The organism is Comamonas humi (assembly GCF_054782535.1).
On sequence record NZ_BAAGSH010000018.1, the window covers coordinates 1 to 112,095 of the forward strand.

The 112,095-nt window shown below is 68.2% G+C and carries 99 protein-coding genes, 2 tRNA genes, 1 pseudogene and 2 riboswitches (1 of these 104 only partly in view); of the genes and pseudogenes, 47 read left to right on the plus strand and 55 right to left on the minus strand.

Annotated elements, in window-relative coordinates:
- Positions 1–629, minus strand: a pseudogene (locus ACYVKR_RS18095) (hypothetical protein); the annotation flags it as partial.
- A gap of 566 nt (positions 630–1,195) precedes the next feature.
- On the opposite strand from ACYVKR_RS18095, the gene ACYVKR_RS18100 reads away from it, so the two are divergent.
- Together ACYVKR_RS18100 and ACYVKR_RS18105 are read left to right on the plus strand one after the other, a co-directional pair.
- Positions 1,196–2,446, plus strand: a complete 1,251-nt coding sequence (locus tag ACYVKR_RS18100) for a L,D-transpeptidase Cds6 family protein (protein ID WP_460482351.1) — start codon at positions 1,196–1,198, stop codon at positions 2,444–2,446.
- Between the two features lie 73 nt (positions 2,447–2,519).
- The gene (locus ACYVKR_RS18105) at positions 2,520–3,944 is read left to right on the plus strand and encodes a L,D-transpeptidase family protein (RefSeq protein ID WP_460482352.1); all 1,425 of its coding nucleotides are present in this window, start codon (positions 2,520–2,522) and stop codon (positions 3,942–3,944) included.
- A gap of 120 nt (positions 3,945–4,064) precedes the next feature.
- Here ACYVKR_RS18105 and ACYVKR_RS18110 read toward each other — a convergent pair whose 3' ends face one another.
- A complete protein-coding gene (locus tag ACYVKR_RS18110) occupies positions 4,065–5,489 on the minus strand; it encodes a coniferyl aldehyde dehydrogenase (protein WP_460482353.1) in 1,425 nt (474 codons plus the stop codon).
- Positions 5,490–5,606: 117 nt separating this feature from the next.
- Between ACYVKR_RS18110 and ACYVKR_RS18115 the strand changes: the two genes are divergently transcribed.
- Positions 5,607–6,236 (plus strand): LysE family translocator, encoded by a 630-nt coding sequence (locus tag ACYVKR_RS18115; protein ID WP_460482354.1) that lies wholly within the window; start codon positions 5,607–5,609, stop codon positions 6,234–6,236.
- Here ACYVKR_RS18115 and ACYVKR_RS18120 read toward each other — a convergent pair whose 3' ends face one another.
- The 5 genes from ACYVKR_RS18120 to ACYVKR_RS18140 are packed head-to-tail and all read right to left on the minus strand — an operon-like array spanning position 6,237 to position 9,150.
- The gene (locus ACYVKR_RS18120; RefSeq protein ID WP_460482355.1) at positions 6,237–7,049 is read right to left on the minus strand and encodes a LytR/AlgR family response regulator transcription factor; all 813 of its coding nucleotides are present in this window, start codon (positions 7,047–7,049) and stop codon (positions 6,237–6,239) included.
- Positions 7,018–8,073, minus strand: a complete 1,056-nt coding sequence (locus ACYVKR_RS18125; RefSeq protein WP_460482356.1) for a sensor histidine kinase — start codon at positions 8,071–8,073, stop codon at positions 7,018–7,020. Before ACYVKR_RS18125 ends, ACYVKR_RS18120 begins: the two co-directional genes overlap by 32 nt.
- Before the next feature lie 4 nt (positions 8,074–8,077).
- A complete protein-coding gene (locus tag ACYVKR_RS18130; protein ID WP_460482357.1) occupies positions 8,078–8,377 on the minus strand; it encodes a 2TM domain-containing protein in 300 nt (99 codons plus the stop codon).
- A gap of 29 nt (positions 8,378–8,406) precedes the next feature.
- Positions 8,407–8,697, minus strand: a complete 291-nt coding sequence (locus tag ACYVKR_RS18135) for a 2TM domain-containing protein (RefSeq protein ID WP_460482358.1) — start codon at positions 8,695–8,697, stop codon at positions 8,407–8,409.
- 33 nt (positions 8,698–8,730) lie between these two features.
- Positions 8,731–9,150, minus strand: a complete 420-nt coding sequence (locus ACYVKR_RS18140) for a DUF2306 domain-containing protein (protein ID WP_460482359.1) — start codon at positions 9,148–9,150, stop codon at positions 8,731–8,733.
- A 187-nt stretch (positions 9,151–9,337) separates the two neighbouring features.
- Between ACYVKR_RS18140 and ACYVKR_RS18145 the strand changes: the two genes are divergently transcribed.
- On the plus strand, positions 9,338–10,345 hold the full coding sequence (locus ACYVKR_RS18145) for a patatin-like phospholipase family protein (protein WP_460482752.1): 1,008 nt from the start codon (positions 9,338–9,340) through the stop codon (positions 10,343–10,345).
- 15 nt (positions 10,346–10,360) lie between these two features.
- On the opposite strand, the gene ACYVKR_RS18150 is transcribed toward ACYVKR_RS18145, so the two are convergent.
- The 4 genes from ACYVKR_RS18150 to ACYVKR_RS18165 form a co-directional block, all read right to left on the minus strand.
- Positions 10,361–11,518 (minus strand): pyridoxal phosphate-dependent aminotransferase, encoded by a 1,158-nt coding sequence (locus ACYVKR_RS18150; protein WP_460482360.1) that lies wholly within the window; start codon positions 11,516–11,518, stop codon positions 10,361–10,363.
- Between the two features lie 74 nt (positions 11,519–11,592).
- A complete protein-coding gene (locus tag ACYVKR_RS18155; RefSeq protein WP_460482361.1) occupies positions 11,593–12,534 on the minus strand; it encodes a CysB family HTH-type transcriptional regulator in 942 nt (313 codons plus the stop codon).
- A gap of 54 nt (positions 12,535–12,588) precedes the next feature.
- Positions 12,589–12,981: a sirohydrochlorin chelatase gene (locus ACYVKR_RS18160; RefSeq protein ID WP_460482362.1), complete on the minus strand. Its 393-nt coding sequence runs from the start codon at positions 12,979–12,981 to the stop codon at positions 12,589–12,591.
- 97 nt (positions 12,982–13,078) lie between these two features.
- Positions 13,079–14,278, minus strand: a complete 1,200-nt coding sequence (locus tag ACYVKR_RS18165; RefSeq protein WP_460482363.1) for an amino acid aminotransferase — start codon at positions 14,276–14,278, stop codon at positions 13,079–13,081.
- A 128-nt stretch (positions 14,279–14,406) separates the two neighbouring features.
- On the opposite strand from ACYVKR_RS18165, the gene uvrB reads away from it, so the two are divergent.
- The 15 genes from uvrB to ACYVKR_RS18240 all read left to right on the plus strand — a co-directional run bounded on the left by uvrB (position 14,407) and on the right by ACYVKR_RS18240 (position 27,446).
- Positions 14,407–16,500: an excinuclease ABC subunit UvrB gene (uvrB, locus tag ACYVKR_RS18170; protein ID WP_460482364.1), complete on the plus strand. Its 2,094-nt coding sequence runs from the start codon at positions 14,407–14,409 to the stop codon at positions 16,498–16,500.
- A 219-nt stretch (positions 16,501–16,719) separates the two neighbouring features.
- Positions 16,720–17,256: a Fe-S cluster assembly transcription factor gene (gene iscR / locus ACYVKR_RS18175; protein ID WP_460482365.1), complete on the plus strand. Its 537-nt coding sequence runs from the start codon at positions 16,720–16,722 to the stop codon at positions 17,254–17,256.
- A 175-nt stretch (positions 17,257–17,431) separates the two neighbouring features.
- A complete protein-coding gene (locus ACYVKR_RS18180; RefSeq protein WP_460482366.1) occupies positions 17,432–18,652 on the plus strand; it encodes an IscS subfamily cysteine desulfurase in 1,221 nt (406 codons plus the stop codon).
- 34 nt (positions 18,653–18,686) lie between these two features.
- Positions 18,687–19,085, plus strand: coding sequence for an iron-sulfur cluster assembly scaffold protein (gene iscU / locus ACYVKR_RS18185; protein WP_460482367.1), 399 nt, complete (start codon positions 18,687–18,689; stop codon positions 19,083–19,085).
- Positions 19,086–19,091: 6 nt separating this feature from the next.
- A complete protein-coding gene (gene iscA / locus ACYVKR_RS18190) occupies positions 19,092–19,415 on the plus strand; it encodes a HesB/IscA family protein (protein ID WP_460482368.1) in 324 nt (107 codons plus the stop codon).
- Between the two features lie 152 nt (positions 19,416–19,567).
- Positions 19,568–20,086: a Fe-S protein assembly co-chaperone HscB gene (gene hscB, locus ACYVKR_RS18195; RefSeq protein WP_460482369.1), complete on the plus strand. Its 519-nt coding sequence runs from the start codon at positions 19,568–19,570 to the stop codon at positions 20,084–20,086.
- A 109-nt stretch (positions 20,087–20,195) separates the two neighbouring features.
- Positions 20,196–22,058: a molecular chaperone HscA gene (gene hscA / locus ACYVKR_RS18200; protein WP_460482370.1), complete on the plus strand. Its 1,863-nt coding sequence runs from the start codon at positions 20,196–20,198 to the stop codon at positions 22,056–22,058.
- Between the two features lie 20 nt (positions 22,059–22,078).
- On the plus strand, positions 22,079–22,417 hold the full coding sequence (gene fdx, locus ACYVKR_RS18205) for a 2Fe-2S iron-sulfur cluster-binding family protein (protein ID WP_460482371.1): 339 nt from the start codon (positions 22,079–22,081) through the stop codon (positions 22,415–22,417).
- A 2-nt stretch (positions 22,418–22,419) separates the two neighbouring features.
- The gene (dnaQ, locus tag ACYVKR_RS18210) at positions 22,420–23,136 is read left to right on the plus strand and encodes a DNA polymerase III subunit epsilon (protein ID WP_460482372.1); all 717 of its coding nucleotides are present in this window, start codon (positions 22,420–22,422) and stop codon (positions 23,134–23,136) included.
- A gap of 56 nt (positions 23,137–23,192) precedes the next feature.
- Positions 23,193–23,267, plus strand: a tRNA-Val gene (locus ACYVKR_RS18215).
- A 113-nt stretch (positions 23,268–23,380) separates the two neighbouring features.
- Positions 23,381–23,455, plus strand: a tRNA-Val gene (locus ACYVKR_RS18220).
- 725 nt (positions 23,456–24,180) lie between these two features.
- The gene (locus ACYVKR_RS18225) at positions 24,181–24,930 is read left to right on the plus strand and encodes a GntR family transcriptional regulator (protein WP_460482373.1); all 750 of its coding nucleotides are present in this window, start codon (positions 24,181–24,183) and stop codon (positions 24,928–24,930) included.
- Positions 24,931–24,965: 35 nt separating this feature from the next.
- Complete coding sequence (locus ACYVKR_RS18230) at positions 24,966–25,649, plus strand: dienelactone hydrolase family protein (protein ID WP_460482374.1); 684 nt, start codon at positions 24,966–24,968, stop codon at positions 25,647–25,649.
- A gap of 19 nt (positions 25,650–25,668) precedes the next feature.
- Positions 25,669–26,418, plus strand: coding sequence for an SDR family NAD(P)-dependent oxidoreductase (locus ACYVKR_RS18235; RefSeq protein WP_460482375.1), 750 nt, complete (start codon positions 25,669–25,671; stop codon positions 26,416–26,418).
- 41 nt (positions 26,419–26,459) lie between these two features.
- A complete protein-coding gene (locus ACYVKR_RS18240) occupies positions 26,460–27,446 on the plus strand; it encodes a Bug family tripartite tricarboxylate transporter substrate binding protein (protein WP_460482376.1) in 987 nt (328 codons plus the stop codon).
- A gap of 27 nt (positions 27,447–27,473) precedes the next feature.
- On the opposite strand, the gene ACYVKR_RS18245 is transcribed toward ACYVKR_RS18240, so the two are convergent.
- The 10 genes from ACYVKR_RS18245 to gabT all read right to left on the minus strand — a co-directional run bounded on the left by ACYVKR_RS18245 (position 27,474) and on the right by gabT (position 40,956).
- Positions 27,474–27,803: a DUF883 domain-containing protein gene (locus ACYVKR_RS18245; protein WP_460482377.1), complete on the minus strand. Its 330-nt coding sequence runs from the start codon at positions 27,801–27,803 to the stop codon at positions 27,474–27,476.
- A 41-nt stretch (positions 27,804–27,844) separates the two neighbouring features.
- Positions 27,845–29,266, minus strand: a complete 1,422-nt coding sequence (aspA, locus tag ACYVKR_RS18250) for an aspartate ammonia-lyase (RefSeq protein WP_460482378.1) — start codon at positions 29,264–29,266, stop codon at positions 27,845–27,847.
- A 119-nt stretch (positions 29,267–29,385) separates the two neighbouring features.
- A complete protein-coding gene (locus tag ACYVKR_RS18255) occupies positions 29,386–30,339 on the minus strand; it encodes an amino acid ABC transporter substrate-binding protein (protein ID WP_460482379.1) in 954 nt (317 codons plus the stop codon).
- A gap of 22 nt (positions 30,340–30,361) precedes the next feature.
- The gene (locus ACYVKR_RS18260) at positions 30,362–31,717 is read right to left on the minus strand and encodes a dicarboxylate/amino acid:cation symporter (protein ID WP_460482380.1); all 1,356 of its coding nucleotides are present in this window, start codon (positions 31,715–31,717) and stop codon (positions 30,362–30,364) included.
- Between the two features lie 37 nt (positions 31,718–31,754).
- A complete protein-coding gene (locus ACYVKR_RS18265; protein ID WP_460482381.1) occupies positions 31,755–32,780 on the minus strand; it encodes a C45 family autoproteolytic acyltransferase/hydolase in 1,026 nt (341 codons plus the stop codon).
- Positions 32,777–34,234 (minus strand): biotin carboxylase, encoded by a 1,458-nt coding sequence (locus ACYVKR_RS18270; RefSeq protein WP_460482382.1) that lies wholly within the window; start codon positions 34,232–34,234, stop codon positions 32,777–32,779. The genes ACYVKR_RS18265 and ACYVKR_RS18270 overlap by 4 nt, the downstream gene beginning before the upstream one ends.
- Positions 34,231–37,119, minus strand: coding sequence for an aminotransferase class I/II-fold pyridoxal phosphate-dependent enzyme (locus ACYVKR_RS18275; protein WP_460482383.1), 2,889 nt, complete (start codon positions 37,117–37,119; stop codon positions 34,231–34,233). The genes ACYVKR_RS18270 and ACYVKR_RS18275 overlap by 4 nt, the downstream gene beginning before the upstream one ends.
- Positions 37,120–37,202: 83 nt before the next feature.
- Positions 37,203–38,078 carry a carbon-nitrogen hydrolase family protein gene (locus ACYVKR_RS18280; protein WP_460482384.1) on the minus strand — a complete coding sequence of 292 codons (876 nt, stop codon included), beginning with the start codon at positions 38,076–38,078 and terminating at the stop codon, positions 37,203–37,205.
- Positions 38,075–39,538 (minus strand): NAD-dependent succinate-semialdehyde dehydrogenase, encoded by a 1,464-nt coding sequence (locus ACYVKR_RS18285; RefSeq protein ID WP_460482385.1) that lies wholly within the window; start codon positions 39,536–39,538, stop codon positions 38,075–38,077. Before ACYVKR_RS18285 ends, ACYVKR_RS18280 begins: the two co-directional genes overlap by 4 nt.
- 125 nt (positions 39,539–39,663) lie before the next feature.
- Positions 39,664–40,956, minus strand: coding sequence for a 4-aminobutyrate--2-oxoglutarate transaminase (gene gabT, locus ACYVKR_RS18290; RefSeq protein ID WP_460482386.1), 1,293 nt, complete (start codon positions 40,954–40,956; stop codon positions 39,664–39,666).
- Positions 40,957–41,044: 88 nt separating this feature from the next.
- On the opposite strand from gabT, the gene pdxR reads away from it, so the two are divergent.
- Complete coding sequence (gene pdxR / locus ACYVKR_RS18295) at positions 41,045–42,538, plus strand: aminotransferase-like domain-containing protein (protein WP_460482387.1); 1,494 nt, start codon at positions 41,045–41,047, stop codon at positions 42,536–42,538.
- 170 nt (positions 42,539–42,708) lie between these two features.
- Entirely contained in the window at positions 42,709–42,852 is a 144-nt protein-coding gene (locus ACYVKR_RS18300) for a hypothetical protein (protein ID WP_460482388.1), read from the plus strand.
- A gap of 24 nt (positions 42,853–42,876) precedes the next feature.
- Here ACYVKR_RS18300 and ACYVKR_RS18305 read toward each other — a convergent pair whose 3' ends face one another.
- The 5 genes from ACYVKR_RS18305 to ACYVKR_RS18325 all read right to left on the minus strand — a co-directional run bounded on the left by ACYVKR_RS18305 (position 42,877) and on the right by ACYVKR_RS18325 (position 47,137).
- Positions 42,877–43,281: a VOC family protein gene (locus ACYVKR_RS18305; RefSeq protein WP_460482389.1), complete on the minus strand. Its 405-nt coding sequence runs from the start codon at positions 43,279–43,281 to the stop codon at positions 42,877–42,879.
- Positions 43,282–43,327: 46 nt separating this feature from the next.
- Positions 43,328–43,657: an ArsR/SmtB family transcription factor gene (locus tag ACYVKR_RS18310; RefSeq protein ID WP_460482390.1), complete on the minus strand. Its 330-nt coding sequence runs from the start codon at positions 43,655–43,657 to the stop codon at positions 43,328–43,330.
- Entirely contained in the window at positions 43,641–44,159 is a 519-nt protein-coding gene (locus ACYVKR_RS18315; protein WP_460482391.1) for an SRPBCC family protein, read from the minus strand. Before ACYVKR_RS18315 ends, ACYVKR_RS18310 begins: the two co-directional genes overlap by 17 nt.
- Positions 44,160–44,245: 86 nt before the next feature.
- On the minus strand, positions 44,246–45,886 hold the full coding sequence (locus ACYVKR_RS18320; protein WP_460482392.1) for a 3-(methylthio)propionyl-CoA ligase: 1,641 nt from the start codon (positions 45,884–45,886) through the stop codon (positions 44,246–44,248).
- A gap of 9 nt (positions 45,887–45,895) precedes the next feature.
- Entirely contained in the window at positions 45,896–47,137 is a 1,242-nt protein-coding gene (locus ACYVKR_RS18325) for a porin (protein ID WP_460482393.1), read from the minus strand.
- A gap of 98 nt (positions 47,138–47,235) precedes the next feature.
- Between ACYVKR_RS18325 and ACYVKR_RS18330 the strand changes: the two genes are divergently transcribed.
- Positions 47,236–48,249: an AraC family transcriptional regulator gene (locus ACYVKR_RS18330; protein ID WP_460482394.1), complete on the plus strand. Its 1,014-nt coding sequence runs from the start codon at positions 47,236–47,238 to the stop codon at positions 48,247–48,249.
- On the opposite strand, the gene ACYVKR_RS18335 is transcribed toward ACYVKR_RS18330, so the two are convergent.
- Positions 48,246–49,235 (minus strand): AraC family transcriptional regulator, encoded by a 990-nt coding sequence (locus ACYVKR_RS18335; protein ID WP_460482395.1) that lies wholly within the window; start codon positions 49,233–49,235, stop codon positions 48,246–48,248. The genes ACYVKR_RS18330 and ACYVKR_RS18335 overlap by 4 nt on opposite strands.
- Before the next feature lie 144 nt (positions 49,236–49,379).
- Between ACYVKR_RS18335 and ACYVKR_RS18340 the strand changes: the two genes are divergently transcribed.
- The 7 genes from ACYVKR_RS18340 (at position 49,380) to ACYVKR_RS18370 (ending at position 56,849) form a co-directional block, all read left to right on the plus strand.
- Positions 49,380–50,360, plus strand: a complete 981-nt coding sequence (locus ACYVKR_RS18340) for a quinone oxidoreductase family protein (protein WP_460482396.1) — start codon at positions 49,380–49,382, stop codon at positions 50,358–50,360.
- Between the two features lie 32 nt (positions 50,361–50,392).
- Positions 50,393–51,241, plus strand: a complete 849-nt coding sequence (locus ACYVKR_RS18345) for a TauD/TfdA dioxygenase family protein (RefSeq protein ID WP_460482397.1) — start codon at positions 50,393–50,395, stop codon at positions 51,239–51,241.
- 81 nt (positions 51,242–51,322) lie between these two features.
- On the plus strand, positions 51,323–52,381 hold the full coding sequence (locus ACYVKR_RS18350) for a beta-keto acid cleavage family enzyme (protein ID WP_460482398.1): 1,059 nt from the start codon (positions 51,323–51,325) through the stop codon (positions 52,379–52,381).
- On the plus strand, positions 52,378–53,004 hold the full coding sequence (locus ACYVKR_RS18355; RefSeq protein ID WP_460482399.1) for a DsbA family oxidoreductase: 627 nt from the start codon (positions 52,378–52,380) through the stop codon (positions 53,002–53,004). The genes ACYVKR_RS18350 and ACYVKR_RS18355 overlap by 4 nt, the downstream gene beginning before the upstream one ends.
- 74 nt (positions 53,005–53,078) lie before the next feature.
- Positions 53,079–54,392 carry an MFS transporter gene (locus ACYVKR_RS18360; RefSeq protein ID WP_460482400.1) on the plus strand — a complete coding sequence of 438 codons (1,314 nt, stop codon included), beginning with the start codon at positions 53,079–53,081 and terminating at the stop codon, positions 54,390–54,392.
- Positions 54,393–54,431: 39 nt separating this feature from the next.
- Entirely contained in the window at positions 54,432–55,442 is a 1,011-nt protein-coding gene (locus ACYVKR_RS18365) for a YeiH family protein (RefSeq protein WP_460482401.1), read from the plus strand.
- 54 nt (positions 55,443–55,496) lie between these two features.
- Positions 55,497–56,849 carry a zinc-binding metallopeptidase family protein gene (locus ACYVKR_RS18370; RefSeq protein WP_460482402.1) on the plus strand — a complete coding sequence of 451 codons (1,353 nt, stop codon included), beginning with the start codon at positions 55,497–55,499 and terminating at the stop codon, positions 56,847–56,849.
- A gap of 41 nt (positions 56,850–56,890) precedes the next feature.
- Here ACYVKR_RS18370 and ACYVKR_RS18375 read toward each other — a convergent pair whose 3' ends face one another.
- Both ACYVKR_RS18375 and ACYVKR_RS18380 read right to left on the minus strand, forming a co-directional pair.
- Positions 56,891–57,232, minus strand: coding sequence for a rhodanese-like domain-containing protein (locus ACYVKR_RS18375; RefSeq protein WP_460482403.1), 342 nt, complete (start codon positions 57,230–57,232; stop codon positions 56,891–56,893).
- A 4-nt stretch (positions 57,233–57,236) separates the two neighbouring features.
- Positions 57,237–57,950 (minus strand): protein-L-isoaspartate O-methyltransferase family protein, encoded by a 714-nt coding sequence (locus ACYVKR_RS18380; RefSeq protein ID WP_460482404.1) that lies wholly within the window; start codon positions 57,948–57,950, stop codon positions 57,237–57,239.
- 120 nt (positions 57,951–58,070) lie between these two features.
- Here ACYVKR_RS18380 and msrA point away from each other — a divergent pair, with 120 nt between their 5' ends.
- Positions 58,071–58,610, plus strand: coding sequence for a peptide-methionine (S)-S-oxide reductase (gene msrA / locus ACYVKR_RS18385; RefSeq protein WP_460482405.1), 540 nt, complete (start codon positions 58,071–58,073; stop codon positions 58,608–58,610).
- Here the strand turns inward: msrA and ACYVKR_RS18390 are convergent, their stop codons facing one another.
- Positions 58,611–59,552 carry a DMT family transporter gene (locus ACYVKR_RS18390; protein ID WP_460482406.1) on the minus strand — a complete coding sequence of 314 codons (942 nt, stop codon included), beginning with the start codon at positions 59,550–59,552 and terminating at the stop codon, positions 58,611–58,613.
- A gap of 269 nt (positions 59,553–59,821) precedes the next feature.
- Here ACYVKR_RS18390 and ACYVKR_RS18395 point away from each other — a divergent pair, with 269 nt between their 5' ends.
- Both ACYVKR_RS18395 and ACYVKR_RS18400 read left to right on the plus strand, forming a co-directional pair.
- Entirely contained in the window at positions 59,822–61,210 is a 1,389-nt protein-coding gene (locus ACYVKR_RS18395; RefSeq protein ID WP_460482407.1) for a phosphomannomutase/phosphoglucomutase, read from the plus strand.
- A gap of 7 nt (positions 61,211–61,217) precedes the next feature.
- Positions 61,218–62,597, plus strand: a complete 1,380-nt coding sequence (locus ACYVKR_RS18400) for a 3-deoxy-D-manno-octulosonic acid transferase (RefSeq protein WP_460482408.1) — start codon at positions 61,218–61,220, stop codon at positions 62,595–62,597.
- Between the two features lies 1 nt (position 62,598).
- Here ACYVKR_RS18400 and ACYVKR_RS18405 read toward each other — a convergent pair whose 3' ends face one another.
- On the minus strand, positions 62,599–63,864 hold the full coding sequence (locus ACYVKR_RS18405; protein WP_460482409.1) for a purine-cytosine permease family protein: 1,266 nt from the start codon (positions 63,862–63,864) through the stop codon (positions 62,599–62,601).
- A gap of 404 nt (positions 63,865–64,268) precedes the next feature.
- Here ACYVKR_RS18405 and ACYVKR_RS18410 point away from each other — a divergent pair, with 404 nt between their 5' ends.
- From ACYVKR_RS18410 to ACYVKR_RS18450, 9 genes are all read left to right on the plus strand, one after another.
- A complete protein-coding gene (locus ACYVKR_RS18410; RefSeq protein ID WP_460482410.1) occupies positions 64,269–64,445 on the plus strand; it encodes a hypothetical protein in 177 nt (58 codons plus the stop codon).
- A gap of 311 nt (positions 64,446–64,756) precedes the next feature.
- On the plus strand, positions 64,757–66,103 hold the full coding sequence (locus tag ACYVKR_RS18415) for a TolC family protein (protein WP_460482753.1): 1,347 nt from the start codon (positions 64,757–64,759) through the stop codon (positions 66,101–66,103).
- Entirely contained in the window at positions 66,100–67,134 is a 1,035-nt protein-coding gene (locus ACYVKR_RS18420) for an HlyD family secretion protein (RefSeq protein ID WP_460482411.1), read from the plus strand. The genes ACYVKR_RS18415 and ACYVKR_RS18420 overlap by 4 nt, the downstream gene beginning before the upstream one ends.
- Positions 67,135–67,139: 5 nt before the next feature.
- Positions 67,140–68,333, plus strand: coding sequence for an ABC transporter permease (locus tag ACYVKR_RS18425; RefSeq protein WP_460482412.1), 1,194 nt, complete (start codon positions 67,140–67,142; stop codon positions 68,331–68,333).
- 1 nt (position 68,334) lies between these two features.
- Complete coding sequence (locus ACYVKR_RS18430; RefSeq protein WP_460482413.1) at positions 68,335–69,465, plus strand: ABC transporter permease; 1,131 nt, start codon at positions 68,335–68,337, stop codon at positions 69,463–69,465.
- A gap of 27 nt (positions 69,466–69,492) precedes the next feature.
- On the plus strand, positions 69,493–73,611 hold the full coding sequence (gene hrpA / locus ACYVKR_RS18435; RefSeq protein ID WP_460482414.1) for an ATP-dependent RNA helicase HrpA family protein: 4,119 nt from the start codon (positions 69,493–69,495) through the stop codon (positions 73,609–73,611).
- 478 nt (positions 73,612–74,089) lie between these two features.
- Positions 74,090–74,935, plus strand: coding sequence for a hypothetical protein (locus ACYVKR_RS18440; RefSeq protein ID WP_460482415.1), 846 nt, complete (start codon positions 74,090–74,092; stop codon positions 74,933–74,935).
- Positions 74,932–75,810, plus strand: a complete 879-nt coding sequence (locus ACYVKR_RS18445; RefSeq protein ID WP_460482416.1) for a hypothetical protein — start codon at positions 74,932–74,934, stop codon at positions 75,808–75,810. Before ACYVKR_RS18440 ends, ACYVKR_RS18445 begins: the two co-directional genes overlap by 4 nt.
- A gap of 26 nt (positions 75,811–75,836) precedes the next feature.
- A complete protein-coding gene (locus tag ACYVKR_RS18450; protein WP_460482417.1) occupies positions 75,837–76,370 on the plus strand; it encodes a DUF2939 domain-containing protein in 534 nt (177 codons plus the stop codon).
- Between the two features lie 110 nt (positions 76,371–76,480).
- Here the strand turns inward: ACYVKR_RS18450 and ACYVKR_RS18455 are convergent, their stop codons facing one another.
- The 4 genes from ACYVKR_RS18455 to ACYVKR_RS18470 form a co-directional block, all read right to left on the minus strand.
- The gene (locus tag ACYVKR_RS18455) at positions 76,481–77,440 is read right to left on the minus strand and encodes a flavin-nucleotide-binding protein (RefSeq protein WP_460482418.1); all 960 of its coding nucleotides are present in this window, start codon (positions 77,438–77,440) and stop codon (positions 76,481–76,483) included.
- Positions 77,437–78,066 carry a glutathione S-transferase family protein gene (locus tag ACYVKR_RS18460; protein WP_460482419.1) on the minus strand — a complete coding sequence of 210 codons (630 nt, stop codon included), beginning with the start codon at positions 78,064–78,066 and terminating at the stop codon, positions 77,437–77,439. Before ACYVKR_RS18460 ends, ACYVKR_RS18455 begins: the two co-directional genes overlap by 4 nt.
- 129 nt (positions 78,067–78,195) lie before the next feature.
- On the minus strand, positions 78,196–80,421 hold the full coding sequence (locus tag ACYVKR_RS18465; protein WP_460482420.1) for a copper-transporting P-type ATPase: 2,226 nt from the start codon (positions 80,419–80,421) through the stop codon (positions 78,196–78,198).
- A 58-nt stretch (positions 80,422–80,479) separates the two neighbouring features.
- Positions 80,480–80,731, minus strand: coding sequence for a heavy-metal-associated domain-containing protein (locus ACYVKR_RS18470; protein ID WP_460482421.1), 252 nt, complete (start codon positions 80,729–80,731; stop codon positions 80,480–80,482).
- Between the two features lie 166 nt (positions 80,732–80,897).
- On the opposite strand from ACYVKR_RS18470, the gene ACYVKR_RS18475 reads away from it, so the two are divergent.
- The gene (locus tag ACYVKR_RS18475) at positions 80,898–81,812 is read left to right on the plus strand and encodes a LysR family transcriptional regulator (protein WP_460482422.1); all 915 of its coding nucleotides are present in this window, start codon (positions 80,898–80,900) and stop codon (positions 81,810–81,812) included.
- Between the two features lie 65 nt (positions 81,813–81,877).
- On the opposite strand, the gene ACYVKR_RS18480 is transcribed toward ACYVKR_RS18475, so the two are convergent.
- From ACYVKR_RS18480 to ACYVKR_RS18490, 3 genes are all read right to left on the minus strand, one after another.
- Positions 81,878–82,849, minus strand: coding sequence for a Bug family tripartite tricarboxylate transporter substrate binding protein (locus ACYVKR_RS18480; protein ID WP_460482423.1), 972 nt, complete (start codon positions 82,847–82,849; stop codon positions 81,878–81,880).
- An 81-nt stretch (positions 82,850–82,930) separates the two neighbouring features.
- Entirely contained in the window at positions 82,931–84,013 is a 1,083-nt protein-coding gene (locus ACYVKR_RS18485; protein WP_460482424.1) for a hypothetical protein, read from the minus strand.
- 38 nt (positions 84,014–84,051) lie between these two features.
- Positions 84,052–85,584, minus strand: coding sequence for a TetR/AcrR family transcriptional regulator (locus ACYVKR_RS18490; RefSeq protein WP_460482425.1), 1,533 nt, complete (start codon positions 85,582–85,584; stop codon positions 84,052–84,054).
- A gap of 217 nt (positions 85,585–85,801) precedes the next feature.
- Here ACYVKR_RS18490 and ACYVKR_RS18495 point away from each other — a divergent pair, with 217 nt between their 5' ends.
- Both ACYVKR_RS18495 and ACYVKR_RS18500 read left to right on the plus strand, forming a co-directional pair.
- Positions 85,802–86,980 (plus strand): acyl-CoA dehydrogenase family protein, encoded by a 1,179-nt coding sequence (locus ACYVKR_RS18495; protein WP_460482754.1) that lies wholly within the window; start codon positions 85,802–85,804, stop codon positions 86,978–86,980.
- A gap of 73 nt (positions 86,981–87,053) precedes the next feature.
- Complete coding sequence (locus ACYVKR_RS18500; protein ID WP_460482426.1) at positions 87,054–88,796, plus strand: long-chain fatty acid--CoA ligase; 1,743 nt, start codon at positions 87,054–87,056, stop codon at positions 88,794–88,796.
- A gap of 96 nt (positions 88,797–88,892) precedes the next feature.
- Here the strand turns inward: ACYVKR_RS18500 and ACYVKR_RS18505 are convergent, their stop codons facing one another.
- From ACYVKR_RS18505 to ACYVKR_RS18515, 3 genes are read right to left on the minus strand one after another with little or no spacing between them, the layout of a single operon-like run.
- The gene (locus tag ACYVKR_RS18505) at positions 88,893–89,405 is read right to left on the minus strand and encodes a hypothetical protein (protein ID WP_460482427.1); all 513 of its coding nucleotides are present in this window, start codon (positions 89,403–89,405) and stop codon (positions 88,893–88,895) included.
- Between the two features lie 3 nt (positions 89,406–89,408).
- Positions 89,409–89,990, minus strand: a complete 582-nt coding sequence (locus ACYVKR_RS18510) for an NUDIX hydrolase (protein WP_460482428.1) — start codon at positions 89,988–89,990, stop codon at positions 89,409–89,411.
- 9 nt (positions 89,991–89,999) lie between these two features.
- Positions 90,000–90,695: a fumarylacetoacetate hydrolase family protein gene (locus tag ACYVKR_RS18515; RefSeq protein WP_460482429.1), complete on the minus strand. Its 696-nt coding sequence runs from the start codon at positions 90,693–90,695 to the stop codon at positions 90,000–90,002.
- An 89-nt stretch (positions 90,696–90,784) separates the two neighbouring features.
- Here ACYVKR_RS18515 and maiA point away from each other — a divergent pair, with 89 nt between their 5' ends.
- The 3 genes from maiA to ACYVKR_RS18530 all read left to right on the plus strand — a co-directional run bounded on the left by maiA (position 90,785) and on the right by ACYVKR_RS18530 (position 93,590).
- On the plus strand, positions 90,785–91,453 hold the full coding sequence (maiA, locus tag ACYVKR_RS18520; RefSeq protein ID WP_460482755.1) for a maleylacetoacetate isomerase: 669 nt from the start codon (positions 90,785–90,787) through the stop codon (positions 91,451–91,453).
- A complete protein-coding gene (pgeF, locus tag ACYVKR_RS18525; protein ID WP_460482430.1) occupies positions 91,450–92,319 on the plus strand; it encodes a purine nucleoside phosphorylase YfiH/LACC1 family protein in 870 nt (289 codons plus the stop codon). Before maiA ends, pgeF begins: the two co-directional genes overlap by 4 nt.
- 104 nt (positions 92,320–92,423) lie before the next feature.
- On the plus strand, positions 92,424–93,590 hold the full coding sequence (locus tag ACYVKR_RS18530; protein ID WP_460482431.1) for a saccharopine dehydrogenase family protein: 1,167 nt from the start codon (positions 92,424–92,426) through the stop codon (positions 93,588–93,590).
- Here the strand turns inward: ACYVKR_RS18530 and ACYVKR_RS18535 are convergent.
- The 14 genes from ACYVKR_RS18535 to ACYVKR_RS18600 all read right to left on the minus strand — a co-directional run.
- Positions 93,559–94,149, minus strand: coding sequence for a cysteine dioxygenase family protein (locus tag ACYVKR_RS18535; RefSeq protein ID WP_460482432.1), 591 nt, complete (start codon positions 94,147–94,149; stop codon positions 93,559–93,561). The genes ACYVKR_RS18530 and ACYVKR_RS18535 overlap by 32 nt on opposite strands.
- A 122-nt stretch (positions 94,150–94,271) precedes the next feature.
- Positions 94,272–95,588, minus strand: coding sequence for a cytochrome-c peroxidase (locus ACYVKR_RS18540; RefSeq protein ID WP_460482433.1), 1,317 nt, complete (start codon positions 95,586–95,588; stop codon positions 94,272–94,274).
- Positions 95,588–97,051 (minus strand): metallophosphoesterase family protein, encoded by a 1,464-nt coding sequence (locus ACYVKR_RS18545; protein WP_460482434.1) that lies wholly within the window; start codon positions 97,049–97,051, stop codon positions 95,588–95,590. Before ACYVKR_RS18545 ends, ACYVKR_RS18540 begins: the two co-directional genes overlap by 1 nt.
- Before the next feature lie 69 nt (positions 97,052–97,120).
- Positions 97,121–99,049, minus strand: a complete 1,929-nt coding sequence (locus ACYVKR_RS18550) for a diguanylate cyclase domain-containing protein (protein ID WP_460482435.1) — start codon at positions 99,047–99,049, stop codon at positions 97,121–97,123.
- Positions 99,050–99,293: 244 nt separating this feature from the next.
- On the minus strand, positions 99,294–102,200 hold the full coding sequence (gene gcvP / locus ACYVKR_RS18555; protein ID WP_460482436.1) for an aminomethyl-transferring glycine dehydrogenase: 2,907 nt from the start codon (positions 102,198–102,200) through the stop codon (positions 99,294–99,296).
- 75 nt (positions 102,201–102,275) lie between these two features.
- A complete protein-coding gene (gene gcvH / locus ACYVKR_RS18560; RefSeq protein WP_460482437.1) occupies positions 102,276–102,650 on the minus strand; it encodes a glycine cleavage system protein H in 375 nt (124 codons plus the stop codon).
- 234 nt (positions 102,651–102,884) lie between these two features.
- Positions 102,885–104,024 (minus strand): aminomethyltransferase family protein, encoded by a 1,140-nt coding sequence (gene gcvT, locus ACYVKR_RS18565; RefSeq protein WP_460482438.1) that lies wholly within the window; start codon positions 104,022–104,024, stop codon positions 102,885–102,887.
- Between the two features lie 60 nt (positions 104,025–104,084).
- Positions 104,085–104,205: riboswitch (glycine riboswitch) on the minus strand.
- Positions 104,206–104,217: 12 nt separating this feature from the next.
- A riboswitch (glycine riboswitch) is annotated at positions 104,218–104,309 on the minus strand.
- 51 nt (positions 104,310–104,360) lie between these two features.
- Complete coding sequence (locus ACYVKR_RS18570; RefSeq protein ID WP_460482439.1) at positions 104,361–105,992, minus strand: enterochelin esterase domain-containing protein; 1,632 nt, start codon at positions 105,990–105,992, stop codon at positions 104,361–104,363.
- Positions 105,992–108,109 (minus strand): TonB-dependent receptor, encoded by a 2,118-nt coding sequence (locus tag ACYVKR_RS18575; protein ID WP_460482440.1) that lies wholly within the window; start codon positions 108,107–108,109, stop codon positions 105,992–105,994. Before ACYVKR_RS18575 ends, ACYVKR_RS18570 begins: the two co-directional genes overlap by 1 nt.
- Positions 108,102–109,718, minus strand: coding sequence for a PepSY-associated TM helix domain-containing protein (locus ACYVKR_RS18580; RefSeq protein ID WP_460482441.1), 1,617 nt, complete (start codon positions 109,716–109,718; stop codon positions 108,102–108,104). The genes ACYVKR_RS18575 and ACYVKR_RS18580 overlap by 8 nt, the downstream gene beginning before the upstream one ends.
- Entirely contained in the window at positions 109,715–110,026 is a 312-nt protein-coding gene (locus tag ACYVKR_RS18585) for a hypothetical protein (protein WP_460482442.1), read from the minus strand. Before ACYVKR_RS18585 ends, ACYVKR_RS18580 begins: the two co-directional genes overlap by 4 nt.
- A complete protein-coding gene (locus tag ACYVKR_RS18590; protein ID WP_460482443.1) occupies positions 110,013–110,285 on the minus strand; it encodes a hypothetical protein in 273 nt (90 codons plus the stop codon). The genes ACYVKR_RS18585 and ACYVKR_RS18590 overlap by 14 nt, the downstream gene beginning before the upstream one ends.
- A gap of 179 nt (positions 110,286–110,464) precedes the next feature.
- Entirely contained in the window at positions 110,465–111,214 is a 750-nt protein-coding gene (locus tag ACYVKR_RS18595) for a nucleotidyltransferase family protein (protein WP_460482444.1), read from the minus strand.
- 68 nt (positions 111,215–111,282) lie between these two features.
- On the minus strand, positions 111,283–112,095 hold the 3' portion of the coding sequence (locus ACYVKR_RS18600; RefSeq protein ID WP_460482445.1) for a sterol desaturase family protein. 312 nt of this gene lie beyond the right edge of the window; the window shows 813 of its 1,125 coding nt (coding positions 313–1,125); its start codon lies beyond the right edge, outside the window; the stop codon is at positions 111,283–111,285.

Consider the following 112,095-nt stretch of genomic DNA (forward strand, 5'->3'; position numbering starts at 1 on the left):
GTGGGATTGGTCGGATTCGTAGGGTTGGTCGGGCTCGTCGGATCCGTGGGATTGGTCGGATTCGTAGGGTCAGTCGGACCCGTCGGGTGGGGCGGATTGTTGTCGTCGTCGTCGTTGTTGTTCAAACCTGCGATCAACGCGCCAGCGCCGAGGCCTGCCAGGCCGGCCAGCAGGAAGTCGCCCAGCACCGAGCCGCCGGCATCGGTGGCTTCCTTGGTAACGATCAGGCCCACGGCGTCGTCATCGCTGGCCGGCACCACGTCCACATTGCCGGACGCCAGGTCCAGCACCAGGGCTCCGCCGTTCGGGCCGCCGGCGTTCAGGGTCGCCTCCGTGCCACCGGCAAAGGTGCCCACCAGCTTCTGGCCGCCGGCGCCGCTGAACAGGGCCTGGGCGCTGCCGTCCGCCGGCACGACAATCTTGTCGCCGACCTGCAGCTTGGCGCCGGCTTCCGCGGCGACGGTCTGGCCGTCGCGCACGATCTGCACGCCCGGCGACACCTTGGAAAGGGTGGCGGTGGCGGAAGAGGCCTTGGCCGAGGCGGTCGCTGCGCCGGCGCCAACGCTGGTGCTGGCGACATTCGCCTGAGCGACAGTGACGCTGGTGAGTGGTGTTGCGGAGGTTGTCATTTGCTCTTCCCTGCTTGGTTGAAGGTTCAATCGGAAAGCACCGGCATACGCCGTCGGGCTTGTGTGATGGAACCCATCCGCAACATGCGTGCCACATCGGCCATGTAGCCACTGGCATTTGGTTTCTGCTTGGTAATTGATTGTTTTTATGAGGAAAAAATTTTCCTAAATGATTGATTCCGCAATGTTTGCACCGTTTTTTTGTGTGGCGTTACGGTCGACGTAACGTAACGTTTGGGGTGTGTACCCGTATCTTTTCGCGTTTCCCGGGTGGTTAAAGGGCCCTGGATTCCTGCATATTGGGAAGCTTGGAGATAAGGCCCAATGCTCATCGAATGAGGCTATTAGCGATGGTGCGATCTGTATAATCAAAGGCTTTGGGTCATGGCGCCGCGAGGTGCCCAGACCCAGCCCCAGCGCGAATTCCTCGCCGCCTTTGTTTCCCCCTTTTTCTGCATAGAAAAGAACGCCATATGCTGATTGCGTCCCAGGTTCCGTCGCGTATTCCTGAGCGTGCAGGCTCGCCATTGTCCCGATCGGTGGCTGCTGTGTTGGTGGGGTGGTGCATGTCCATGTACATGCTGCCGGCCCATGCCTCGCGCGAATCGGAGGAAGTGGCCCAGCTGCTGGAGCAAGGCAAGGCAGACCAGGCGGCCAAGCAGGCGGACGGCTATCTCAAGCAGAACCCGGGCGACGTGGAGATGCGGTTTATCCGTGGCGTGGTGGCCACCGAGCAGAAACAGAATGCACAGGCCATCAAGATATTCTCGGCACTGACCCGCGAATATCCCAATATGCCCGAGCCCTATAACAACCTGGCGGTGCTGTATGCCGCCGACGGGCAGGAGCGCAAGGCCGCGGAAGCGCTGGAGCAGGCCATCCGCACCAACCCCAGCTATACGACGGCCCACGAGAACCTGGGCGACCTGTATGCCCGCATGGCCAGCGAAGCCTATTCCAAGGCGCTGCAGCTGGACGGCTCGCGCCAGGCCCTCAAGCCCAAGCTGGCGCTGATCACCCAGATCGTTCCCGGCCAGACGGGCCAGGCCAAGGCCATGGTGGCCAGCGCAGGGCAGGCGGCCGCAGTGGCGCCGCTGCCCGCACCGGCGGCTGCGCCCGCGGCCCCGCGTGCCAAGGCCCCCGAACCCAAGCCGGAAAGCAAGCCCGAGGTCAAGCCGGAGCCCAAGGCCGAGCCCAAGGTGGAGGCCAAGCCCGAACCCAAGGCCGAGCCCAAGCCGGCCGCCAAGCCTGTCGAGGTGGCGGTTGCCGCCGCGCCTGCGGCGCCCACCCCCGTGGTCGTTGCCAAGGCAGAGGCCAAGCCCGAACCCAAGCCTAAGGCAGAACCCAAGCCGGAAGCCAAGGCCGAGCCGAAGCCGGAACCCAAGGCTGACCCCAAACCCAAGCCCGCCGCCAAGAGCGAGGACGCGCCGGCAAAGGCCGTGGCTGCCGCCGCGCCCGCTGCCGACGCCAAGGCTGCATCGCCGGCCACCACCGAGGTGGAAGCCGCCGTCAACGCCTGGGCGTCTGCCTGGGAAAAGCAGGACATGACCCGCTACCTGGACGCCTACAGCGACAAGTTCACGCCCGCCGACGGCAGCAGCCTGGCCAAGTGGCGCGATACGCGCCGCCAGCGCATCGTGGGCAAGAGCGAGATTTCGGTGTCGCTGCGCAACCTGAAGGTGGCCATCGACGGCGACAAGGCGACGGCGAATTTCCGCCAGCACTATACGGCCGGGGCGCTGAAGAGCACGGCGCGCAAGACCCTGACGCTGCACCGCGAGAAGGGGCAGTGGCGCATCATCAGCGAAACCACCTGATGCCGGGCCTGCGGTGCCTGGCCACTCGGGCATGATCCGACGGATAGCGCCCCCTGGAAGGAAAGTACGGGCAATGCCCATTTGCAAGCAGTTTTGGCGACCCTGGGTCGTGATGGTGGCGGTGGCCCTGGGGGCGGGTGCGCTCGTTCCGGTCCAGGCCCAGGCCGACAAGCCCCGGTCCAAGGCCGCCAGGCAGGAGAGCCGTGCCGAGGAAAAGGCCGCCAGGCGCGCCCGCTCGGCGAAGGCCCGCGGCGCGGCTGCCGCCGTCGCTGCCGGAACCCTGCCCGCCGTGACGGTCACCGCCGCGGCCGTACACAACAACAGCGAGGCGCGCCTGCTGGGCGTGATCGACCTGGTCAAGCGCCAGGAGCTGGACGCGGCGCTGAAGGCCGCAGCCAGCCTGACCGCCGACGTACCCCACTTCCAGGCCGCGCAGCTGGTGTATGCCGACCTGCTGCGCTTTCGCACCGGCCGCGCCCCGGCGCTGGGCTACACGCCGGCCCCGGCGCCGGCCCGCGCCGGCATCCTGGTCAAGAACACCGTGCCCGCGGCCGCACCCGTGCCGGCCGAGGCCCAGGAATGGCAGGCCCAACTGCAGGGCCTGCAGCAGGAGCTGCGCCAGCGCGTGCAGGGCGCGGCCTCGCTGCCGCCCACCGGCAGCATCCCCAGCGAGTTCCTGGTGCTGGGCCCTTCCGTGCGCCATGCCATCGCCATCGATGCCAGCAAGTCGCGCCTGTACCTGTTTGCGAACGAGGATGGCAAGCTGCGCCTGACCGGGGACTTCTACGTCTCGGTCGGCAAGCTGGGCATGGACAAGGCGGAAGAGGGCGACCAGCGCACGCCGCAGGGCATGTATTTCATCGGCCGCGAGATCCCCGGCCGCCGGCTGCCCGATCTGTACGGCAAGGGCGCGCTCACCGTCAACTACCCCAACGACTGGGACCGGGCCATGGGCCGCTCGGGCGCGGGCATCTGGCTGCACGGCTCGCCGCCGCAGCAGTTCGCCCGGCTGCCGCAGGCCAGCGATGGCTGCGTGGTGCTGGCCAACCCCGACCTGACGCTGCTGATGAAGACCGTGGCCCCGCAGACCCCGGTGCTGATCCGCGACCGGCTGCAGTGGGGCATGCCGGCGGACCTGCCGCACAAGAAGGCGGTGGACGGCTTCATGCCGGTGCTGGCCGCGTGGCAGCAGGTCTGGGCCAGCGCCGATCCGGGCAAGCTCGACACGGTCTACGCCGCCGACTTCCGCGCCTCCGAGCCGGCGCGCGCCTCGCAGCAGCGGCTGGCCGCCATGTTCAAGAACCCGGACGTGAGCGTGCAGGAAGTCTCGGTCTACAGCTGGCGCGACGCCAAGGGCGAGATCCGCATCGCCAACCTGCGCGTGAAGAGCAAGGCCTTTGCCGAGACCCTGCCGCTGCGCCAGTACTGGCGCAAATCCGGCGACCGCTGGATCCTGTTCTCGGAAGAAGTGCAGGGCTACGCCCGGCAGGCCGGCTGAGCGCTTTGTAAAAATAATAGCTGCTAGCGCTTGGTGTGCATGAATTTCAAATGGTTTTGCATTTGAAATCCGCTAAAAAAAAGCGCAAGCAGCTATTGAAAAAGAAGCGAAATCTCGTCCTCAACCCATGCGCTTGAGCAGCCGCAGCAAACGCTCGAAGGTCTTGCCGTAGGGTGGATGCAGCAGGCCGGCACCGTTCAGGCGCGACTGCTCGAACACCGGCTTGGCGTGGCTGAAGGTGCGGAACCCCCATTCGCCGTGGTAGGCGCCCATGCCGCTCGTGCCCACGCCGCCAAAGGGCTGCGACTCCTGCGCGAAATGCCAGAGGCAGTCGTTGACCGTGACCCCGCCCGAGACGGTCTCGGCAAGCACGCGGTCGCGGCTGCGGCCGTCGCGGCCCCACCAGTACAGCGCCAGCGGTCGCTCGCGCCCGTTCACGAAATCGATGGCCTCGCCGATGTCGCCGTAGCCGACGATGGGCAGCACCGGGCCGAAGATTTCCTCCTGCATGGCGCGCATGCCGGGCTGCGCGTCGAGCAGCAGCGTGGGCGCAAACCTGCGGCCGCTGCCCGGCGGGCCGAAGCAGGGCTGCACGGCCCGCGCGCCGGCGCGGACCGCCTCGTCCACCAGCGCGGCCAGGCGCTCGGCATGGCGCTGGTGGATGAGGGCCGTGTAGTCCGGGTTGTCGGCGCGCTCGCCATACATCTGCCGCGCCGCGCCCGCGATGGCCGCCACCAGCGCATCGCGCAGGCCGTGCGGCACCAGCACGTAGTCGGGCGCGATGCAGGTCTGCCCCGCGTTCAGCAGCTTGCCGAAGGCCAGGCTGCGCCCGGCGGCGGCGAGATCGGCGCTGGCGTCGATGATCGCGGGCGACTTGCCGCCCAGCTCCAGCGTCACCGGCGTCAGGTGGCGGGCCGCCGCCACCGCCACCTCGCGGCCGACGGCCGTGGAGCCGGTGAACAGCAAGTGGTCGAACGGCAGGCCTGCAAAGGCCGCGCCCACGTCGGCGCCGCCGTTGACCACCAGCAGCTCCTCGGCATCGAAATGCTCGCCCACCATGCGCGCCAGCAAGGCCGAGCAGGCCGGCGTGTGCTCCGACGGCTTGACCATCGCACGGTTGCCCGCGGCAAGGGCGGCGATCACCGGGCCGATCGCCAGCTGGTACGGGTAGTTCCAGGGCGCCATCACGCCCACCACGCCGAGCGGCTGGCGCAGCAGGCGGTTGCGGCCGGGCAGGAAGTGCAGCGCCGTGGGCATGCGCCGCGGCAGCATCCACGCGCCCAGGTGGCGGCGGGCGTGGCGGATGGCCGAGGCCACCGGCAGCAGGTCGCAGAGCTCGGTCTCGTGCGCGCTGCGGTGGCCGAAGTCGGCGGCGATGGCCTCGATCAGCGGCTGGCGGTGGCGCTCGGTCATCTCGGCCAGGCGGCGCAGCCGGTCCAGCCGCAGCGCCTGGCTGGGGTTGGGCTGTGCGCGGTGGGCCCGGCGCTGCAGGGCCAGCAGCTCCGCCAGGGAAGGCTGCGTGGCCGTGGGTTCGTGCTGCTGCATGGGAAGGCTCCGGTTGCCGGCGATTATGGGGCCGGGCAGGGCGCATGCCGGCCCTTCCGCGAAAGCGGCAACCCCGGGTAAACTGCCCATCCCTTTCCTGCCCTTCCGGTCGCTTCCATGGACGCCCTGGCCTTTGCCCCTCTCGCGGTGCTGATCTCGCTCACGCCCGGCCCCAACAACTTCTGTGCGCTGAACAACGGCATGCGCGCGGGCGTGGTCAAGGCGCTGTGGGCCACCTTCGGGCGCGTGGCGGCGTTCGCCATCTTCCTGACCGTCTCGGCCGTGGGCCTGGGCGCCATGCTGCTGGCCTCGGAGGCAGCGTTCACCGCCGTCAAGTGGGTGGGCGCGGTCTACCTGTTCTGGCTGGGCTGCAAGGCCTGGCGCAGCCGCGACTTCAGCGGCTTCGACCAGATCGAGGATGCGGCGGCCACGGCGCGCCCGGCCTGGCCGGTGCGCCGGCTGATCGCGCAGGAGTTCGGCCTGGCCATCACCAACCCCAAGGCCATCGTGCTGTTCGCGGCCATCTTCCCGCAGTTCATCGACCCCGCGCAGCCACCGGCGCACCAGTTCCTGGTGCTGGGCTCGATCTACCTGTGCAGCGAGTTCGTCTCCACCGCCGTCTACGCCACCGGCGGGCGCCAGATCCGCCGCTGGATCCGCACGCCGCGCGGCGCATTGCGGCTGAACCGCGCCACCGGCGGCATCTTCATGGGCGCGGGCGGGCTGCTGCTCACCGCGCAGCGTTGATCACATCGCCTTGAAGCGCTGGGCGTAGACGCGGCTCACCGCCAGGCGCTCGGGCCGGCCGCGCAGCTGCAGGCTCAGCCGCCCGGCCTCGTCGCGCGTGGCGGTGGCGATGGCACTGGCGCGCACCACCGTGCCGCGGTGCACCTGCCAGAACACGTGGGGGTCGAGCTGGGCGAGAAGCTCCTTCAGCGGCATGCGGATCAGGAATTCCTGCGTGGCGGTGAGCACGCGCAGGTATTTGTCGGCCGCCTCCACATAGACCACGTCGGCCACCGGCACGAGGTGGATCTGCGCGCCCTGGCTGGCCTGGATCACCTCGAGCCGCGGCGGGGCCGCCGCCGGCGCGCCCAGGCCCGGCGCGCCGAGCAGCGCGCGCAGCTGCTCCAGCGTGGCGCGCAGGCCCGCGCCCGGCGCGGCCGTGGGCGCGCGGGCCGCCAGCGCCGCGCGCAGCTTGTGCACGGTCTTTTCCAGCCGCTCGGGCTGCACGGGCTTGAGCAGGTAGTCCACCGCCTGGGCCTCGAAGGCCTGCACCGCGTACTGGTCGTAGGCGGTGACGAAGACCAGGGCCGGAAAGGGCTCGCCCGCCGGCCAGGCGTCGGCCAGCTCGGCCGCGGCCTCGAGGCCGCTCTGGCCCGGCATGCGGATGTCGAAGAACAGCACGTCGGGCCGCAGCGCCAGCGCCTGCTGCACGGCGCCGAGGCCGTCGCCCACGGTGGCGGCGATGGCCAGCTCGGGCCAGGCGCGCGCCAGCTCGTGCTGCAGCGCGGCGGCGAGCAGCGGTTCATCCTCGGCGATCAGGGCGGTGGTGGGCATTTTTTAAAGGAAAAGTGACGGTAACGCTGGTGCCACCTGCGGGAGCAGCTATCAATTCAAGAGTGCCATCGGCACCATGCAGCGTGGCCAGCCGCTCGCGCACCTGGCGCAGGCCAAAGCCGGTGCCGGCCGTGGCCGCGCCGGGCCCGGCGCCGTTGTCGTGCACGCCGAGCTGCACGCGCGCGCCGCCGTCCAGCAGCCGCGCCCGCACCTCGATGCGCCCGCCGGCCACCTGCGGCTCCAGGCCGTGGCGGATGGCATTCTCGACCAGCGGCTGCAGCAGCAGCGGCGGCACGGGCACGGCCTGCAGCGCCTCGGGCAGGTCGAGCGCATAGGCCAGGCGCGGGCCCATGCGCACGGCCATCAGCTCCAGGTAGTCGGCCAGGCGCGCGAACTCGTCGGCCAGCGGATGCTCGATGCTGCGCGAGGCGGCGAGCGTGGCGCGCAGGTAGGCGATCAGCCGGTCGAGCATGTGCTGGGCGCGGGCCGGGTCGGTGGCGATCAGCGCGCGCAGGTTGGCCAGGGTGTTGAACAGCATGTGCGGCTCGAGCTGGGTCTCCAGCAGCTTGAGGCGCGCCTCGGTGGCCTGGCCGTGGGCCTCGGCCATGCGTGCCGCCAGCCAGGCGCTCTTGCCGCGGGTGTGGAACCAGTAGGTGCCCGCCGTGCCGGCGAGCAGCGTGATGGCGATGGAGATGCGCAATTGCCCGTCACCGCTGCCCCAGGTCGACAGGCCCGTCCACCAATCGCCCAGCAGCGTGCCCAGCGCAAAGCCCGCCACGATGCCCCCGGCGGGCAGGGCCACGGCGCGCCAACCCGTGGGCCAGCCGGTCTCGGCGCTGGACGTGAGCAGGTGGCGGCCCAGGTCGATGAAGGCCCAGCACAGCACGCCTATGCACAGCGAGTAGGTGAGCGCGATCCCGTAGGGCCGCTCGGGCTGGAAGGCATACTGGATCGCCGGGATCACCAGGCAGAAGGCCACGGTCTGCAGCAGGTGCCGCAGCTGCTCGAGCCAGTCGATGCGCATGGCCTCAGGGCCTCTCGTTCCCGCGGCTGTGTTCGCGCCGCAGCTTCTCGCGCTCGCGCTGCACCATGCGCTCGCGCAGGCCGCTGCCTGTGCCCAGCACGAAGACCGATACGCCATGCAGCGCCAGCCCCAGGCCCCAGCCCAGCAGCGGCCACACCGACCAGGGCCGTTCGCCCCAGCCATGGCGCGACAGCGCGAACAGCGCCAGGTTGACGAGCACATAGACCAGTGCATGCACATACCAGCCCAGCTTGGCGCCGGCGCGCTTGCGCGCCAGGCGGTCGATGTCGTCGTCGGAGATCATGGCGGCCATTGTAGGGAGGGCGCCGCGGCTCAGGGGCGCTGCTGCTGCGCGATGCGGGCGCGTTCGTTGCGCACCAGGCGCTCGAACCAGCCGCCGCTGCCGGTCACCACGAAGACGACGATGCCGTGCACCGCCAGCCCCAGGCCCCAGCCCAGCGCCGGGTAGATGGCCCAGTGGCGCCCGTTGGCGAACGACAGCGCCGCCAGCAGCAGGTTGACGCAGAGGTAGACGCTGGCGTGGATATACCAGCCGAGCTTGGCGCCGGCGCGCCGGCGGGCGAGAAGGTCTATGTTGCTGTCGCAGTAGCTGGTCGGGTACATGGTGGATCTCCTGGGGTGGATGAAGGGAAGGGGTCAGAGCCAGCCGAGCTGCGTGCCCAGCCAGTGGCCGAGCAGCCGGCTCGGCAGCAGCGTGAAGAAGCCCGCCACCACGCAGGCACCCAGGTACAGGCGTTGCATGGCCTGGCGGTGGCCGGTGATGTTGCCGCGCAGCAGCTGGCGGAACGAGAGGAACAGCATGCCCAGCGTCAGTGGGATCAGCAGGTGGATGGGGCCGAAGCCGCCCCAGCGCGGGCCCTGCGTGCCGTGGATGAACAGCGCCGAGATGGCGGTCGCCACCATCAGCGTCACCCAGGCATAGCCGGCGGCGCGGTGCAGGCGCGGATGCTGGGCGCGGCCCATGCGCGCCCACAGCGCCACCGGGCCCAGGGCCGTGGCGGCGATCGCAGCGCTGGCGTGGATGGCGATCAGCGGGGTCAGGTTCTGGATGGACATGGCGGGCTCCGTGGCAGGCATGGGTGTACTGTGCCCGCGCGCCCCGCTGCCCGCGAGCGCCTTGCGACGGGTGGCAGCCCGGCGGCGCGAACGGCGGTTCAGGCGGGATGGACGGTGCGTGGCGGGCCGGGCCGGGCCGGGCCGGGCCGCTATACTGCCTGCCCCTATGCAAGCACGATCTCCCGGCATGCGCCTGAACGTCTTTTTGCGGCCCCTGGCCTGCGTGGCCTGGGCGGGCCTGGCCGCCTGCAGCAGCAACCCGCCGGCACCGTCGCCGGTGGCCGCTGCCACGCCCACACAGGCGCCGGCGCCCGTGAAGGTCGGCGTGGCGCTGGGCGGCGGCGCTGCCAAGGGCTTTGCCCATATCGGGGTCATCAAGATGCTCGAGGCCAATGGCTTCGCGCCGGCCGTGGTGGCCGGCACCAGCGCCGGCAGCGTGGTGGGCGCCCTCTATGCCAGCGGCATGAACGCCTTCGAGCTGCAGGAAAAGGCCGTGGCGCTGGACGAGGCCAGGATCCGCGACCTGCAGCTGTCCTCGGGCGGCCTGGTGCTGGGCCAGAAGCTGGAAGACTACGTGAACGAGCAGGTGCGCCGCAAGCCGCTGGAGCAGATGGCCAAGCCCTTCGTGGCGGTGGCGACGCGGCTCGAGGACGGCGAGCGCACCGTGTTCTCGCGCGGCAACACGGGACAGGCGGTGCGCGCATCCAGCAGCGTGCCGGGCGTGTTCCAGCCGGTGGTCATCGGCAAGTACCACTTCGTCGATGGCGGCATCGTCAGCCCGGTGCCGGTGGATGCCGCGCGCCAGCTGGGCGCCGACGTGGTGATCGCCGTCGACATCTCCAACAAGGCCCAGGGCCAGATGCCGGGCAACGCGTTGGGCGCGCTGAGCCAGTCCATCGCCATCATGGGCCAGAAGCTGGGGCAGGCCGAGCTGGCCCGCGCCGACATCGTGCTGCGCCCCAGGGTGCTCGACATTGGCCCGGCCGATTTCAGCCAGCGCGCGAATGCCATCCTGGAAGGCGAGCGAGCCGCCACGGCCGCCATGCCGCAGATCCGCGAGAAGATCGCCAAACTGCAGATCGAGCGTGCCGAAGCGGCGCGCCTGGCCCAACGCCAAGCCTGCCTGGAGCAGCGCTCGCGCCTGCAGAAGCTGGCCGGCATGGCGGGGATGGACGACTCCTGTATCGTCCCTTGAGCGCCCCTTGAGTCCTTACAGCTTGCGCAGCTGTTCCAGCGCCGCGCGCAGCGTCTCGTCCTTCTTGGCGAAGCAGAAGCGGATCACCTTCTGGTCGAAGCCGTCGCCATAGAAGGCCGACAGCGGGATCGCGGCCACGCCGTGTTCCCTGACCAGCTGCTGGCAGTAGTCGGCCTCCGATAGATCCGTGATGCCCGAGATGTCCACGCACTGGAAGTAGGTGCCGGTGCAGGGCAGCAGCTTGAAGCGCGAGCCCGCCAGCCCCGCGCGGAACAGGTCGCGCTTGGCGCTGTAGAAGGCGGGCAGGTCGCGGTAGGGCGCAGGGTTCTTCAGGTAGTCGGCCAGGCCCACCTGCATGGGCGTGTTGACGGTGAAGACGTTGAACTGGTGCACCTTGCGGAACTCGGCCGTCAGTGCCGCGGGCGCGGCCACGGTGCCGACCTTCCAGCCGGTGACGTGGAAGGTCTTGCCGAAGCTCGACACCACGAAGGCCCGCGCCGCCAGGCCCTCGAAGCGCGAGGCGCTCTGGTGCTGGGCGCCGTCGAACACCATGTGCTCGTAGACCTCGTCGCTGAGCAGCAGCACGTTGGTGGGTGCGAGCAGGTCCTGCAGCTGCTGCATCTCCTGCGCCGTCCAGGTGCTGCCGCTGGGGTTGTGCGGCGTGTTGATGATGAGCAGGCGCGTCCTGGCGGTGATGGCGGCGGCGATCTTGCCGAAGTCGGGCCGGAAGGTGATGGGCGTGAGCGGCACGCGCACCACGGTGCCGCCGGCCAGCTCGATGTTGGGCGCGTAGCTGTCATAGCAGGGGTCGAGCACGATGACCTCGTCGCCCGGGCTCACGCAGCAGAGGATGGCCGTCAGGATGGCCTGCGTGGCGCCGGCGGTGACGGTGATCTCGCTGGCCGGATCGTAGCGGCGGCCATACAGCGCCTCGATCTTCTGCGACACGGCCTCGCGCAGTACCGGCATGCCGGGCATGGGCGGGTACTGGTTGTGGCCGGCCTGCATGGCGCGGGTGACGGCATCGACCAGGGCCGGGTCGCAGCCGAAATCGGGAAAGCCCTGGCCCAGGTTGACGGCCTGGTGCTCGGCGGCCAGCGCCGACATCACGGTGAAGATGGTGGTGCCCACGGCGGGCAGGCGGCTTTCGAAGGCGGGGGTGGTCGCTGGCATGGTGAGGGAAGTATTAGTCAAAATGGCATGCGGCGCTTGTGTATCAAGCGCCAGTAGCTATCAATAACGTAGTATCACAGTTCGTAGTCGGCCACATGGCCGACCATGGCGCGGTCGATCAGGTCGCGGCTCAGGCGGTCGCTCAGCAGTTCGGCGAACTTGTAGACGAAGTTGCGCATGTAGGCGCCGCGCTTGAAGGCCACGCGCGCCACGTTCTGGCCGAAGAGGTGGCCCATGGGCCGCACGGCCAGGTCCTTGAGCGGGTCGTCGCGCATCGCCATCTCGGCGACGATGCCCAGGCCCAGGCCCAGGCGCACATAGGTCTTGATCACGTCGGAGTCGATGGCCTCGAGCACGATCTTCGGGGCGAGGTGGCGCTGCGCCATCGCGTGGTCGATCTTGCCGCGGCCGGTGAACGAGGGGTGGTAGGTGATCAGCGGCTCCTGCGCGATGTCCTCGAGCGTGATGCGCTCCTTCTGCGCCAGCGGGTGCTGGTGCGGCATCACCAGCACGTGCTGCCATTCGTAGCAGGGCAGGGTGACGAGGTCAGGGTACTCGGACAGCGACTCGGTGGCCATGCCGATCTCGGCCTGCTCGTCGATCACCATGCGCGCCACCTCGTGCGGCGTGGCCTGGTGCAGGCTGACGGTGACCTTGGGGTAGTGCTCGCGCAGCTTGGCCACCGGCATGGGCAGCACGTAGCGGGCCTGGGTGTGGGTGGTGGCGATCGCCAGCGTGCCGCTGTCCTGGGCGCTGTACTGGTCGCCGATGCGCTTGAGGTTGCCCACCTCGCGCATGATGATCTCTATGCTCTTGAGCACCTGCAGCCCCGGCTCGGTGATGCGCTTGAGGCGCTTGCCGTGGCGGGCGAAGATGTCGATGCCCAGCTCTTCCTCCAGCTCGATGATGGCCTTGGAGACGCCGGGCTGCGAGGTGTGCAGGGCCTTGGCGGCCTCGGTCAGGTTGAGGCCGCGTCGCGCGGCCTCTTGCACGAAACGGAACTGATGCAGGTTCATACGGCAGGGCGTGTATAAAATTTTGCATCATTATGCTTTAAAAGCATATGAGATTCAGGCTCGCAGGTGATCTCCGGCAATGGCCGTCAGCAGCTGCATCACCCGGGCATCCTCGCCCATCGCGGGCGCGATCTGCAGGCGCAGCTGCGGGTGCTGCCTGGCCAGTTCGGCCACCAGCGCGGGAATGTCCTCGCTGGCGTGGCGCCCCACGCCGAACAGCAGTGGCCAGATGGTGATGGTGGTGAGGCCGGGGTGGCGCTCCAGCAGGCGCGCCAGCTCCTCGGGCAGCGGCGGCTCGCACCAGTCGAGGTAGGCATTGCCGACGGCGGCGCCGGGGTGGGCGGCGATCACCGACTCAAGCAGCAGCTCGGCGCTGCGGCGCCAGGCGGGGTCACGCGAGCCGTGCGACAGCAGGATCAGGCCATGGGTGGGATCGTTGGGGGGCATGGTGGCTCTGCGGGGCGGCAGTCAGGAGGGGGCCTGATGGTTGCACAAGAAAAAACGCCGCGCAATGGCGGCGTTTTTCATACCCGTGAGGGGCTGCTTATGCAAGCACCTTGGCCACGCAGGCGCAGACGTAGTCGATGTTCTTGCTGTTGAGCGCAGCGACGCACATGCGGCCGGTGTCGGTGCCGTACACGCCGAACTCGGTGCGCAGGCGCACCATCTGGTCCTTGGACAGGCCGGAGTAGCTGAACATGCCGATCTGCGTGGTGATGAAGCTCATGTCCTGCTGGATGCCGGCGGCCTTCAGGCCGTCGACCAGCTTCTGGCGCATTTCCTTGATGCGCACGCGCATCTCGCCCAGTTCCTTCTCCCACAGCGCGCGCAGCTCGGGGTTGTTCAGCACGGCAGCCACCACCGCGCCGCCATGCGTGGGCGGGTTGGAGTAGTTGGTGCGGATCACGATCTTGAGCTGGCTCAGCACGCGGGCAGCCTCGTCCTTGTCAGCGCAGACCACCGACAGCGCGCCCACGCGCTCGCCGTACAGGCTGAAGCTCTTGGAGAACGAGGTGGACACGAAGATGGTCAGGCCGGCGGCGATGAACTTGTCGATGGCGGCGCCGTCTTCCTTGATGCCGTGGCCGAAGCCCTGGTAGGCCATGTCCAGGAAGGGGGTGAGGTTCTTGGCCTTGACGGCGGCGATCACCTGGTCCCACTGGGCGGCGGTGATATCGTAGCCGGTGGGGTTGTGGCAGCAGGCGTGCAGCACCACGATGGTGCCGGGCGCGGCGGCGTTCAGGTCGGCCAGCATGCCGTCGAAGTCGATGGCGCGGGTGGTGGCGTTGTAGTAGCGGTAGTTGCCCACCTCGAAGCCGGCGTTGGTGAAGATGGCTCGGTGGTTTTCCCAGCTCGGGTCGGAGATCAGCACCTTGGCGCCCGGGCTGAGCTTCTTCAGGAAGTCGGCGCCGATCTTCAGGCCGCCGGTGCCGCCCACGGCCTGCACGGTGGCCACGCGGTTGGAGGTGACGGGCTCGGAGTCGGCGCCGAAGACCAGGGTCTTCACGGCGCTGTCATAGGCGGCGATGCCGTCGATGGGCAGGTAGCCGCGCGGCGTGGGCTTGTCCATCATGGCCTTTTCCGCGGCCTGCACGCACTGCAGCAGGGGCAGCTTGCCGTTGTCGTCGAAATACACACCCACGCCCAGGTTCACCTTGTAGGGGTTGGTGTCGGCGGCGAATTGCTCGTTCAGACCCAGAATCGGGTCGCGGGGTGCCATTTCGACGGCGGAAAACAGAGACATGTCTAGTCCTTGAAGGGTGGTAATTTGCGATGTCGTCCCCAGATGTCATCCATTCCTATGCCACTTCTATGGGGTAGGCTCCGGGGTTAACCCACGTATTTTAGCGGCGCTACCGCCTGCAGCACACCATGCAAGAAGTCACCACAGATGCACCCGGGTCAGGGCAGTTCGTCCAGTACCCCGATTCGCCGTTCCAGCTGTTCCAGCCGTACCCGCCCGCGGGCGACCAGCCGACGGCGATCGCGCAGCTGGTGGAGGGCGTGCAGGACGGCGAGGCCTTCCAGACCCTGCTGGGCGTGACCGGCTCGGGCAAGACCTTCACCATGGCGAACGTGATCGCGCAGCTGGGCCGGCCGGCCATCGTCTTCGCGCCCAACAAGACGCTGGCGGCGCAGCTATATAGCGAGTTCCGCGAGTTCTTCCCCAAGAACGCGGTGGAGTATTTCGTCAGCTACTACGACTACTACCAGCCCGAGGCCTATGTGCCGCAGCGCGATTTGTTCATCGAGAAGGACAGCGCGATCAACGAGCACATCGAGCAGATGCGCCTGTCGTGCACCAAGAGCATCATGGAGCGGCGCGACGTGGTCATCGTGGGCACGGTGTCGGCCATCTACGGCATCGGCGAGCCCGAGAGCTACCACCGCATGATCATGACCATGCGCGTGGGCGACCAGCTCAAGCAGCGCGACGTGATCGCGCAGCTCATCCGCATGCAGTATCAGCGCAACGACCAGGACTTCTCGCGCGGCAAGTTCCGTGTGCGCGGCGACACCATCGACGTCTTCCCGGCCGAGCATTCTGAGCTGGCGATCCGCATCGAGCTGTTCGACGACGAGATCGAGACGCTGTCGCTGTTCGACCCGCTCACCGGGCGCATCCAGCAGAAGATCCCGCGCTTCACCGTCTACCCCAGCAGCCACTACGTGACGCCGCGCGACAAGGTGCTGGCCGCTGTCGAGACCATCAAGGAGGAGCTGGCCGAGCGCCTCAGGCAGCTGGTGGCCGACGGCAAGCTGGTGGAGGCCCAGCGGCTGGAGCAGCGCACGCGCTTCGACCTGGAGATGCTCAGCGAGGTGGGGCACTGCAAGGGCATCGAGAACTACACGCGCCACCTGTCGGGCGCGGCGCCGGGTGATCCGCCGAGCACGCTGACCGACTACCTGCCGCGCGACGCGATCATGTTCCTGGACGAAAGCCACCAGATGATCGGCCAGCTCAACGCCATGTACAACGGCGACCGGGCGCGCAAGACCACGCTGGTGGAATACGGCTTCCGCCTGCCGTCGGCGCTGGACAACCGGCCGCTCAAGTTCGAGGAGTTCGAGCAGCGCATGCGCCAGGTGGTCTTCGTTTCGGCCACGCCGGCCGACTACGAGAAGACCCACGCCGGCCAGGTGGTGGAGCAGGTGGTGCGGCCCACCGGCCTGGTCGATCCCGAGGTCGAGGTGCGCCCCGCCACGCACCAGGTGGACGATGTGCTGCAGGAGATCCGCCTGCGGGTGGAGCGCCACGAGCGCGTGCTCATCACCACGCTGACCAAGCGCATGGCCGAGCAGCTCACCGAATACCTCACCGACAACGGCGTCAAGGTGCGCTACCTGCACAGCGACGTGGACACGGTCGAGCGCGTGGAGATCATCCGCGACCTGCGCCTGGGCGCCTTCGACGTGCTGGTGGGCATCAACCTGTTGCGCGAAGGGCTGGACATTCCCGAGGTGTCGCTGGTGGCCATTCTGGACGCTGACAAGGAAGGTTTCCTGCGCGCCGAGCGCAGCCTGATCCAGACCATTGGCCGGGCCGCGCGCAACCTGCACGGCAAGGCCATCCTGTATGCAGACCGTGTCACCGCATCGATGCAGAAGGCGATGGACGAGACCGGCAGGCGTCGCGCCAGGCAGATCGAATTCAACGAGAAAAACGGAATAGTGCCCAAGAGTATTGTCAAGAGGGTGCGCGACCTGATTGACGGTGTCTATAGCGCGAAAGCGATGGAGGAAATCGAGCGCGTGGAGCAGGTGGCGCTGCAGAAGGCCCAGATCGAGGATTTGTCGGAAAAGGATATTTCCAAGGAAATCAAGCGTTTGGAGAAACAGATGCTCGAGTATGCGCGCAACCTGGAGTTCGAGGCCGCGGCCCGAACCCGCGACCAGTTGAACCTGCTGAAGGAGCGCGCCTTCGGTGCCAGCGGCCATTTCCTAGGGAATCCACCAAAGGGTTAATCCCAATAAAAATGACCGTTCGCGGCTTACCTGAGCAGACTGAGGGGGCTTGTGGTATACTTGCGTAAAACACTCAACAACAACAAGAAAGCCCTATCGATGAATGGGAGTCGCCCTGCGAAAGCGGGGCCGAGCGACGGGCTGGGACGATGCCGATGCGGGTGGCTTGCCTGCATCGGAATGTCTTTGATGATCAAGCCTGACCTCTAAGGAATGATTATGCGACTCACGACCAAAGGCCGTTTTGCCGTAACCGCAATGATTGATCTGGCATTGCGCCAGAACAATGGCCCCGTGACTCTTGCCGCCATCAGCCAGCGCCAGCAGATTTCGCTGTCGTATCTGGAACAACTGTTTGGCAAGCTGCGCCGCCACGAACTGGTGGAATCCACCCGTGGCCCGGGCGGCGGCTATACGCTGGCGCGCAAGGCGGCCGAAATCACCGTGGCCGACATTATTGTCTCGGTGGATGAGCCTATCGATGCCACCCAGTGCGGTGGCAAGGAAAACTGCCTGGGCGAGGCCGGCCGCTGCATGACGCACGAGCTGTGGGCATCGCTGAACCAGCGCATGGTGGAGTTCCTCGACTCCGTGACCCTGCAGAAGCTGGTGGACGACCAACTCGCCAAGGGCATCCAGATCGAGGACAAGCCCGTGGTGCGCCGCGCCATCTCGACCACCCCGGTGGTCAAGCCGATTCGCGTCACGGCGCCGAATTCGGTGTTTGCCCTTGGCAACGCGTTTGCCAAGTCGTGATGCCGTACAACGCCTTCGCCAAATCGTAAGTTTGCGGGTGCGGCGGGCCGGCCCCGCTGCACGCCCGCGGGCCCCATGCTCGGCGGATTTCCGAGGCGTGGTTAACGGTCCGCGGCCGCAATGTTGCAGTGATTCGCTGTTGAATTTGATACAGAGCTAGCCGAGAGAGCCTGCCATGGACATGACCCCACATTTCCCGATTTACCTGGATTACGGCGCTACCACGCCGGTCGACCCGCGCGTGGTGCAAGCCATGATCCCGTGGCTCGGCGAGCATTACGGCAACCCGGCATCGCGCAGCCATGCCTGGGGCTGGGAGGCCGAGGCGGCCGTCGAGAAGGCGCGCGGCGACGTGGCGGCGCTGATCAATGCCGATCCGCGGGAAATCGTCTGGACCAGCGGCGCGACCGAGTCCGACAACCTGGCGATCAAGGGCGCGGCCCAGTTCTATAAGGGCAAGGGCAAGCACCTGATCACGGTGAAGACCGAGCACAAGGCGGTGCTGGACACCATGCGCGCCCTGGAGCGCGAAGGTTTCGAGGTGACCTACCTCGACGTGCAGGAGAACGGCCTGCTCGACCTAGATGTGCTCAAGGCGGCGATCCGCCCCGACACCATCCTGATCAGCGTGATGTTCGTGAACAACGAGATCGGCGTGATCCAGGACATCGCCACCATCGGCGAGATGTGCCGCGAGAAGGGCATCATCTTCCATGTGGATGCGGCCCAGGCCACCGGCAAGGTGGAGATCGACCTGCAGAAGCTCAAGGTCGACCTGATGAGCCTGGCCTCGCACAAGACCTACGGCCCCAAGGGCATCGGTGCGCTGTACGTGCGCCGCAAGCCGCGCATCCGCATCGAGGCGCAGATGCACGGCGGTGGCCACGAGCGTGGCATGCGCTCGGGCACGCTGCCCACGCACCAGATCGTGGGCATGGGCGAGGCCTTCCGCCTGGCCCGCGAGGAGATGGCCAAGGACTACGAGCATGCCCGCACGCTGCAGCAGCACATGCTGAAGGGCCTGTCGGACGTGGAGCAGGTCTTCATCAACGGCGACCTGGTGCAGCGCGTGCCGCACAACCTGAACATGAGCTTCAACTACGTCGAGGGCGAGTCGCTGATCATGGGCATCAAGGGCCTGGCGGTGTCGTCCGGCTCGGCCTGCACCTCGGCCAGCCTGGAGCCCAGCTATGTGCTGCGCGCCCTCGGCCGCAGCGACGAACTGGCGCACAGCAGCCTGCGCATGACCTTCGGCCGCTTCACGAAGCTGGAGGACATCGACTACGCGGTGGATACCATCCGCACCAACGTGGCCAAGCTGCGCGAGCTGAGCCCGCTGTGGGAAATGTTCCAGGACGGGGTGGACCTCTCCACCATCCAATGGGCGGCGCACTGAGCGGCCGCCAGACAAAGTTGACGAGGTAAGCAAAATGGCATATTCGGACAAGGTCGTTGACCACTACGAAAATCCCCGCAATGTGGGTTCGTTCGACAAGGGCGACGAATCGGTGGGTACCGGCATGGTGGGTGCGCCCGCCTGCGGCGACGTGATGAAGCTGCAGATCAAGGTGAACCCCGAGACCGGCGTCATCGAGGACGCACGCTTCAAGACCTACGGCTGCGGCTCGGCGATCGCATCGTCGTCGCTGGTGACCGAATGGGTCAAGGGCAAGACGCTGGACGAGGCCGCTGCGCTCAAGAACAGCGAGATCGCCCAGGAACTGGCGCTGCCGCCGGTGAAGATCCACTGCTCCATCCTGGCGGAAGACGCCATCAAGGCTGCAGTGTCGGACTACAAGGCCAAGCACGCCGCCAAGGTGGAGGCCTGATCGTCCATGGCCGTCACGCTTTCCGAATCGGCGGCACGCCACATCACCCGCTACCTGTCGCGCCGCGGCAAGGGCATGGGCGTGCGCCTGGGCGTCAAGACCACGGGCTGCTCCGGTCTGGCCTACAAGCTGGAATATGTGGACGAGCAGGCGCCTGAGGACGTGGTGTTCGAAGACCACGGCGTGAAGGTGATGATCGATCCCAAGAGCCTGGCCTACATCGACGGCACGGAGTTGGACTTCGTGCGCGAGGGGCTGAACGAGGGCTTCAAGTTCCACAACCCGAACGAGCGCGATCGCTGCGGCTGCGGCGAGAGCTTCCGGATCTAGGCGGGTAGTCTTTAAAAAGAATAGCTGCTGGCGCTTGCTGGATAAGGATTTCAATATCAAATGTATTGAAAACCATTGACTGACAAGCGCAAGCAGCTCACTTTTTGGATGACTGCTCACAGCAAACCGCCTTCGCCGGCGGTTTTTTTACGATGAATCTGCAATCCAACGATTTCGAGCTGTTCGGCGTGGAGCCGCGCTTCGCGCAGGACGCCGCGGTGCTGGCCGAGCGCTGGAAGGAGCTGCAGCGCCAGGCGCACCCCGACAAGTTTGCCGCCCAGGGCGCCGCCGCGCAGCGCGTGGCCATGCAGTGGTCGGTGCGCATCAACGAGGCCTGGCAGCGCCTGAAGGACCCGCTCAAGCGCGCGGCCTACCTGTGCGAGCTGCATGGCGCGCCGATCCGCGCCGAGGACAACACCGCCATGCCCGCGGCCTTCCTGATGGAGCAGATGGAATGGCGCGAGGCGTTGGAGGACGCGGCCACCGCGGCCGACATCGACGCGCTCGACCAGCAGGTGCAGATCGCGCGCCGGGCCATGCTGGGCCGCTGCCAGCTGCTGCTGGACGATGAGTACGACTGGGCCCAGGCCGCGCAGCAGGTCAGAGCCCTTATGTTCGTTGCGCGCTTTCTGGCCGACATCGACCGCCGGCGCGAACAGCTGGAACAATAAAACACGGCTGGCGCAAATCAGGCTGAGGCAAAAGCGTTCGCCCGAAGAAGATCTTCCTGTGCACCCTTGTTTGCGCCGGCCATAAAAACCTTTCACCGATATCGACACCATGGCATTGCTGCAAATCTCCGAACCCGGCCAGTCCCCCGATCCGCACCAGCGGCGCATCGCCGTGGGCATAGACCTGGGTACCACGCACTCGCTGGTAGCGGCCGTGCGCAATGGCGTGGCCGAATGCTTGCCCGATGAGCAAGGCCGCGTGCTGCTGCCGTCGGTGGTGCACTACCACGCCGGTGGCAAGCGCGACATCGGCTACGCCGCGCTGGCCAACCCCGGGCTGGATGCGGCCAACACCATCGCTTCCGCCAAGCGGCTGATGGGCCGCACGCTGGCCGACGTGCAGGGCGCAGCCGCCTTGCCATACCAACTGGTGCAGCCCGAGGACTCGGGCATGGTCGCCATCGAGACCGTCGCCGGCCGCAAGTCGCCGGTGGAGATCAGCGCCGAGATCCTGGCCACGCTGCGCTACCGCGCCGAGGACACCTTCAACGACGACCTGTACGGCGCCGTCATCACCGTGCCTGCGTATTTCGACGACGCGCAGCGCCAGGCCACCAAGGATGCGGCGCAGCTCGCCGGCATCAAGCTGCTGCGCCTGATCAACGAGCCCACCGCCGCCGCCATCGCCTACGGCCTCGACAACGCGGCCGAGGGCATCTACGCGGTCTACGACCTGGGCGGCGGCACCTTCGACATCTCCATCCTGCGGCTGACGCGCGGCGTATTCGAGGTCATCGCCACCGGCGGCGACTCGGCGCTGGGCGGTGACGACTATGACGCCGCCATCGTGCAGTGGGTGCAGCAGCAGGCTGGCATCGAGGCCACGTCCGCGCAGGACAAGGCCCTGCTGCGCCACGCCGCCAAGCAGGCCAAGGAAGGCCTGACTGCTACTGAAACCGTAGCTGTCTGCGCTCAACTGGCGGGCACCAGCATCGATACTCCCTTGAACCGTGCCGATTTCAACGCCATCACCCAGCCGCTTACCGACCGCACGCTGGCGGCCGTGCGCCGCGCGCTGCGCGACGCGCAGCTGGCGGTCGACGAAGTGCAGGGCGTGGTCATGGTGGGCGGCTCCACCCGCATGCCGCAGGTGCGCGCTGCCGTCGGCCAGTACTTTGGAACCGAGCCGCTGGTCAACCTGAACCCCGACGAGGTGGTGGCGCTGGGCGCTTCCATCCAGGCCAACCAGCTCGCCGGCAACGACACCCATGGCAACCTGCTGCTGCTGGACGTGATCCCGCTGTCGCTGGGCATCGAGACCATGGGCGGGCTGGTCGAGCGCATCGTTAGCCGCAACGAAACCATCCCCACCGCGCGCGCGCAGGACTTCACCACCTACAAGGATGGCCAGACTGCGCTTGCCATCCACGTGGTGCAGGGCGAACGCGACCTGGTGGCCGACTGCCGCAGCCTGGCGCGCTTCGAGCTGCGCGGCATTCCGCCGATGGCCGCCGGCGCGGCGCGCATCCGCGTGAGCTTCACCGTCGACGCCGACGGCCTGCTGTCGGTCAGCGCCGAGGAGCAGGCCAGCGGCGTGCAGGCGCAGATCGACGTCAAGCCGTCCTACGGTCTGTCGGACGAGCAGATCGCCCGCATGCTGCAGGAGAGCTTCACCACCGCCGCTGAGGACATCCAGGCGCGCGCGCTGGTCGAGGCGCGCGTCGATGGCGACCGCCTGCTGCTGGCCACGCAAAGCGCGCTGGATGCCGACGGCGACCTGCTGTCCGAAGCCGAACGCGCGAAGGTGGACGGCCTGATGGATGCGCTGCGCGCAGAGATCGCTGGCAGCGACGCCGCGAAGATCGAGGCTGCCAGCGAAGCGCTGGCCAAGGGCACCGAGGAGTTCGCCGCCGAGCGCATGAACCGCGGCATCCACCAGGCGCTGACCGGCAAGAACGTGCAGTCCATCTGAATCCGATAGAAAAACCACCCATGCCCGTCATCAAAATACTGCCCCACCACGAATATTGCCCGAACGGCGCCGAGATCAACGCGCCCGCCGGTACCTCCATCTGCGAAGCGCTGCTGGAGAACGGCATCAACATCGAGCATGCCTGCGACATGAGCCGCGCCTGCACCACCTGCCACGTCATCGTGCGCCAGGGCTTCGATTCGATGGAGCCGGCCGAGGAAGAGGAAGACGACCTGCTCGACAAGGCCTGGGGCCTGGAGCCGCAGTCGCGTCTGTCGTGCCAGGCCATCGTGGCGCGCGAGGACCTGACCGTGGAAATCCCCAAGTACTCGATCAACCACGCCAAGGAAAATCACTGACCATGTCCCGCCAGATCATCCTCGACACGGAAACCACCGGCCTGTCGGCAGAGCAGGGCGACCGCGTGATCGAACTGGGTTGCGTGGAGCTGCTGGACCGCCGGCTCAGCGGCAACAACCTGCACCTGTACTTCAACCCGGACCGCAACAGCCACGAGGATGCGCTGCGGGTGCACGGCATCACCAACGAGTTCCTGAAGGACAAGCCGCGCTTCCATGAGATGGCGGCCCAGGTCCGCGAGTACCTCGAAGGCGCGGAGCTGATCATCCACAACGCCGCGTTCGACATGGGCTTCCTGAACAAGGAGTTCGAGCTGGCCGGCCTGCCGCCGCTCAAGAGCCTGGTCAGCGGCGTGATCGACACCTGGGCCATGGCCAAGGAGCTGTTCCCCGGCAAGCGCAACTCGCTCGACGCGCTGTGCGACCGCCTGGACGTGGACAACTCCGGCCGCACGCTGCACGGCGCCTTGCTCGATGCCGAGCTGCTGGCCGACGTCTACATCAACATGACGCGCGGCCAGGAGCAATTGCTGGACGTGGCCGACAGCAGCGCCGACAGCGCGCAGTCGCAAGGCATCACGCTGGCCCGCGTGGACCTGAGCCAGTTCGAGCTGCCGGTGCTGGCGCCGAACGAACAGGAACTGGCCGCGCACGACGCGGTGCTGGCGCAGATCGACAAATCCAGCGGCGACAAGACCGTCTGGAAAAAATTTGCCTGATTTCTTTTGTAGCGTGAATTTGGTGACATAATAGCGGTCTTGCCACACAGCGGCACGGGTGATTAGCTCAGCGGTAGAGCACTGCCTTCACACGGCAGGGGTCACATGTTCGATCCATGTATCACCCACCAGTTTTTCTTAATAAAGTCAACAAGTTGAGCTTATTGAGAAGGCTCCGCAGATGGCACGGTACGGAAAGTACGAAAATTTTGATTTCAGCTTATCCGTCGATATGTTGTCTACCGGGTCGTTAACTCAGCGGTAGAGTGCCACCTTCACACGGTGGAAGCCAGTGGTTCGATCCCACTACGACCCACCAAATACCAAACCCGGCCTACGTGCCGGGTTTGTCGTTTCAGAGCGTGTAGCCAGGGTGCGTCCTATTGGCAATAGATGCCTTGGCTAGTGACTGCATGCTACGACCTAGAGGTGCAAGTGCTAGATTGTTCCCGGGTGTTGGGCGGCGTAGGTCTGGTGATAAAGGCCTGCCTCGCCAATCTCGCGCATGGCGAACAGTTTGAGTAGCTTGGGCAGCGTGGGTTCTTTGGTGCCGCAATCTTTCACCGGCGGGCATGGCAACCAACCTAGCCTGAATGTCAGGATACGGCATAGAGGCCGCATCGGCGAATTGACCTCGTATTTGACGCCGTGCGGGGGTGCATCTGCATCATGCAAGACAAGCGCCTAGCCCGCATCGCCCTCCTTGGTAGGGCGTTGATCGTTTGCCATTGGCCGATGGCCTCGTGCTGAACCAGTCCCAGGGAAACGCCAGGGTGGCTCACGTTTCAGCTCGTGCGCAAAACCGCGCAGGGTCCATTGTCGCCACGTCCGCTCTTTCCATCGTGCCCCCACGCGGCTGACCGCTACCTTATGCAGCCGCCTTCCCTGACTTCATCGCGCTATCTGCTGCCGGAGGGGGCTGCATTCTCGACTGTATCCAAGCCCTTTGGCGGGGGTGAAGTTGCTGAGGGTTTTCCTGGTATTCACCCTAGATTTTTTGCCTTGCAAAATTAAAGTCATAACTTTATTATTAGGTTGGAACTTATGAAAAACTCTTCCTCCGTCACTCCTTCTGAGCCGCTCTACCGGCAGGTGAGCAGTGCCTTGCTCGAGCGCATCAAGTCTGGCGAGTTGGCCATTGGCACCATTCTTCCGAAGGAGCTGGATTTTGCCAAGGAACTCGGCGTGAGCCGGGTGACGCTGCGCCAGGCGCTGGACATCCTGGAAAAGGGCGGGGTGGTCCAGCGTGTCAGAAAGGTAGGAACCAAAATCATCGCTTCTGGCATGGCCACCGCCTATGTCCAGCAGATGGATGGCCTCGACAACATCTTGCGGCTCGCCGGCCAGACCGCGATGCGCATCGATGAGGTGAGCACGGTCAAGGGCGAGCCCGACGAAGGGTTGGCAGGCATTGCCAGCGCGACTGGCTATTGGCTGGCCGTGGCCGGGGTGCGCCACCTCCAGGGGGCCAGCGCGCTCTCGACCTGGACGACCGTTTACGTGGACAACAAGTACGCGGGCATTGCCCCCTTCCTGGAGCGCGAGGTGGACTCCATCTACGCGCTGGTGGAGCAGGTCTATGGCTTGGCCGTTCACAGCATCAGCCACCGCATCGGCGCCTGCGCTCTGAATGAGGAAATTGCCCGGGCTCTGGACCTACCCGTCGGCTCTGCAGGCCTGCAGGTCCAGGCCTGGCTGTATGCCGCAGATGGCTCGCTCATCGAGTACGTGCGATCTGTCCACAACCCGCTCTTGATTTCCATCGAACTCAAGAGCCAAAGAGGCGCTGCGTAGGCGTTCGATTTACTTTCATCCTCAGGAAACCTTCCATGAACTTCATCAAGCTCCATGCCGACGACGGCTTTGAAATCCCCGCGCTCCATGTCCCCAGCGCCACCGGCAGCGGCCGTCCCCTGGTTCTGATTCAGGAGATCTTCGGCATCAATGCCTCCATGAAGGAGGCTGCCCAGGCCTGGGCGCGCGAGGGCTTCGAGGTGCTGTGCCCGGACCTGTTTGCGCGGCAAGAGGCCGGACTCGAACTGGATCCGCGCCAGCCCGAGCAATTCCAGCGCGGCGTTGCATTGATGCAAGGCATGGACCAGGACCGCGCGGTGCGTGATCTCGACGCAGCACGCCAATGGTTCGTGGCGCAGGGGCGTGGCGAGAAGGTCGCCGCCCTGGGCTACTGCCTGGGCGGCCGCTTGGCGGTCATGATGGCCATGTCCACGCCGATCAGCGCCGCGGTGAGCTACTACGGCGTGGGCCTGGAGGCATTGCTGCCTGCTGAGCGGGTGGCAATGGCCCCCTGCATGCTCCATGTCGCTGAGCGCGACGCATTCGTGCCGGCGCAGGCTCGTCAAACGATCCTGGACCGCGCTGCGCGCCAGGATCGGATGCCGGTTCATGTGTATGCCGGATGCGACCATGCTTTCGCGCGGCCAGACGGCGAGCACTTCGACGCACCGGCAGCGGCGCAGGCCCGCGAGCGCACGCTGGCCTTTCTGCAAGCTTGATGATCGATCAGAGCGTGCAATGACATTCCAAGGCAAGACGGTCGTGGTCACTGGCGCTGCCCAGGGCATCGGCTTGGCGATCTCGCGCCGCTTCGCGCTGGACGGTGCCCGTGTAGCCATGGTCGATCTCGATGGCGGGCGTGTGCGGCAGGCGGCCGAAGAGCTGCGCGGGCAGGGCGCTGCAGTCTTTGATTGCGCCGCCGATGTGGCTGACGCACAGGCCATGCAGGACGTCGCCGCCGCCACCGAGCGGCAACTGGGCCCCTGTGACGTGCTGGTCAGCAATGCCGGTGTGCTGCTGCGCACTGTGCTGGATGATGCGCAGGTGCTCAGCCAGTGGCGCCGCACCTTGAGCGTCAATCTTGACGGCTGCTTCCATGTGGCGCATGCCTATCAGGCGCAACTGCGCCGCACGCGGGGCTGCATTGTCAACGTCGCGTCGATTCACGCTTTTGTGGCGGTGAGAAATTCAGCGGCCTATACGGCGTCCAAGGGCGGCGTCAAGCAGCTGACGCAGGCGCTGGCCCTGGAGCTGGGTGCCGATGGTGTGCGCGTGAACGCGGTCGCGCCTGGCATCACCGATACCGAGATGACGCAAGGCACGCGCAATGATCCTGCTGCCCTGGCGGCCTTCCTGTCCCGGGTGCCGTTGAATCGCACGGTACACCCCGATGACGTGGCCAACGCGGTCCGTTTCCTGGCCAGCAGCGAGGCCGCCTGCATCACCGGCGTGACGCTGCCGGTCGACGGCGGCTATTGCGCCACCTAGCGTCCCTCCATCCTTTCCCCACCTCAGAAACCGGAGTTCCCATGCTGACTCGTCGCCATTTGCTGGCTGCCGGCGCTGCTGCCGCTGCCGTACCTTCGCTCGCACCCCGCCCAGCCTGGGCGGAGAAGCTCAAGTCCACGAAGATCATCGTCGGCTTTGCGCCGGGCGGCACCACCGACCTGGTCGGGCGCCGGGTGGCCGAGAAGCTCGGGGGCAATTTCGCGGAAACCGCGATCGTGGACAACCGCTCCGGCGCGAGCGGCCAGATCGCCTGCATGGCGGTGAAGAACGCGTTGCCGGATGGACAGACCCTCTTGTGCACGCCATATTCGTGCATGGTGATCTTTCCGTTCGTCTACAAGAAGCTGGGCTATGACCCCGTGGCCGATTTCGTGCCCGTGGGCATCGCCGCCACCACCACGCAGGCCATGGCCGTGGGGCCGATGGTGCCATCCTCGGTCAAGACCGTTCAGGACTACGTGGCCTGGGTGAAGGCCAATCCGCAGTACAACGGCTACGGCTCGCCGGCGGCCGGCTCGACCTCGCATTTCCTGGGCGCGCTGCTGGGCATGGAGGCCGGGCTGCCACTGGTGCAGATTCCCTACCGTGGCGCCGTGCCCGGCATCGCGGACGTGATCGCCGGCCAGATCCCCGTCATGTTCACCACGACCGGCGACCTGCTGCCGCAATACAAGGCCGGCAAGCTGCGCCTGCTTGCCACCTCGGGGCCCAAGCGCACGATCTTCACGCCCGATGTGCCCACTTTTGCGGAGCAGGGTTTTCCGATGCTCAGCAGCGAGGAGTGGTTCGGCTTCTATGCGCCAGCCAGGACGCCGGCGGCGATCGTGCAGTCCGCCAATGCGGCGCTGCGAACCGCATTGCAGGACCGCTCGGTGATTGATTCGCTGGCAGGTCTGGGGCTGGTGGCTGCGGCCTCGTCGCCCGAGGAGATGGCCGAGTCGCAGCGCAAGCAGACCGAGCGCTGGGGGCCGCTGGTCAAGAAGATCGGGTTTACTGCCGAGTCCTGAAGCAGCGGAAATCAACGCGGTGGCATTTCAGTCATCCGCCCGCCGGCCCAGCAGCAGGCCGATGCTCAGCCCGATCGCGAGTCCGGCCGCCAGCGCGCCGGCAGTGGCATTCCAGGGCTCCTCGCGGACATAGGTGTTGACCTGGGTGGCGGCCTCCCGGGCCTTGCGCGCGGCATGCTGGCGCTTGTCCCCGATGGCCTGCCGCGCCGTGGCGAGGCGGGCCTTGAGGCGCTGGCGCAGCGCCTGGATCTGCGGATCGGCTTCGAGTTCGGGGGACGACAGCACGGCGTTGACGTCGGCCGCCAAGTCTTCGACGGCTTCGCTGGCCGCGGTGTCGAGTGCGCTGGAATGGGACATGGGAGAAAACCTTTCGATGGTGGGAGATGGGATTGGGGGCGTCAGGCGCCCAGCTTCAGCGCCGTGGGCTGCGTGAGGACCTCGGGCCGCAGGATTTCGTCGAGTTGCGCCTTGGACAGCAGGCCCTTGGCCAGCACGATGTCGTAGACGCTGCCGCCGCTGGCATGGGCTTCCTGCGCGACGGCGGTGGCGTTGGCATAGCCGATGTAGGGATTGAGCGCCGTCACGATGCCGATGGAGTTCTCCACCGAGGCGCGCAGGTGCGCCTCGTTGGCCGTGATGCCCTTCACGCAGCGCTCGGCCAGCGTCAGGCAGCCGTTGCGCAGGTGGCTCACGCTCTTGAAGATGCTGTGGGCGATGATGGGCTCGAACGCATTGAGCTGCAGTTGCCCGGCCTCGGCCGCGAAGCTGACGGTCACGTCGTTGCCGATGACCTCGTAGGCGATCTGGTTCACCACCTCGGGGATGACCGGGTTCACCTTGCCTGGCATGATGCTCGAGCCCGCCTGCATGGGCGGCAGGTTGATCTCGCCCAGGCCCGCGCGCGGGCCGCTGGACAGCAGCCGCAGGTCGTTGCAGGTCTTCGAGAGCTTGACCGCCACCCGCTTGAGCACGCCGGACAGCTGCACGAAGGCGCCGCAGTCCTGCGTGGCCTCGATCAGGTTGGGCGCGGTCTGCAGCGCAATGCCGGTGATCTCCTGCAGGTGCTTGAGCACCCGTGGCGCATAGTCCGGGTGCGCGGTGATGCCGGTGCCGATGGCGGTGGCGCCCATGTTGATCTCGCAGATCAGCAGCACGGCTTCGCGCAGCCGCGCCTGGTCCTCGCCGATCATGACCGCGTAGGTGCTGAACTCCTGGCCCAGGGTCATGGGTACGGCGTCCTGGAGCTGGGTGCGGCCCATCTTCAGCACATGCTTGAACTCATCGGCCTTGTGCTCGAAGGCCACGCGCAGCACCTCCATGGCGTCGATCAGCTGGTGGATGCCGAACCAGGTCGCGATCTTGAGCGCGGACGGGTAGACGTCGTTGGTGCTCTGCCCGATGTTCACCTGCTCGTTGGGGTGCAGGTACTGGTACTCACCCTTGCGGTGGCCCAGCAGTTCCAGCGCGCGGTTCGCGATCACCTCGTTGGCGTTCATGTTGGTCGAGGTGCCGGCGCCGCCCTGGATCACGTCGACCACGAACTGCTCGTGCAGCCGCCCGGCCTGCAGCTCCAGGCATGCGTTGACGATCGCATCGCAGCGTGGCTCGTCCAGCAAGCCCAGGTCGCGGTTGGCCAGTGCCGCCGCCTGCTTGATGCTGGCCAGCGCCCGGATCAGCTCGGGGTAGATCGAGATCGGCGTGCCGGTGATCGGGAAGTTCTCCTGCGCGCGCAAGGTGTGCACGCCATAGTAGGCGTCCGCGGGAACCTCGCGGTCTCCCAGCAGGTCGTGCTCGCTGCGAAAAGATGGATCGGTGCTCATGGTAAGACCTCCTTGCAAAAATAGGAGCTGCTGGCGCTTGCCGTACAAGCATTTCAAATGCAAATGTATTTGAATATGTCTGTTATCAAGCGCCAGCTGCTATGATTTTTATATTCCACTTACTCCGGCTTGATGACCATGGTTTCGATGATGGTCTGCAGCTGCGCGCTCATGGGCAGGTCCAGGCTGGTGCCCGAGGGCAGCTTGCGCAGGAACCAGCGCTTGTACTGGCGCTCGATCTCGCCGTCCTCGGCCAGCTCCTGGAAGCTCCTGGCGACCACCTGCGCGAGCTGCGGATCGTCCTTGCGGAACATGATGGCGTAGGGGTCGTACGAGAGGTAGTCGCCCACCACCTCGAACTTGCCACCCTTGCCCGCGTTCTCCGCGATCAGCCCGTACAGCAGCACATCGTCGGTGGCAAAGGCATCGGCGCCGCCCGCGGCCACCTGGGCAAAGCCCTGGGCGTGGTCGGGCACCACCTGCAGCTGGATGCCGAGCTTGAACTTGGCGTCCAGGTCGCGCAGCGTCTTCTCGTTCGTGGTGCCGGCCGTCACCGCCACCTTCTTGCCGGCCAGGTCGCGGAAGCTGCGGATGGCCGTGCCCTGTTTCACCATCACCTTGGTGCCGGCCACAAACATGATGGGCGAGAAGGCCACTTGCTTTTGGCGCTCCAGGTTGCTGGTGGTGGAGCCGCACTCCAGGTCCACCTTGCCGCTGGTCACCGCGGCGATGCGGTTGTCCGAGGTGACCGGCACCCACTGGATGGTGAGCGTCTTGTTGATCGCGTCCTCGATCGACGTGACCAGCGCCTTGCACAGCTCGATGGAGTAGCCGATGGGCTGCTGGCGGGCGTTGAGGTACGAGAACGGCACCGAGGCCTCGCGGTAGCCCAGCGCGATGGTGCCGCTGCCGCGCAGCTTGGCCAGCGTGCCGCTGAGTGCGGACGGTGACAGGTTGCCGGAGGCGCGGGTGGCTGCGTCGCGATCTTGCGCCTGGGCTGTCCCGGCCAGCAGCATGAGGCCCATCACGCATGCCTGCATGGGCCGCAGTTTCCATGTCCATTTGAGGTTCATGGCAGGTTCCTTGTCACTCGGCTTAGGAGTGGGCGGCAGATACAGGATGGGCCAGTGTGGCTTGCAGCTCCTGGTCCAGGCGCGCGGCATTGGTCTCGGCCTCGGCTTCGGGCAGCAGCTCGCCCTCCCACTTGGCGACCACGGCGCTGGCAATCGAGTTGCCCACCGCGTTCGTCGCCGAGCGGCCCATGTCGAGGAAGCTGTCCACGCCCAGGATCAGCAGCAGTCCGGCCTCGGGAATGTTGAACTGGTTCAGCGTCGCGGCGATCACCACCAGCGAGGCGCGCGGCACGCCAGCGATGCCCTTGGACGTAACCATCAGCACCAGCAGCATGGTGATCTGCGTGCCCAGCGACAGCTCAATGCCATAGGCCTGTGCAATGAACAGCGATGCAAAGGTGCAGTAGATCATCGAGCCGTCGAGGTTGAACGAGTAGCCCAGCGGCATGACGAAGCTCGAGATCTTGCGCTTGACGCCGAAGCGGTCCAGCGCGTCGAGGATCTTGGGGTAGGCGGCCTCGGAGCTGGCGGTGGCGAAGGAGATCATGAAGGGCTCCTTGATGAGCTTGAGCAGCTTGAAAACGCGTCCTCCCAGGAACAGGAAGCCGGCCAAGATCAGCACCAGCCACAGCACGATCAGCGCGATGTAGAAGTCCCCCATGAAGACGGCGAACTTGAGCAGCACACCCAGCCCGTTCACCGCTATGGTGGCGGCCATGGCCGCCATCACGGCGACCGGGGCGAGCTTCATCACGTAGCCGGTGATCTTGAGCATCACATGCGAGAGCTGGTCGACCGCATCGAGCAGGGTCTTGCCCTTCTCGCCCAGCGCGGCCAGCGCCACGCCGAAGAACATCGAGAACACCACGATCTGCAGGATCTCGTTGTTGGCCATGGCCTCGGCGAAGGACTTGGGCACCATGTGGCTGATGAAATCCTTGAGCGTGAACTTGCCGGTGGCCAGGTTGGCCGAGGTACCGATCTCGGGCAGCGGTAACCCAAAGTTGGCGCCCGGCTGCATGAGGTTGACCAGCACCATGCCCAGCAGCAGGGATACCAGCGAGGCACTCAGGAACCATGCCATGGCCTTGAAAAACACCCGGCCGATGGAAGATGCGTCGCCCATGTGCGCGATGCCCACCACCAGCGTGGAAAAGACCAGCGGGCCGATCAGCATCTTGATGAGACGCAGGAAGATGTCGGACAGGATGGAGATGTAGCCTGCCATTTCGGCGGCACTCTTCTTGTCCGGGAAGTTGATGAAGATCATGTGGCCGATCACGATGCCGATCACCATGGCGATCAGGATCCAGACGGCGGCGGGCAGTTTTTTCTTGGTAGAGGCGCTTGGTGCGCTGGGAGCTGTGGTTGCACTCATGGCAGTGTCTCCTTCAAAAATCTGTTGTTATCCATTGCTAGCCATGGGGATGGCTGGGAGGCGTGTTGGCGTAAACGATCTCCCGACAGCCTTCCTCGAAGGCTTTGACGGCCTGCGGCCAGCTCTGGCCGGGCCAGTGCAGTTCCATCCGGCCGGACTGTGGGGCGTAGGCCGCCGTGTACAACGTGCCGTAGCCGCGCAGCCAGGCGGGCTGGAACAAGGGCTCGCGCAGCATGGCTCCCACGGCCGCAGAGGCGGGGGCGCCGGTGCCGAGCTGGGCCTGCAACGCGGCAAGCCGCTCGCAAGCCGAGGTGGCCTGCGCGTGCGCGGGCCATTCCACGGAGTGCTGGAAGTTGGTGATGGCCCGATGGCGGGTGACTTCGACGGGCCGGTCCGGGTTCAGGAACACGGTGGCCCAGTCGCCTTGGGCATCGAGCAACGTGACGCTGTAGCACATGTGCACCGGCACGCGTTGCAGGATGGAAACGGCCGAGGCCGTGTCTTGCGCCACCTCGAGCACATAGCGCAGCACCAGCGGAATACCGAAGCCGTCACCGCAGACGGTGCGGCCGCCGAATGACAGCGATGCGGCCAGGCCCGACTCGTTCATGCCATCCAGCGCGCCCCACAGGCAGTCGCCCATGGCGACCACGCGCTGACCGCTCCAGCGGGTAGACAGCCAGCTGCCCTCCAGCAGTGCTGGCGCAAAGTCGTAGTTGCGCAGCAGCATGGGCTCGTGTTGGCCGCCGGGGTCAAGCCAGACCGCCTGTGAGCAGCCGGTGATATAGGGCGGCGGGTTCCACAGCGACAGAAAGCGCGCCTCGATATCGCCGCCGCCGGCCAGCTCCACCAGCCGCTCCCAGGTAGGCACCAATTCGGGCATGTGCTGGCGCAGGGCCCGGCGGCACTCCAGGAAGCTGGCGCGCGCCACCGCACCCTGGCGCAGGAACCAGGCCCGGTAGTAAGGCCAGGCCTGATCGCACAGCGCCTTCCATTTCTCGCCGGGCTGGTCTTCGGCGATGGCTCGGAAGTGGATGTGGATCGGCATGGCGGATGGCGTCACAGGATCTTGAACGAACCCGGCGTGGGGGCGGCCTCTTGCTGGGTGGCCAGGATGGGCTTGCCGGCGTAGTAGTTCTGGATGCCGCGGATCCAGTCGCGCGCCCGGACGTTGAGCTTGAAGTTGTCGTCCATCGAGCGGCCGCGCGTGATCAGGATGCCCAGGTCGGCGCCCTCGTAGCGGTAGTCGCCAGGCCCGGTGATGCGCAGGAAGAACGCCTCGCGCTCCGAGTCGATGGCCTTGCGGTTGTAGTCGAAGCGCTGGTAGGCTACGCTGCCGTCCTCGGCCATGCGGTAAATGCCGGTGGCCGGCGCGTGCGTGACCTGGTCGATCTTGTCGGAGGTGTACTTGATGACCACCTGGGACCAGGAGTCTATGAAGTGCGGCTGGGCCCAGCGCTCGTTGATCTCCTTGACGTTCAGGTCGAACGGCACGCCGGAGAATTCGAGCAGGTGGAACAGGAACAGCGGCGCATCGGCGTAGGCGAAGGCGGCGTGGTTGGTCATGGGGCTGGCGCCGCAGATGCGCGGGTTCAGCTCGCCCAGGTACACCTCGCCGTTGTCGGTGTCGATCAAGAAGTCGAGGTCGAAATAGCCGCGGTAGCCCTCGGCCAGCAGCTGGTTGCCGAAGCGCTCGGCCATGTCGCGCGCCTTGGCGCGCACCTCTTCGGAGAAGGCGCCGGGAAAGACCTCGTTGCCGCACCAGCCGCCCTTGTAGGGCGTGAGCTCACGCGCGCCCACCACCTCGGTCAGCAGCGGGCCCACCAGCGTGCCCGACTGCGTGGCGCAGGCCTCCAGCGTGGCGCCGCGGCAGTTGATGCGCTTCATGATCTTGACCTCGGGGTCGTTGACGATCTCATCCTTGTGCTTGTTGAAGTCGTCTTCCGAGGCGATGAAGAAGGTGGTGTGGCCCGAGTCGCCGAAGGCCGACTGCACCACCAGGTCCTTGCCCAGGCCGTTGCGCTCGGCGATCTGCATCAGGTGCTGGTAGCTGTCGACCTTCTCCAGTGCGTTGGGCACCGAATGCACGCCGGCCTTGTTGCCGATGCGCACGGTCTCCATCTTGTTGTCGCAGCGCTGGCGCAGCTTGGCTGGCGGGAACCAGACTTCCATGCCCAGTTCCTTGGCCAGCTCCTCGGTCTTCTCGTCGAACATCAGGAAGGTGGCGACCGGCTTGCCGCCGCGGCGCTCGATCAGGTCAACCACGTCCTTGTGCTGCAGCAGGTAGTTGTTGATGTCCTCGATGGACTGGAATTCCTCATGCGGAAGCTCCTGCGGCACGAAGACGTTGGGGTGGCGTCCGTCGAAGCAGTCTATGTAGTTGATGTAGCGGAAGCGGTTGACCCATCGGTCCATGCCCAGCAGGTTGAAGTTGGTCGCGCTGATGAAGTAGATCGGCCGCTCGTTGCGGTGGAACATCAGCAGCAGATCGGAGATGCTCTTGACTTTGTTGCTCACTTCTTGCTCCTCGGGTTGGACTTCTTTGGGGTAGGGGACTCGGTAGCCAGAACCAGTTCGGCGGGCGCGATCGCGTCGCTGGCCTGGGCTTGCGCGGCGCGGCCGGACAGCGCGAGCGCCGCTCGGGCGGCGGTGGCCTGCGCGGCCCGATCCAGCGCGGGCTGGCTGAAGATGCGGAAGCCCAGCTCGGGGCGGAAACCGTGGATTTCACGCACGTCCAGCGCCGCCATGAATTCCAGGATCTCGGCGCTGATCACCTGCCCTGGAACCAGGATGGGAAAGCCCGGTGGATAGGGAATCACGAAGAGCGCAGACACCAATTCGCGCCCCTGGGCGATGGCGTGGGCAGCCTCGGGCATGTCGATGTATTCGCAGTTCGTGTCGTCGTACGAGAGGAAGAAGGCGCTGCGGATGTCGCCGTCGCGGGTGCCGGCACGCCCCTCGACGCTGCGGCCGCGGAACGCGAAGTGGAAGCTCGAGAAATTGGGCAGCGGCGGCTGCTCCAGCGTCAGCGAACGCACGCGCTTTTCATGGATGCGCCGCTCGATGGCGCTCATGTCGGCCACGCGCGCGTCGACGTCGCGGGCGATCTTGATCAGCACCTCGATCAGGTAGGCGATCGCGGAGCGCGTGCTGCCGATGTTCGTCATGAACAGCACGGTGTTGCGCGAGGTCTTGTTGATCTGGATGCCGTACTTGTCCATCAACTCCTTGTTCTTGAAGGTGTCGCCGTCCATGCCGGTCGTGCCGATCACCAGGGTCGCACGCGTCGGGTCGAGCACGAATTCATCGCTGCGCCACGCAGCCTCGAGGTTGTCCCAGCCCGTCTCGTCGTTGTAGTAGTTGTCCACGCCGGATTCGCGGTAGGCCAGCGGCACCAGGTCGCCGATGCGCAGGAAGCGGAAATAGCGCTTGAGCAGCGGGTGGTGCAGCACCTGCTCGCGCAGGCTCATCGCCAGCTCCAGCTGGCGCTGGATCAGCTCGTAGCCTTCCAGCTCCACCTGGCGGCGGCCCACATCGAGCGATGCAAGGATCTGGTAGTTCGGCGAGGTCGACGTATGCGTCATGTAGGCCTCGTGGAACGATTCCTCCGCCTTGTCCTTGAAGTCCTGGTCCCAGATGTGGATCATCGAGCCCTGGCGCAGCGCGGTCAGCGTCTTGTGCGTGGAGTGCGTGGCGTAGACGCGCACGCGCGCCCGGGCCGGGTCGGGGATCAGGCGGGTGTCGAGCAGCTGTTCGTCGTCATTCCAGTCGATGCTGGCGGCGAAATCGGCGTAGCGCTTGGCGTAGGCCGGATCCTTGAAGGTCTCGCACAGCTTGGCGGCGCTGGCCATGGCGGTGCGCTGGCGATAGATGGGGTGGCAGCGCGCGAAGGCGAACCAGGCCTCGTCCCACAGGAAGACCAGGTCGGGCTTGATGGCCAGGCATTCCAGCATCACCCGCTCGACGTCATAGACGATGCCGTCGAAGGTGCAGTTGGTGAGCAGGACCATGCGCACGCGGTCGAGCGTGCCGGCGCGCCGGAAGCCCAGCAGGGTCTCCTTGATGTGGCGCAGGGGCACCGCGCCGTACATCGAGTACTGGTCCAGCGGATACGAGTCGAGGTAGGCCACCTGCGCGCCCGCCAGCACCAGGCCGTAGTGGTGCGACTTGTGGCAGTTGCGGTCCACCAGCACGATGTCGTCGGGCCGCACCAGCGCCTGCACCACGATCTTGTTGCAGGTGGAGGTGCCATTGGTCGCGAAGTAGGTACGGCGTGAGCCGAAGGCGCGGGCGGCATATTCCTGGGCGAGCTTGAGCGGGCCGACCGGGTCGAGCAGCGAATCGAGCCCGCCCGAGGTGGCCGAGGTCTCGGCCATGAACAGGTTCATGCCGTAGAACTGCGCCAGGTCACCGATCCAGTTGCTGTTCATGATCGCCTTGCCGCGGGCCAGCGGCAGTGCGTGGAATACGCCGGTGGGCTGCTTGGCATAGTCGCGCAGCGCATGGAAGAACGGCGTTTTGTGGCGCTCGCCCACGCCTTTCATGATGGCGCTGTACAGCTCGATGTGGTCTTCTTCGCCAAAGAAGATCCGCTTGAACACCTCACCCACGCGCGCGGCGACGTCCTCGACGCTGACGTCGGTGACGAGGTACAGGTCCAGCTCGGGGCGCAGCTGCGCGATCTGGCGGCCCAGCAGCGGTCCGCGCTCGAACTCGGGCATGGACTCGCTGTTGTCGTCCACCCCCTCAAGGAAGCGGCGCAGCATGCCGTTCCGGTTGACCGAACGGAACGGGAAACCGTGGCGGATGACCACCGCCTGCAGGTTGAAGTTGACCAGGGTGGCGATCAGCGCGTCTTCGAAGCTGGGAACGACGACGATGTCGAAGACGAAGTCGTCGTCCGGGCTGCGTTTGCGTTGCACGCGGCGGCGCAGCGCGTCTTCCTCGCTGGCGGACATCTCGTCGACGATCAGCACCTCGAAGTAGGGGCGGGCCAGCTGGGCCTGGCGTTCGCTGTCGGTCTCGATCTGCGAGGGCAGCTCGTTGTCGCTGTCCAGCGTGTTGGGGTCGTGGCGGTAGGTGCGCGCGGCCAGCACACGGTGGATGCGCCGGGCTGCCTGGTGCGCGCGCGCCAGTTCCTCGCGCTCGATCCACAGGCACAGCTCGCCGAACACCCGGCCGCCGGGAAAGGCCCAGTAGCTCTCGACCGGCGCCAGCGCGTCGAGGATGCGGCGCACATGCGCGAGCCGGCTTTCGCGCTCGGGATGCTCCGCGGGCAGGATGGCCAGCCGGCTGAGATCGTCCACCAGGCTGATCCAGCCATCGGCCCGCATCTCCCAGACGCTGCGGTGTCGGCTGAGCGAGGCACGGGCGCGCGGTTCGGTCAAGGATCGGGATGTCATGTTGGTCTCCTGGGGCGCCGGATCGGGTATCTCCGTCCGGCTTATTGGTGGTTCGAGGTGGCGATCGCTGCGGAAAGGTCAGGTCAGTTCGGCTTGGTCAGTGCTCCCAGGCTGTGCAGGTACGGAAAATCACCGCCGTCCTTGCGGTAGACAGTGAAGTCGCAGTCGCGGTCGCGGAAGCTTTTCAGCGGCTGCCCCAGGTTGCTGCGCAACCCGCGCTCGCGCTCGCGCCGCACCTTGGCGAAATCGACATCAATGGCAATGATCTCGGGGCTGCCCTCGGCCTGGTGCAGCACGTAGCCGGAAGGGTCCACGATGATCGAGCGCCCGACTCCGCCATGCTCCACGCCATTGACGTCGAAGAAGTAGACCTGGTTGGTGGCGGCCGAGGCACGGGCGATGGCCAGTTCCACGTCGCGGTCGATGGTGTCGGTCATGGTCGGGTGCAGGATCACTTCGGCACCCATGGCTGCCAGCGTGCGCGTGGTCTCGGGAAACCACATGTCGTAGCAGATCGACACGCCGAAGCGGCCCGCGCCAGGCACGTCGAACACGCAGAACTCGGTGCCGCCGGCCACGTCGCGCTCATACGGGCGGAACGGGAACAGCTTGCGAGCGCGCGTGACGACCTCGCCCTCGGGATTGATGACCGGTGCGGTGTTGTAGACCACGGGGCCCTCGGGTCCGGCCACGCTTTCGAACAGCGAGCCGGGGACGAGCCACAGGCCGGTCTCCCGTGCCAGCTTGCACAGCCGGTCCTCGGTAGGGCCGGGCAGCGGCTCGGCCTTGTCGTGCTTGGGGCCGAGTGCGGCCAGCTCCGAGAACAGCACCATGCGTATCCACGGAAAGCGCATGCGGATATGGCGCATGTAGTCGCCCATGCGATCCACATTGCTCTCGAAGGCCGAGACCTGCATCTGCACGCCGGCGATGCCGAAGGTGTTTTCGGCGCCGCTCATGCGTCCAGCCCCGCGAGGCACACGTACTTGATCTCCAGGAACTCTTCGAGCCCGTACCTGGAGCCCTCGCGGCCCAGGCCGGACTGCTTGACGCCGCCGAACGGCGCCTCGGCGGTGGAGATCAGGCCGGTGTTGACGCCGACCATGCCCGATTCAAGCTGCTCGGCCACGCGCATGATGCGGCCGATGTCGCGGCTGTAGAAGTAGGCGGCCAGGCCGAACTCGGTGTCGTTGGCCCGGGCGATGGCTTCGGCCTCGGTGTCGAAGGCGAAGATCGGTGCCAGCGGGCCGAAGGTTTCCTCGTGCGCGACCAGCATGTCGGCGGTGGCGCCGGCCACGACCGTGGGCTCGTAGAACTGGCCCCCCAGTGCATGGCGCTTGCCGCCGGTGAGTACCTTGCCGCCCTTGGCCACGGCATCGGCCACGTGCTCCTCGATCTTGGCCACGGCCTTGGCGTCGATCAGCGGACCTTGGGTGACGCCGGGCTCGACGCCGTTGCCCACCTTGAGCGCGTTGACCTTGGCAACCAGCTTGTCGGTGAAGGCCTGCAGCACGCCCTTTTGCACGTAGATGCGGTTGGCGCAGACGCAGGTCTGGCCGGTGTTGCGGTATTTGGAGACCATCGCCCCCTCGACGGCGGCGTCGAGGTCGGCATCGTCGAAGACGATGAAGGGCGCATTGCCGCCCAGCTCCAGCGAGAGCTTCTTGATCGTGTCGGCCGATTGGCGCATCAGTGTGCGGCCCACTTCGGTGGAGCCGGTGAAGGTGAGCTTGCGCACCAGCGGGTTGGCCGTCATCTCGCCGCCGATCTGCGAGGCCGATCCGGTGAGCACCGACAGCAGCCCCGCCGGCAGGCCGGCGCGCTCGGCCAGCAGCGCGAAGGCCAGCGCGGAAAACGGCGTCTGCGTGGCGGGCTTGACCACCATCGAGCAGCCTGCCGCCAGTGCCGGGCCGGCCTTGCGCGTGAGCATGGCGGTGGGAAAGTTCCACGGCGTGATCGCTGCGGTGACTCCGATGGGCTGCTTCAGCGCCAGGATGCGGCGGTCGGCCAGCGGCGCGGGAATGGTGTCGCCGTAGACGCGGCGCGCCTCGTCGGCAAACCATTCGATGAAGGACGCGGCATAGGCGATTTCGCCCTTGGCCTCGGCCAGCGGCTTGCCCTGCTCGCTGGTCATGATGAGGGCCAGGTCGTCCTGGTTGGCCAGCAGCAGGTCGTTCAGGCGCCGCAGGACGGCGCTGCGCTCCTTGGCCGGGCGCTTGGCCCAGGCATGGCGGGCAGCTTCGGCGGCCTCGATGGCGCGGCGGGTCTCGGCGGCGCCGCAGACCGGCACGGTGCCGACCTGCTCGCCGGTGGCGGGGTTGCGCACGGCCACGGTGGCGCCATCGTCGGCGTCCACCCAGGCGCCGGCGATGAAGGCTTGCTGGCACAGCAGCGAGGAATCGTTCAGTTTCAAGGACATAAGGTAGCGGGGTTGGTATGAAAAAGTGAGCAGTCAGCGCTGGTTGTTGATGTTTTTTAGCTGTTTTTCATTGAAAACAACAGCTATGGAAAGCGCTAAAAGCTCTCTTTTTTGTAGCGAGAAACTTATCCGTGCAGGGCGGCGGCCAGAATATCCAGGCCTTCATCGAGCAGGGCGTCCTCGATGGTCAGCGGGAACAGGAAACGGACCACATTGGCATGGATGCCGCAGGTCAGCAGCAGCAGGCCGGCGTCGCGGGCACGGGCCTGCACCTGGCGGGTGAATTCGGCATCGGGCTTGCCATTGGCGTCGTTGAACTCCACGGCCACCATGGCGCCCAGGCCGCGCACATCGGCAATCTGCGGAACCGTGGCGCGCAGGGCGTCGAGCCGGGCCTTCAGGCGCAGGCCCAGCTGCTCTGCGCGCTCGGACAGCCGTTCTTCCTCCATGACATCGAGCACCGCATGGGCCGCGGCCACGGCCAGCGCATTGGCCGCATAGGTGCCGCCCAGGCCGCCCGGCAGCGGTGCGTCCATCAGCTCGGCGCGGCCCACCACGCCCGATAGCGGCAGGCCGCCGGCCAGGCTCTTGGCGACGGTCATCAGGTCGGGCACCACGTCGTAGTGCTCCATGGCAAAGAGCTTGCCGGTGCGCCCGAAGCCGGTCTGAATCTCGTCGGCGATCATGACGATGCCATGGCGGTCGCAGATCTCGCGCACCGCGCGCATGAACTCGGGCGGCTGCACGTAGAAGCCGCCTTCGCCCTGGATCGGCTCCAGGATGATGGCCGCGACCTGTTCGGGATCGATGTCGGCCTTGAACAGCTTGTCCAGTGCGGCCAGCGACTGCTCGACGCTCACGCCGTGCAGCGCCACCGGCGCGGGCACGTGGTAGATGCTGCCCGGGAAGGGGCCGAAACCGGTCTTATAGGGCACGACCTTGCCGGTCAGCGCCATGCCCAGGTAGGTGCGGCCATGGAAGGCGCCGGTCAGCGCGATCACGCCGGGGCGGCGCGTGGCGGCGCGGGCGATCTTGATGGCGTTCTCCACGGCCTCCGCGCCCGTCGTGAAGAAGGCGGTCTTCTTGGCGTGCTTGCCGGGTGTGAGCGCGTTCAGCCGCTCGGCCAGCGATACCACGCTTTCATAGGGGACCACCTGGTAGGCGGTGTGGGTGAAGCGTTCGAGCTGCTCACGCACGGCCTGCATCACGCGTGGATGCCGGTGGCCGGTATTGAGCACGGCGATGCCCGAGCCGAAATCGATGAAGCGCCGGCCTTCGACGTCCCAAAGCAGGGCGTTTTCGGCGCGCTCGGCGTAGAAGGGGAAACCTATGGCTACGCCGCGTGGTGTGGCTGCGAGCCGGCGGGCATCGATGGACTGGTTGCTGGAGCAGAGGTCTGCGGCAAGAGGTGCATTCATGGCGTTATCGGTCGGGCGCTGCACGCCCTGGATCACTGGACATGGAAAGCAGTCTAGGAGTACATTGATCCCAACAAAAGAACCAAATATGGCAAATGGAATAGAACCAATATCCCGAGCGGCTCATGCCACGCTGCCCGACTTCGTCATCCGGCATTTCCAGCGCAGCGATGCCGAATACAACCATCGCCAGCTTTACCGCATCCTCAAGGACGGCATCCTGCGTGCGGCGCTGCCCGCCGGATCGAAGCTGCCGCCCAGCCGCGAGATGGCCCAGACGCTGGGCATTGCCCGCAATACCGTCGTGCAGGTCTATGAGCAGTTGGCGCTGGAGGGGCTGGTGCAGGCAGGCGTGGGGCGGGGCACCTATGTGGCCGAGGTGGCGCCGGCATTTGAGGACCAGCCGCCGCCCACGCCGGTGCAGCGCCGCGGCACGCCGCTGTCCAGGCGGGGGCGCGCCATCGTGGGCGGTGCGCGGGCCAGCCCGCTGCAATGGGGGGCGTTTGCGCCGGGTGTGCCCGAACTGCGGATGTTCCCCGGTGCCGTCTGGAGCCGGTTGCATGCCCAGGCCTGGCGCGAGCTTGCCGCGCCGCGGCTGAGCTATGCCACCGGCGCCGGGCATCCCGCCCTGCGCGAGGCGATCGCCGAGCACCTGCAGGGCACCCGGGGAGTGGCGTGCAGCGCCGAGCAGATCCTCATTACCAGCGGTGCCCAACAGGCGCTGCACCTGATTGCGCAATTGCTCGCTGACCCGGGTGACACCGTCTGGCTCGAAGATCCGGGCTACTGGGGCGCGCGCAGCGTATTCCGCATGGCCGGGCTGCAGTTGCAGCCGATTGCGCTGGATGGCGAGGGGCTGGCACCTACGCCGCAGCAACTGCAGGTGCCACCGCGGCTGATGTTCGTGTCGCCCTCGCACCAATACCCCACTGGCGTGCTGATGGGACACGGCCGCCGTCGCCAGTTGCTGGACTATGCGGCCTCCCACCGCGTCTGGATCGTGGAGGACGACTACGACAGTGAATTCCGCTTCGCGTCGCGCCCGCTGCCGGCCCTCCAGGGCCTGGACGAGCGCGGCCGCGTGATCTACCTGGGCACCTTTTCCAAGACCATGTTTCCCTCGCTGCGCCTGGCCTACCTTGTGCTGCCGCGCGATCTCACCGAGAGCTTTGCCCGTGCGCTGAACGAACTGTTCCGTGAGGGCCAGACCATGCAGCAGATGGTGTTGGCGCAATTCATGCGGCAGGGCCACTATGTCAATCACATCCGCCGCATGCGTCTGGTCTATGGCGAGCGCCGCCGCGTGCTTATCGACGAAATAACGCAACGGCTGGGCGGTGCCGTGTCCGTGCTGGGCGGGGACGCCGGCCTGCACCTGGTGCTGGGCCTGCCGCCGGGAACGGATGACGAGACCATCGCCCGGCAGGCAATCAAACAGGGTGTGTTGACACGGCCACTATCGCTGTACTCGCTCAGGCCCGATTCGGCGCCCGGTCTGGTGCTGGGCTATGGTGCGGTGACGGAGGAGGAGATTCGCCACAGCTTTGGTTTGCTTTCGGGAGTGATTGAAGCGAGTTTGTAATGGGCTGCCTACAGTGGAAGGCGTTGCCACGGGCCATGGGCGCCCGGGCTGGATGAATCGAGGAGGAGGCTATGCAGAATGTGATCGAGGCGGTGACGCCGAAGGGCGATATGGTTTTTCGCGTTTCCGATGGAAGCTATGTCGTCGCGTAGCAGATCGACGCCAAGCCTTTGAAACCAGCGCAGGTGCTCGAAGGTGTCCTGGACAACATAGGCATCGAAAGTGCCAGGGACCCGGCCACGGTGACGACCTACGAGTTCTTCATTGCCGCCTATGGCCTGTCGCGCGAGGGGGCGCTGGGGGCCCCTGAGTAAGGAGGGCGAGGTCCTGGCCTTTCTTTAGGCCAGATTGATCTGCCAGGAGATGCCGAACCGATCCTGGATCCAGGCGAACTGGCGGCTGAATCCATAGTTGCCCAGCGGCATCAACGCCTGGCCGCCTTCCGACAGCGCCTCATGGATGCGGGCGATTTCCGCTTCCGTGTCGCATTCGACGAACAACGACATCGACGGCGTGAAGTTGAACGCGTGCGGATACGCGCTGTCGATGGCCATGAACCGCCGCCCCTGGAGCTGGAACACCGCCGTCTTGACCGTGCCCTCGGGCTGGTCTTCGCCCGGGCCGTAGAGGTCGACGCGCTCGATGCGGGACTGCGGAAACAGCGCGACATAGAAGTCGATCGCCGTCTTGGCCTGAGCGTGTTTGTCGCCTGAGAACATGAAGAAAGTGAGGATGTCTTTCAAGATCTATCTCCAGAAGGAATAGTGGTCACGCCGCATCGGCTCAGCGTCAATGGGCTTCAACCAGCGATTGCAGGCGTCCCAGCGCCCGATCCCAGCCTGCGGAGATCGCGTTCAGGAACGCTTGCGCTTCTGCGATGTGCCGCGGATCGAGTGCATACAGAACCTCCTTGCCATGGCGCTCGCGCACCACCAGTTCTGCCGATTCGAGCACCTGCAGATGCTTGGTGATCGCCTGCCGGCTGATGGCCTGCCCCTGTGCCAGGGTCGAGGCAGACAAGGCGCCGGCGACCAGCAGGCGCGAGACGAGCGCCAGGCGTGTGGCGTCGCCCAAGGCGGCGAAGACGCTCGCCAGCGTCTGTTCACGCGCGTTCGACATGGCGCTGCACATTCTGGATCTGGGCGCTCCAGCCGCCGTCGTTCATCATGAAGGCACGCTCGCGCCGGTGCGCCGGTATGCTCTCGAAGCCCGACTCGGTGATGGTCAGCCGGGTGCCTTCGGCCACGGATTCGAGCCGGAACTCGACCAGCGTGGTCGACTCGTCGCCCGGATCGCAGTCGGCGTCGATGCCGTAGGGAATCCAGCGGAAGCTGAAGCGGTGCGGCGCATCCATGCGCTCCACCGTGCAGAACACCGCGTTGGGCTGCGGCAGCCGGATGCCCGATGGCTCCAGCCCCGCCGAGATCTGGCATTGCCTGATGTACTGCTCGTCGAACGTCCCCTCATAGGTGCCGGTCACCGTCTGCCCCGGCGCAAAGGGCTGGTGCAGCTGGACGCCAAACCACTGCGAGAACTCCGCGGCGTCCGTGATCGCGTGCCAGACGCGCTCGATGGGGGCGCGCAGCACCAGGCTTTTCTCAATCTGGTCATGGGTGTTCATGGCGGTCTTTCATGCAATGGATTGGTTGCACTATAGTCCATCCACACCTCATGTACAACTGAAAGGTTGCAAGTTGGTGGCGTTGCCTACGGGGCCAGCAGATGGTCCTGGTACTGGCTGCGCAACTGGTGCTTGAGCACCTTGCCGGTGGCGCCCAGCGGCAGCTGCTCGACGAAGAGCACGTCGTCCGGCGTCCACCATTTGGCGATCTTGCCGTCGTAGAAGGCCAGCAGCTCGTCGCGCGAGACCTCGGCGCCGGGTCTGCGGGTGACGATCAGCAGCGGGCGCTCATCCCACTTGGGGTGCCGGGCGGCGATGCAGGCCGCCGAAGCGATCGCCGGGTGCGCCATGGCGATGTTCTCCAGGTCGATGGAGCCTATCCATTCGCCGCCGGATTTGATCACGTCCTTGGCGCGGTCGGTGATGTTCATGAAGCCCTGCGCATCGATGGTGGCCACGTCGCCGGTGGGGAACCAGCCCTGGCCGCCGGCGTCCGCCACCAGCGGGCTGGCGCTGTCGCCGCCCAGGTACGCGGCAGCCACCCAGTGGCCGCGCACCAGCAGCTCGCCGCTGCTGTGGCCGTCCCAGGGCTTCTCGGTGCCGTCGGCGTCGATGATCTTCAAGTCTATGCCGAACAGCGCGCGGCCCTGCTTGGCCTGCACGGCGCGGCGCTGCTCCGTGGGCCAGGCGAGCTGCTCGTTCTTGAGCGTGCAGATCGCGCCGGCCGGGCTCAGCTCGGTCATGCCCCAGGCGTGCAGCACCTGCACGCCGTAGTCGTCCTCGAAGGCCTGCATCATCGCCGGTGGGCAGGCCGAGCCGCCGATGATGGAGCGCCGCATGGTGGAAAAGCGCAGCCGGTTCGACTGCACATGGCCGAGCAGGCCCTGCCACACGGTGGGCACGCCGGCCGACAGCGTGACGCCTTCGGACTCCATCAGCTCGTGCAGCGAGCGCCCGTCCAGCGCCGGGCCGGGCAGCACCAGCTTGGCGCCCACCATGCAGGCCGAGTAGGGCAGGCCCCAGGCGTTGACGTGGAACATGGGCACCACCGGCAGCACGGCGTCGCGCGCGGACAGGTTGAACGAGTCCGGCAGTGCCGACGCGTAGCTGTGCAGCACGGTGGAGCGGTGGCTGTACAGCACGCCCTTGGGGTTGCCCGTGGTGCCGCTGGTGTAGCACAGGCTGGAGGCGGTGTTCTCGTCGAACTCCGGCCAGTCGTAGTGGTCGCCGTGCGCGGCCAACAGGGTCTCGTAGCACAGCAGGTTGGGGATGCCGCTCTGCGCGGGCATGTGCTCCGGCCCGGCCATCAGCACGAAGTGGCGGATGCCGGCCAGGCGCGGCGCGACGCGCTCGACCAGCGGCAGGAAGCTCAGGTCGAAGCACAGCACCTGGTCCTGCGCGTGCTCGGCGATCCAGGCCAGCTGGTCGTCGTGCAGGCGCGGATTCAGCGTGTGCAGCACGGCGCCCGAGCCGCTGACGGCATAGTACAGCTCCAGGTGGCGGTAGCCGTTCCAGGCCAGCGTGCCCACGCGCTGGCCGCGGGTCACGCCCAGGCCGGCCAGCGCATTGGCGAGCTGGCGTGCGCGCGAGGCCAGGTCGCGGTAGTTATAGCGGTGGATGTCGCCCTCGACCCGGCGCGAGACGACGAGCTGGTCGCCGTGGTGGCGTTCTGCGTGGCGCAGCAGCGCCGAGATCAGCAGCGGCTGCTGCATCATTTGTCCAAGCATGGGAATCTCCTAGAAGGTATGGCGCAGGCCGAGCATCACGGCCGTCACGTTGCGATCGGCAGCCACCGCGGTGGCGTAGACCGGGCTCAGGTTCATGTTGCTGCCGCGGTTGCTGGTGTAGGCGCCCTCGACATACAGGGTGCTGCGGCGCGACAGCAGGTAGTCCAGCCCCAGCACCAACTGCGACGAGCGGTGGCCGGCGTTGGTGTTGTCCTTGATGTGGTAGTAGCCAGCGGACATCGCCACCGTGGGCGAGATCTTCCAGCCTGCGCCCAGCGTCCACATGTCCAGGCTGTACGAGCCGCCCGGCAGGATGGCCTTGGCCGGGTTGCGCGCCGCGAAATAGCTGGCGCTGACGGTGTAGCCGTCCCATTGGTACAACGCGCCCGCCGAGTACAGCCGGTTGGTGTTGGCTGTGGGGCTGAAGCCGGCCTTGCCCGCGGCCGCTACGCCTGCTGCGGCGCTGCCGGTCGCCACCGTATAGGCCGCTGTGGCGGCAGGCAGGTTGTTGCCGTAGCCGTTGTAGACCAGGCCCGAGAGCTTGAGGCCGTTCGCGTCGTACACCACGGTGGCCACCTGCTGTGAGTTGGCCTTGGCACCGTGGCCGGTTTCGCCGAAGGCATACAGCGCGTTGAAGGTGAGGTGGTTCCACACCGGCGAGGTATAGGCCACCGCGTTGTCGTTGTAGATGGTGCCGAACGCGGGATTGGAGTTGTTGCCGATGAAGGCGCCGCTGGCGCTGTTCAGCCCCACCAGCCCGGTCAGCGAGCTGCCGAAGTAGCGGCCGCCGCGGGCGTCGGTGGCGGCCATGGTGTAGTACAGCGGCGAGACCTGCCGCCCCAGCTTGACCGCGCCCCAGGCGCTGGCCAGGCCCACGGTGGCGAACTGGTTGAAGAACGAGGTGGTGCTGCTGCTGTTGGGCCCGCCCACCGCGCCGCTCTCGGTGGACACGTTGCCCTGCAGGTGGATCTGGGCCTTGAGGCCGCCGCCCAGGTCTTCGGTGCCGCGGAAGCCGAAGTTGCTGCCGCCGATGCCGCCGTCCTTCTGCTTGAGCGTATGGCCATTGGGGTTGGCCGCCTTGGGCAGGTAGCCGGTGCCGCTGCTGGTGTTGGAGATGCTGAGCACGCCGGAGTCGATGGCGCCGTAGATGCTGAGGTTGGACTGGGCCGCTGCTGGCATGGGGGGCAGGGCAGCCAGTGCGGCCGCGAAGGCCACGGCCGGTGCCAGGGCGCTGCTGTGCAAGGGGTTCATGGGTTTGTCTCCTGGTGTTGTTGGGCCGAATGCTAGGGACGACCGGCCTTTGCCGCTGTAGAATTTGGGACGTTCGATGTCGAAGTTGGGACACATCCATGACAACCCTGACGCGGATGGTGCGCAGCGCCAGCCTGAGCGGCTATGTCGACCTGGCCTCGTCGCTGGGGCTGGACGCCCATGCGATCCTGCGCAGTGCGGGCCTGTCGCCGCGCAGCCTCGAAGACGTGGAGACCCTGCTGCCGGTGGCGGCGGTGGGGCGCCTGCTGGCGCTCAGCGCCGAGCGCTCGGGGGCCGAGGATTTCGCGCTGCGGCTGGCGGCGCAGCGCACGCTGTCCAACCTGGGGCCGATCAGCCTGGTGCTGCTGGGCGAGGCTACGCCGCGGCAGGCGCTCGATACGCTGTGTCGCTACCTGCGGCTGCTCAATGCCTCGCTGATCACCCACATCCAGGAAGAGGGCGCGACGGTCGTCATCCGCGAGGAGATGCTGCTGGAGCCCAGCACCTCGCTGCGCCAGCCCATCGAGCTGGCCATCGGCGTGATGTTCCGCATCCTGCGCGAGCTGATCGGCCCGCAGTGGCGCCCCATGCAGGTGTGCTTCGCCCACCGGCCGCCGCGCGACGCTGGCGGACACCTGGCCTTCTTCGGCGCCGGGCTGGTGCGCTTCAACCAGGAATTCAACGGCCTGGTCTGCCACGTGGCGGACCTGCAGCGGCCGCGCGCTGCGTCAGACCCGGGCATGGCCCGCTTTGCACGCGACTACCTCGACCGCGCGCTGCGCAGCCACGGGCCGGCCACGCAGGAGACCGTGCGCCAGCTGATCGCGGCGCTGCTGCCGGGCGGACGCTGCACTGCGCAGCAGCTCGCGCAGCACCTGCAGGTCGACCGGCGCACCATCCACCGCCATCTGGCGGCCGAGGGCACGAGCTTTTCCGACCTGCTGGGCGAGGTGCGCCGCGAGCTGGTGCAGCGCCAACTGCGCGACAGCGACCTGCCCTTGAGTGAGGTGGCAGGGCTGCTGGGCTTTGGCTCGCTCAGCGCTTTCGGCTACTGGTTCCGCGGCAGCTTCGGCTGCAGCGTGACGCAGTGGCGCCAGCGTGAAGCGCCTTAGCCCCGGGCGCGCCAGCGCGCCGGCGCGGCGCCAAACTGGGCCGAGAACCAGCGCGTGAACGAGCTGGGCGTGCTGTAGCCCAGCAGCTCGGCGACGCGGGCCAGGCTGTACTCGGGGTTGTCCATGTAGCGCTGGGCCAGCTCGCTGCGCACGTCGTTCAGCAGGTCGCTGAAGTTCGTGCCCGCCTCGTCGAGCTGGCGCTGCATGGTGCGCACGCTCAGGCCCAGGCCCTGGGCGATGTAGGTGCTGCTGGCCCGGCCCGAGGGCAGCATCAGGTAGATGGCGTGGCGCACGTCGGCGACGACCGACGGCGCCTGGGCCGTGGGCAGCGATTCGATGAACCGCTGCGCATGCCGTGCCATGGCGGGCTCGGCCGACGGGTTGGGCTTGTCCAGGTCGGCCGCGGCCAGCACGATGCCGTTGAACTCCTGGTCGAAATCGACTGGGCACTGGAACAGCCGGCGGTGCGTGGCCGGATCGGGCGGCGCGGCGTGGCTGAACTGCACGGCCAGCGGCTTCCAGCGTGAGCCCATCAGCGCCGCGCACATGCGGTACAGCACGCCGATGGCCAGCTCGTTGGCCTGGCGCGAAGGCACGTCGGTGAGCAGCTCCTCGCGCACGATCACCATCGAGCCCACGTCCTCCATCTGCATGGCCAGCGATTCGTTCAGCAGGTGGCCGTACTTGATGGTGGTGGCGAGCGCATCGCGCAGCGTGGCCTGGAAGGAGATCAGCAGGCTCACCGCGCCGAAGTGCGAGAGCTGGCGCGACTCGGCCATGCGCAGGCCGAAGGTGGGGCAAGCGGCTTCGCGGGCGGCCTCCTCCAGCAGGCCCACCGCGGCCTTCGCGGGGATGCGCTGCTCCGGATCGGCCAGCATCGCAGGCGTCAGCCCCGCCTGGCGCAAGGCGGCCTGCGGGTTGTAGCCAAGTGCTTGTGCCACCTCGAAAAAATTGGTCAGGGCGGCCGCACGTACCAGGATGCTCATCGGGTTTTCGATAGGGTGTTTGCGGGCATTCTGGCATGAAAAGCGAAGTGCGTGGCGTCAACTGCCAAGTGGATTTCGGGGCGCCGTCCCTACAGTCTGGTCATCGCAAGCCATGGCTATGGCAAGAACCAGGAGACAAGCACGATGGAAAAGGCAGTTCGTTTCTATGAGGCCGGCGGCCCCGAGGTACTGCGCTACGAAGACGCGGAAGTGGGCGAGCCCGGGCCGGGCCAGGTGCTGCTGCGCCAGGTGGCCGTGGGCCTGAACTACGCCGACACCTATTTCCGCAACGGCACCTACCCGATCCCGCTGCCGGCGGGCATGGGCGTGGAGGCCGCCGGCGTGGTGCAGGCTGTGGGCCAGGGCGTGAACAACGTCAAGGTGGGCGACCGGGTGAGCTACACCGGCTTCATCAACACGCTGGGCGCCTACGCCACCAGCCGGCTGGTCGATGCGGCGCCGCTGATCCAACTGCCCGAGGACATCGCCTTCGAGACCGCCGCGGCGATGACCATGCGCGGCCTGACCTCGGCCTACCTGATGCGCCGCATTTACGACTTCCGGCCCGGCCAGGCGATCCTGCTGCACGCGGCCGCCGGCGGCGTGGGCCTGATCGTGGCGCAGTGGGCCAAGCTGCTGGGGCTGACGGTGATCGGCACGGTATCGACCGAGGCCAAGGCCGAGGTGGCGCGGGCCCATGGCTGCGACCACATCGTCTACTACGGCCGCGAGGACGTGGCGAAGCGGGTGCGCGAGCTGACCGGCGGGCAGGGCGTGGACGTGGTGTTCGACAGCGTGGGCAAGTCCACCTTCATGGGCTCGCTGGATTCGCTCAAGCGCCGCGGCTTGATGGTCTGCGTGGGCACGGCCAGCGGCACCATCGATGCCTTCGATCCGCAGATCCTGGCGCGCAAGGGCTCGCTCTATCTCACGCGGCCGGCGCTGGCCGACTACATCGCCGATCCGGCCGAGAAGGCGGCGCTGGCGGCTGAGGTCTTCGGCCACATCGCCGCCGGGCGCATCCGCATCGAGATCAACCAGCGCTATGCGCTGCAGGACGCGGTGCAGGCGCACCGCGATCTCGAGGCCCGCAAGACCATAGGCTCATCGATCTTCGTCATCTGAAGCAGAAAAAACAAAAGAACGAAGGAGACACCATGAAGATCCAACCTCTGACCTGTTCGATAGGCGCCGAGCTGCACGGCGTGAACCTGGCCGACGCGGCCCGCGACGACGGCCTGTTCGCCGAGATCAAGGCCGCGCTGCTGCAGCACAAGGTGCTGTTCCTGCGCGACCAGGATTTCAGCCGCGCCGAGCATGTGGCCTTTGCGCGCCGCTTCGGCGAGCTGGAGGACCATCCGGTGGCCGGCAGCGACCCCGACCACCCCGGCCTGGTGCGCATCTACAAGTCGCCCGAGCAGCCCAACGACCGCTACGAGAACGCCTGGCACTGCGATGCCACCTGGCGCGAGGTGCCGCCCATGGGCTGCGTGCTGCGCTGCGTGGAATGCCCGCCGGTGGGCGGCGACACCATGTGGGCCAACATGGCGCTGGCCTACGAGAACCTGCCCGAGTCCGTGAAGCAGCAGATCGCCCACCTGCGCGCCCGCCACAGCATCGAGGCGACCTTCGGCGCGGCCATGCCCGTCGAGCGGCGCCTGGCGCTCAAGGCCCAGTTTCCCGATGCCGAGCACCCGGTGGTGCGCACGCACCCCGAGACCGGCGAGCAGGTGCTGTTCGTCAACGCCTTCACCACGCACTTCACCAACTTCCACACGCCCGAGCACGTGCGCTACGGCCAGGACTACACCCAGGGCGGATCGGCGCTGCTGCAGTACCTGATCAACCAGGCGCTGATCCCCGAGTACCAGGTGCGCTGGCGCTGGCAGCCGAACAGCGTCGCCATCTGGGACAACCGGGCCACCCAGCACTACGCGGTGATGGACTACCCGCCGTGCCACCGCAAGATGGAGCGCGCCGGCATCATCGGCACGCCCACCTTCTGATACTCATGTTTTGATAGCTGCTGGCGCTTGATGCAAAAGGGCTAGCTGCCAATTTCACCTGAAAACCCCACTGGAGCCACCATGAACTTCCTCGACGGACACCTGTTTCCCGAAAACCAGCAGCCCCTGGTCATCACCGCCGCGCCATATGCGCCCTCGTGGATGCCGGGCGATTTCCCCGGCGAGATCGCCGTGACCATGGAAGAGCAGATCCAGAAGGCGGTCGATTGCTACAACGCCGGCGCTACCGTGCTGCACCTGCATGTGCGCGAGCTCGATGGCAAGGGCAGCAAGCGCCTGTCCAAGTTCAACGAGCTGATCGCCGGCGTGCGGGCCCGCGTGCCCGAGATGATCATCCAGGTCGGCGGCTCGATCAGCTTCGCCCCCGAGACCGATGGCGCCGCCGCCAAGTGGCTGTCCGACGACACACGCCACATGCTGGCCGAGCTCGACCCCAAGCCCGACCAGGTGACGGTGACCATCAACACCTCGCAGATGAACATCCTCGAGCAGTTCGATGCGCGCGACATCCAGGGCACGTCGATGGAAGACCCGGCCGTCTTCAACGCCTACAAGGAAATGACCGTGCCCGCCCAGCCCGGCTGGGCCGAGGAGCACATCAGGCGCCTGTCCGCCGCCGGCATCCAGAGCGCCTTCCAGTGCTACAACCTCAACAGCTTCGAGTCGGTCGAGCGGCTGATGCGCCGCGGCATCTACAAGGGCCCGCTGGTGATGAACTGGGTGGCCATCGGCGGCGGCATGGATGCGCCCAACGTCTACAGCCTGGCGAACTTCGTGCGCGCCGTGCCGGACGGCGCGATGCTCACCGTCGAAAGCTCGGTGCTCAACGTGCTGCCGGTCAACATGATGGGCATCGCCATGGGCCTGCACGTGCGCTGCGGCACCGAAGACAACCTGTGGAACCAGGACCGCAGCGCCAAGATCGGCACCGTGGGCCAGATCGAGCAGCTGGTGCGCATCGCGCGCGAGTTCGGCCGCCCCATCGCCACGGCCCAGCAGGCGCGCGAGATCTGCAAGATCGGCGTGTTCTACGACACCACCGAGGAGTCGCTGGCCGCCAACGGCTTCGCGCCCAACGCCCCCGGCCGCCAGCAGGGCTTCCTGCGCAAGGCCGCATGAGCGCCGCAGCCGCGCCGCGCATCGTCCAGGTCGACGTGTGGTTCGACCTCATCTGCCCCTGGTGCTGGATAGGCAAGCACTACCTGGACCAGGCGCGGGCGCGCCTGGCCGAGAGCGACCCCGACCTCGCCGTGCAGGTGCGCTGGCACTCGGTGCAGCTGATCCCCGACGTGCCGCTCGAGGGCTGGCCGCGCGCCGCGTTCTACGAGCGCCGGCTGGGCAGCCCCGAGGCCGTGCGCGCACGCCAGGCGCAGGTGCTGGAGGCCGCGCAGCAGGCCGGTGCGCCCATCGACTTCAGCCGCATGAGCATCTTCCCCAACTCCGCCCGTGCGCACCAGCTGCTGGCCCAGGCCCGCAGCCAGCTGCCGGCCGAGGGCTTCGAGGCCGTGCTGCACCGCCTGCTCGAAGGCTATTTCGTGCGCGGCGAAGACCTGGGCAGCGCACCGGTGCTGGCCGCCATTGCGGCCGAGCACGGCGTGAACCAGTCGCTGGTGGCGCAGGGCCTGTTCGGCTCGTCGCCCGGCGGAGGCGTGCCGCTGTTCGCGTTCAACCAGCGCTTTGCGCTGTCGGGCGCGCAGCCGGCCGACAGCCTGTGGGCGGCGATGCGTGAGAGCGTTCTCTAGAAATTTCAAGCCAAATTGGCACCTAGCCAGCATGTAGCAAGCGCGAAGCGCTATCAAAAAATCAGGAGACAAGCATGCAAGCGATTCCCGAAAGTGCCGGCGGCGCCAAGGACGACTACCTGTACGGCCCGAGGCCGGCGTGGTTCGCCTTTGCGATGACGCTGGCGCTGATGCTGTTCGACTACGTGGACCGGCAGGTCATCGTCTCGCTGTTCCCGCACATCAAGGCGGAGTGGCAGCTGTCGGACAAGCAGCTCGGCCTGCTGGTGTCCATCGTCTCGGTCACCGTGGCGGCGGGCGCGATCCCGATCGCGCTGCTGGCCGACCGCACCAGCCGCGTCAAGAGCATCGTCGTCATGGCGCTGGGCTGGAGCCTGGCCTGTGTCTCGTGCATGTTCACGCGCAACTACACCCAGCTGCTGGCGGCGCGCGCCGTGGTCGGCGTGGGCGAGGCGGCCTACGGCTCGGTGGGGGCGGCGCTGCTGGCCAGCCACTTCCCCAGCCGCATGCGCGGCGCGCTGATGGCCTGCTTCTTCGCCACCGGCTCGATAGGCTCGGTGCTCGGCGTGGTGCTGGGCGGCATCATCGCCACGCACTGGGGCTGGAAGGCGGCCTTTGGCGTGGTGGGCGTGCCGGGCCTGGTGCTGGCGCTGCTGTACTACAAGGTGCGCGACTACGAAACCGTCAGGCTCACGGCCAGCCACCAGCAGGCCGTGCAGTCGGCCGGCGGCGTGGCGCGCTCGGTGGCCGGGGCGCTGGCGCGCACGCCCACCGTGCTGTGGACCTGCATAGGCGCGGCGCTGCAGGTCTCGGTGCTCGCCACCGTCTGGGCCTGGCTGCCGAGCTTCCTGAACCGCTTCCACCACCTGCCGGTGGACCAGGCCGCGCTCAAGGCGGCGCTGGTGGTGCTGAGCGGCGCCGTGGGCTCGGTGGTCTGGGGCGCGGTGGTCGACCGCGCAGGCCGCCGCCGCCCGCGCAACAAGCTCTACACCATGGCCGTGCTGTGCCTGGTGTCGCTGGTCCTGCTGGGCGTGGCCTTCGGCGCCGGCGTGTGGTGGCCCATGCCCTCGCAGGGCGCGCAGATCGTGCTCATCATGGCGGGCGGCTTCATGGCCGCCTGCACCGTGGGGCCGGTGACGGCCATCGTGCTCGACGTGGTCCACCCCGGCGTGCGCGCCACGGGCGGCGCGGTGCTGACCCTGTTCCAGAACCTGTTCGGGCTGGCTTCCGGCCCCTTCATCGCCGGCGCGCTGTCGGACGCGCTGGGCCTGCAGTGGGCCATGGCCATCATGCCGTGCTTCTCGGTGCTGGCCGCGCTGGCCTTTCTGCGGGCATCGCGCAGCTACGAGGCGGACCTGCGCCGTGTGCAGGACAGCATTGCCACCTAAGAACGTGTTCAAAGAAAAAATATTGAGGATGACCCACCCATGAATACCTTGGTTCTCAGCGCATGGCCTGGCCGCCTGCGCCAGCTTTTCCCCGGCGTGGTCGCCTGCGCCGTGACCGCGGCCGCCGCCACCTTTCTGTCGCAGCACTACGGTGCGCCGGTCATGCTGTTCGCACTGATGCTGGGCATGGCGATGAACTTTCTGTCGAGCGACGGCCCGTGCAAGCCCGGTATCGATTTCGCGGCCCGCCAGGTGATGCGCTGGGGCGTGGCGCTGCTGGGGCTGCGCATCACCGCGGCGCAGGTGGCAGACCTGGGCTGGCAGCCGGTGCTGGTCGTCGCCGTGTCGCTGGTGCTGACCATCGGCGTGTCCATGCTCGTGGCGCGCTGGATGGGCTTCAACATTCTCTTTGGCCTGCTGAGCGGCGGGGCCACGGCCATCTGCGGCGCCTCGGCGGCGATGGCGCTGTCGGCTGCGCTGCCGCCCAACCCGCTCAAGGAGCGCGCCCTGCTGTTCACCGTGGTGGGGGTGTCGACACTGTCCACCTTCGCCATGATCCTCTACCCCATGCTGGCGCGCGCGATCGGGCTGGACGAGCACATGGCGGGCGTGTTCCTGGGCGCCACCATCCACGACGTGGCCCAGGTGGTGGGCGCGGGCTACGGCATGTCGCAGGAGGTGGGCGACACCGCCACGCTGGTCAAACTGATGCGCGTGGCCCTGCTGCTGCCGGTGATCCTGTTCGCCGTGGTGTACACCCGCGCCACCGGCAAGGCCTCGGGCGATGCCCGGCCGCCGCTGCTGCCGTGGTTTGCCGTGGCCTTTGCGCTGCTGGTGGCGATCAACAGCACCGGCTGGCTGCCCAAGGTGGTCAGCCAGGCCGGCAGCAGCCTGTCCGGCTGGTTCCTGGTGGCGGCGATGGCCGGCATCGGCATGAAGACGCAGCTGCGCGAACTGGTCACCGTGGGCATCAAGCCCGTGGTGCTGATGGTGGGCGAGACGGCCTTCCTGGCGCTGCTGGTGCTGGCGCTGTTGCGTTGGGCGCATTGAGCGCGGGTGGATTGCGGTAGGCTAGGTCTTCCTGGCCACTTCCTTCGCAATCCCATGCCATCTACGCTTCACACCTTTGCGCAACCCCGGCTGCGCCTGCTGTCCCTCGCCCTGGCGGGGATGTCGTTGGCGGGTTCGGCTTTTGCCCAGACCTATACCCCCGGCCCGATCACGCCCGCCGTGGACCAGGCGTATGCCAAGCTCGCAGCCTCGCCGCAGGTGCAGAAGCTGCTGGACGGCGTGAAGGCCGACCATGAGCGCGCGCTGGGCGACCTGAAGGCGCTGACCGAGATCCCCGCGCCGCCGTTCAAGGAAAAGGCCCGCGCCGAGTTCTTCCTGTCGCGCCTGCAGGCGCTGGGGCTGAAGGACGCCTACCTTGACAAGGAAGGCAATGCCATCGGCATCCGCAAGGGGACGGGCCACGGGCCCAAGCTCGTGGTGTCCGCGCACCTGGACACGGTGTTTCCCGAAGGCACCGATGTCACGGTCAAAGAGAAGGACGGCCGGCTGTACGCGCCCGGCATCTCGGACGACACGCGCGGCCTGGCGGTGCTGCTGTCCTGGCTCAAGGTGCTGAACGATAACCAGGTCCAGACTGTCGGCGACCTGGTGTTCGTCGGCAACGTGGGCGAGGAGGAGCTGGGCAACCTGCGCGGCATGAAGGCCTTGTTCCGCGACCACCCGGACATCGACGGCATGGTGGGCCTGGAGCCCGACGAAGGCGTGCGCGTCACCGTGCAGGGCACGGGCAGCCACCGCTACGAGGTCACGTTCCGCGGCCCGGGCGGCCACAGCTTTGGCGCCTTCGGCACGCCCAGCGCCATCCATGCCATGGGCCGCGCCATCGCCAGGATCGGCGACGTGCGCACGCCGGCCAACCCCAAGACCACCTTCACCGTGGGCAAGGTGGATGGCGGCACCTCGGTCAACTCGATTGCGGGTGATGCGCGCATGACCATCGACATCCGCTCGAACGGCAGCGCCGAGCTGCTGGCGGCCGAACAGCAGATCCTCGACGCGGTGCGCGACGGCGTGGCCGACGAGAACCGCCGCTGGAATAGCGACAAGCTGAGCTACCAGACCCGGCTGATCGGCGACCGCCCGGCCGGCGCCACGCCGCTGGACGGCCGCATCGTGCAGGCGGCCGTGCGCGCCATCCGCGGCGCGGGGCGCGAGCCGCGGCTGAGCGGCAGCAGCACCGATGCGAACGTGCCGCTGTCGCTGGGCATTCCGGCAGTCATCCTGGGCAGCGGCGGCAAGACCGGGGGCTTCCATGCCCGCGACGAGTGGTTCGATCCCAAGGATGCCTGGCAGGGCGCGCAGATATCGCTGACCGCGGTGCTGGGTATGGTCGGTGTGGAGGGCGTGACCGAGCCGCTGCTGGAAAAGCGCGCGGCGGGCCGATAAACAGGGAGGGCGGGGCCGGGCTGGCCGGCCCCCGGAGTCGCTCAGTAGCGCGGCACCTGCGGGTCGCGCTCCAGGCTCCACAGGTCGATGCCGCCGCTGATGTTGGCCACATTGGCGAAGCCCAGCTGCTCCAGGAAGCGCGCCACCTGCATGCTGCGCATGCCGTGGTGGCACAGGCAGGCGACGGGGCGCTCATCGTCCCAGTGCTGGGCGGCCTGCGGAATCTGCGACATGGGCACGTGCAGCAGCTCGAAGCCCTCGCCGGCGCCGATCGAGGCGGTCTGCAGCTCCCAGGGTTCGCGCACGTCGAGCACGGCGGGCAGGGTGCCGGCGGGCTGGCGGGCCAGCCAGTCGCTCAGCTCGGAGGGGCGGATCTGGTCCATGGGATCAGAACTTGAAGCGCGAGGCCTCGGGGAAGCCCTTGAGGCGGGCCACCAGCGTGTCCCACGGTGTCTTCTTCTCGAACTGGTTGCTGCGGCGCGTGAAGATGGTGGTGCGCATCACCGGCTCGGTGCCGACGAAGGCCACCAGGCGGCCGCCGTCGTTCAGCTTGTTCAGCAGGGCCTGGGGCACCTCGTAGACCGAGCCGCTGAGCACGATGACGTCGAAGCTGCCGCCGATGGCGGCGATGTTGGAGCCGTCCTCCAGCTTCACATCCACATTGCGGATGCCGGCGCGGTGCAGGTTGGCGCGGGCCAGCTCGACCAGGGAGGGCTCGATCTCGAGCGTGGTGACCTGCTTGGACAGGCTGGCCATCAGCGCCGCCATGTAGCCGGAGCCGGTCCCGATCTCGAGCACGGTGTCGCCGCTCTTGAGCGCTAGGTCCTGCAGGATGCGGGCTTCCACGCGGGGCTGCATCATGCAGTGGCCCTGGGCGATGGCGGCCTCGCCGTCGTCGCCGAGCAGCGGCAACTGCACGTCCATGAAGGCCATGTCCTGCAGGCCGGCAGGCACGAATTCCTCGCGGCGCAGCGTGCCGATGAGCTCCAGCACCTGGGCGTCGCTCACGTCCCAGGGCCGCACCTGCTGCTCCACCATGTTGAAGCGCGCCGCCTGGTGCGGGTCGTTCGCATTCACGGGCATGTTGAGGGGCAAGGTCATCGGGGGCTCCAAAGGCTAAAGGCTTGAGACAAACCTGAGATTTTAGGCCCTTCCGAAGCCGTTGTGCGAAGCTGCGGCTTTGGGGCGCAAAATGGAGCCTGATCCAGACGAGGAACCGCCATGTCAGACCCCTTTGAGCGCATCTACCTAGCCGGAGGCTGTTTCTGGTGCACCGAGGCCGTGTACGCGCGGCTGCGCGGTGTGCAGCAGGTCACCAGCGGCTATTGCAACGGCGACATCGACCACCCTAGCTACGAGCAGGTCTGCGGGGGCGACACCGGCCTGGCCGAATGCGTGGAGCTGGTGTTCGATCCGCAGGCGATCACGCTGGAGCAGGTGCTGCAGGTGTTCTTTGCCACGCACGACCCGACCACGCCCAACCGCCAGGGCAACGACGTGGGCACGCAGTACCGCAGCGGCATCTACACCACCGGCGCCGCGCAGCTGGCCGAGGTGCAGCGCTTCGTGCGGGCGCTGGCGGCGTCCGGCAAGTTCGGCGCGCCCATCGTGACCGAGGTGGAGCCGCTCACGCGCTTCTGGCCGGCGGAGGACTACCACCAGGAGTTCTTTGCGCTCAATCCGCGCCAGCCGTACTGCAGCTTCGTCGTCGGGCCCAAGGTGCAGAAGTTCGAGCACCAGTTCGCGGCGCTGCTGAAATAGCTAGCGCTTCGATCCGATCAGCCCGGTCGACAGCATGGTGCCGCAGATGATGAGCGCGCCGCAGCCAAGCATCCACAGCGTAACCGGCTCGCCCAGGAACCAGTTGCCGTAGAGCAGGGCGAACACCGGCGCCACGAAGGTGACGGCCAGCGCCCGGCTGGGGCCGGCGCGCTGGATGATGCGGAAGTACAGCAGGTAGGCGATGCTGGTGCACAGCAGCGCCAGCGCCGACACCGCCAGCCAGGCCTCGACGCCCGGCGTCTGCTCGGGCCAGAGCCAGGCCACCGGCAGCGCCAGGCCCAGCGAGGCGCCGATCAGGTTGCCGGTGGTGATGGACAGCACCGGCAGCCCGGTAAGGAATTTCTTGGCGAAGCTGGCCGCCACCGCGTAGCTCAGCGAGGCGCCGATGCAGGCGGCGATGGCGCCGTAGCTGCCGGCCGACACCGAGAGCGCCTGCTCGGCGCCCGGCTTGCCGTGCAGCGCCAGCAGGGCCACGCCGGCAAAGCCTATGGCCAGCCCCAGCCAGCGCAGCCCGGTGATGCGGTCGCCCAGCCACACCCAGGCCACCAGCGCGCCCAGCAGCGGCGTGCTCGCGTTCAGGATGGAGGCCATGCCGGTGGCGATGTGCAGCACCGCCCACGAGAACAGCGCGAACGGGATCGCCGAGTTGACGATGCCATTGAACAGCAGCGCCGGCCAGTGCTGGCGGAACACCGGCAGCTCGCCCCGATGCAGCAGCAGCGGCAGCAGGAAGAGGGCGGCCAGGCTCACCCGCAGGCCGGCGGTGGGCACCGGACCGAAGGCCGGCGCGCTCAGGCGCATGAACAGGAAGGACGCCCCCCACAGCGCCGCCAGCAGGACGAATTCGGGTACCCAGCGCGCACCCGCGGCGTTCGCGGCTATCGGTGGCACTGCGGTCGGGGAGGTGTCGGTGGAGGGCATGGACGCGGCGGCGGATAAGCGAGTTCGCCATCATGCGCCAAGTGCTCGCGGGCATTCGTGACATTCTTGCGCCGGATTGATGCGCGGATGGAATTGCTATGCCAAACATAGCTGTTCGCGCTTTACTGGCGGGCGCTGGATGCCGATTTGATGCCCATGCACCGCCGCGGCGAAGGCCCATCCGGGCGGTGCCTACAATAGCGGGTTTGCGCCCGCCGGCGGCCTGCCGGGCGGGCGCCGGTTTTCACCCATCGAAGGAAAGCATCGCTGTGTCCATTGCTCCCGCCATCTTCAAGGCCTACGATATCCGCGGCATTGTGCCGAGCACGCTGAATGCCGGAGTCGCCCTCAAGCTGGGGCGCGCCTTCGGCCAGCAGGCCCTGGCGGCCGGCGAGAAGACCGTGGCCGTGGGGCGCGACGGCCGCCTGTCGGGCGCCGAGCTGGGCCAGGCGCTGATGCAGGGGCTGGTGGAGTCGGGCGTCGAGGTGATCGACATCGGCCAGGTGACCACGCCCATGCTGTATTTCGCGGCCAGCACGCTGTGCCATTCGGGCATCCAGATCACCGGCAGCCACAACCCCAAGGACTACAACGGCTTCAAGATGGTGATGGCGGGCCGCGCCATCTATGGCGACGAGATCCAGCAGCTGCGCCAGATCATGGAGCGCGAGAACTGGCGCATGCAGGGCGGTGGCAAGGTGCGCCAGGCCGACGTGACCGAGGACTACCTCGCGCGCATCGTCTCCGACGTGAAGCTGGCGCGCCCGATGAAGATCGTGGTCGACAGCGGCAACGGCATCGCCGGCGCCACCGCGCCCGGCATCTTCCGCGCGCTGGGCTGCGAGGTGACCGAGCTGTATTCCGAGGTGGACGGCAACTTCCCCAACCACCACCCCGATCCGAGCAAGCCCGAGAACCTGCGCGACCTGATCGAGGCGCTGAAGTCCTCCGACGCCGAGCTGGGCCTGGCTTTCGACGGCGACGGCGACCGCCTGGGCATCGTCACCAAGGAGGGCACCAACATCTTCCCCGACCGCCAGATGATGCTGTTCGCGCAGGACGTGCTCTCGCGCGTGCCGGGCGGCGAGATCGTGTTCGACGTCAAGTGCTCGCAGCGCCTGGCGCCCGCCATCGAAGCGGCCGGCGGCAAGCCGGTGATGTTCAAGACCGGCCATTCGCTGATCAAGGCCCGCATGCGCGAGACCAACGCGCCGCTGGGCGGCGAGATGAGCGGCCACATCTTCTTCAAAGAGCGCTGGTACGGCTTCGACGATGGCACCTACGCCGGCTGCCGCCTGCTCGAGATCCTGAGCCGCGCGAACAACCCCAGCGCCGTGCTCAATGCGCTGCCCACCAGCTACAGCACGCCCGAGCTGAACGTGGCCTGCATCGAGGGCGAGCCGCACCGCCTCACGGCCGAGCTGCAAGCGCTGGCGCCGCAGGCCTTTGCCGCGCCCGCCACCATCAACACCATCGACGGCCTGCGCGTGGACTGGCCGGACGGCTTCGGCCTGATCCGCGCCAGCAACACCACGCCGGTGCTGGTGCTGCGCTTCGAGGGCCACACCCAGTCGGCGCTGCACCGCATCGAGGGCGAGATGAAGGCGCTGCTGCTGAAAGTGAAGCCCGACGCCGTGGTCGGCGACGCCGCCCACTGACCCGGCCATGCCGCTCGCGCTGTCGCTCTATTCCGCGCTGCTGCGGCTGGCCCGGCCGCTGCTGCGCCGCAAGCTCGCGCGCCGCGCCGTGCAGGAGCCGGCCTATGGCCAGGACGTGGCACAGCGCTTTGGCGACTACCGCGAGCTGCCGCCGTACCAGCCGCACCCCGAGATGCCGCTGGTATGGGTGCATGCGGTGTCGCTGGGCGAGACGCGGGCCGCCGCCATCCTGGTGCGCGAGCTGCGCGAGCAGATTCCGGCGCTGCGCCTGTTGCTGACCCATGGCACGGCCACCGGCCGCGAGGAGGGGCGCAAGCTGCTGCTGCCGGGCGACATCCAGGTCTGGCAGCCCTGGGACGATGCCGGCGCCGTGCGCAGCTTCCTGCGGCGCTTCCGGCCGGCGATCGGCATCCTGATGGAAACCGAGATGTGGCCCGGCCTGGTGGCCGGCTGCCAGGCTCGCGGTATTCCGCTGATGCTGGTGAACGCCCGGCTCAACGCCAAGTCGCACCGCGGCGCGCGCCAGCTGGGCTGGCTGTCGCGCCCCGCCTATGGCGCGCTGGCCTCGGTGCTGGCGCAGACCGAGCCCGACGCCGTGCGGCTGCGCGACCTGGGCGCGCCGGTGCAGGCGGTGCTGGGCAACCTGAAGTTCGACGTGCATGTGGACGAGCCGCTGCAGGCGCGCGGGCGCGCCTGGCGCGAACTTCAATCGCGGCCCGTGGTGCTGCTGGCCAGCAGCCGCGAAGGCGAGGAAGGGCTGTGGCTGGAGGCTTTGAAGCAAAAAGTGGCTCCAGCCCAAGCGCAGCAAGCGCAAGAAGCTATAAAAAAAGAAGTGTCGAATGTGCAATGGCTGGTCGTTCCGCGCCATCCGCAGCGCTTCGACGAGGTGCAGGCGCTGCTGGCCGGGGCCGGCCTGAGCGTGTCGCGCCGCAGCCAGTGGGGCGATACCCCCGAGGCCGCCGACGTGTGGCTGGGCGACAGCATGGGCGAGATGCACCTGTACTACGGCATGGCCCATGCGGCGCTACTGGGCGGCAGCTTTGCACCGCTGGGCGGGCAGAACCTGATCGAGGCGGCGGCCTGCGGCTGCCCGGTGGTCATGGGGCCGCACACCTTCAACTTCGCCCAGGCGGCCGAGGCCAGCATCGAGGCCGGCGCCGCACTGCGCGCCGCCGACATGGCCGATGGCGTGGCGCAGGCCGTGCAACTGGCCGGCGATCCGCTGCGCCAGCAGGCCATGGCCCGGGCGGCCACCGTGTTCGCCGCCTCGCACCGCGGCGCGGCGCGGGCCACGGCGCAGCTGGTGGCGGCCGAGCTGGAAAAGACCGAGGGCTTCGTCAATTCCTGCTTCGGCACCGACGAGAGCCTGAACCGCTTCCAGAACTGAGTCAGCGCGGCCGCGTCAGCCAGCCGGCCGCGAAGGTCGCCGCCAGCGTGGGCAGGGCCGCGCCCGCTTGCGGCGCGAGCTGGGCCAGCAGGTGGTACAGCGCAATGCCCGCCAGCCAGAGGGCCACCGGCACCGCATGCACGGCGCGGGCCGATTGCAGCAGCTGCAGGATCGGCGCGCCCAAGGCCAGGCGGCCCAGGATCACGCCGAACAGCGGCACGAAGACCGAGCTGAGCATCAGCAGGAAAGGCTCCAGGCTGTGCATGGGCAGCACCAGGGCCAGCAGCGTGCACAGCACGGCCACCACGAGGCCCCAGGCGCGAATGCCCAGGCGCGGCGCCATGCTGTGCGCCGAGACCGCGCCCGAATACACGTCGCCGTAGGCATTGTCCACCTCGTCGAGCAGGATCAGCGACAGCGCGATCAGCCCGCCCTGGGCCAGCAGCAGCGCCGCCACCAGGTCGCTGCTGGGCAGCACCAGGGCCACCAGCACGCCCAGCGCATAGCACCAGATGTTGGCGATGCCGAAGCCCAGCCAGGTGCCGGCCAGCGCGCTGCGGCCGCTCTTGCCGTGGCGCGCGTAGTCGGCCACCAACGGCAGCCACGAGATGGGCATGGCGATCACCAGATCCAGCGCCGGCAGCACGCCCATGCCACCCTGGCCGGGGCGGCTCCACAGCGCCTGCCAGCCCTGGGCCTGCGCCATGGCCATGAACTGCCAGCTCAGCCACAGCAGCGACAGCACCACCAGCGGCAGCGCGATGCGCGAGATCAGCTGGCGCACCAGCCTGACCATCGAGCCGGAGATCAGCGCCACCAGCAGGCCGCCCCACAGCAGCGTGGCCACATACGGCCACCAGCCGGCCTGCATGGCGCCGGCCTGGCGCGCGATGGCCACGGTGGAGTCGCGCATCACCACCAGCTCGAACGCACCCCAGCCCAGCAGCTGCACGATGTTGAGCAGCACCGGCAGGTTGGCGAAGCGCCGGCCGTAGACCGCATGCATCAGCCCCGCGCTGGCCAGGCCGCTGTCGCAGCCCAGCTTGCCCACCCAGGCCAGCAGGCCCGCGCCCAGGACCGAGCCGGCGGCGATGGCCCACAGCGCCTCGGCGGGCGACAGCGCCGGCATCAGGTAGGCCCCCACCTGCATCACCAGCAGGCCCACGCCCAGGCTGAACCACAGCGAGGCGAGGTTCATGCCGCTGAAGGCGCGGCTGCGGGCATCGACCGGGGTCAGCGCCTCGTTGGCGCGCGGGGTGGTGGACATGGACGGCTCCGTGGCGGTGCGCGGGGGGCCGGGACTGGCGGCGGTCGGGTCGACGGCCATGCGGTCTGCAGCTTCCCTGCGCGAGGATGATCTCTACAGGTTCAAAGGGTGTGATCTCAGCCCGGCAAACACCGGACACCCCTAGCGAATGCCAGCGATTCTGCCACGGGCCGGCACCTCGCCGCCGCTCGGCAGGCGCGGGCGGCGCGCTATGCAGATACATCTTGGGTGAATTCTTACGGCTTTGCCCCGGCGGGCGGCCCGCAGCCGGAATATGGGCGCCTTCCGGGGGGCCGTGCCCTCGGGGGCGGCGGATGCTACCGGATATTGAAACTGCAACCGAGGCCGTTTTGGCGCCGGACGGGCTGTTTAAGATGAAAAGCACTTTCATTCCGAGGCATTCCATGAAGATTCTCACTCTCTCCGCCGTTCTCGTCTCCGCCGTTCTGCTGAGCGCCTGCGACAAGGGCCAGGCTCCCGCACCCAAGGCGCCGGCACCGGACGCCGCGCCCGGCGCGATGACGCCGACCCCGCCGCCCCCGGCCACGGGCGCCACCGGCTCGGAGCCTTCGAAGCCTTAAGCAGGCACTTCCCCAGGGCTCCCGAACGTGGCGGGGGCCTGTGGGGCGACATCGGCGCCGCCGTGATGGCGGCTGGCCGATAGCCTGGCAGCGCCAGGCAGACAGGGGGCGGCCCCGCAGGGCCGCAATGCGTAGTTGCCAGGGTCGGGCCTGGCAGGCGATGGCGATACCATGCCGCTATCGCTTGTCTGAGGCCTATGGTGAAGGCGCTACGATCTACCCCCATGATGCTTTCCCCGACGTCATCTTCTTCGCTGCGCCGGCGCTGGTTGCTGGGCGGCTGCCTGGCCGTGGCCGGCCTGTGCCCGGCGATGGCGCAGCCCGCGCTGAGCTTTGCCGAGGCCCAGCAGGCCCTGCTCGAGCGCTCGGATCAATGGGCCGCCGCCAACAAGGCGGTGGACAGCGCCCGCCTGCGCCGCCAGGGCACCGAAGGGCTGGGCGGGCCATCGCTGGCGGTGACCGGCATGGCCTACCGCTACTCGGTCAACGCGGACCTCGATCTCGACCCGGCGCGCCGCATGTTGAACGGCACGCTCGGCATGCTGCCGCCCGAGCTGGGCCAGTCGCTGCCCGGCCTGCCGCAACTGCCGTCCAACATCGGGCTGCAGCGCGAAAAGAACAATGCCTCGGCCAGCCTGTCGCTGGTCTGGCCGCTGTACATGGGCGGCCTGGCGAACGCGGTGCGCGGCGGGCTCGATGCCGCCACCGACGAGGCCCTGGCCGATGCTGCCAGCAGCCGCGAGTCGCTGCAGTCGCTGCTGGTGCAGCGCTACTTTGGCGCGCAACTGGCCGAGCGTGCCGCGCGGCTGCGCTCGCGCGCGCTGGATGCCGTGCGCCGGCACGATGCCGCCGCGCAGGGCATGCTCAAGGCCGGCGTGATCGCGCGGGTCGAGCGCCTGCAGGCCAGCGCCGCGCTGGCCGATGCCGAGCAGCAGGCGCGCAAGGCGCGCGACGATGCCGACCTGGCCGCCACCGCGCTGGCGCGCACCGTCAAGGCGCAGGCCCAGGTGCTGCCGAGTTCGCCGCTGTTTGTCAGCAGCCGGCCGCTGCCGCCGCTGGCGGAGTTCGTTTCCACCGCCGAGCAACGGCATCCCGGCCTCGACAAGGTGCAGGCCAAGCGGCGCCAGGCCGAATCGCTGCACGACGCGCAGGAGGCGCTGCGCCGGCCGCAGGTGCTGGCCTTCGGCTCGCACGAGCTGGCCACCAGCGGCAAGCCCAACTGGGTAGCTGGCGTGGCCGTGCGCTGGACGCTGTGGGACAGCGTGGACCGCGATGCGCTCGCGGCCTCGTCGCAGCGCAAGATCGAGCAGGCCGAGCTGATGCGGGCCCAGGTGCGCAGCGACATAGCCCTGCTGGTCGAGAAGAACTGGATGGGCGCCGAGCAGGCGCGCCGCCAATACCTGGCCCAGCAGGCGCAGGAAGACCTGGCCCGCGAGCTGCTGCGCCTGCGCGAGGCCGGGCTCAAGGAGGGCACCAGCACGCTGCTCGACCTGATCGACGCGCAGACCAACCTGGCCAAGGTGCAGACCCAGCGCGCCGAGAGCGCCAACCTCTATGTGCAGGCGCTGGCCGCGCTGCTCGAAAGCTCCGGGCAGAGCGAGGCGTTCGAGCGCTTCATGGCCCAGGCCGACATCCAGATCCCCTCCGACGCACCATGACCGCAGACACGCAAACCACTCCCGATTCCAACGAAGCGGCGCCGCCGCCCCGCGGCAAGCGGCCCATCGCGGCCATAGCCGTGGTGCTGCTGGTGGTCGCGCTGGTGGCCTGGGGCTTCTGGCGCGCCGCCCAGCCCGCGCCTGCCTATTTTCAGGGGCAGATGGAGGCGCGCGAGGCCGACATCGCGCCCAAGGTCACGGCCCGCATCGCCAAGGTGCTGGTCAAGGAAGGGCAGCAAATCAAGCCGGGCGAGTTGCTGGTCGAGATGGACAGCCCCGAGGTGCGCGCCAAGCTGGCCCAGGCCGAAGCCGCGCGCGATGCCGCCCAGGCCGTGGCCGACAAGGCCCAGGCCGGAGCCCGCCCGCAGGAGGTGCAGATGGCGCGCCTGAACTGGCAGCGCGCCCAGGCCGCGGCCGAGCTGGCCGAGACCTCGTACCGCCGCGTGCAGAGCCTGTTCGACCAGGGCCTGGTGGCGGCGCAAAAGCGCGACGAGGCGCTGGCCAACCACCGTGCCTCGCGCGACCAGGCGCTGGCCGCGAAGGCCCAGTACGACATGGCCACCAGCGGCGCGCGCCAGGAAGACAAGGCCGCCGCCCAGGCCCAGGCCCGCCAGGTGCAGGGCGTGGTGGCCGAGGTGGAGGCGGCGCGCGCAGAGACCCAGCTGCGCAGCCCCGTCGGCGGCGAGATCAGCCAGGTGCTGGCCAAGGAGGGCGAGCTCTCGCCCCAGGGCGTGGCCGTGGTCACCGTGGTCGATCTAAGCGACCAGTGGGTGGTGCTGAACGTGCGCGAAGACCAGCTGGCCCGCTTTGCCCAGGGCAGCCGCTTTGCCGGCCGCCTGCCGGCGCTGGACCAGCGCGAGGCGCAGTTCGAGGTCTACTACCTGGGCGTGCTGCCCGACTTTGCCACCTGGCGCGCCACGCGCGCGGGCCAGGGCTTCGACGCGCGCACCTTCGAGGTGCGGGCCCGGCCGGCCGAGCCCATCCCCGGCGCGCGGCCCGGCATGAGCGTGGTGGTCGAAGCGGCGCGCTGAACCCCATGCCCAACCCCTTGCTCGCCAGCCTGCGCCGCGAAGGGCGGCTGCTGCGCGGTCGGCCCTGGGACCTGGCCATGGTCAGCTGGGTGCCGCTGCTGGCAGTATTTCTGCTGGCCTGGATGTTCGCCGCCGGCCTGCCGCACCGGCTGCCGGTCGCGGTCTGGGACCAGGACCATAGCACCCTGTCTCGCCAACTGGTGCGCATGCTGGGCGCCACGCCGGGCCTGTCGGTGCGCACGCAAGTGCTCAATGCCTCGGAGGCGCAGTGGGAGCTGCAGTCCATGGCCTCGTACGCGGTAGTGCAGATACCGCCCGATTTCGCCCGCGACGTGAAGCGCGGCCAGGCTGCCAGCGTGGTGCTGATGCACAACGCGCAACTCGCCACGCATTCCAGCCTGGTGCAGCGCGACGTGCGCCAGGTGGTGGGCACGCTGTCGGCCGGCGTGGAGATGCAGGCCCGCGCCAAGCGCGGCGACCCGCGCCAGGCGCTGCAGGTGCGCATGGAGCCCGTGCGCACCAATCTGGTGTCGCTGTTCAACGTCTCGACCAACTACGAGCAGTTCCTGGCGGCGGCGCTGATCCCGGCGCTGCTGCACATCCTGGGCATGACGGCCGGCGCCTGGGGCGTGGGGCGCGAGCTGCGCGACCGCACGCTGGGCGCCTGGATGGACGAGGCCACGGGCGGCCGGCCCGCGAGCTGGTCCGCCGTGCTGGGTGCGCTGGCCGGCAAGCTGGCGCTGCCCTGGCTGAGCCTCACGCTGTGCGGGCTGCTGGCGCTGCTGTGGCTCACCGTGGGGCGCGGCTGGACCGTGGCCGGCAGCTTTGCCTGGGTGGCGCTGGGCCTGGCGGCGCTGGTTGCGGTGAGCCTGGCCATGGGCGCCTTGCTCGCGGCGCTCACCTTGTCGCTGCGCACCGCGCTGTCGGGCGCGGGCTTGCTGTCGGCGCCGGCGTTCGCGTTCAGCGGCGTGGGCTTTCCGCTGCTGGCCATGCCGGATTCGGCGCGCGGCTGGGCGCTGTCCATGCCGTACACCCACTATGCGCGGCTACAGATCGAGCAGTTCCAGATGGGCGCGCCCGTCGTGCAGAGCCTGCCCATCCTGTGCGGCCTGGTGCTGGCCACGCTGGTGCTGATGCTGCTGGCCACGGCCGGCCTGTGCCGGGGCCTCAGGCGCCCCGACAAATGGGGAGGGCGCTGACATGGCGGAGCGCTCCTCGTTCCTGCGCGTCTTTCTCGATGCGTTGCGCGCCGTCGTCGGCGACAAGGGCGTGGTCATGCTGCTGGTGGGCGCGCCTGTGCTCTACGGTTTCTTCTACCCCTGGTTCTATGGGCAGGAGGTGGTGCAGCGCGTGCCCGTGGCCGTGGTGCAGCAGGACGGCAGCGGCCTGGCGCGGCAGGTGCTGCGCTTTGCCGAGGCCAGCCCGCGCATCGCGGTGGCCCTGGTCACCGGCGACGAGGGCGAGGCGCAGCAGGCGCTGCTGCGCGGCGAGGTCATGGGCTATGCGCTGCTGCCGGCCGATCTCAAGCGCGACGTGGTGCGCAGCCAGAAGGCGGTGGTGCCGGTCTACGCGAACGGCGCCTACCCGCTGGCGGCCAAGCAGGTGCAGTACGGCTTTGCCGAGGCCGTGGGCACGGTGTCGGCCGGCATCGAGCTGCGGCGCCTGCGCGCGGGCGGGCAGAGCGGCCTGCAGGCCGCGAGCAGCCGTGCGCCGGTCAATCTGCAGATGGAGGCGCTGTTCAATCCTACTGAGGGCTACGGCAGCTTCGTGGTGGCGGCGGTGGCGGTGCTGATCCTGCAGCAGACCCTGCTGATGGGCGGCGCGCTGCTGGTGGGCACCTGGCGCGAGCAGGGGCGGGCGGCCGCGCCGGCGCGCGTGTGGCTGGCGCGGCTGCTGGCGCTGTGCGCGCTGGGCTGGCTCTCGGGCCTGTACTACTTCGGCTGGATGTTCGTGTGGCACGACTTTCCGCGCGGCGGCAACCCGCTGGGCGCGGTGTTGCTGCTGGCGGTGTTCGTGCCGGCCGTCGCGGGCCTGGCCGTGCTGCTGGGCTGGTGGCTGGCCAACCGCGAGCGCGCCATGCAGGTGCTGCTGTTCACCTCGATCCCGCTGGCCTTCATGGGCGGCTTCAGCTGGCCCGCCGAGGCGCTGCCCACGCTGCTGCAGTGGCTGCGCTGGCTGTCGCCGAGCACGGCGGCCATCCAGGCCTCGCTGCGGCTCAACCAGCTGGGCGCGCCGGTGGAGGCCGCGCTGTTTCACCTGAGCGTGCTGCTGGCATTGGCGCTGGTGGGCTGGCTGGCGGTGCTGTGGGTGGGGCGCGAGCGCCAGGGATAAGGCAGACGCGGGGATAATCGCCCGGTTATGCCGTTGAAAATCGAATTTCCCGAGTCACTCCCCGTATCCAGCCGCCGCGACGAGATCATGGAGGCCATGGAGCGCCACCAGGTCATCATCGTCTGCGGCGAGACGGGCTCGGGCAAGACCACGCAGCTGCCCAAGATTGCACTGGCGCTGGGCCGGGGGCGCTGCAATGCGCCCGAGGGCACGCGCGGCCAGTGGATCGGCCACACCCAGCCGCGCCGCATTGCCGCCAGCAGCGTGGCCAAGCGCATCGCCGAAGAGCTGCACACGCCGCTGGGCGACGTGGTGGGCTACAAGGTGCGCTTCCAGGACCGGCTCTCGAAGGACGCGTCGGTCAAGCTGATGACCGACGGCATCCTGCTGGCCGAGACCCAGACCGATCCGCTGCTCAAGGCCTACGACACGCTGATCATCGACGAGGCGCACGAGCGCAGCCTGAACATCGACTTCCTGCTGGGCTACATCCGGCAGATCCTGCCCAAGCGGCCCGATTTGAAGGTGGTGGTGACCTCGGCCACCATCGATGCCGAGCGCTTCGCCAAGCACTTCGAGGGCAAGGACGGGCCGGCGCCGGTCATCATGGTTTCGGGCCGCACCTACCCGGTGGAGATGCGCTACCGCCCGTTCGAGGAGAGCAAGGATTTCGACCTGAACGACGCCATCGCCGATGGCGTGGACGAGCTGTGGGCCGGCGGCGCGGGCGGCGACATCCTGGTCTTCCTGCCCGGCGAGCGCGAGATCCGCGAGGCGGCCGACCACCTGCGCAAGCATCTGCAGCACTCGCCGGTGCTGCGCAGCGCCGAGGTGCTGCCGCTGTTCTCGCGCCTGTCGCAGGCCGAGCAGGACCGCATCTTCGACGGCCACACCGGCCGGCGCATCGTGCTGGCCACCAACGTGGCCGAGACCTCGCTCACCGTTCCGGGCATCAGATATGTCATTGACGCAGGAACGGCGCGCGTCAAGCGCTATTCCTTCCGTAGCAAGGTGGAGCAGCTGCTGGTCGAGCCGATCAGCCAGGCCGCGGCCAACCAGCGCGCGGGCCGCTGCGGCCGTGTGGCCAACGGCATCTGCATCCGCCTGTACGACGAGCCCGGCTTCAACAGCCGGCCCCGATTCACCGATCCCGAAATCCTGCGCAGCTCGCTCGCCGGCGTGATCCTGCGCATGAAGGCGCTGGGCCTGGGCGACGTGGTGAACTTCCCCTTCCTCGAATCGCCTTCGGGCCGCGCGATCGCCGACGGCTACCAGCTGCTGGGCGAGCTGGGCGCGGTGGACGACCGCGGCGAGCTGCTGCCCATGGGCCGCGAGCTGTCGCGCCTGCCGCTGGACCCGCGCGTGGCGCGCATGATCGTCGAGGCGCGCTCGCGCGGCGCGCTGTCCGAGGTGCTGATCATCGCGTCGGCGCTGAGCGTGCAGGACGTGCGCGACCGCCCGCTGGAGGCCCAGCAGCAGGCCGACCAGCAGCATGCCAAGTTCGACGACGAGAAGAGCGAATTCAGCGGCTACCTGCGGCTGTGGAAGTGGCTGGGCGATGCGCGCGGCGGCAAGGTGGTGGCGCTCACGCGCAAGCAGATGGCGGCGCAGGCGGCGCCAGCGCCCGCCGTGGGGCGCAACGCGGCGTTCTTGCCGGTAGCCCAACGCAGCGCGGGCGCGGTGTCACCCCCTCTCCCGCAAGCGGGAGAGGGCCGGGGTGAGGGCGGCGGCGCAAAGAACCGGCATGGTGCTGGTGGGAGCACCCCCCTCACCCCGACCCTCTCCCCCAAGGGGGCGAGGGAGTCCCTGCCGGAACACGGCGAGGACGACGCTACCCACAAGCTCAGCAACCGCCAGTGGGAGCAACTGCTGCGCCAGAACTTCATCAACATCCGCCGCGTGCGCGAGTGGCGCGACATCCATTCGCAGCTGCTCACCGTGGTCAACGAGCAGCGCTGGCCGTTGAACCCGCAGCCCGCGGGCTACGAGGCGGTGCACCTGTCCATGCTTTCGGGTCTGCTGGGCAACATCGGCTTCAAGACCGACGAGGGCGATGGGTATCTCGGCGCGCGCGGCATCCGCTTCCACCCGCACCCGGGCGCGCACCTGGCCAAGAAGCCCGGCCGCTGGATCGTCGCGGCCGAACTGGTCGAGACTTCGCGCCTGTACGGCCGCGGCGTGGCCGCCATCGAGCCGCAGTGGCTCGAAGAGGTGGGCGCGCACCTGCTCAGAAAGCAATTGCTCGACCCGCACTGGGAGAAGAAGCAGGGCGAGGTCGCGGCCTACGAGCGAGCCACGCTGTACGGCATCGTGGTCTACAGCCAGCGCCGCATCAGCTACGGCCGTGTCGACCCGCAGGGCGCGCGCGACATCTTCATCCGCCAGGCGCTGGTCGAGGGCGACTGGGAGACGCGCCTGCCCTTCCTGGCCGCGAACCAGAAGCTGATCGCCAAGGTCGAGGAGCTGGAGCACAAGAGCCGCCGCCAGGACGTGCTGGTGGACGAGGAACTGATCTACGCCTTCTACGACCAGCAGATCCCGCAGGACGTGTGCACCGGCCGCGACCTGGAGCGCTGGTGGAAGGCCGCGAGCGCGCAGAACCCCGAGCTGCTGCGCCTCACCCGCGACGAGCTGATGCGCCACGAGGCCGCGGGCATCACCACCGCGTCCTTCCCCAAGACGGTGAAGCTCGGCGGCGTGGACTGCACGGCCACCTACCTGCACCAGCCGGGCGACGCGCGCGACGGCATCACCGTGACGGTGCCGCTCTTCGTGCTGAACCAGGTGAGCGAAGAGCGCGCCGAATGGCTGGTGCCCGGCATGCTCAAGGACAAGATCCAGGCCCTGCTCAAGAGCCTGCCGCAGCGCCCGCGCAGCCGCTTCGTGCCGCTGGCCGAGAACGCCGATCGCCTGGCGCAGCTGTTCAACGCGCCCGAGCGCTTCGGCCAGGGCAGCCTCACGGACGTGCTGCTCAAGCAGGTGCGCGACGAGACCTCGCTTGATGTGAAGCGCGCCGACTTCAAGCTCGACATGCTCAGCCCGCACCTGTTCATGAACCTGCGCGTGGTCGACGAGCACGGCCGCCAGCTCGGCCAGGGCCGCCAGCTCGCCGCGCTCAAGTCGCAATGGGGCGCCAAGGCGCGCGGCGCCTTCCAGGCGCTTGCTTCATTAAAGATAGCTGGTAGCGATGATGAAAAGCCGGATTCCAATATAAAACCATCTGAATCCGGCCAACAGAAAGCGCAACAAGCTCCTAAAAAAGAAGCATCCAAGCCGCAGGCGCCCAGCATGCAGGCCGAGGCCCGCCATACCGACTGGAGCTTTGGCGAGCTGCCCGAGCTGATGGAGATCAAGAAGGGCGGCCAGACGCTGATCGGCTTTCCCGCGCTGATCGACGGCGGCGACGCGGTCGGCATCGAGGTCTTCGACGAGCCCGAGGTGGCGGCCACCCGACATGCGCTGGGCCTGCGGCGCCTGTTCGCGCTGCAGATCCGCGATGCGCTCAAGTACCTGGAGAAGAACATCCCCGACCTGCAGAAGATGGCCGTGGCCTACATGCCGCTGGGCACGCAGGAGGAACTGCGCGAGCAGATCATCAACGTGGCCATCGACCGCGCCTTTTTGCAGGAGCCGCTGCCCACCAACGCCGAGCAGTTCAAGCAACGCGTGCAGGACGGGCGCTCGCGCCTGACCCTGATCGCCAACGAGGTCGCCCGCATGGCCGGCACCGTGCTGGTGGAATACGCCGCCGCGCAGCGCAAGATCAAGGACACCAAGAACGCCCCCGACGCCACGGCCGACGCCAGCCAGCAGCTGCAGCGCCTGGTGCCCAGGAACTTCATCGCCATCGCGCCGTGGGTGCAGCTGCAGCACTACGCCCGCTATCTGAAGGCCATCACCACGCGCCTCGACAAGTACCGCGCCGACCCGGCCCGCGACGCCGCCAAGCTCAAGGAACTGCAGCCGCTGGAGCAGCGCTACTGGCGCCTGGTGGCCGAGCGCAAGGGCCAGGTCGATGCGCGCATGCAGGAATACCGCTGGATGCTGGAGGAACTGCGCGTGAGTTTCTTCGCGCAGGAGCTGCGTACGCCGTACCCGGTCAGCGCCAAGCGGCTGGACAAGGTGTGGGCGCAGTTGCAGCAGTAGAGGGGCGGTTTGAATGGATGGATGCAGGCGATCACGCTCCCTTGGCAAAGAACGGGATCGGTTTTTAGTTCATCGGCTCTGCGTGTTGGCGCCGAATGATGGTTTAGCTTCGGTGCATGTACTATAGGCAGTACTATTTGGTGACAACGGGCCTTCATAGTCGCTGGAAATTTGCAGAATTTCAATAAATATCTGTTGAACGCCCAAGCCATATTAGCGAATGTCCTGCGGATGAGGGTAATTACATTGCACTATCGATCGCCGCATTTTTTGGATCCATATGCGGTGCATCTCGGTAGCGTGGGAAGGGGTGCAAACCCCAATGCCGAGGTACTCGCGGTAATAGCTGGACTTAGGTCTAATGTGCCCAACGACTAACTTGGCCGGCGCACGCTTCTATCCCGAAGCACCCTAGATGCTGACAATGCGATTTGTGTGACGATCAATCTCAAGAAGAGCAAGAAATGAGCCCTGCTATATGAGTACATTCCCTGTCTTGAACGATCACGACTATTTGAACTACGTAGACAAGCTGAGTCATCGTGGTGCCAATACGTCCATACACTTGGCAGAAATCCGTTATCCGGTGCAGCGGGCAGGCGTAGTTAGCGTTGTCAAGCTGATGCCGCCAGATGGCATTGGTGTCTGCAATGAAGCGATTGCCTGGTTATTTTTGCGAGCAGCTGGACTTGCATCACCGAAAAATGCGGGAATTTTGGTAATGACAGAGGAAAAGGCCAAAGCAGTACTTGGAAGTAAGGCAGTGCCTAAAGACTTGGTTTCTGAGGGCTATGTACTTGCCTGGGCAGCGCAGAAGCTAGAGTTTTCTAGCATTTGTGCGCTATTTTCGGGCAGTGAGGCCGATACCAAGTGGCTGGATCTTTTACGCACTGATGCTGGTGCTGGCATCGCCGCATTCGATGAGCTTCTGCATAATCAGGACCGCAATACAGGCAACATTCTCTTTCGGGGCCGCGGCAGTTGTGTGCCCATAGACCATGAGCAGGTTTTTGCGAGGCAGAACTGGATGGCGGCTGATTTGCAGCATCTGGCGGAGAATGGCGATTCCTTTCGAATGCTTCGACGAGCGCATGCGGGCCGGAAACTTTCGTCTGACGAACTGGCGCGAATTACTGATGCGATGATTGCGCACTCGCACGGGCATGCCGGGGCATTAGATGTCTGCCGTAAGCAGATCGGCCAATTGCTGGGGCGTTTGTTCTCCGTACCCAAGGGTACGGCCTACGCAAACCGAATCTTGAGCTTTATTGGTGAGCGCTGCTCTGAGCGTTGGATGCAGCAGCGTGTAGGGGCATTGACATGATCGATCTTGGCGCGTTGGCAAATTCTGTGGACAGTGAGGCTCCTGGCTTTGTGGGCAAGTGGCACACCATTGAATTTCAGCCAGAACTGGATGTCCCCCAGTCTTTTGTTATTGGTGTGGCGCTAAGTGCCAAGGGGCGACTGCTGGGATTTCGTGTCGCGGAAGATGCGACTCGTCTCAAGTGCTTTTATGGCAATCGCTTCAGCCAAGAGACTTGGGGGTGGCTGCGCAATGAATTGCTGATAGATCTGCAGCGAGCCAAGGACTTTGCAATTGCTAGATATGAGAGCTCGAGCCCGCAGATTCGCTTTGGTCAGGGGCAGTACGCAAGTGGAACTGATCATCTATCGGTGCTGGCACGTACTTTCGACCGTGTGGTGACGGTCACCAAGCTAGAGCCTAAGCCTCGTTCTGCCGGAGTGCCGCAGCTCGAGTTGAGGGCTCAGCTGGCAGACTTGCTCAAGGTGCGGCTGGGGGTTTTGTTTGAGTCAGTTCATCAAGATGGGGATTTCTACCGGTTGATGGATGGAGATGCGGTGCACACCTTTGATGTTAACTACGATGACTCAAAGATCGCCAGCAGTATTGTCTCGGCCAGCTATGTGAGCTTGGAGAAGGCTCAACTCAACTTCAGCACAAGCATGAGCGATTTGGTGATGTTCAACAGGCTGCGCCCTCGCGAGCAGCTAGGCATTGCAATTCTGGTGCCGTCTGCCAATACATTGCCACGTGCGAGCGTGTATGCCTGGGAGAAGTGGTGGGACAACATGTCCTACAAGCTCAAGGAATCGGACCTCATGCTGCTGGCCGAGTCAGAACGGCCCGAAGAGCTGGCAGAAATGATGCAGAACTGGTACATGGATGCCGCGTCCTGAGACGATGAGCGTAGTAGGGATGAGTCATGAAATCAAAAATTGCCCTGGCTGCAGTCGCCGCTGGTATCGCGGCTGCAGGGTTGCTGTACGCCTCGCCCTATCTCACGCTGCGCAGCATCGCCAAGGCGGTCGAGAACAAGGATGCCGACGCGGTGTCCGAGCATGTGGACTTTCCTGCGTTGCGTGAAAGCGTCAAGGGGTACATGCTCGTCAAGATGGAGGCTCAGCTGAATACTCCATCCATGAAAGACAACCCGTTTGCCGGTTTTGGGCAGGTGTTGGCCATGGGGCTGGTCGATCGGATGACGGAAACCCTTGTCTCACCGGCTGGCGTGATGCTGATGCTCAAGAACGGTCAGGTCGGCAGGCCCCGGGATGCGACCGCCGCTGGGGCGGACACCACCGGCAGAACCGAACTGCGCAAGGACTTCACGGTGGTCTACCAGGGCTGGTCGAAGGTGTATGTACACCCCAAGAATGAAGATGGCGGCTTCATCTTCAAGCGTGATGGGCTGATGAGCTGGAAGCTGGTAGCAGTCAAGATGCCAAGCAATCCCTGACGCCGCCGAATTGTGGTTTCTGCCAACCGCAGCTTTAGCGATTAAGAAGCCATTGCGGAGCTAGAAGTGCCTTTGTGCCCACTGATCGGCCGCACTCGCCAATGGGTGGGTCAAGCCGCCTGCTCCCGCATCACCCGAAACTGCGGCGCCGCCACCGGCGCCGTCCAGCGCCAGGGCAGGGCGTGGGGGCGCCACAGCCCGCCCAGAACCCTGAAGCGCAGCGCGCGCTGCGCGCCGGGCCACGGGGCGCAGGCGGCGGCATCCCACAGGATCTCGGCCTCGGCGGCGAGGTGCAGCAGGCCGCCGCCTGCGTAGTCCACGCACAGCAGGCCGGCCCGCGGGTGCAGCGCCAGGTTGCCCAGGGTGTTGAAGAACTGGTTGCCGGGGTAGTCCGGCATGGCGAGCACCACGCCTTGCGCGCCGTGCTCCACCCGCACCAAGCCGGGCTCGCCGCCGCGGTGCGAAACATCCACGCCATCGCTGCGCGCCTGGCCGGGCCGGGGGGCCGAAGCGCTGGCGATGAACAGGGTGTCGCTGCCGGCCAGCAGGGCCAGCGCGGCGGCATTGAGCGCGGGGCCGAGCGGCTGCGGTACTTCGGGCGGATGCGGCTGCACCAGCGGCTCGCGGGCCTGGATGTACTTGGGGCAGTTACCGAAGCTCTGCACCACATCGATGGCCAGGCCCTGCGCGTCGAACGCCGCCACGTGCCCGTTCATGCGGTTGCGCCGGCGCGTGTGCGGCTCCAGCCCCAGCAGGCCCACCGGGTCGCCCACGGCCAGATGGGCGAGTGCGGGATCGGCGGCGTCGGGGCGCACGCCGATCTGCATGCTGTGCGCATCCGGAGTCTGCACAAAGCCCGGCGCGCCGGCCAGCATGGTGGCCCAGGGCTGGCCTTGGCCATCGAGTGCGCCGAGCAGCAGCGTAGGCAGCTTCTCGAACAGCTCGCGGTGCTGGTCGGGCATGTGGTCGCGCAGCAGCAGCGGGCCGTTGGCGGCCATGCGCTCGCGCACGCCCACGCGCGCCTGCAGGGCCTGTTCGCCGGCGTGGAAGGCTTCGGCCGTGTCGATCATGCGGCCTCCGCGATCCGGTCAGGCAACGGCACATAGCCCGGCAGGGCCTGCACGCGGGCCACCCAGGCGCTGATGCGCGGGTAGGGCGACAGCGGCAATCCGCCGATGCCGGCCTGCGAGGTGTAGCCCACCATGGCCAGGTCGGCCAGGCTGGGTTCGGTGCCGCCGAGCAGCCAGTCGCGGCCCTGTAGTTCGGCCTCCATGAAGTCCAGCAGGCGCCGGCCTGTGGCCTGCGCGGCCTCGCTCACCGGCTGGCCGATCATCGCGGCAAAGCGCGGCCCGGCTACGCCGGGGCCGAGCATGCCCGCCGCCAGGCTGAACCAGCGCTGCAGCCGCGCCTGGCCCGCCGGGTCCTGCGGCATCCAGTGGCTGCCGGGTGCGTAGCGCTGCGCCAGGTAGACCAGGATGGCGTTGCTGTCCGACAGCACGAGGTCGCCGTCTACCAGCACCGGCACCTGGCCCAGCGCATTGAGCGCCAGGAATTCGGGGCGCCGCTGCTCGCCCTGGCGCAGGTCCAGGTCCAGGGTTTCGTAGGGCAGGCCGAGCAGGGACAGCAGCAGCTCCACGCGGTGGCAGTGGCCGGAGATGGCCATGCGGTAGAGCTTGAGGGCTTGGGTGGGAGCCATGGCGGGATTCCTTTTTTCCAGAAGGTGGTGACAGAGGGCTCCACGGTAGCTATTGCGCAGTTTTGCGTAAATGGTGGTGCACAGCATTTCAAAATTGCAGATGCCGCAATAGTGGCCGCTGTGCCCCGCTCAATCGGTAATGCGGCTCACGCGCAACCGCAGCGCATTGGCGATTACGCTCACCGACGACAGCGCCATTGCCGCCGCGGCCACCACCGGCGACAGCAGGATGCCGAAGAAGGGGTAGAGCAGGCCCGCGGCCACCGGCACGCCCAGCGCGTTGTAGCCAAAGGCGAACCACAGGTTGAGGCGGATGTTGCCCATGGTCGCCTGCGACAGGCGCCGCGCCTTGGCGATGCCCATCAGGTCGCCGTGCAGCAGCGTAACGCCGGCGCTTTCCATCGCCACGTCGGTGCCAGTGCCCATGGCGATGCCGACGTCGGCCGCGGCCAGCGCGGGTGCGTCGTTGACGCCATCGCCGGCCATGGCCACCACGCGGCCTTCGGCCTGCAGGCGCTGCACCACGGCGGCCTTGTCCTGCGGCAGCACTTCGGCCACTACGTCGCTGATGCCCAGCTCGCGGCCCACCGCCTCGGCGGTGAGGCGGCCGTCGCCGGTGAGCATGACCACGCGGATGTTCTCGCGCCGCAAGGCCGCCAGCGCGGCCGGCGTGCTGGCCTTGACCGGATCGGCGATGCCGACGAAGCCGGCCGGGCGGCCGGCTATGGCGACGAAGATCACCGTGGCGCCCTGGGCGCTCACCCGTTCGGCTGCATCGCGCAACATGGCCACGTCCACGCCTTGCTCGGCCAGGAACCTGGCGCTGCCGCACAGGATGCGCGCGCCATCGACCACACCGACCACGCCCTTGCCCACCGGCGAGTCGAAGTCGTCCACCGGCGACAGCGCGAGCTGGCGTGCCTGGGCCTCGGCCACGATGGCGGCGGCCAGCGGGTGTTCGCTGGCGCGCTCCACGCTGGCCAGCAGGCGCAATAGCTCGTCGGCCTCGACGCCCAGCACCGGCTGCACCGTGGTCACCCTGGGCCTGCCCTCGGTGAGCGTGCCGGTCTTGTCGACCACCAGGGTGTCGACCTTTTCCATGCGCTCCAGCGCCGCGGCGTCGCGGATCAGCACGCCGAGCTGCGCGCCGCGGCCCACGCCGACCATGATGGACATGGGCGTGGCCAGCCCCAGCGCACACGGGCAGGCGATGATCAGCACCGCCACCGCCGCGATCAGCGCGTGCGAGAAGGCCGGGCTCGGGCCCCACAGCAGCCAGGCCGCGAAGGTCAGCGCCGCCACCGCGATCACCAGCGGCACGAACCAGCCGGCCACCTGGTCGGCCATGCGCTGGATGGGTGCGCGGCTGCGCTGGGCCGAGGCCACCATGTGCACGATCTGCGACAGCAGCGTATCGGCACCCACCTTGTCGGCACGCATCACGAAGCCGCCGGTCTGGTTCATGGTGCCGGCGGTGAGCTTCGCGCCCGGCGCCTTGGCCACGGGCATCGGCTCGCCGGTGACCATCGATTCGTCCACCGTGCCCTTGCCCTCCAGCAGCTCGCCGTCCACCGGCACCTTTTCGCCGGGGCGCACGCGCAGCTTCTCGCCGGGCACCACGCTGTCGAGCGGCACCGTCTCGTCGCTGCCGTCGTCCTTGACGCGCACCGCCGTCTTCGGCGCCAGGTCGAGCAGGGCGCGGATCGCGCCCGAGGTTTTTTCGCGGGCCCGCAGCTCCAGCACCTGGCCCAGCAGCACCAGCACGGTGATCACCGCCGCGGCCTCGAAATAGACCGGTACCGCGCCATCGGCCACGCGGAAGCTGGCCGGGAAGAGCTGCGGCGCCAGCGTGGCGACGATGCTGTAGACCCAGGCCGCGCCGGTGCCCAGCGCGATCAGGCTGAACATGTTGAGGCTGCGGTGGACTACCGATTGCCAGCCGCGCACGAAGAAGGGCCAGCCGGCCCACAGCACCACCGGCGTGGCCAGCGCGAGCTGCACCCAGTTCAAGGCCTGCGGGGCCAGCAAGTGGGTGATGCCGAACAGGTGGCCGCCCATCTCGAGCACGAACACCGGCAGCGCCAGCGCCAGGCCGATCCAGAAGCGCCGCGCCATGTCGCGCAGCTCGGCGCTGTCGCCGGTATCGGCGGTGGCGAGCACTGGCTCCAGCGCCATGCCGCACAGCGGGCAGGTGCCGGGGCCCATCTGGCGCACCTCGGGGTGCATGGGGCAGGTGTATTCCATGTCCTTTGCGCCAGCGGGCACGGGTGCCGCGGCGGCGTGGTGGTGCTGGTGCTGGTGTCCATGGCTGTGCGCCGCGTGGTTGTGCTGGTGGTGGTGGGCGGGCTGGTTCATTGCGTGTCCTTGCTCGGTGGCGGGTCGGGGCCGCCGTGGCCCCGGTTGGGCGGGCGCCTCAGCGGCGGCAGCAGCCGCCGGCCGGCGCCGGAGCGGCGGCGGGCTCGGCCATCTGCACCGGCGTGTAGCCGGCCTCGCGGATCGCGTCAGCCAGGGCCTCGGCATCGGTGTCGGCCGAAGGGGCGATGCGGATCTGCCGGGCGGGCACGTCGATCTGCACCTGGGCCGCGCGGTCGGTCTGGGCCAGCGCGCGGCTGATGACGCCGGCGCAGTGGCCGCAGGTCATGTCCTGGACGTTGAAAACGATCATGTGGCTCTCTCTGTGGGAAGTGGTTGGAAACTGCACTTTCAGGCTTGACCTCATGTCAATGTCAACAGGCATGGCTGCTGCATTGGCCGGGGGCTTTACCGTAGCCATTGCGCCGCGCCATGCAAATTGCGATAGTTCGCATTTCACAATTGCAAGCCTCGAAACCATGGACCACCTCGACACCCTGCGCTGCTTCGTCGCCGTGGCCGATGCCGGCGGCTTTGCGCCGGCCGCGCGCAGCCTGGGCCGTTCGCCTGCGGCGGCCACCCGGGCCATCGCCGCGCTGGAAGCGCGCCTGGGCGTGCTGCTGCTGCAGCGCAGTACGCGCATGGTGCGGCTGACTGAGGCGGGCGAGCGCTTTCTGGCCGATTGCCGCTCCATCCTCGGCGATCTGCACGAGGCCGAGCAGGCGGTGAGCGGCGCGCAGGCCGAGGTGCAGGGGCAACTGGCCATCACCGCGCCGCAGATGTTCGGCATTTGCCATGTGGCGCCCATCGTGCAGGACTTCCTGGCCGCGCATCCGCGCGTGCAGGCACGCACGCTGTTCGTCAACCGCCTGGTGCACCTGCTGGACGAGGGCATGGACGTGGCCGTGCGCATCGCCCACCTGCCGGACTCGGGCCTCACGGCGCTGCCGGTGGGGGCGCTGCGCAAGCTGGTGGTGGCCTCGCCCGCCTACCTGGCCGAGCATGGCGAGCCGCGCCATCCGGGCGAGCTGTCCGGCCACCGGGCCATAGGCATCGCGCCCGATGCGCGGGCGGTGGCGCCCTGGGTGTTCAAGGACGGGCTGGTCGGCCAGCCGCAGATCTGCTGGATCAGCAACAGCAACGAGGTGGACGTGGCCGCGGCCGAGGCCGGACTGGGCCTCACGCGCTGCCTGGCCTACCAGGCGGCGGCGGGCCTGCGCGCGGGCCGGCTGCGCATCGTGCTGGCCGAGTACGAGCAGCCGCCCGTGCCGGTGCACATCGTCTACCCGGCCGGGCGCCGCGCGCCGGCCAAGGTGCGGGCCTTCGTGGAGTTTGCCCGCGAGCGGCTGGCCCAGGTGCCGGTGCTGCAGGGCAAGGGGCTGTCGCGGCGCTGATGCAGGGTCTGGGCAACGGCGGCCCCGGCGCTGATGCAGGGTCTGGGCAACGGCGGCCCCGGCGCTCAGTTCGGCTGGATGCCGGCCTGCTTCATCACCGCCAGCCACTTCTCGCCCTCCTGGGCGGCAAAGCGGCTGAACTCCTCGGCTGTCAGCTGGCTGGGGATCACGCCGTTGTCCCGCATGCGGGCCTGCACGGCCGGCTTGCGCGTGGCGTCCCGCATGGACTGGTTCAGCGTGGCGACAACGCCGGCCGGTGTGCCCTTGGGCAGCCACAGCGCATACCACGAGGTCACGTCGAAGCCGGGAATGCCCTGCTCGTCGATGGTGGGCACCTGCGGCAGCAGCTCGACCCGCCGGGCCGAGGTGACGGCCAGTGCCCGCAGCTTGCCGCTCTGGATCAGCGGCGCGGCGCTGGCCACCGAGGCGTAGAGCACGTCGATGTGGCCACCGATCACGTCGGTCAGCGCCTGCCCGGTGCCGTTGTAGGGCACGTGGCTGATCTTCACGCCGGCCTTCAGGTTGACCAGCTCGCCTACCAGGTGGGGCAGCGAACCGAGGCCGCCCGACGCGAACGACAGCTTGCCGGGCGCGGCGCGGGCCTGCTCCAGCAGGCCCTGGAAGCTGGTGATGCCCGAGCCCGCACCCACGACCAGCACCATCGGCGCGAAGCCGAAGATGCCCACCGGCGCGAAGTCCTTCTGCGCATCGAAGGGCAGTTGCTTGAACATGCCCGGGTACATGACCTGGATCGAGGCGTTCATCAGGCCGGTGTAGCCGTCGGGCCGGCTGTGCGCCACCTCGCGCGCGCCGATGGTGCCCGCCGCGCCGGGCCTGGCCTCGATGACGATGGGCTGGCCGAGCAGCTCGCCCATGTCGACGGTCATCATCCGCCCGAAGGTTTCGGTGGTGGAGCCAGCCTGGTGCGGCGAGATGATGCGGATCGGCTTGCCGGGGTACTTGTCCTGGGCCTGGGTGCCGTGGCCGGCCAGGGCCAGGCAGGCCGCGGCGCCAACGATGAATCGCCTGGTGTTCATGGAGTGTCTCCTGGGGTCAGTTCAGGGGTGGGGCTCTGACGGCCCTTGCACCTGCGGATCGCAGCCCTTGCGGGCGCGTTGTCAGCGGGCCCGGTTGCGCGGCCGGATCCGCCATTCGAAGCAGCCGTCGCCCTGGTCGAACCGGCGGGTGACCACCAGGTCGAGGAAGCGGTTGTGCGCGGCCAGCGCACCCACCAGCAGCTCGTTCCAGGCCAGGAAGGCGGCCGGGTGCAGGTCGGCGATGCCTTCCATCAGCTTCCAGCTCGTCTGGCGCACGCCGGGGGCGCCGTCGATATCCGCCACGCGCTCGGCGGCATCGCCCTGGGCCTGCGCCAGCGCCACCATGAAGTCGGCGAACTGGCCGGCATCGCCGCGGTCGGCCAGGCCCAGCGCCTGCGCCGTGGCCGCATGGAACTGCATGCCGATCAAGCGCGCGGTGACGCCGCCCAGGTACTGCGCATCGACCGGGCCGCACAGGCCCACCAGCTCCTGCAGGCCGGTGCGCATGTACTCCATGGCGTAGTTGCGGCGCGCCTTCTGGCGGCGCTCCAGCGGCCAGTCGGCCGTGGGCAGCGTGGGCGCCAGCGCCGGATCGGCCGGCGGCATCTCCACGCCCCGCGCGAACACCAGGCGCTGTTCGGGCTCGATGTCGTGCTCGTACTCGCAGTAGTAGCCCTCCAGGCCGGGCTGCCCGTCCATGGTCTGCTTGGTGCAGACGAAGCCCAGCCGGCGGCTGCCCAGCGACACGCCGTTGTGCGCATGCCAGCCGCGCAGCACCGCGCGCGACACCTCGCCGGGAATGGCGCAGATGGCCGTGCCTTGCCAGGCCCAGCGCGGCGGCGGGTAGCGCACCCAGACCTTCTTCGGCGACTCCTCGAAATACTCGACATGCACGCCGCCGATGGCGTTCGACAGGTAGTGGTAGCGCGCCGCGGCCACGGCCGGCGGCAGCCCCTCCAGGCCCAGCTTGGTGAGCCCGGGCAGGAATTTCTCGGTGTGCTGGCGGCGGAAGATGTGGAACACCAGCTCGGCCGCCTCGCGGCTGCTCTTGCGCGTGACCATGGTCATCACCAGGCCGGTGAAATAGGCGTGGTACCACTCAGCCACCGCCGACCAGCGCGCGGCGTCGGGCGTGAGCGGCTCGCTCGGGGAAGGGGCTTGCATCGGGTGTGTCTCCTGTCGGTGGATGTTGGAAGCTGGGTTCATGGCGAGGGCGCGGAGACCAGGGCGGGCACCGCCAGCGCCAGCCCCGAGACGACGAACGCGGCCAGTTGCGCGGCGATCTGCTCGCGGTCGGCGGCGGTCTCGTCGGGGCGCGGGCGGTACCACAGCGTGGCGCCGTTGATCGCGCCGAAGAAGGGCTTGATGCTCAGGCGGATGTTCTGCAGCGGGATCTCTCCCGCATCCATGGCCTCCTGCAGCACCTGCAGGAACAGTTCTTCGTAGCGGTGGCGCAGCGCGATGATGTCCTGCAGCTTTTCGCGCTGCTCCTCGTTGACGCGGCCGATGAGCTGCGCCTCCAGTCCCTGCACGGCCAGGCGCTGGTAGGACAGGTGCCGCAGCACCTGCAGCGCATGCGTATGGGCCATGCGCTGGATGCGCTGCACCGGCCGCAGGCCCCGGTCCTGGGCAATCGGCGCGATGGCGTTGAAGTTGATCTCCATCACCCGCTGGTAGACCGCGACGAGCAGGTCGGCCTTGCTGCGGTAGTGGTGGTAGATACTGCCCTTGGTGATGCCCAGCGTGTCGCCGATATGGTCGATGGAGGTGGCGTCATAGCCCTGGCTGTTGAAGGCTTCGGCGGCGGCATCGAGGATCTCGGTCACCCGGTCGGTGCTGCGGCCGTCGGCGGCGCTGGATTTGCGGGACATGGCTGGGGACTTTCTCGGGATTCGGGTGGGTTGCAGGTGCTGGAGCAGCGCGGCGGCCTGGGCCTGGGGCGGGCCTGCCGCCGCCTGCAGGTACTGCAGGGCCGCATGGAGGGGCGGCAGCTCTGCCAGGGCCTGCAGTTGCTGCACGCACCGGCTGGCGCAGTAAAGCGCCTGCGCGGCATCGGCCGGCGATGCGTCGCCATGGCCTGCTGCGTGCAGCAGCGCGCGGGCGGCGGCCAGCTGGGCGGTGGCCTCGGCCAGCGGCAAGGCCGAGGGGCCACGCTGGTCCAGGTGTTCGATGGCATGGCGCTGCAGTGCCTGCGCCAGCCCGCAGGCCAGCGCCGCATGGGCCAGCCGTGCGGCTGCCTGCAGCCGCGGGAGCTGCGAGAAGTCCGCGCGCAGCGGGGCGGGCCAGGCCGGCTCGCGGCCGCGGATGGCCAGCGTGGCGGTGTAGCGCACCAGGCCGTCGCTGCCGGGCTGCGCGGCCAGCTCCAGGCCGGGTTCGTCGGCGGGCAGCCAGAAGCACAGCAGCGGCGCCGCGCTGCCGGCCTGGCGGGCCGGCACGATCAGGCGGGCGGGTGCTTCGGCTGCAGGCAGGCCCAGGCCAAAGGCCTGGCCGCTGAGGTCCCACCGGCCCTGGCGCTCGCGGCAGCGGGGCAGGGCGTCTTCGTGCAGGTTGTGCAGCAGCGGCAGCACCTGGCCCGACTGCAGGGCCGCAACCGCGTCGGCGCCGGCCAGCGAGCCGAAGACCGCCGCCGGCAGGGCCGCGGCCAGCGCCACGGCTTGCGCGGGCTGCTGCTGGGCCAACTGCTCGACTTGTGCCAGCCATTCGGCGGAGGTGCTGGAAGGGGAAGAATTGAACATACTGATTGGTATGTTAATAAGGGTTTCGGCAATTGTCCATCGCCGGGTGCAAAGAATTTCTGGCCTGGCAGGAATGCATCAATACCTTGATAGGCACGGATTTTTCCTGTCGCCGAGGCGCAGGCATGGTGGCGAATGTGGGTTCTATAATTTTCATACCGATTGGTATGTTTGATGCAAGACAAGGAGACAGGGAATGAAGCCATCGCCGGCAAAACTGGGTTCGCGGGACTATCTGGACTGGCCATTCTTCGACGCGTCGCACCGCCGCTTCATGCAGGAGGTGGACGGGTTTGCGCAGTCCGGCGTGCTGGACGGGGTGGACCTGCGCGATGTGGATGGCACCTGCCGCCGGCTGGTGGCCGAGCTGGGCCGGGCCGGGTTGCTGCGCGTGTGCGTCAGCAGCGAGTACGGCGGCCATGCGCCGCAGATTGAATCGCGGCGCTTGACGCTGGCGCGCGAGGGCCTGGCTTACCGCTGCGGCCTGGCCGATTTCGCGCTGGCCATGCAGGGCCTGGGCAGTGGCCCCATCGCGCTGGCGGGCGACGAGAAGCTCAGGCAGCAGGTGCTGCCCAAGGTGGCGCGCGGCGAGCTGATTCCGGCATTCGCGCTGTCCGAGCCCGAGGCCGGCTCGGACGTGGCAGCCATGTCCTGCACGGCCACGCGCGACGGCGGCGACTACGTCGTCTCGGGTCGCAAGACCTGGATTTCCAACGGCGGCATCGCCGATGTCTACGTGCTGTTCGCCCGCACCGGCGAGGCGCCGGGCACCCGGGGCATCTCGGCCTTCGTGGTCTACCCCGACGACCCGGGCTTTGCCATCGCCGAGCGCCTGGAGGTGATGGCGCCGCACCCGCTGGCCACGCTGCAGTTCGACGAGATGCGCCTGCCCGCCTCGCGCATGCTGGGCGCGCCGGGCACGGGCTTCAAGCTGGCCATGCGCACGCTGGACATCTTCCGCGTCTCGGTGGCGGGCGCGGCGCTGGGCTTTGCGCGCCGGGCGCTGGACGAGGCGCTGGCCCACACCCAGGCGCGCCAGCTGTTCGGCGAGCCGCTGGCCGCCAAGCAGATGACGCAGGACCGCATCGGCGAGATGGCCACGCTGCTGGATGCAGCCGCGCTGCAGACCTACCGCGCGGCCTGGAAGCGCGATGTGCAGGGCGGCGCCACCACGCTGGAGGCAGCCATGGCCAAGATGGCGGCCACCGAGAACGCGCAGCGGATCGTGGACGGCAGCCTGCAGCTCTTCGGCGCGCGCGGGGTGCAGGTCGGCGGGGTGATGGAGAGCCTGTACCGCGAGATCCGGGCGCTGCGCATCTACGAGGGCGCGACCGAAGTGCAGAAGATGATCATCGCCCGCGAGGTGCAGAAGGCGCACCAGGAAGCGCGCGGCTGAGGTGCTGCAACGCAGATGACGGGCATGCCGGCCCGCATCTGCCATCATGGCGGCGCCTACCAAGGATGCCTACATGACCTCTTTCGCAGACCGTTCCGTCAGTGCCTTCGCCCAGCCCTCGTCGCCCCGCTGGCCCGGCCGCGTGCCCACGCGCCTGAGCGTGCCGCGCACGCCGGTGTGGGACAACATCGCCGTCAACGCACGCCGCTACCCCGACAAGACGGCGCTGGTGTTCTTCGGCCAGGCCCTGAGCTACCGCGAGCTGGTGGAGCAGACCGAGCGCCTGGCCGCGCACCTCTACCTGCACGGCGTGCGCAAGGGCGACCGGGTGCTGTTGCTGATGCAGAACTGCCCGCAGTTCATCGTGGCGCACTACGCCATCCTGCGCGCGAACGCGGTGGTCGTGCCCGTCAACCCGATGAACCAGGCCGACGAACTGCGCCACTACATCGAGGACGCCGGCGCCCGCGTGGCCATCACCACCGGCGAGCTGGCGCCCGCGCTGCTGCAGGCCAGCGCCGCGCTGGCGCCGGGGCAGCGCCTGGAGCACCTGGTCGCCAGCCAGTACACCGACGCCATGCCGGCCGATGCGGCCACGCACGGCGACATGCCCGCGGCCTGGCAGCGCTGGCTGCTCACCGAACACCCCATGCCCGCGCGCGAGGCGCTGGCCGGCACCAGCGCCGCGAGCTGGCGTGAGGCCCTGGATTGCGGACTGGCGCCGCCGGCGCTCGAGGTGGGGCCGGACGATCTCGCCATCCTGCCCTACACCAGCGGCACCACCGGCAAGCCCAAGGGCTGCATGCACGCGCACAGCCACATACAGCACGCGGCCATGGCCGGCCTGCTGTGGGGCCGGCAGTCGCCCGAGACGGTGAACCTCGTCGTCGCGCCCATGTTCCACATCACCGGCATGGTGTCCATCATGCACACGCTGCTGCTGGCCGGCGCCACGCTGGTGCTGATGCCGCGCTGGGACCGCGAGCTGGCCGGGCGGCTCATCACCCGCCACCGGGTGAGCCACTGGGCCAACATCCCGACCATGGTGGCCGACCTGCTGGCCAGCCCGCAGCTGGCGCAGTACGACTTCTCGCAGCTGGTCTACATCGGCGGCGGCGGCGCGGCCATGCCGCAGGCGCTGGCGCAGCGCGTGAAGGACCTGTGGGGCCTGAACTACCTGGAGGGCTACGGCATGACCGAGACCTGCGGCGCCTCGCATGCCAATCCCTACGAGCACCCCAAGCAGCAGTGCCTGGGCATGGCGCATATCGGCATGCAGTCGCGGGTGATCGACCCCGAGACGCTGGCGGTGCTGCCGGTGGGCGAGGTCGGCGAGATCGTGGTGCGCGGCCCGCAGGTGCTGTTGGGCTACTGGAGGCAGCCCGAGGCCACGGCCGCGAGCTTCGTGCAGGTGGAGGGCGAGCGGTGGTTCCGCACCGGCGACCTGGGCTACTGCGACGACGAGGGCTATTTCTTCCTGACCGACCGGCTCAAGCGCATGATCAACGCCAGCGGCTTCAAGGTCTGGCCCGCCGAGGTCGAGAGCCTGATGTACCGCCACCCGGCCGTGCTGGAGGCCTGCGTGATCGCCGCCAAGGATGCCTACCGCGGCGAGACCGTCAAGGCCGTGGTGGCGCTGCGGCCCGAGTACCGGGGCCAGCTCAGCGAGCAGGAGTTGATGGCCTGGTGCCACGAGCACATGGCGGTCTACAAGGCGCCGCGCATCGTGCAGTTCGTCGAGCAGCTGCCCAAGAGCGGCAGCGGCAAGGTGATGTGGCGCACGCTGCAGGAGCAGGAAACGGCCACCGGATCGTAAAAATAAGAGCTGCCAGCGCTTGCTGTCAAAGGGATTCAGATGGTTTTCATGCTGAATGCCAATGACAACGAGCGCTGGCAGCTCCTTTTTTGGTAGTTACTTCTTGGCCTTGGCCGGTGCACTGCCGCCAGCGGCCGCCGCGGCCAGCACCTTGCCCAGCATCTCATGCAGCATGGCCGAGCTGCGCTGCTGCATGATCTTGTTGATATCGCCCTGGCGCGACTGCATCTCGCCCGCGTAGGGCGATTGCGGGCCCTGGGCCAGCAGCGATTCGAGCTTGGGCTGGGTGAAGACCTGCGCATAGGCATAGGCCAGGTGGCCGTTCCACTGCTTCTGGTAGGCCGGCGTGATGGCCGCGATCTGCGCGGCCAGTTGCTGCTGCGCCTTCTGCGCGCCCATGCGGTCGACCAGGCTCTGGTAGTCGGTGGTCTTGGCGGCGAGCTGCAGCACCACCTGCGGCAGGCTGTGGCCCAGGCGGTATTTCTCGATCAGGGCCAGCGCCATGTCCTCGAGCTTGGAGGCGGCGAGCGCCGGCAGCGCGGCGCCGGCCGCCAGCGTGCCCGCGAGGGCGAGCCAGCGGCGGCGGCGAAGGGTTGCGGAATGGGTCATGGCTCAGGCTTTCACGGCTGCAGGCGCGGAGGCGGGCAGCTCCAGGTCGATGTTGTGCACGCCGAAATGGCCGGCCTTGCGGTCCTGCCAGTAGCGCTGCAGCGTGACCTTGACGGTGCGGAAGGCGATCTCGTCCCAGGGGATCTCGTCCTCGGTGAAGAGCCGGGCCTCCATGGTCTCGTGGCCGGGGTTGAAGCGGTCGCTATTCAGCTGCGCCAGGTAGAAGATGTGCACCTGGCCCACGTGCGGCACGTTCACCAGCGAGAACAGCGGGCCCAGCGTGATGTCGGCGCCGGCCTCCTCGTCGGTCTCGCGGGCCGCGCCCGCGCCGGTGGTCTCGGCCAGCTCCATGAAGCCGGCGGGCAGCGTCCACAGGCCCTTGCGCGGCTCGATGTTGCGCTTGCACAGCAGCACGCGGTCGCCCAGGTAGGGAACGGTGCCCACCACGTTCAGCGGGTTCTCGTAATGGATGGTGCCGCAGGCCGGGCAGACGGCACGCGCTCGCGTGTCGCCGTCGTCGGGAATGCGGTGCTCCACGGCGGTGCCGCAGCAGCGGCAAAAGGATACGGGGAAACGGCTGGCCATGCGCGGCAATCAGACCAGTTCGATCTTGAGCGCGGGCAGGCCGTCCACGCCGCCTTCGAGCACGTCGCCCTTGACCACCGCGGCCACGCCCTCGGGCGTGCCGGTGAAGATCAGGTCGCCGGGCTGCAGCTCCCAGGCCTGCGACAGCACCTCGATGGTCTCGGCGATGTTCCAGATCAGCTTGCTGACGTTGCTGCGCTGGCGGTCGGCACCGTTCACGGCGAGCCAGATCGCGGCCTGGCCCACGTCGCCGGCCTGGGCCGCGGGCACGATGGGGGCGATGGGCGCGCTGTGCTCGAAGGCCTTGCCGATCTCCCAGGGACGGCCCTGCTTCTTCATGTCGTTCTGCAGGTCGCGGCGGGTCATGTCCAGGCCCACGGCGTAGCCATAGATGTGGGCCAGCGCATCGGCGGCCTTGATGTTGCTGCCGCCCTTGCCGATGGCGACCACCAGCTCGATCTCGTGGTGCAGGTTGCTGGTCATGGCCGGGTAGGGCACGCGGCCGGTCTCGCCCTCGGCCACGGCGAAGATCGCGTCGGCCGGCTTCATGAAGAAGAACGGCGGCTCGCGGCCGGTGAAACCCATCTCCTTGGCGTGATCCTCGTAGTTGCGGCCCACGCAGTAGATGCGGTGCACCGGAAAGCGGTCTTGGGTGCCCACGACGGGGACGCTGGGAACAGGTGCTGCGGGAATCACGAAGCTCATGGATAGCCTTTGCGGTAGTCGGTGTGAAGATGCGAAGCAGCGAAAATTATCGTCCATCTTGGAGCGATGGCTGATATATGCTCGCCACCATGAAGCTGCACAACTACTTCCGTTCCTCCGCCTCGTACCGCGTGCGCATCGCGCTCGCCTTCAAGGGGCTGCCGTACGACTACGTGCCGGTCCACCTGGTCAAGGGCGAGCATCGCAGCCCCGGCTATGCCAGCCACCTGGGCGACGCGCTGGTGCCGGCGCTCGAGACCGACGACGGCCACTGGCTGAACCAGTCGCTGGCCATCATCGAGTGGCTGGAAGAGACCCACCCTACGCCCGCGCTGCTGCCCGGCGACGCGCTGGCCCGCGCCCGCATCCGCGCGCTGGCGCTGATGGTGGCCTGCGAGATCCACCCGCTGAACAACCTGCGCGTGCTGGGCTATGTGAAGAACCAGCTCGGCGCCAGCGACGAGGCCAAGGACGCCTGGTACCGCCACTGGGTGCGCACCGGGCTCGAAGCCTTCGAGCGCCAGCTCGCGCTGCTGGCCGACGAGCGCCGCGCCCAGGGCCTGGCGCCGTCGGTCTTCTGCTGGGGCGACACGCTGACGCTGGCCGACTGCTCGCTGGTGCCGCAGGTCTTCAATGCCCAGCGCTTCAAGACGCCGCTGGACGGCCTGCCGCTGACCATGGCGGCCTACGAGGCGGCGCTGGCGACGCCGGCGGTGCAGCAGTCGCAGCCCTCGGCCTGCCCGGACGCGCAGGCATGAGCCCGGCGCTTCCCGGCGACTGGCTGGTCCCCGACTGGCCCGCCGCGCCCGGCGTGCATGCGCTGTGCACCACGCGCAGCGGCGGCGTCAGCAGCGGCCCCTACGCCAGCCTGAACCTGAGCCTGAACGTGGGCGACGAGCCCGCCGCGGTGCACGAGAACCGCGCGCGCCTGGCCGGCGCCATGCTGGCGCTGCAGCGCAGCCAGGGCGCGGGCGAAGCGCCGGCGCCCCAGCCCGTGCTGCTGCACCAGGTGCACGGTGCCGAGGTCGAGTACCTCGATGCCTGCTCGGCGGGCGGCAGCCATGCCGACGCCAGCGTCACCGCCACACCCGGTGTGGGCTGCGCCATCATGGTGGCCGACTGCCTGCCGGTGCTGTTCGCGCACCGGCACCTGCCCATCGTCGGCGCGGCGCATGCCGGCTGGCGCGGCCTGGTCGGGCAGGGCGGCGTGGGCGTGCTGGAAACCACTTTCGAGGCTTTTCGGGCGCTAGCCCAACAGCAGCAAGCGCCAGATGCTCATCAAAGCATAGCGCCTGGCGACATGCTGGCCTGGCTGGGGCCGTGCATAGGCCAGGCCGCCTTCGAGGTGGGCGCCGAGGTACGCGAGGCCTTCGTGGCCCACGATGCCGGCGCGGACGTGCTGTTCGCCCCCGGCAAGCCCGGCAAGTTCCAGGCCGATCTGGCGGGCCTGGCGCGCCGCCGGCTGCAGGCCATGGGCATCGCGGCGCTGTATGGCAACGACGGCAGCGAGCCCTGGTGCACCGTCAGCAACCCGGCGCGCTTCTTCTCGCATCGGCGCGACGGCAGCCCCGGCGTGCTGGGCGGCTCGGGCCGCTTCGGCGTGTGCATCTGGGTGGCGGATTGATGCCGGAATGACGTTGAAAGCCGTCAAAAATGACGGAATGAAGCATTCACTTTGACAGCAGCAACTCCTACAGTGGAAGCACCATTCCACTGCAGGAGAGCGCCATGACCACCATCCCCCTGCGCGATAGCCGCGCCGTCACCATCCTCGGCGCGGGCAAGATCGGCTATGCGATGGCGGTGCTGCTGCAGGCCGCCGGCGGCTGGCGCGTGCGCCTGGCGGACCACGCCCAGCCGCAGCTGCAGGCGGCCGCGGCGCTGGGCGTGGAGACCCTGCACATCCGCGGCGATGCCGACTGGCTACGCGCCATGCGTGGCCAGTACGCGGTGCTCAATGCCTTGCCCTACCACCTGGCGACCGCCATGGCCACGCGCGCGGCCGCCGCCGGCGTGCACTATTTCGACCTGACCGAGGACGTGGCCAGCACCCATGCGATCCGCGAGCTGGGCGCCGGCGCCCGCTCGGTGCTGATGCCGCAGTGCGGGCTGGCGCCGGGCTTCATCGGCATCGTCGGCAACGACCTGGCCCAGCGCTTCGACGAGCTGCACGACCTGAAGATGCGCGTCGGCGCGCTGCCGCGCTACCCGCAGGGCGCGCTGCGCTACAACCTGACCTGGAGCACCGAGGGCCTGATCAACGAGTACATCAACCCCTGCGAGGCCCTGGTCGACGGCGAGCCGCTGCAGGTGCACGCGCTGGAGGGGCTGGAAACCTTCGCGCTCGACGGCATCGAGTACGAGGCCTTCAACACCTCGGGCGGGCTGGGCACGCTGGTGCAAACCTGGGCGGGCCGCGCGCGCAACGTGGACTACAAGAGCATCCGCTATCCCGGCCACTGCGCCATCCTGCGCCTGCTGCTCGACGAGCTGAAGCTGCGCAACCGGCGCGAGGTGCTGCGGCAGATCTTCGACGAGGCGATACCTGCCACGCGCCAGGACGTGATCGTGGTCTTTGCCAGCGCCACCGGCCTGCAGCGCGGGCGGCTGGTGCAGGAGTCGTACTCGGCGCGCATCGTGGGCGCCACGGTGGCGGGGCAGGCGCTCACGGCCATCCAGCTCACCACGGCGGCCGGCATCTGCTGCGCGCTCGACCTGGTGGCGCAGGGCCTGCTGCCGCAGGCCGGCTTTGTCTCGCAGGAGCAGATCCGGCTGGAAGACTTTCTGGCCAACCGCTTCGGCCGCCACTGCCGCGAGCATGCCTTGCCGGCGCCGGCCGACTCGCCCACGCCGGCGGGCGATGTCAGCGGCGGGTCTGCACGCCGATCGGCTTGACGCCGCAGGTGCCGGTCTCGAGGTCGTAGCTGGTGCGCCCGGTCAGCGTCTCCATCGCGCGGCCGTACATATGCAGGTGGCGGATCACCTGTTCGCCACGGATTTCCACCGCGTGGATGTCATCGGGCATCAGCGCAATACCGCTGCCGGGTGCCACCACCACCGTCTCTGTCTCGCGCAGCGTGGCCTTGCCGGGTACCGAGCCGTCGTCGCTGCGCTCGTAGAGCCGGTTGTGCTCCGTGCCCTCGACGGCGGCTATGCAGGCCCAGGTGGTGTGGTTGTGCGGCACGATCCGCTTGCCCGGGCGCATCACATTCAGGTACAGCGCATAGCCCTGGTCGGCGTCTTCGGCGATCAGGTAGCGCTCCTGGTATTCGCCGGCCGGCGGCACGGGGTAGTCGGCTTCGCGCCACAGATCGCGCTCTGCCGCCAGGGCCAGCAGCTCTTGCAGCACCGCGTCCAGGCTCTGGCGCGTGGCGGATGGGCCGCCGATGGCGGTTTTCATGCGGGAGATGGCGACGGCGACGGTGTGCTGTCGTTGGGTGGAGATCGAGGTCAAGTGGTGCTCCTGGTCATGGGCGCGGTCTATCGCCCCAAGCGGTGAGTCTTGCACACCCCGAAGCATTGCCCGCTCCACCGGCCATGGTGAACCGGTGGCTGCCTATTTCCAGATACCGGCCTTCACTCCTGCAGCGGCCGGTAGGGCGCGTCGGTCAGGCTGCGCAGGAACGCCAGCAGGTCGTCGATCTCGGCCTCGCTCAGCGCCTGCGGCATGCCCGGGCGGCGGTTCAGCGGCGGCGAGTTGACGTTCACGTTGCCGTGGTAGCGGGGCGCCACGTCGTCGAACGGCGGGCGCCGGCCGTACCAGCGGCCGGGGTCGGTGCCGCGGGTGTTGTAGAACTCGACCACCTCGCGCAGCGTGCGCAGCGAGCCGTTGTGCATGTAGCTCTGGCGCACGGCGACGTTGCGCAGCCCGGGCGTGCGGGTGTAGCCGCACCATTGTTCGGGATCGTCCCAGCGCAGCCGGCGCGCGGTCTCGCACAGGCCGTGGTCGAAATGGCGCGGGTCGCGGTTGGGCGCCAGGCGCCGGTTGCGCGGCGCGGCCAGGGCCTCGTAGCCGAAGTCGGTGAACAGCGAGCGCTCGGGGCGGGTCGAGGTCTCGACCACCGTATGGCACGAGGCGCAGTTGCCCTTGTCGGGGTTCTTGAACAGCGCCAGGCCCCGGATCTCCGCTGGCGAGAGCTGGGCCTGGCCGCGCAGAAAGTCGTCGAAGCGCGAGCTGAATGGCGCCAGCTCGTCGCTCTGCAGGTAGGCCTGCAGGGCCGTGCCCAGGGCCTGTAGCAGCGCCTGCGGATCGCGCGCGGCCTGCGAGCCGAAGCGCGGCACCAGCGATGCGGCCACGCCGTTGGCCTGCAGGCGCTGCAGCAGCTGGCGGGGGCTGCCATTGTTCATCTCCACCGGGTTCAGCAGCGGGTGGCGCACCTGCTCGGCCAGCGTGTCGGCGCTGCCGTCGGCCATCAGGCCGCCGAAGATGCCAGGGGCCGGCGCATCGTCGTCCTGGTAGAAGTGCAGGCGCGGCACATAGCGCACATAGAGCAGCGACGGTGCGGCGCGAGTACCGAAGCGGCCGGCGCGGCTGCCTTGCGCGGTGCCGGGGCTGGTGGCCGCCTGCGCCAGGCCGCGCCGCAGGTCGGGCCCGAAGGCTCGTGCCGGGTCGTGGCAGCTGGCGCAGGACATGCCGGCAGGGTTGGACAGCCGGGTGTCGAAGAACAGCTGGCGGCCCAGGGCCGCGAGCGCCGGATCGGGGGCGAAGCGCGCAGCCGTCGAGTCGTACTTCGCGGCGACCTGGGGCGTGGCGCCGATGTGCGCCACCACGCGCCCGGCGGCGCCGGGGGCCAGCCAGACCTGGCTTTCGGGCGCCGCGTGCGCTGCCAGACCCAGGAGTGCCCAACCCAGCAGCGCCAGGCCGCGCGACAGCTTGGAGACCAGGGCGATCATCAAGGCGTGAGGAAACCGGTCTTGTCGCAATCGAGCTGCAGGCCTTCCTGCTGGCAGGTGGCCATGAGCTTGCCGGCGGCCGAGTAGGCCTGGAAGGTCCAGCCGGAGGAAGGGGCCGCGCGGCGCTCCATCAGCACGAAGCCGAAGCTCGCATGGTGGGTGATGCGGTCGATCACCGCGCCGGGCGCCGGCGTGGCGTCGGCGGCCAGCGGATCGGGCAGGGCCACGTCGAGGTTGTCGCCCGCGTCGCCGCTGACGATGGTGGCCGCGTGGCCGCTCTTGAAGCTGATGGCCTGGAAGTTGTGCACGTGGCCGTGCAGCGCGAGGTTCACGCCCGGCGGGTAGTAGGCCTGTGGGTACAGGCTGGCCATGGCCGATTGCAGCGCCAGGTTGCCCGGCGCGGGCGCCGCGCCGGGGATGGGGGCGAAGGCCAGGATCGGGTGGTGGTTGGTGAAGATGGTGTTGGCCGTGCCGCCCTTGGCCGCCAGGTCGGCCACCTGCTGGAACTGCTTCTGGTAGATGGCGAACTGCGCGTCGCTGGGCTTGAGCGCGGCCCGGCCGACCTTGGCCGAGTCGAACACCACCACCTGCGTGTTGCCGCCCAGGCGCACGGCATACGGGTCGCTGTAGTTGGCTGTGGCGTCGTTGGCGGCGCTGTTGCACGAGCGCGCCTCGCCGAAGGGCTGCGTGTCGAGGAAGCGGAACCAGCCCTGGCCGCCGCGCGCGCATTCCTCGTGGTTGCCGCGCACCATCACCCAGGGAGCGGCGGCGAGCAGCTTGGCGGCGGGCTTGAACAGGTCGGCCTGCCAGGTGTCCCAGCCATAGCCCCAGGGGCTGCCCTGGCAGCCCTTCACGTCGGCGGGGCAGGCGTTCTCGCGGTAGTGGTAGTCGCCCACATGCAGCACCAGGTCGGGCTTGAAGCCGGCTGCGGTGTCGGCCACGGTGGCGAAGGGCCAGGCCACGGCATCGCCACAGGCCTGCCAGGCGTTGTCGGCCTTCTTCATGCGGCAGCCGGTATCGCCCAGCACCACGATGCGCTGCGGCTGGGCCTTGGGCAGCGGCAGGCTCTGGCCGGCCACCTTCACGTCGGTGGCATCGGCGGGCAGCGCGGTTTCGCAGACGCTGACCGGAAATTCGGCGGGTTTGGAGTCCTCGGGCGCACTGGCCGTGGGCCGCAGTGGCGCGGTGGCCGGGCCGGCACGCAGGCCCATGCGCGAGGTCTGGCCGTTGATCGAGATCTGCGGGCAGGCGGCACCCGGCGTGGCCGCGGGCACGGGCGTGTACGAGGTGATGGCGCGAGCCGTGGCCTGGTTGCCCGCGCCCACCACCACCCAGGCGGCCTCGATGTGGCGCGCGTTGCTGGCGGCGTCGGAGCCGCCGCTGCCGCAGCCCTGCAGCGCCAGCGCCGCGGCCGTGGCGGCCATGGCGCCGCCCACCTTCCAGAGAGGTCCTTGTTGTGTCATTCTTTTACCCGTCACCGTGGTTGCAAAACGGCGCCAGCATAGGCAGGCCGCGTGACAGGGGCGTGAAACTCAGGCTTCGAGGTCGGGCGTGTAGAACACGTACCGGCCGCGGCCGAGCTTCTTGGCGGCGTACAGGGCCCGGTCGGCCTCGCGCAGCAGGCGGTCGGGGTCGACCGCGGCAAAGCTGCTCAGGTGCAGCGTGATGCCGATGGAGACGCCGATCGTGACCTCGCGGCCCTCGATGGTGTAGGGCTCGCTGAGCGCCTCGATCACGCGCTCGGCCAGGCGCGACGCAGCCTCCAGCGAGGCCGCGTCCTGCACGATGCAGAACTCGTCGCCGCCCAGCCGGGCCACCAGGTCGGTGGCGCGCAGCAGGCCGCGCAGCCGCTGCGCCACGGCGCACAGCAGCGCGTCGCCGGCGGCGTGGCCGAAGGTGTCGTTCACCGGCTTGAAGCGATCCAGGTCCAGGTACTGCAGCGCGCCCGAGTAGCGCCGGCCGGGGTTGCCGGTCAGGCTGCCCAGGTGGCTCAGCAGGCGGCTACGGTTCGGCAGCCGGGTCAGCGAGTCGTGGTGGGCCAGGTAGGAAACGGCGGCCTGCGCGCGCTTGCGCTCGTCCACGTCCTCGAGCACGCCCAGCCATTCCTGCAGGCGGCCGCGCGCATCGTTGATGGCGGCGCCGCGGGCGCGCATCCAGCGCCATTGGCCGTTGGGCGCGCGCAGCCGCAGCTCCACGTCCAACACCGCGTGCTGGGCCAGCAGTTCCGAGGCCTGCTGGCGCAGCATGCGCACATCGTGCGGATGCACGCGGCGCAGCCAGGCAAAGCCGAGCGCGGCGTTGTCGGGCCGGCCGACCTGGGCGTGCCAGCCGACGACGGACAGCGCGCGGCCCTGGGTGTCCAGCGTCCACAGCACGGCCGCGCCCGCGTGGGCCAGCGTGCGCGAGCGCTGCTCGCTGCTGGCCAGGGCCTGGGCGATGCTGCGCTGCGCGGCCAGCGAGGCCTCGAGCTGCTGGCGGGCATGGTCCAGGCTGCCGCGCAGGCTCTCGAACTCGCGCACCTGGATCCAGGCGCGCGAGGCATCGCCGCGCACGAAGGGCTGGCCGGCCCGCGCGCTGCGGGCCAGCTGGTGGATGGGGCGCAGGATCTGCTGGGCCAGCCAGGCGGCCACCAGCAGCGCGATCACGAAGGCGGCGAGGCCGGCGAGGACCACCGTGCGCAGCGGCTGCTGCCAGCGCGCGTTGAAGGACTCCAGCGGCACGCCGGTCACCACCACCCAGCCCGGCGTACCCGGCAACTGCTTGAAGGCGAACATCACCGAGCCGCCGTCGGCGCGCTTGCCCTCGAAGGTGCCGCGCTGATTGCCGACCTGGCGCAGCCGCTCCCAGTCCGGCGCCATGGCGCCGATGTAGCGCTCGGCCTGCACCGAGCGGGCAAGGATGCGGCCATTGCCGTCCGTCACCGCCACCAGCATGCCTTCGTCGGAGCTGTCGGGCGCGGTGCTGACGATGTCCTCGGGCCGCGTACTGAGCACCAGTACACCGCCCGTTGGCAGGGCCGTCGCCATCGCCAGCCGGGGCGCGCCGCGCACGAAATAGAGCTGCGACACCGCGGAGTGCGGCGCTGTGCTCAACTGCTGCACGAACGCCGCGGGCAGCAGGCTGGCGGCCTGGCCGGGGACGTCGCCGGCCGGCAGCATCTCTAGCGTGGCGCTGTCCGCGAGGCCGGCCACTTTCAGGGCCTGGCGCAGCGCGACCGGGTCCTGCACATCGATGGTGGTGGCCAGCAGGCGCAGCAGCGCGTCGCGGTTGCGCACGTCCAGCTCGATGCCGTGCCCCAGGTTGACGGCGGTGTTCAGCAGGCGCTCCTGGCTGTAGGCGCGGTAGGAGGTGGCGGTGCGCCACACCACGTAGCAGCTGGCCGCCAGGATGGGCAGCAGCGTGGCGAGCACGATCCAGACCAGGTAGGTGCGCAGCGGGCGATGGTGGTCATGCGCGGGCACGGCGTGCCCGGAAACCCCACTGGCTCTGGCCGGTGCGGAGGCTAGGGAAGGCGCGTCGGAAGGGGCTGGCGGGGCAGGCAAGGGCGGGCTCTTGGGTAGCGAGCCCGCATCATAGAACCTAAACCCGGGAAGCCGGATCGATGGAAAACTGACCGGTCCGGCCAGGGCGATAGCCAGAGGGCATGATCACCCGGGCCGGTACTGCCCCGGCGGCAAAGGACGCCGCCGCCGGGGGATGCAGCGGTCAGGCGTGCTCGGCCACCGGCACGCAGCTGCAGAACAGGTTGCGGTCGCCGTAGACGTTGTCCACGCGGCCCACGGGGCTCCAGTACTTGTTCTGGCGCAGCGCCGCCACCGGGTAGGCGGCGGTTTCGCGGCTGTAGGCATGCGCCCAGTCGGCCACGAGCAGGCTCTCGGCGGTGTGCGGCGCGTTCTTCAGCGGGTTGTCGTCCTGGCCCAGCGTGCCGGCCTCGACCTGGCGGATCTCCTCGCGGATGGCGATCATCGCGGCGATGAAGCGGTCCAGCTCGTACAGGCTTTCGCTCTCGGTGGGCTCGACCATCAGCGTATTGGGCACGGGGAAGGACAGCGTGGGCGCGTGGAAGCCGTAGTCCACCAGGCGCTTGGCCACGTCCTCGGCCATGATGCCGGTGCTTTCCTTGAACTGGCGCAGGTCGAGGATGCACTCGTGCGCCACGCGGCCGGTGTCGCCCGCGTACAGCGTGGGGTAGTGGTCCTTGAGGCGCGCGCTGATGTAGTTGGCGCTGAGGATGGCTGTCTCGGTGGCGAGCTGCAGGCCTTCGGCGCCCATCATGCGGATGTACATCCAGCTGATCGGCAGCACCGCGGCATTGCCCAGCGGCGCGGCGCTGACCGGGCCGACCTGGCCGGCGGCCGGCGCCTGTGGCGCATCGCCCTGGCCCGGCAGGCCGGGCAGGAAGGGCACGAGGTCCTCGACCACGCAGACCGGGCCGACGCCCGGGCCGCCGCCGCCGTGCGGGATGCAGAAAGTCTTGTGCAGGTTCAGGTGGCTCACGTCGCCGCCGAACTCGCCGGGCGCGGCCAGGCCGACCAGGGCGTTCATGTTGGCGCCGTCCACGTAGACGCGGCCGCCGTGGCTGTGCACCAGCTGGCACAGTTCCTTCACCTGGGTCTCGAACACGCCGTGCGTGCTGGGGTAGGTGATCATGATGCAGGCCAGGTTGGCGCTGTGCTGCTCGCACTTGGCCTTCAGATCGGCCATGTCGATGTTGCCGTTCTCATCGCACTTGGTCACCACCACCTGCAGGCCCACCATCTGCGCGCTGGCCGGGTTGGTGCCGTGCGCGCTGCTGGGGATCAGGCAGATGGTGCGATGTGCGTCGCCGCGGCTCGCGTGGTAGGCCTTGATGGCCAGCAGGCCGGCGTACTCGCCCTGCGAGCCGGCGTTGGGCTGCAGGCTGATGCCGGCGTAGCCCGTGGCCTGGCACAGCCAGGCGCGCAGCTGCGCGTCCAGCTCGGCGTAGCCTTGCTGCTGGTCGGCCGGCGCGAAGGGGTGCACGCTGGCGAACTCGGGCCAGGTGATGGGGATCATCTCGCTGGTGGCGTTGAGCTTCATGGTGCACGAGCCCAGCGGGATCATGCTGCGGTCCAGCGCCAGGTCCTTGTCCGAGAGCTGGCGGATGTAGCGCAGCATCGCGGTCTCGGAATGGTGGGTGTTGAACACCGGGTGCGCGAGGAAGCGGCTGGCGCGGCGCAGCGCCTCGGGGATCAGCGGCTCGACGCCGTTCTCGAAGTCGGCAAAGCTCGGCAGCGCCTGGCCGTCCTGGGCGAAGATCTTCCACAGCAGCTCGACGTCGGCGCGCGTGGTGGTCTCGTCCAGCGAGATGCACAGGTAGTCTTTGAAGTAAATTCGCAGGTTTGCGCCCATGGATACTGCGCTAGAAGCTATCGATTGCGTAGCGCTACCGGTGTGCAACGACAGCGTGTCGAAGGCCGAGTGCTCGCGCACCGGCGCGCCCAGCGCCTTCAGGCCACGGGCCAGGATGGCGGTGTAGGCCGCCACGCGCTGGGCGATGCGGGTCAGGCCCTCGGGGCCGTGATAGACGGCGTACATGCTGGCGATCACCGCCGGCAGCACCTGGGCCGTGCAGATGTTGGAGGTGGCCTTTTCGCGGCGGATGTGCTGCTCGCGCGTCTGCAGCGCGAGGCGGTAGGCGGGCTTGCCGTGCACGTCCACGCTCACGCCGACCAGGCGGCCGGGCAGCGAGCGCTTGTACTCGTCGCGGCAGGCCATGAAGGCCGCGTGCGGGCCGCCGGCGCCCATGGGCATGCCGAAGCGCTGCGTGGTGCCGACGACGATGTCCGCGCCCCATTCGCCGGGCGGGGTGATGAGGGTCAGGGCCAGCAGGTCGGTGGCGACGATGAAGGCGGCCTGCTTGCCATGGGCCAGTTCCACGTCGGCGCGCAGTTCGTCGATGCGGCCGCTGGTGGATGGGTACTGGGCCAGCACGGCGAAGTAGTCGCCGGCGAGCAGCGCGTTCCACTCTTCGAGCGAGTTGGCCAGCACCACCTCGATGCCCATGGGCTCGGCGCGGGTCTGGATCACCTCGATGGTCTGCGGGTGCGCGTCGCCCGCGACCACGAAGCGGTTGCTCTTGCTCTTGACCGAGCGCTTGGCCAGCGTCATCGCCTCGGCGGCGGCCGTGGCTTCGTCGAGCATCGAGGCGTTGGCGATGGGCATGGCCGTCAGGTCGCAGACCATGGTCTGGAAGTTGACCAGGGCCTCCATGCGGCCTTGCGAGATTTCGGCCTGGTAGGGCGTGTAGGCGGTGTACCAGGCGGGGTTTTCGAGGATGTTGCGCAGGATCACGCCGGGCGTGTGCGTGCCGTAGTAGCCCTGGCCGATGAAGCTCTTGAGCAGGCGGTTCTTGCTGGCGATGGCCTTGAGCTCGTCGAGCGCGGCGGCTTCGGTGACGGCCGCGGGCAGGTCCATGGGCTTGTGGCGCGCGATGGACGCCGGCACCACGCTCTCGATCAGCGCCTGGCGCGAGGCCACGCCGATGGCGGACAGCATGTGCGCCTCGTCGGAGGCATCGATGCCCACATGGCGGGGCAGGAACTCGCTGGGGTTTTCCAGCGCTGCGAGAGACGGGGTGGAGGGCATCAGCATGGTCCGGCGGAGGTTTTTAAGTGAAATCGGGCTCCAGCGCTCATGTAGAAAGCGCCGGCAGCTATCAATAAAGGATCAGGAGTTCTGGGCGAACTCGTTGTAGGCGGTCTCGTCGAGCAGGCCGTCGAGCTGGCTGGCGTCGGCCAGCTTGACCTTGAAGAACCAGCCGGCGCCCAGCGGGTCGCTGTTGGCGAGCGACGGGTCGTTGCGCAGGTCTTCGTTGACTTCGACGATCTCGCCGGAGACGGGCATGTACACGTCGGCCGCGGCCTTCACCGACTCGACCACGCCGGCCACGTCGCCCTGGTTGAAGCTCGCGCCCACCTCGGGCAGGTCGACGAAGACCACGTCACCGAGTGCGTCCTGCGCATGCACGGTGATGCCGACCACGGCCGCGCTGGCGTCGGCAATGTTGATCCATTCGTGTTCTTTGGAGAATTTGACAGTCATGTGGGCTCCGGGAGCTAGAGAGAAAAGAAAAAGGAACTTACCGTTGGTACGGTACGAGCATGTTAGTTACCCATGGCAGCTTGTGGTGCCAAAAGCGCATAAAACTGGCGCAATCCATCGGCGGGCACCGAGGAAGGGCCGCCCCGCACCGAGGGTGCCGTCTCCCTCCCGCGAAGCGAGAGAGGGCGCCGTGCAACGGGGGAAGGCGCGAAGCGACTCAGGGGGTGTTTCATTTCAGCCGCGGAAGTAGTTCGCGGGCGTGAAGGGCATAGGCGCCACTTCCATCGGCACGCGCTTGCCGCGCACGATGGCGTCGAGCTTCTGGCCCGTGGCGGCCAGCGCGGCGTCCACATAGGCCATGGCGATGGGCTTGTCCACCGTGGGGCCGAGCAGGCCGCTGGTGACCACGCCGACAATCTTGCCGTCGGCATCCTGCAGCTCGGCCGGCTCGCGCACCGGAATGCGCTCCAGCGCCACCAGGCCCACGCGCTTGCGCTTGAGCGTGGCGGGGGTGTCGATCTGCGCCAGCACCTTGTCGGCGCCGGGGAAGCCGCCGGCGCGCGCGCCGCCGGTGCGGCGCACCTTCTGGATGGCCCAGTTCAGCGCCGCCTCGGGCGGGGTGGTGGTGGTGTCCAGGTCGCTGCCGTACAGGCACAGGCCGGCTTCCAGGCGCAGCGAGTTGCGTGCGCCGAGGCCGATGGGCTTGACCTCGGGCTGGGCCAGCAGCTTGCGCGCCAGCGCCTCGGCCTGGTTGCCGGGCACCGAGATCTCGAAGCCATCCTCGCCGGTGTAGCCGCTGCGGGTGATGAAGCAGGAGATGCCGTCCACGTCGAACTGGCCGCCGGTCATGAACACCAGCTTCTCGACACCGGGCGCCAGGCGCGACAGCGCGGTGACGGCCTGCGGGCCCTGCAGCGCGAGCAGGCCGTGGTCGGGCATGGGCACGACCTGGCAGCGGCTGCCGATGCGGTCCTGGATGTGGGCGATGTCGGCGGCCTTGCAGGCACCGTTGACGATCACGAACAGGGTGTGTTCACCGTTGACGAGGCCCTGGTTGAAGAACATCAGGTCGTCGAGGATGCCGCCCTCGTCGTTCAGCAGCAGGCCGTAGCGCTGCTTGCCGACGGGCAGGTCGATCACGTCCACCGGCATCAGCGACTCGAAGGCCGCGGCGGCGCCGGAGCCCACCAGGCGCAGCTGGCCCATGTGCGACACGTCGAACAGGCCGGCGCTGGCGCGCGTGTGCTTGTGCTCGGCGATCAGGCCCTCGGGGTACTGCACGGGCATGGAGTAGCCGGCGAACGGCACCATGCGGGCGCCCAGTTCCAGGTGCAAGGCGTTGAGCGGCGTGGTGTGGAGGGCGGAGACGGTCATGGGCAACTCGGAATCAGGGCAAATCAATGAACCACGCGGCGCACCGATGCGCCGCATGCCGTTTGCCCCGCTGTCCGCTTTACCTGAGAGATTCACCCGCGCCGCGCATTCGTCTGCGGGCCAGGGGCTTGCTCCTTCGGTGGACGTGGTGCATGCCACGCCTCTCTCCAGCAAGGTGACGCCCCGGCAGGCGGGGCGTTTGCCAGTCCTTTTGCCTGAGCGTTCGGTGGGTACCTGCGCCTTCGGCGGCTTGCTCAGCGACAAGCTCTCTCCTGACGGGGCGAATTGTAGCGGATGCGCCGGGCTCCGGCGCGTCTTCCGGCACACATCGCAGGCTCAGTCTTTCAGACCGTCGCATGCCGGCAGCCCCTGCGCAAAGCGCTCAGGCTTGAGCAGGGCCACCAGGCCGCAGCCCAGCGCGCCCTGCCAGTGCAGGTAGTCGTGGCCGGTGGCGTGCTCGCGCTGGGTCACGGCGTAGCCCTTGGCGCGCAGCACGTCGCCCAGGTGGCGGCTGGTTTCGAGGATGCCGTCCTGCCCGCCGCGCGCACCTTCGTAGCGGCCGGCAGCGAGGTAGAAGCGCACCGGGCGCAGAGGCTCCTGGGCGTAGCGGCGCATCATCCAGCCCGGCAGCTCGCCGGGCGGCGCCCACCAGTACGAGCCCGACAGGCTCAGCACCCGGCCGAACCACTGCGGCAGCACAAGGCCGGCATAGGCCGACGCCAGGCCGCCGTAGCTCGATCCCGCTATTACCGTGGCCTCGGGCGCCTGCGCCAGGCCCTGGGTGCGCACCCAGGGCATCAGCTCCTCGTCGAGAAAGCGGGCGAACTGCGGGTTGGGCGGCAGCTCGGCGGCGCGCGCCTCGGGGCTGGGGTTGGCCACCAGCACCACGGCGGTGGGCGGGATCAGGCCGTCGGCCATGAGGTTGTCGACGATGCGCGGCGTGGGCACGTCCTGCCGGTAGGCATGGGCGTCGAACAGCACCAGCAGCGCCTGCGGCTCGGCCTGCGCCGGGCGGTAGAGCCACACGGGGCGCTGGTTGCCCAGGATACGGCTGGCCACCACATGGCGCGTGAGCCGGCCCTCGGCCACGCCGGGGCGCGGCGCGATCCAGGGCTGGGGCGGGGCCTGCGGCAGCTCGAGCACCGAGAAGCCCTGGAAGGCGTCGAGCCCGGTGTCGGCCTGGGCCGGAAAGACGCGCGGGTTCAGCGGGTCGCGCTGCGCGGTGGCGAGGATCATGCGGCGCTGGTCCTGCGCCGTGCCCTGCACTTGCGGCACGTCGGGCGCGAGGCGGTAGGACAGGCGCGCGCTGGCGGGCATGCGGAAGCTCGCCCACCACACATCGCTGGCGCCCAGGCGCTGCAGCGGGTCGTGGTTGCCCGAAGGGCTGCCGAACAGGCGCACGCTCTGCGTGCCGGGCTGGCCGCGCCACAGGAAGGTGACCAGCGACTCGCGCCCGGACTGGGGCCCGGGCAGCGGCTCGACCAGCGGCGTGCCCTGGGTGGCGCGCTCCTGCCAGAAGGCCTCGGTGCTGCCGCCGGCGGCCAGCGTTTGCGCCAGGGCCTGCAGGCGTGGACTGCCCGGGCGCGGTGCCTCTGCCGCCGGGCCGGCCGACAGCGCCAGCGCGCGGCGCAGGTGCAGCGAGTAGGCGCCGCCCTGCGGACCCGCCCGCACCTGCAGCTGCTGGGCGGCCTGCACCTGCCAGGTGAAGCCCTGCGGGCTGTTGTCCGCGCCGGCGAGCCGGCGCAGGTGGCGGCCGTCGGCGTCGAGCAGGTCCAGCACGGCGCCGGGGCCGTCGAAGTCGCCTTGCACGACCTGGCCGGCTGGCACCTGCACAGGCCAGCGCTGGGTTTGCGCGGGCGCCAGCGTGCCTTGCCGGGCCGCGCCCGCGGCGATGCCTGGCTCGGCCGCCGCGGCCCCCGCAAGGGGCCAGGCCAGCGCGGCGCAGGCCAGAAGGGAGCGGCCGCGCATCAGAACGCGAACGTGGCGGCCAGGCGGAAGGTGCGCGGCGCGGACGGCATGGCGTAGCCGTCGCCGAACATGCCCGACCAGTAGTTGCGGCCGGTCAGGTTCTCGATGTAGGCGTTGATCGTGACCGGGGTCTGGCCCATGCGCGTCTGGTACCTGGCGCTGGCGTCGAAGCGGTGCGAGCTGGGCAGCTTCAGCGTGTTGGCCGAATCCACCCACTGGCTGCCGGTGTAGACCACGCGGCCGCCCACCGTCAGGTTCTGGATGGGCGTGGCCCAGTCCAGGCCCAGGTTGGCCGTCCAGCCGGGCACGCCCCAACTGTCCTTGCCGGTGTTGCGCTGCTGGGCCTGGGTGTAGGCCGCGCCGCCGAGCAGGTCGAGCGTGGGGGCGATCTTGCCGAAGGCGATCCACTCGGCGCCGCGCAGGCGCTGCTTGCCGCCCTCATACATCGTCTTGCCATCGGCCGAGGTGATCAGCGTGGGCCGGTCGATCTGGAACAGGCTCACGGTGTGCGTGAGCGCGCCCTGGCGGTGCTTCAGGCCCACTTCCAGCTGCTTGGTGCGGTAGGGCGCGAAGGACTCGCCGGTGTTGGTGTAGCCCACGGGCACGACCTGGCCGGGCGACAGGCCCTCCATGTAGTTGGCGTACAGCGAGGTGTTCTCGCCCCAGGGCTTGACCACCAGGCCGGCCGACGGCGACAGGCGCGACTCGTCGTAGCCGTTGATCTGCTTGACGCTCTGCAGCCGCGCGCCCAGCGTGAAGATCAGGCGGCCATCGAGCATGTCCAGCGTGTCGACCACGGCCAGCGAGCGCAGGTCGGTGTCCACGTTGAACTGGGCTGGTGTGGGCGCGGCCGGGAAGGGCGGCGTGACCGGGTCGTAAATGTTCTGGTTCCAGCCCTCGGCGGCGCGGTTGGACGTGCCTTCCTTGTGGTTGAGCACCGAGGCCGTGATGTTCAGCGTGTGCTTGACGGCGCCGGTGGTGAAGCTGCCGCGCAGGCCGGCCTCGGCCACGCGGTCGCGCATGACGGTGTCCACGTTGTAGACATAGCCCTTGGCCGAGCCGTCGGCGCCGGTGACGATCATGCGGGTGCCGAACATCAGCCCGTAGCCGTGGCTGTTGACCGCGCCGGCGGCGGCATAGGCTGTCCAGTCGGGCGCCAGCCGCACCTCGCCGCGCACCATGAGGCCGTCGTCGTCGTAGGTGCCATGGGTGCCGCGGAAGGCGTTGATGTCGGCATCTGGCACCGGCACCAGCCGGCCGATGCCGACCACGTTGCCGCGCCGCGTGGCCAGGCCGTACATGGCCTGGCTGCCGTTGCGGATCTTTTCCTGGCTGCTGTAGGCATCGACGGTGACGTTCCAGTCGTCGCCCTGGTAATCGAGCGCCAGCGCGCCCAGGCGCCGGCCCTTGTCCTGGCCGGAGACGCCGGTCTCGCCGCTGCCGTAGGCGCCGTTGACGCGCAGGCCCAGCCGCCCCTCGTCGCCGAAGCGCCGGCCCACGTCGGCATGGGCCTGGAAGTACGAATCCGACGAATACGAGGTGGTGAGCTGGGTGATGGGCTGGGCCGTGGCGCGCTTGGGCACCAGGTTGACCGTGCCGCCCAGGTTGCTGTCGGGCGCCATGCCGCCGAGCATGCTGCTGGGGCCGCGCAGCACTTCGACGCGCTCGAGCATCTCGGTGGGGATGTGGCCCTTGGGTGCCATGCCGTAGAGGCCACCGTAGGCCACGCTGGGGCCATTCACGTCCAGGCCGCGGATGCGGAAATGCTCGAGCATATGGCCGCTGTTGGTGGTGTAGCGCACCGAGGGGTCGCCCTGCAGCACATCGGCCAGCGTGCGGGCCTGCTGGTCCTGGATGGCCTGCTGCGTATAGGCGGTGACGCTGACCGGCGCGTCCATCACGTCGGTGTTGCCCAGCACGCCCAGGCGGGCGCCTTGCGCCGCCTTGCCGCCGGGCGCGGCCTGGGGCAGGGCCTCGGGGTCGTGCCGGCCGGTGACGGAGACCTCGGGCATGGTGGCGGCCGGGACGGCCTGGGCGGCTGCCTGCAGCGACAGGCAGGCAAGGGCGGAGGCGCACGCGAGCGGCAGCGCGCGCAGGGCAAAGCGGGATTCAGTCATGGTGAGACACAGGGGTGGAAAAAGCGGTGGGGTGCACCGATGGAGTCGGGCTGGTCGGCCCGGGGCGAAGGGTGCTGCGCCGAGTGCGCCAGGCCATCCAGGCCAGCAGCGCGGCGCCCGCGGCCGACAGGCCATCGACGAAGAGCAGGCCCCGGGTGTAGGGCTTGTCCAGCAACTCGGCGCCCGGCCACAGGCCGGCGAGCAGCGGCGCGGCCAGGCTGGTGAGCGGGATCAGCGCGGTGGCCAGCGCGGCCGCGGCCAGCAGGCCCACGGCCGCACCGGGGGCGCCGCGGCGGAAGGCATAGGCGATGCAGGCCACGAAAACGGCGTAGTACGTGCCCTGCAGCACCCACTCGGGGCTGAGCGCGCTGCCGGCCAGCCAGCGGGCGGCCACCAGCGCGGCCGGCAGGCCGGCGACGCAGCCCAGGCATACGCCCAGGTTCAAGGCCGCGATGAAGCGCACGTGGCGGGGCTGCTCCACGCCAGGCTGGCCACGCAGGCGCTTGCTGCGGCTTTCAATCCACAGCACGTTGCCGGTGTAGAACAGCAGCGCGCCCATCACGCCCAGCACGGCGTAGAGCACGCGCACCGGCTCGCCGCCATAGCTGCCGAAGTGCAGCGCGAAGAAGCTGACCACCAGCCGCGCCAGCGTCGAGCCCTGGCCGGGCGCCATGCCGTTCTGCACCGTGGCGCCGTTGGTCGGGTCTAGCACGAGGTAGCCCGCGCGCGGGCTGCGCTTGAAATGCACGTCGTCGGTGCCGGCGACGAAGACGCTGGCCTTGGGCGTGCCCAGGCCCCGATAGTCGAGCGCCGTGGCCGCAAAGCCTGGCGCGCTGCCGGCCGCATCGACCGCGAGCTGCGACGGCGGACGCCAGGTGCTGCGGTCCAGCGTCACCGGCGTGCGCGGCACCTGGGCCTGGGCCTCGATGGCGCGCACGCCCCGCGGGTAGACCCAGCTGCCCTGGGCGTCGTAGATCCAGTCGTGCAGGCAGAACACCGCGGCCGACAGCGCCATCACCACGTGGAAGGGCAGGCTGGCCACGCCCAGCAGGTTGTGCAGGTCGAGCCACAGCCGCTTGACGTTGCGCCCGAAGCGCACGACGAACAGGTCCTTGACCAGCGAGGGCAGCAGCACGATCACGCCGGAGACCAGCGCCAGCGCATAGAGCATGGACACGATACCGATCACCGGCTCGGACGACTCCAGCGGCACCGGCAGCCCGCCCTTGCGGTGCACGTAGTCGACGAAGCGGCCCGCCTCGCCGGCGGGCGCGGGCAGCGGGCGGAGCTGGCCCTGGGCGTCCAGTTCCACCAGCTGGGGCGTCTCGCCGCGCTTGCCCCAGCGCATGTAGGGCGCGGCATTGCTCTCGGACGCCAGCACCAGCGTGGCGCGATCGACCTTGGGGTGGGCCTCGAAGAAGGCCGTGGCCAGCGCGTCGGCATTCTGGCTGGCGCCGGCGCGCGCGGGCTCGGCGCGGGCCCAGTGCGTGATCTCGGGCGAGAACATCGACAGCGCGCCCGCATAGAACGCGATGAACAGCAGCATGCCGGCGAGGATGCCGGTCCAGGTATGGACCGACAGGTAGTTGCGCACGGTGGATGCCTTCATGCCTGCACCGCCTTCAGCAACCCGTAGGCCAGGGCGTTGGCCGCGAGCAGCGCAATCCAGCAGGCGCGCTTGCTGGGGGCCATGAAGGCGAGCGCGGTGCAACTGGCCCACAGCAGCGGCACGGCCCACATCGCGACCTGGTAGGTGGAGATGTCCTGCGCCGCGTTGGCCGCGTAGTACAGCGCGCCGCTGAGCCAGATCGCCAGCGGAAAGCCCAGCAGGCCACCGACGATGCCGTGGTGCAGCAGGTCCAGCGGCGGCGTGGCTTTGCGAGCCGGCTGGCGTGCGTGGGATTCAGCGGCGGCCATCGGAGGCCTCCCGGCGCTGGCGCCAGCCCACCAGGGTGGCGATCAGAGGAATGGCGGCCATCAGGCCGACGGTGGCCATGGCCACGGCTTCGGGCCCGGCCTGCGGGCGCAAGAGCAGGAAGATGGCCAGGCCGATCAGCAGCAGGGCCAGGCACCAGCCTCGGGGGCCGGTGATGCGGCTGGCGGCGCGTTCGGTGGCCAGCACGGCGACAAGGCTGGCCAGTGTGAGGGCCAGCGCCGCGGCAAGTGAAAGCAGCATGGATGCGAAAGCGCCGCTGCAGGAGGGCGCCTAGGGAATGATGTAAAGATATGATGATAATCTAAATGAGAATAGTTTCTATTCAAAATGAAAGATGACAGAACGAACAAAAAAAAGGCATCGCTGGCGATGCCTGTCAGAAGTTCGGGCAATGCCTGCCGCCAGCGGCGGCGCAGCGCTCAGGCGATGCTGGCCAGGCGCTCGGGCGTGCCCACGTCGGTCCAGGGGCCGTCGTAGCGAGTGGCGCTGCAGCGGCCCGCGGCCATCGCGGCCCGCAACTGCTGCACCAGCGGCATCTTGGCGCCTTGCGGGTTGCCGGGCGGGATGTCGCAGTAGGGCGGCAGGAACAATTCCTTTTTCAGCAGCGCGACGCAGCCATAGGTCAGGCGTGGGCGCTCATCGCCGGGCGACGGGTTGGTGGCGCGGCCGTCGGCCTCGAGGATGAAGTCGCCGCGCGGGTGGTGCGGCGCATTGGGCACCAGCCACAGATGGGCCAGGTCATGGGACGCGGCGAAGCGCGCGCGCCGGGCTTCGTCGAAGGCAAAGCCGGGCATGAATACGTCACCCGACACCAGCCAGAAGCTGTCGTCCAGCCAGGGCAGGGCGCGGCTGATGCCGCCGGTGGTCTCGATGCCGCCGCCGAAGTCCAGGTCTTCGCGCGAGTAGCGGATCTGCACGGCCGCATCCGCGAGCTGCGCGGCGGCGGGCGCCTCGGGCCATTGGGCCGCCACCTGCGCGCCCAGCCAGCCGGTGTTGATGACCAGGCGGCGCACGCCGCCCTGGGCCAGCGCTTCGAGGGACCATTGCATCAGCGGCTTGCCGCGCACCGGCAGCAGTGGCTTGGGCGTGTGGTCGGTCAGCGGGCGCATGCGCTCGCCGCGGCCGGCGGCCAGCACCATGGCCTGGGCACGAAAATCGGGTGTGCTCATCGGGATTTGTATGAAATTGGCCTACAGCGCTTATGCAGCAAGCGCTGGCTGCTATCGAAAACAGAGTTTCAGCCCTTCCAGGTGAACGGGAACTTGAGCTGCTTGAAGAAGCCATCGGGCACATAGTCGCCCAGCACGCCGTAGTCCTGCGGCCAGGGCTTGTCGCTCTTCACCGCGGTGCCGAACAGGTAGTCGAGGAAGGCGTAGTGCGCGGCGTAGTTCTTGTCCAGCGCCTCCTGGTCCTGGCTGTGGTGCCAGTGGTGGAAGTTGGGCGTGACGATCACATAGCGCAGCGGCCCCAGCCGCACGCTCACGTTGGCGTGGTTGAACACCGCCTGGAAGCCGACGATGATGATGTAGGCATCGATCACTTCCTTCGAGAAGCCCAGCACGTAGATCGGCGCGAGCACCAGGGTGCGGGTGATGAGCAGCTCCAGGATGTGCTGGCGCGAGCCGGCCAGCCAGTCCATGCTCTTGACGCTGTGGTGCACCGCGTGGATGCGCCACAAGAGCGGCACCTCGTGGTAGGCGCGGTGCGTCCAGTACTGCACCAGGTCGGCCACCAGGATGATGAGGAACAGCGCGATCCAGAAGTTGAGGCCTGCCACCCAGCCACGGATGCCGTCGTGCGCGGCCCAGCCGAAGAACTTGTGCACCATCAGGTTGGTGGCCAGCAGGATGAAGCCGACCACCATGTGGTTGACCAGGAAGTGCTGGAAGTCGGTCTGCCACTCGGGGCGGAACACCGGCTGGTCCTTGCGCAGCGCGAACAGCTTCTCGATGAAGATGAAGATCAGCGACGAGCCCAGCAGGTCGAGGATGAACCAGTCCAGCCCGATATAGGGCGTGTGGTCGGGGAAGTCGCCCACCGGCACCTTGTG

Excerpts from the sequence above, each read along its gene's own strand:
- ACYVKR_RS18225 (WP_460482373.1), top strand. The coding sequence starts at position 24,181 with ATGAAAAACTCTTCCTCCGTCACTCCTTCTGAGCCGCTCTACCGGCAG.
- aspA (WP_460482378.1), bottom strand. The coding sequence starts at position 29,266 with ATGAGCACCGATCCATCTTTTCGCAGCGAGCACGACCTGCTGGGAGAC.
- ACYVKR_RS18285 (WP_460482385.1), bottom strand. The coding sequence starts at position 39,538 with ATGTCCTTGAAACTGAACGATTCCTCGCTGCTGTGCCAGCAAGCCTTC.
- ACYVKR_RS18105 (WP_460482352.1), top strand. The coding sequence starts at position 2,520 with ATGCCCATTTGCAAGCAGTTTTGGCGACCCTGGGTCGTGATGGTGGCG.
- ACYVKR_RS18475 (WP_460482422.1), top strand. The coding sequence starts at position 80,898 with ATGGACCACCTCGACACCCTGCGCTGCTTCGTCGCCGTGGCCGATGCC.
- ACYVKR_RS18130 (WP_460482357.1), bottom strand. The coding sequence starts at position 8,377 with ATGATCTCCGACGACGACATCGACCGCCTGGCGCGCAAGCGCGCCGGC.
- ACYVKR_RS18485 (WP_460482424.1), bottom strand. The coding sequence starts at position 84,013 with ATGCAAGCCCCTTCCCCGAGCGAGCCGCTCACGCCCGACGCCGCGCGC.
- maiA (WP_460482755.1), top strand. The coding sequence starts at position 90,785 with ATGAAGCTGCACAACTACTTCCGTTCCTCCGCCTCGTACCGCGTGCGC.
- ACYVKR_RS18585 (WP_460482442.1), bottom strand. The coding sequence starts at position 110,026 with ATGGCCGCCGCTGAATCCCACGCACGCCAGCCGGCTCGCAAAGCCACG.
- ACYVKR_RS18260 (WP_460482380.1), bottom strand. The coding sequence starts at position 31,717 with ATGAGTGCAACCACAGCTCCCAGCGCACCAAGCGCCTCTACCAAGAAA.
- ACYVKR_RS18530 (WP_460482431.1), top strand. The coding sequence starts at position 92,424 with ATGACCACCATCCCCCTGCGCGATAGCCGCGCCGTCACCATCCTCGGC.
- ACYVKR_RS18355 (WP_460482399.1), top strand. The coding sequence starts at position 52,378 with ATGAGCGCCGCAGCCGCGCCGCGCATCGTCCAGGTCGACGTGTGGTTC.
- iscU (WP_460482367.1), top strand. The coding sequence starts at position 18,687 with ATGGCATATTCGGACAAGGTCGTTGACCACTACGAAAATCCCCGCAAT.
- ACYVKR_RS18440 (WP_460482415.1), top strand. The coding sequence starts at position 74,090 with ATGAGTACATTCCCTGTCTTGAACGATCACGACTATTTGAACTACGTA.
- ACYVKR_RS18240 (WP_460482376.1), top strand. The coding sequence starts at position 26,460 with ATGCTGACTCGTCGCCATTTGCTGGCTGCCGGCGCTGCTGCCGCTGCC.
- ACYVKR_RS18590 (WP_460482443.1), bottom strand. The coding sequence starts at position 110,285 with ATGCTGCTTTCACTTGCCGCGGCGCTGGCCCTCACACTGGCCAGCCTT.
- ACYVKR_RS18460 (WP_460482419.1), bottom strand. The coding sequence starts at position 78,066 with ATGGCTCCCACCCAAGCCCTCAAGCTCTACCGCATGGCCATCTCCGGC.
- ACYVKR_RS18500 (WP_460482426.1), top strand. The coding sequence starts at position 87,054 with ATGACCTCTTTCGCAGACCGTTCCGTCAGTGCCTTCGCCCAGCCCTCG.
- ACYVKR_RS18415 (WP_460482753.1), top strand. The coding sequence starts at position 64,757 with ATGGCGCAGCCCGCGCTGAGCTTTGCCGAGGCCCAGCAGGCCCTGCTC.
- ACYVKR_RS18510 (WP_460482428.1), bottom strand. The coding sequence starts at position 89,990 with ATGGCCAGCCGTTTCCCCGTATCCTTTTGCCGCTGCTGCGGCACCGCC.
- ACYVKR_RS18230 (WP_460482374.1), top strand. The coding sequence starts at position 24,966 with ATGAACTTCATCAAGCTCCATGCCGACGACGGCTTTGAAATCCCCGCG.
- ACYVKR_RS18255 (WP_460482379.1), bottom strand. The coding sequence starts at position 30,339 with ATGAACCTCAAATGGACATGGAAACTGCGGCCCATGCAGGCATGCGTG.
- ACYVKR_RS18135 (WP_460482358.1), bottom strand. The coding sequence starts at position 8,697 with ATGTACCCGACCAGCTACTGCGACAGCAACATAGACCTTCTCGCCCGC.
- ACYVKR_RS18180 (WP_460482366.1), top strand. The coding sequence starts at position 17,432 with ATGGACATGACCCCACATTTCCCGATTTACCTGGATTACGGCGCTACC.
- ACYVKR_RS18405 (WP_460482409.1), bottom strand. The coding sequence starts at position 63,864 with ATGTCCACCACCCCGCGCGCCAACGAGGCGCTGACCCCGGTCGATGCC.
- ACYVKR_RS18165 (WP_460482363.1), bottom strand. The coding sequence starts at position 14,278 with ATGTCTCTGTTTTCCGCCGTCGAAATGGCACCCCGCGACCCGATTCTG.
- ACYVKR_RS18465 (WP_460482420.1), bottom strand. The coding sequence starts at position 80,421 with ATGAACCAGCCCGCCCACCACCACCAGCACAACCACGCGGCGCACAGC.
- ACYVKR_RS18470 (WP_460482421.1), bottom strand. The coding sequence starts at position 80,731 with ATGATCGTTTTCAACGTCCAGGACATGACCTGCGGCCACTGCGCCGGC.
- ACYVKR_RS18335 (WP_460482395.1), bottom strand. The coding sequence starts at position 49,235 with ATGAGCATCCTGGTACGTGCGGCCGCCCTGACCAATTTTTTCGAGGTG.
- gcvP (WP_460482436.1), bottom strand. The coding sequence starts at position 102,200 with ATGCTGATGCCCTCCACCCCGTCTCTCGCAGCGCTGGAAAACCCCAGC.
- msrA (WP_460482405.1), top strand. The coding sequence starts at position 58,071 with ATGTCAGACCCCTTTGAGCGCATCTACCTAGCCGGAGGCTGTTTCTGG.
- ACYVKR_RS18320 (WP_460482392.1), bottom strand. The coding sequence starts at position 45,886 with ATGCTTGGACAAATGATGCAGCAGCCGCTGCTGATCTCGGCGCTGCTG.
- ACYVKR_RS18420 (WP_460482411.1), top strand. The coding sequence starts at position 66,100 with ATGACCGCAGACACGCAAACCACTCCCGATTCCAACGAAGCGGCGCCG.
- pgeF (WP_460482430.1), top strand. The coding sequence starts at position 91,450 with ATGAGCCCGGCGCTTCCCGGCGACTGGCTGGTCCCCGACTGGCCCGCC.
- ACYVKR_RS18345 (WP_460482397.1), top strand. The coding sequence starts at position 50,393 with ATGAAGATCCAACCTCTGACCTGTTCGATAGGCGCCGAGCTGCACGGC.
- ACYVKR_RS18410 (WP_460482410.1), top strand. The coding sequence starts at position 64,269 with ATGAAGATTCTCACTCTCTCCGCCGTTCTCGTCTCCGCCGTTCTGCTG.
- ACYVKR_RS18575 (WP_460482440.1), bottom strand. The coding sequence starts at position 108,109 with ATGACTGAATCCCGCTTTGCCCTGCGCGCGCTGCCGCTCGCGTGCGCC.
- ACYVKR_RS18430 (WP_460482413.1), top strand. The coding sequence starts at position 68,335 with ATGGCGGAGCGCTCCTCGTTCCTGCGCGTCTTTCTCGATGCGTTGCGC.
- ACYVKR_RS18125 (WP_460482356.1), bottom strand. The coding sequence starts at position 8,073 with ATGCGCATCGACTGGCTCGAGCAGCTGCGGCACCTGCTGCAGACCGTG.
- pdxR (WP_460482387.1), top strand. The coding sequence starts at position 41,045 with ATGGCAAATGGAATAGAACCAATATCCCGAGCGGCTCATGCCACGCTG.
- ACYVKR_RS18110 (WP_460482353.1), bottom strand. The coding sequence starts at position 5,489 with ATGCAGCAGCACGAACCCACGGCCACGCAGCCTTCCCTGGCGGAGCTG.
- ACYVKR_RS18370 (WP_460482402.1), top strand. The coding sequence starts at position 55,497 with ATGCCATCTACGCTTCACACCTTTGCGCAACCCCGGCTGCGCCTGCTG.
- iscR (WP_460482365.1), top strand. The coding sequence starts at position 16,720 with ATGCGACTCACGACCAAAGGCCGTTTTGCCGTAACCGCAATGATTGAT.
- ACYVKR_RS18280 (WP_460482384.1), bottom strand. The coding sequence starts at position 38,078 with ATGAGCGGCGCCGAAAACACCTTCGGCATCGCCGGCGTGCAGATGCAG.
- ACYVKR_RS18365 (WP_460482401.1), top strand. The coding sequence starts at position 54,432 with ATGAATACCTTGGTTCTCAGCGCATGGCCTGGCCGCCTGCGCCAGCTT.
- ACYVKR_RS18380 (WP_460482404.1), bottom strand. The coding sequence starts at position 57,950 with ATGACCTTGCCCCTCAACATGCCCGTGAATGCGAACGACCCGCACCAG.
- ACYVKR_RS18400 (WP_460482408.1), top strand. The coding sequence starts at position 61,218 with ATGCCGCTCGCGCTGTCGCTCTATTCCGCGCTGCTGCGGCTGGCCCGG.
- fdx (WP_460482371.1), top strand. The coding sequence starts at position 22,079 with ATGCCCGTCATCAAAATACTGCCCCACCACGAATATTGCCCGAACGGC.
- ACYVKR_RS18350 (WP_460482398.1), top strand. The coding sequence starts at position 51,323 with ATGAACTTCCTCGACGGACACCTGTTTCCCGAAAACCAGCAGCCCCTG.
- ACYVKR_RS18155 (WP_460482361.1), bottom strand. The coding sequence starts at position 12,534 with ATGAACCTGCATCAGTTCCGTTTCGTGCAAGAGGCCGCGCGACGCGGC.
- gabT (WP_460482386.1), bottom strand. The coding sequence starts at position 40,956 with ATGAATGCACCTCTTGCCGCAGACCTCTGCTCCAGCAACCAGTCCATC.
- ACYVKR_RS18340 (WP_460482396.1), top strand. The coding sequence starts at position 49,380 with ATGGAAAAGGCAGTTCGTTTCTATGAGGCCGGCGGCCCCGAGGTACTG.
- ACYVKR_RS18330 (WP_460482394.1), top strand. The coding sequence starts at position 47,236 with ATGACAACCCTGACGCGGATGGTGCGCAGCGCCAGCCTGAGCGGCTAT.
- ACYVKR_RS18540 (WP_460482433.1), bottom strand. The coding sequence starts at position 95,588 with ATGATCGCCCTGGTCTCCAAGCTGTCGCGCGGCCTGGCGCTGCTGGGT.
- ACYVKR_RS18310 (WP_460482390.1), bottom strand. The coding sequence starts at position 43,657 with ATGTCGAACGCGCGTGAACAGACGCTGGCGAGCGTCTTCGCCGCCTTG.
- ACYVKR_RS18145 (WP_460482752.1), top strand. The coding sequence starts at position 9,338 with ATGCGCCTGAACGTCTTTTTGCGGCCCCTGGCCTGCGTGGCCTGGGCG.
- ACYVKR_RS18245 (WP_460482377.1), bottom strand. The coding sequence starts at position 27,803 with ATGTCCCATTCCAGCGCACTCGACACCGCGGCCAGCGAAGCCGTCGAA.
- ACYVKR_RS18515 (WP_460482429.1), bottom strand. The coding sequence starts at position 90,695 with ATGAGCTTCGTGATTCCCGCAGCACCTGTTCCCAGCGTCCCCGTCGTG.
- ACYVKR_RS18275 (WP_460482383.1), bottom strand. The coding sequence starts at position 37,119 with ATGACATCCCGATCCTTGACCGAACCGCGCGCCCGTGCCTCGCTCAGC.
- ACYVKR_RS18390 (WP_460482406.1), bottom strand. The coding sequence starts at position 59,552 with ATGCCCTCCACCGACACCTCCCCGACCGCAGTGCCACCGATAGCCGCG.
- ACYVKR_RS18120 (WP_460482355.1), bottom strand. The coding sequence starts at position 7,049 with ATGCCCACCACCGCCCTGATCGCCGAGGATGAACCGCTGCTCGCCGCC.
- ACYVKR_RS18235 (WP_460482375.1), top strand. The coding sequence starts at position 25,669 with ATGACATTCCAAGGCAAGACGGTCGTGGTCACTGGCGCTGCCCAGGGC.
- ACYVKR_RS18480 (WP_460482423.1), bottom strand. The coding sequence starts at position 82,849 with ATGAACACCAGGCGATTCATCGTTGGCGCCGCGGCCTGCCTGGCCCTG.
- ACYVKR_RS18100 (WP_460482351.1), top strand. The coding sequence starts at position 1,196 with ATGTCCATGTACATGCTGCCGGCCCATGCCTCGCGCGAATCGGAGGAA.
- hscB (WP_460482369.1), top strand. The coding sequence starts at position 19,568 with ATGAATCTGCAATCCAACGATTTCGAGCTGTTCGGCGTGGAGCCGCGC.
- ACYVKR_RS18455 (WP_460482418.1), bottom strand. The coding sequence starts at position 77,440 with ATGATCGACACGGCCGAAGCCTTCCACGCCGGCGAACAGGCCCTGCAG.
- ACYVKR_RS18315 (WP_460482391.1), bottom strand. The coding sequence starts at position 44,159 with ATGAACACCCATGACCAGATTGAGAAAAGCCTGGTGCTGCGCGCCCCC.
- iscA (WP_460482368.1), top strand. The coding sequence starts at position 19,092 with ATGGCCGTCACGCTTTCCGAATCGGCGGCACGCCACATCACCCGCTAC.
- dnaQ (WP_460482372.1), top strand. The coding sequence starts at position 22,420 with ATGTCCCGCCAGATCATCCTCGACACGGAAACCACCGGCCTGTCGGCA.
- hrpA (WP_460482414.1), top strand. The coding sequence starts at position 69,493 with ATGCCGTTGAAAATCGAATTTCCCGAGTCACTCCCCGTATCCAGCCGC.
- ACYVKR_RS18360 (WP_460482400.1), top strand. The coding sequence starts at position 53,079 with ATGCAAGCGATTCCCGAAAGTGCCGGCGGCGCCAAGGACGACTACCTG.
- ACYVKR_RS18115 (WP_460482354.1), top strand. The coding sequence starts at position 5,607 with ATGGACGCCCTGGCCTTTGCCCCTCTCGCGGTGCTGATCTCGCTCACG.
- ACYVKR_RS18505 (WP_460482427.1), bottom strand. The coding sequence starts at position 89,405 with ATGACCCATTCCGCAACCCTTCGCCGCCGCCGCTGGCTCGCCCTCGCG.
- ACYVKR_RS18160 (WP_460482362.1), bottom strand. The coding sequence starts at position 12,981 with ATGCCCCCCAACGATCCCACCCATGGCCTGATCCTGCTGTCGCACGGC.
- ACYVKR_RS18545 (WP_460482434.1), bottom strand. The coding sequence starts at position 97,051 with ATGACACAACAAGGACCTCTCTGGAAGGTGGGCGGCGCCATGGCCGCC.
- ACYVKR_RS18140 (WP_460482359.1), bottom strand. The coding sequence starts at position 9,150 with ATGTCCATCCAGAACCTGACCCCGCTGATCGCCATCCACGCCAGCGCT.
- ACYVKR_RS18580 (WP_460482441.1), bottom strand. The coding sequence starts at position 109,718 with ATGAAGGCATCCACCGTGCGCAACTACCTGTCGGTCCATACCTGGACC.
- gcvH (WP_460482437.1), bottom strand. The coding sequence starts at position 102,650 with ATGACTGTCAAATTCTCCAAAGAACACGAATGGATCAACATTGCCGAC.
- ACYVKR_RS18445 (WP_460482416.1), top strand. The coding sequence starts at position 74,932 with ATGATCGATCTTGGCGCGTTGGCAAATTCTGTGGACAGTGAGGCTCCT.
- ACYVKR_RS18450 (WP_460482417.1), top strand. The coding sequence starts at position 75,837 with ATGAAATCAAAAATTGCCCTGGCTGCAGTCGCCGCTGGTATCGCGGCT.
- gcvT (WP_460482438.1), bottom strand. The coding sequence starts at position 104,024 with ATGACCGTCTCCGCCCTCCACACCACGCCGCTCAACGCCTTGCACCTG.
- ACYVKR_RS18595 (WP_460482444.1), bottom strand. The coding sequence starts at position 111,214 with ATGAGCACACCCGATTTTCGTGCCCAGGCCATGGTGCTGGCCGCCGGC.
- hscA (WP_460482370.1), top strand. The coding sequence starts at position 20,196 with ATGGCATTGCTGCAAATCTCCGAACCCGGCCAGTCCCCCGATCCGCAC.
- ACYVKR_RS18425 (WP_460482412.1), top strand. The coding sequence starts at position 67,140 with ATGCCCAACCCCTTGCTCGCCAGCCTGCGCCGCGAAGGGCGGCTGCTG.
- uvrB (WP_460482364.1), top strand. The coding sequence starts at position 14,407 with ATGCAAGAAGTCACCACAGATGCACCCGGGTCAGGGCAGTTCGTCCAG.
- ACYVKR_RS18150 (WP_460482360.1), bottom strand. The coding sequence starts at position 11,518 with ATGCCAGCGACCACCCCCGCCTTCGAAAGCCGCCTGCCCGCCGTGGGC.
- ACYVKR_RS18375 (WP_460482403.1), bottom strand. The coding sequence starts at position 57,232 with ATGGACCAGATCCGCCCCTCCGAGCTGAGCGACTGGCTGGCCCGCCAG.
- ACYVKR_RS18490 (WP_460482425.1), bottom strand. The coding sequence starts at position 85,584 with ATGTTCAATTCTTCCCCTTCCAGCACCTCCGCCGAATGGCTGGCACAA.
- ACYVKR_RS18570 (WP_460482439.1), bottom strand. The coding sequence starts at position 105,992 with ATGCGCGGCCGCTCCCTTCTGGCCTGCGCCGCGCTGGCCTGGCCCCTT.
- ACYVKR_RS18325 (WP_460482393.1), bottom strand. The coding sequence starts at position 47,137 with ATGAACCCCTTGCACAGCAGCGCCCTGGCACCGGCCGTGGCCTTCGCG.